This window comes from Candidatus Vagococcus giribetii, assembly GCF_017316185.1.
Lineage (GTDB): Bacteria > Bacillota > Bacilli > Lactobacillales > Vagococcaceae > Vagococcus > Vagococcus giribetii.
Window position 1 is genome coordinate 1 of the sequence record NZ_JAFLVX010000025.1, and the last position, 96,246, is coordinate 96,246.

88 protein-coding genes, 2 tRNA genes and 1 other annotated feature are annotated in these 96,246 nt (G+C 34.7%); of the genes, 67 read left to right on the top strand and 23 right to left on the bottom strand.

Annotated features, from left to right (window positions below; all coding sequences use genetic code 11):
* Positions 1 to 52 precede the first annotated feature (52 nt).
* The gene (gene zwf / locus DOK76_RS09730) at positions 53 to 1,567 is read right to left on the bottom strand and encodes a glucose-6-phosphate dehydrogenase (protein ID WP_206967239.1); all 1,515 of its coding nucleotides are present in this window, start codon (positions 1,565 to 1,567) and stop codon (positions 53 to 55) included.
* A gap of 197 nt (positions 1,568 to 1,764) precedes the next feature.
* Here zwf and DOK76_RS09735 point away from each other — a divergent pair, with 197 nt between their 5' ends.
* Both DOK76_RS09735 and DOK76_RS09740 read left to right on the top strand, forming a co-directional pair.
* Complete coding sequence (locus tag DOK76_RS09735; protein WP_370590127.1) at positions 1,765 to 2,499, top strand: acyl-[acyl-carrier-protein] thioesterase; 735 nt, start codon at positions 1,765 to 1,767, stop codon at positions 2,497 to 2,499.
* 106 nt (positions 2,500 to 2,605) lie between these two features.
* On the top strand, positions 2,606 to 3,823 hold the full coding sequence (locus DOK76_RS09740; RefSeq protein ID WP_206967243.1) for a pyridoxal phosphate-dependent aminotransferase: 1,218 nt from the start codon (positions 2,606 to 2,608) through the stop codon (positions 3,821 to 3,823).
* Positions 3,824 to 3,875: 52 nt separating this feature from the next.
* Here the strand turns inward: DOK76_RS09740 and DOK76_RS09745 are convergent, their stop codons facing one another.
* Positions 3,876 to 4,046: a DUF2187 domain-containing protein gene (locus DOK76_RS09745; RefSeq protein ID WP_206967245.1), complete on the bottom strand. Its 171-nt coding sequence runs from the start codon at positions 4,044 to 4,046 to the stop codon at positions 3,876 to 3,878.
* Between the two features lie 245 nt (positions 4,047 to 4,291).
* Between DOK76_RS09745 and nagA the strand changes: the two genes are divergently transcribed.
* Together nagA and DOK76_RS09755 are read left to right on the top strand one after the other, a co-directional pair.
* Positions 4,292 to 5,443 (top strand): N-acetylglucosamine-6-phosphate deacetylase, encoded by a 1,152-nt coding sequence (gene nagA, locus DOK76_RS09750; RefSeq protein WP_206967247.1) that lies wholly within the window; start codon positions 4,292 to 4,294, stop codon positions 5,441 to 5,443.
* Positions 5,444 to 5,581: 138 nt separating this feature from the next.
* Positions 5,582 to 6,673: a M24 family metallopeptidase gene (locus DOK76_RS09755; protein ID WP_206967249.1), complete on the top strand. Its 1,092-nt coding sequence runs from the start codon at positions 5,582 to 5,584 to the stop codon at positions 6,671 to 6,673.
* Positions 6,674 to 6,732: 59 nt separating this feature from the next.
* On the opposite strand, the gene DOK76_RS09760 is transcribed toward DOK76_RS09755, so the two are convergent.
* The 4 genes from DOK76_RS09760 to DOK76_RS09775 form a co-directional block, all read right to left on the bottom strand.
* Positions 6,733 to 8,301, bottom strand: a complete 1,569-nt coding sequence (locus tag DOK76_RS09760) for a WD40/YVTN/BNR-like repeat-containing protein (protein ID WP_206967251.1) — start codon at positions 8,299 to 8,301, stop codon at positions 6,733 to 6,735.
* Between the two features lie 76 nt (positions 8,302 to 8,377).
* Positions 8,378 to 8,962, bottom strand: a complete 585-nt coding sequence (locus tag DOK76_RS09765) for a Type 1 glutamine amidotransferase-like domain-containing protein (protein ID WP_206967253.1) — start codon at positions 8,960 to 8,962, stop codon at positions 8,378 to 8,380.
* Positions 8,963 to 8,979: 17 nt separating this feature from the next.
* Entirely contained in the window at positions 8,980 to 9,357 is a 378-nt protein-coding gene (locus tag DOK76_RS09770) for a hypothetical protein (RefSeq protein WP_206967256.1), read from the bottom strand.
* A 14-nt stretch (positions 9,358 to 9,371) separates the two neighbouring features.
* A complete protein-coding gene (locus tag DOK76_RS09775) occupies positions 9,372 to 10,040 on the bottom strand; it encodes a DNA/RNA non-specific endonuclease (protein ID WP_206967257.1) in 669 nt (222 codons plus the stop codon).
* Between the two features lie 166 nt (positions 10,041 to 10,206).
* Between DOK76_RS09775 and DOK76_RS09780 the strand changes: the two genes are divergently transcribed.
* From DOK76_RS09780 to floT, 4 genes are all read left to right on the top strand, one after another.
* Complete coding sequence (locus tag DOK76_RS09780) at positions 10,207 to 10,908, top strand: ABC transporter ATP-binding protein (protein WP_206967259.1); 702 nt, start codon at positions 10,207 to 10,209, stop codon at positions 10,906 to 10,908.
* A gap of 13 nt (positions 10,909 to 10,921) precedes the next feature.
* Positions 10,922 to 13,669 (top strand): ABC transporter permease, encoded by a 2,748-nt coding sequence (locus DOK76_RS09785; RefSeq protein WP_206967261.1) that lies wholly within the window; start codon positions 10,922 to 10,924, stop codon positions 13,667 to 13,669.
* A gap of 232 nt (positions 13,670 to 13,901) precedes the next feature.
* On the top strand, positions 13,902 to 14,423 hold the full coding sequence (locus tag DOK76_RS09790; RefSeq protein WP_206967263.1) for an NfeD family protein: 522 nt from the start codon (positions 13,902 to 13,904) through the stop codon (positions 14,421 to 14,423).
* Between the two features lie 16 nt (positions 14,424 to 14,439).
* On the top strand, positions 14,440 to 15,903 hold the full coding sequence (gene floT / locus DOK76_RS09795; RefSeq protein ID WP_206967265.1) for a flotillin lipid rafts scaffold protein FloT: 1,464 nt from the start codon (positions 14,440 to 14,442) through the stop codon (positions 15,901 to 15,903).
* A gap of 245 nt (positions 15,904 to 16,148) precedes the next feature.
* Here floT and DOK76_RS09800 read toward each other — a convergent pair whose 3' ends face one another.
* The 3 genes from DOK76_RS09800 to DOK76_RS09810 all read right to left on the bottom strand — a co-directional run bounded on the left by DOK76_RS09800 (position 16,149) and on the right by DOK76_RS09810 (position 18,201).
* Positions 16,149 to 16,508, bottom strand: coding sequence for a hypothetical protein (locus DOK76_RS09800; protein WP_206967267.1), 360 nt, complete (start codon positions 16,506 to 16,508; stop codon positions 16,149 to 16,151).
* 457 nt (positions 16,509 to 16,965) lie between these two features.
* Positions 16,966 to 17,559 carry an FUSC family protein gene (locus DOK76_RS09805; protein ID WP_206967269.1) on the bottom strand — a complete coding sequence of 198 codons (594 nt, stop codon included), beginning with the start codon at positions 17,557 to 17,559 and terminating at the stop codon, positions 16,966 to 16,968.
* A 12-nt stretch (positions 17,560 to 17,571) separates the two neighbouring features.
* Positions 17,572 to 18,201: a hypothetical protein gene (locus tag DOK76_RS09810; protein ID WP_206967271.1), complete on the bottom strand. Its 630-nt coding sequence runs from the start codon at positions 18,199 to 18,201 to the stop codon at positions 17,572 to 17,574.
* A 121-nt stretch (positions 18,202 to 18,322) separates the two neighbouring features.
* Between DOK76_RS09810 and DOK76_RS09815 the strand changes: the two genes are divergently transcribed.
* From DOK76_RS09815 to DOK76_RS09875, 13 genes are all read left to right on the top strand, one after another.
* Entirely contained in the window at positions 18,323 to 19,273 is a 951-nt protein-coding gene (locus DOK76_RS09815; RefSeq protein WP_206967274.1) for an aromatic acid exporter family protein, read from the top strand.
* A 110-nt stretch (positions 19,274 to 19,383) separates the two neighbouring features.
* Positions 19,384 to 19,944: a hypothetical protein gene (locus DOK76_RS09820; RefSeq protein ID WP_206967276.1), complete on the top strand. Its 561-nt coding sequence runs from the start codon at positions 19,384 to 19,386 to the stop codon at positions 19,942 to 19,944.
* A 27-nt stretch (positions 19,945 to 19,971) separates the two neighbouring features.
* On the top strand, positions 19,972 to 20,715 hold the full coding sequence (locus DOK76_RS09825; RefSeq protein WP_206967278.1) for a M15 family metallopeptidase: 744 nt from the start codon (positions 19,972 to 19,974) through the stop codon (positions 20,713 to 20,715).
* A 7-nt stretch (positions 20,716 to 20,722) separates the two neighbouring features.
* The gene (locus DOK76_RS09830; protein WP_206967280.1) at positions 20,723 to 21,355 is read left to right on the top strand and encodes a glycoside hydrolase family 73 protein; all 633 of its coding nucleotides are present in this window, start codon (positions 20,723 to 20,725) and stop codon (positions 21,353 to 21,355) included.
* 57 nt (positions 21,356 to 21,412) lie between these two features.
* On the top strand, positions 21,413 to 22,105 hold the full coding sequence (locus DOK76_RS09835; RefSeq protein WP_206967282.1) for a beta/alpha barrel domain-containing protein: 693 nt from the start codon (positions 21,413 to 21,415) through the stop codon (positions 22,103 to 22,105).
* A 23-nt stretch (positions 22,106 to 22,128) separates the two neighbouring features.
* Positions 22,129 to 22,920: a signal peptidase I gene (gene lepB / locus DOK76_RS13175; RefSeq protein WP_206967284.1), complete on the top strand. Its 792-nt coding sequence runs from the start codon at positions 22,129 to 22,131 to the stop codon at positions 22,918 to 22,920.
* A gap of 20 nt (positions 22,921 to 22,940) precedes the next feature.
* The gene (locus tag DOK76_RS09845) at positions 22,941 to 23,750 is read left to right on the top strand and encodes a bifunctional hydroxymethylpyrimidine kinase/phosphomethylpyrimidine kinase (RefSeq protein ID WP_206967286.1); all 810 of its coding nucleotides are present in this window, start codon (positions 22,941 to 22,943) and stop codon (positions 23,748 to 23,750) included.
* 88 nt (positions 23,751 to 23,838) lie between these two features.
* Complete coding sequence (locus tag DOK76_RS09850) at positions 23,839 to 24,222, top strand: DUF1149 family protein (RefSeq protein WP_206967288.1); 384 nt, start codon at positions 23,839 to 23,841, stop codon at positions 24,220 to 24,222.
* 65 nt (positions 24,223 to 24,287) lie between these two features.
* Complete coding sequence (locus tag DOK76_RS09855; protein ID WP_206967290.1) at positions 24,288 to 25,028, top strand: metallophosphoesterase; 741 nt, start codon at positions 24,288 to 24,290, stop codon at positions 25,026 to 25,028.
* 23 nt (positions 25,029 to 25,051) lie between these two features.
* Positions 25,052 to 27,061: a coiled-coil domain-containing protein gene (locus DOK76_RS09860; protein WP_206967292.1), complete on the top strand. Its 2,010-nt coding sequence runs from the start codon at positions 25,052 to 25,054 to the stop codon at positions 27,059 to 27,061.
* Positions 27,062 to 27,065: 4 nt separating this feature from the next.
* The gene (locus tag DOK76_RS09865; RefSeq protein WP_206967294.1) at positions 27,066 to 29,243 is read left to right on the top strand and encodes a Tex family protein; all 2,178 of its coding nucleotides are present in this window, start codon (positions 27,066 to 27,068) and stop codon (positions 29,241 to 29,243) included.
* Positions 29,236 to 29,679, top strand: coding sequence for a SprT family protein (locus tag DOK76_RS09870; protein WP_206967296.1), 444 nt, complete (start codon positions 29,236 to 29,238; stop codon positions 29,677 to 29,679). The genes DOK76_RS09865 and DOK76_RS09870 overlap by 8 nt, the downstream gene beginning before the upstream one ends.
* A gap of 97 nt (positions 29,680 to 29,776) precedes the next feature.
* Positions 29,777 to 29,862, top strand: a tRNA-Leu gene (locus tag DOK76_RS09875).
* Positions 29,863 to 29,909: 47 nt separating this feature from the next.
* Here DOK76_RS09875 and DOK76_RS09880 read toward each other — a convergent pair.
* Entirely contained in the window at positions 29,910 to 31,004 is a 1,095-nt protein-coding gene (locus tag DOK76_RS09880; RefSeq protein ID WP_206967298.1) for an NUDIX hydrolase, read from the bottom strand.
* 178 nt (positions 31,005 to 31,182) lie between these two features.
* Between DOK76_RS09880 and DOK76_RS09885 the strand changes: the two genes are divergently transcribed.
* From DOK76_RS09885 to DOK76_RS09905, 5 genes are all read left to right on the top strand, one after another.
* A complete protein-coding gene (locus DOK76_RS09885; protein ID WP_206967300.1) occupies positions 31,183 to 32,010 on the top strand; it encodes a DUF72 domain-containing protein in 828 nt (275 codons plus the stop codon).
* Between the two features lie 11 nt (positions 32,011 to 32,021).
* A complete protein-coding gene (locus DOK76_RS09890) occupies positions 32,022 to 32,864 on the top strand; it encodes a Cof-type HAD-IIB family hydrolase (protein ID WP_206967302.1) in 843 nt (280 codons plus the stop codon).
* Positions 32,865 to 32,879: 15 nt separating this feature from the next.
* Positions 32,880 to 33,386: a pyrophosphohydrolase domain-containing protein gene (locus tag DOK76_RS09895; RefSeq protein WP_206967304.1), complete on the top strand. Its 507-nt coding sequence runs from the start codon at positions 32,880 to 32,882 to the stop codon at positions 33,384 to 33,386.
* Between the two features lie 164 nt (positions 33,387 to 33,550).
* On the top strand, positions 33,551 to 34,111 hold the full coding sequence (locus DOK76_RS09900; RefSeq protein WP_206967306.1) for a recombinase family protein: 561 nt from the start codon (positions 33,551 to 33,553) through the stop codon (positions 34,109 to 34,111).
* Positions 34,112 to 34,231: 120 nt separating this feature from the next.
* Entirely contained in the window at positions 34,232 to 35,743 is a 1,512-nt protein-coding gene (locus tag DOK76_RS09905) for a helix-turn-helix domain-containing protein (protein ID WP_206967308.1), read from the top strand.
* A gap of 154 nt (positions 35,744 to 35,897) precedes the next feature.
* Here DOK76_RS09905 and DOK76_RS09910 read toward each other — a convergent pair whose 3' ends face one another.
* Positions 35,898 to 37,244: an aspartate kinase gene (locus tag DOK76_RS09910; RefSeq protein WP_206967310.1), complete on the bottom strand. Its 1,347-nt coding sequence runs from the start codon at positions 37,242 to 37,244 to the stop codon at positions 35,898 to 35,900.
* 329 nt (positions 37,245 to 37,573) lie between these two features.
* Between DOK76_RS09910 and DOK76_RS09915 the strand changes: the two genes are divergently transcribed.
* From DOK76_RS09915 to DOK76_RS09960, 10 genes are all read left to right on the top strand, one after another.
* Positions 37,574 to 39,298: a septation ring formation regulator EzrA gene (locus DOK76_RS09915; protein ID WP_206967312.1), complete on the top strand. Its 1,725-nt coding sequence runs from the start codon at positions 37,574 to 37,576 to the stop codon at positions 39,296 to 39,298.
* Positions 39,299 to 39,434: 136 nt separating this feature from the next.
* Positions 39,435 to 40,586 carry a cysteine desulfurase family protein gene (locus DOK76_RS09920; RefSeq protein ID WP_206967314.1) on the top strand — a complete coding sequence of 384 codons (1,152 nt, stop codon included), beginning with the start codon at positions 39,435 to 39,437 and terminating at the stop codon, positions 40,584 to 40,586.
* An 11-nt stretch (positions 40,587 to 40,597) separates the two neighbouring features.
* Positions 40,598 to 41,815, top strand: coding sequence for a tRNA uracil 4-sulfurtransferase ThiI (gene thiI, locus DOK76_RS09925; protein WP_206967317.1), 1,218 nt, complete (start codon positions 40,598 to 40,600; stop codon positions 41,813 to 41,815).
* Between the two features lie 188 nt (positions 41,816 to 42,003).
* On the top strand, positions 42,004 to 42,666 hold the full coding sequence (locus DOK76_RS09930; protein ID WP_206967318.1) for a redox-sensing transcriptional repressor Rex: 663 nt from the start codon (positions 42,004 to 42,006) through the stop codon (positions 42,664 to 42,666).
* A 77-nt stretch (positions 42,667 to 42,743) separates the two neighbouring features.
* Positions 42,744 to 43,235, top strand: a complete 492-nt coding sequence (tpx, locus tag DOK76_RS09935) for a thiol peroxidase (protein WP_206967320.1) — start codon at positions 42,744 to 42,746, stop codon at positions 43,233 to 43,235.
* A 42-nt stretch (positions 43,236 to 43,277) separates the two neighbouring features.
* Positions 43,278 to 43,482 (top strand) — a binding site (T-box leader).
* Positions 43,483 to 43,540: 58 nt separating this feature from the next.
* Entirely contained in the window at positions 43,541 to 46,183 is a 2,643-nt protein-coding gene (locus DOK76_RS09940) for a valine--tRNA ligase (RefSeq protein ID WP_206967322.1), read from the top strand.
* A 337-nt stretch (positions 46,184 to 46,520) separates the two neighbouring features.
* Entirely contained in the window at positions 46,521 to 47,810 is a 1,290-nt protein-coding gene (locus DOK76_RS09945; protein ID WP_206967325.1) for a bifunctional folylpolyglutamate synthase/dihydrofolate synthase, read from the top strand.
* On the top strand, positions 47,811 to 48,476 hold the full coding sequence (locus DOK76_RS09950) for an HAD family hydrolase (RefSeq protein ID WP_206967327.1): 666 nt from the start codon (positions 47,811 to 47,813) through the stop codon (positions 48,474 to 48,476).
* 55 nt (positions 48,477 to 48,531) lie between these two features.
* The gene (gene radC, locus DOK76_RS09955; protein ID WP_206967329.1) at positions 48,532 to 49,272 is read left to right on the top strand and encodes a RadC family protein; all 741 of its coding nucleotides are present in this window, start codon (positions 48,532 to 48,534) and stop codon (positions 49,270 to 49,272) included.
* Positions 49,273 to 49,390: 118 nt separating this feature from the next.
* Positions 49,391 to 49,591: a cold-shock protein gene (locus tag DOK76_RS09960; RefSeq protein WP_206967330.1), complete on the top strand. Its 201-nt coding sequence runs from the start codon at positions 49,391 to 49,393 to the stop codon at positions 49,589 to 49,591.
* A gap of 177 nt (positions 49,592 to 49,768) precedes the next feature.
* Here the strand turns inward: DOK76_RS09960 and rnjA are convergent, their stop codons facing one another.
* The 4 genes from rnjA to DOK76_RS09980 all read right to left on the bottom strand — a co-directional run bounded on the left by rnjA (position 49,769) and on the right by DOK76_RS09980 (position 52,499).
* Positions 49,769 to 51,442 (bottom strand): ribonuclease J1, encoded by a 1,674-nt coding sequence (rnjA, locus tag DOK76_RS09965; protein ID WP_206967332.1) that lies wholly within the window; start codon positions 51,440 to 51,442, stop codon positions 49,769 to 49,771.
* Between the two features lie 2 nt (positions 51,443 to 51,444).
* A complete protein-coding gene (locus DOK76_RS09970; protein WP_206967334.1) occupies positions 51,445 to 51,660 on the bottom strand; it encodes a DNA-dependent RNA polymerase subunit epsilon in 216 nt (71 codons plus the stop codon).
* Between the two features lie 296 nt (positions 51,661 to 51,956).
* The gene (locus DOK76_RS09975; protein WP_206967336.1) at positions 51,957 to 52,232 is read right to left on the bottom strand and encodes a GNAT family N-acetyltransferase; all 276 of its coding nucleotides are present in this window, start codon (positions 52,230 to 52,232) and stop codon (positions 51,957 to 51,959) included.
* A 3-nt stretch (positions 52,233 to 52,235) separates the two neighbouring features.
* Positions 52,236 to 52,499, bottom strand: a complete 264-nt coding sequence (locus DOK76_RS09980) for a (4Fe-4S)-binding protein (RefSeq protein ID WP_206967338.1) — start codon at positions 52,497 to 52,499, stop codon at positions 52,236 to 52,238.
* A 206-nt stretch (positions 52,500 to 52,705) separates the two neighbouring features.
* Here DOK76_RS09980 and DOK76_RS09985 point away from each other — a divergent pair, with 206 nt between their 5' ends.
* Both DOK76_RS09985 and DOK76_RS09990 read left to right on the top strand, forming a co-directional pair.
* A complete protein-coding gene (locus DOK76_RS09985) occupies positions 52,706 to 54,436 on the top strand; it encodes an ABC transporter ATP-binding protein (protein WP_206967341.1) in 1,731 nt (576 codons plus the stop codon).
* Positions 54,433 to 56,193: an ABC transporter ATP-binding protein gene (locus DOK76_RS09990; protein WP_206967343.1), complete on the top strand. Its 1,761-nt coding sequence runs from the start codon at positions 54,433 to 54,435 to the stop codon at positions 56,191 to 56,193. Before DOK76_RS09985 ends, DOK76_RS09990 begins: the two co-directional genes overlap by 4 nt.
* A gap of 60 nt (positions 56,194 to 56,253) precedes the next feature.
* On the opposite strand, the gene DOK76_RS09995 is transcribed toward DOK76_RS09990, so the two are convergent.
* The 3 genes from DOK76_RS09995 to DOK76_RS10005 all read right to left on the bottom strand — a co-directional run bounded on the left by DOK76_RS09995 (position 56,254) and on the right by DOK76_RS10005 (position 57,771).
* On the bottom strand, positions 56,254 to 56,484 hold the full coding sequence (locus DOK76_RS09995; protein ID WP_206967345.1) for a hypothetical protein: 231 nt from the start codon (positions 56,482 to 56,484) through the stop codon (positions 56,254 to 56,256).
* Positions 56,485 to 56,547: 63 nt separating this feature from the next.
* The gene (locus DOK76_RS10000; RefSeq protein ID WP_206967348.1) at positions 56,548 to 57,306 is read right to left on the bottom strand and encodes a class I SAM-dependent methyltransferase; all 759 of its coding nucleotides are present in this window, start codon (positions 57,304 to 57,306) and stop codon (positions 56,548 to 56,550) included.
* An 18-nt stretch (positions 57,307 to 57,324) separates the two neighbouring features.
* On the bottom strand, positions 57,325 to 57,771 hold the full coding sequence (locus tag DOK76_RS10005) for a hypothetical protein (protein WP_206967350.1): 447 nt from the start codon (positions 57,769 to 57,771) through the stop codon (positions 57,325 to 57,327).
* Between the two features lie 103 nt (positions 57,772 to 57,874).
* On the opposite strand from DOK76_RS10005, the gene sfsA reads away from it, so the two are divergent.
* The 7 genes from sfsA (at position 57,875) to DOK76_RS10040 (ending at position 64,008) form a co-directional block, all read left to right on the top strand.
* The gene (gene sfsA, locus DOK76_RS10010) at positions 57,875 to 58,594 is read left to right on the top strand and encodes a DNA/RNA nuclease SfsA (RefSeq protein WP_206967352.1); all 720 of its coding nucleotides are present in this window, start codon (positions 57,875 to 57,877) and stop codon (positions 58,592 to 58,594) included.
* A gap of 4 nt (positions 58,595 to 58,598) precedes the next feature.
* Positions 58,599 to 59,888 (top strand): DEAD/DEAH box helicase, encoded by a 1,290-nt coding sequence (locus DOK76_RS10015; RefSeq protein ID WP_206967354.1) that lies wholly within the window; start codon positions 58,599 to 58,601, stop codon positions 59,886 to 59,888.
* Between the two features lie 18 nt (positions 59,889 to 59,906).
* Positions 59,907 to 62,582 (top strand): sigma-54-dependent transcriptional regulator, encoded by a 2,676-nt coding sequence (locus DOK76_RS10020; RefSeq protein ID WP_206967356.1) that lies wholly within the window; start codon positions 59,907 to 59,909, stop codon positions 62,580 to 62,582.
* A 149-nt stretch (positions 62,583 to 62,731) separates the two neighbouring features.
* Positions 62,732 to 62,932 (top strand): hypothetical protein, encoded by a 201-nt coding sequence (locus DOK76_RS10025; protein ID WP_206967358.1) that lies wholly within the window; start codon positions 62,732 to 62,734, stop codon positions 62,930 to 62,932.
* A 237-nt stretch (positions 62,933 to 63,169) separates the two neighbouring features.
* Entirely contained in the window at positions 63,170 to 63,490 is a 321-nt protein-coding gene (locus DOK76_RS10030; protein WP_206967360.1) for a PTS sugar transporter subunit IIB, read from the top strand.
* 37 nt (positions 63,491 to 63,527) lie between these two features.
* Positions 63,528 to 63,845 carry a PTS lactose/cellobiose transporter subunit IIA gene (locus DOK76_RS10035; protein WP_206967362.1) on the top strand — a complete coding sequence of 106 codons (318 nt, stop codon included), beginning with the start codon at positions 63,528 to 63,530 and terminating at the stop codon, positions 63,843 to 63,845.
* Between the two features lie 89 nt (positions 63,846 to 63,934).
* Positions 63,935 to 64,008: transfer RNA gene (locus tag DOK76_RS10040), tRNA-Arg, on the top strand.
* A gap of 237 nt (positions 64,009 to 64,245) precedes the next feature.
* On the opposite strand, the gene DOK76_RS10045 is transcribed toward DOK76_RS10040, so the two are convergent.
* Entirely contained in the window at positions 64,246 to 64,665 is a 420-nt protein-coding gene (locus DOK76_RS10045; protein WP_206967364.1) for a transposase, read from the bottom strand.
* 418 nt (positions 64,666 to 65,083) lie between these two features.
* Between DOK76_RS10045 and DOK76_RS10050 the strand changes: the two genes are divergently transcribed.
* The 5 genes from DOK76_RS10050 (at position 65,084) to DOK76_RS10070 (ending at position 71,451) form a co-directional block, all read left to right on the top strand.
* On the top strand, positions 65,084 to 66,778 hold the full coding sequence (locus DOK76_RS10050; RefSeq protein WP_206967366.1) for an amidohydrolase: 1,695 nt from the start codon (positions 65,084 to 65,086) through the stop codon (positions 66,776 to 66,778).
* A 6-nt stretch (positions 66,779 to 66,784) separates the two neighbouring features.
* Positions 66,785 to 68,749, top strand: coding sequence for an oxidoreductase (locus DOK76_RS10055; RefSeq protein ID WP_206967367.1), 1,965 nt, complete (start codon positions 66,785 to 66,787; stop codon positions 68,747 to 68,749).
* Positions 68,750 to 68,802: 53 nt separating this feature from the next.
* Positions 68,803 to 69,996 (top strand): MFS transporter, encoded by a 1,194-nt coding sequence (locus DOK76_RS10060; RefSeq protein ID WP_206967370.1) that lies wholly within the window; start codon positions 68,803 to 68,805, stop codon positions 69,994 to 69,996.
* 22 nt (positions 69,997 to 70,018) lie between these two features.
* Positions 70,019 to 70,384, top strand: a complete 366-nt coding sequence (locus DOK76_RS10065; RefSeq protein WP_206967371.1) for a nuclear transport factor 2 family protein — start codon at positions 70,019 to 70,021, stop codon at positions 70,382 to 70,384.
* 152 nt (positions 70,385 to 70,536) lie between these two features.
* Positions 70,537 to 71,451 carry an amidohydrolase family protein gene (locus tag DOK76_RS10070; RefSeq protein WP_206967373.1) on the top strand — a complete coding sequence of 305 codons (915 nt, stop codon included), beginning with the start codon at positions 70,537 to 70,539 and terminating at the stop codon, positions 71,449 to 71,451.
* A 402-nt stretch (positions 71,452 to 71,853) separates the two neighbouring features.
* On the opposite strand, the gene DOK76_RS10075 is transcribed toward DOK76_RS10070, so the two are convergent.
* Positions 71,854 to 72,699, bottom strand: a complete 846-nt coding sequence (locus tag DOK76_RS10075) for a helix-turn-helix domain-containing protein (protein WP_206967376.1) — start codon at positions 72,697 to 72,699, stop codon at positions 71,854 to 71,856.
* 352 nt (positions 72,700 to 73,051) lie between these two features.
* Here DOK76_RS10075 and DOK76_RS10080 point away from each other — a divergent pair, with 352 nt between their 5' ends.
* From DOK76_RS10080 to DOK76_RS10095, 4 genes are all read left to right on the top strand, one after another.
* Positions 73,052 to 73,420 (top strand): nuclear transport factor 2 family protein, encoded by a 369-nt coding sequence (locus tag DOK76_RS10080; protein ID WP_242542282.1) that lies wholly within the window; start codon positions 73,052 to 73,054, stop codon positions 73,418 to 73,420.
* Between the two features lie 315 nt (positions 73,421 to 73,735).
* Positions 73,736 to 73,921: a hypothetical protein gene (locus DOK76_RS10085; RefSeq protein WP_206967378.1), complete on the top strand. Its 186-nt coding sequence runs from the start codon at positions 73,736 to 73,738 to the stop codon at positions 73,919 to 73,921.
* 356 nt (positions 73,922 to 74,277) lie between these two features.
* A complete protein-coding gene (gene tnpA / locus DOK76_RS10090; protein WP_206967380.1) occupies positions 74,278 to 74,751 on the top strand; it encodes an IS200/IS605 family transposase in 474 nt (157 codons plus the stop codon).
* Positions 74,752 to 75,414: 663 nt separating this feature from the next.
* On the top strand, positions 75,415 to 77,265 hold the full coding sequence (locus DOK76_RS10095) for an AAA family ATPase (protein ID WP_206967382.1): 1,851 nt from the start codon (positions 75,415 to 75,417) through the stop codon (positions 77,263 to 77,265).
* 570 nt (positions 77,266 to 77,835) lie between these two features.
* Here DOK76_RS10095 and DOK76_RS10100 read toward each other — a convergent pair.
* Positions 77,836 to 79,074, bottom strand: a complete 1,239-nt coding sequence (locus DOK76_RS10100; protein ID WP_206967384.1) for an aminopeptidase — start codon at positions 79,072 to 79,074, stop codon at positions 77,836 to 77,838.
* A gap of 239 nt (positions 79,075 to 79,313) precedes the next feature.
* On the opposite strand from DOK76_RS10100, the gene DOK76_RS10105 reads away from it, so the two are divergent.
* Entirely contained in the window at positions 79,314 to 79,883 is a 570-nt protein-coding gene (locus DOK76_RS10105; RefSeq protein ID WP_206967386.1) for a TetR/AcrR family transcriptional regulator, read from the top strand.
* A gap of 129 nt (positions 79,884 to 80,012) precedes the next feature.
* Here DOK76_RS10105 and DOK76_RS10110 read toward each other — a convergent pair whose 3' ends face one another.
* Positions 80,013 to 80,462, bottom strand: coding sequence for a flavodoxin (locus DOK76_RS10110; protein ID WP_206967387.1), 450 nt, complete (start codon positions 80,460 to 80,462; stop codon positions 80,013 to 80,015).
* A 150-nt stretch (positions 80,463 to 80,612) separates the two neighbouring features.
* Here DOK76_RS10110 and map point away from each other — a divergent pair, with 150 nt between their 5' ends.
* Both map and DOK76_RS10120 read left to right on the top strand, forming a co-directional pair.
* Positions 80,613 to 81,362 (top strand): type I methionyl aminopeptidase, encoded by a 750-nt coding sequence (map, locus tag DOK76_RS10115; RefSeq protein WP_206967390.1) that lies wholly within the window; start codon positions 80,613 to 80,615, stop codon positions 81,360 to 81,362.
* Positions 81,363 to 81,377: 15 nt separating this feature from the next.
* Complete coding sequence (locus tag DOK76_RS10120) at positions 81,378 to 82,340, top strand: YihY/virulence factor BrkB family protein (protein WP_206967392.1); 963 nt, start codon at positions 81,378 to 81,380, stop codon at positions 82,338 to 82,340.
* Positions 82,341 to 82,346: 6 nt separating this feature from the next.
* Here the strand turns inward: DOK76_RS10120 and DOK76_RS10125 are convergent, their stop codons facing one another.
* Positions 82,347 to 83,483, bottom strand: coding sequence for a glycosyltransferase family 4 protein (locus DOK76_RS10125; protein WP_206967394.1), 1,137 nt, complete (start codon positions 83,481 to 83,483; stop codon positions 82,347 to 82,349).
* A 175-nt stretch (positions 83,484 to 83,658) separates the two neighbouring features.
* On the opposite strand from DOK76_RS10125, the gene DOK76_RS10130 reads away from it, so the two are divergent.
* From DOK76_RS10130 to DOK76_RS10175, 10 genes are all read left to right on the top strand, one after another.
* Positions 83,659 to 84,807 (top strand): LCP family protein, encoded by a 1,149-nt coding sequence (locus tag DOK76_RS10130; protein WP_206967396.1) that lies wholly within the window; start codon positions 83,659 to 83,661, stop codon positions 84,805 to 84,807.
* A gap of 159 nt (positions 84,808 to 84,966) precedes the next feature.
* The gene (locus DOK76_RS10135; protein ID WP_370590128.1) at positions 84,967 to 86,046 is read left to right on the top strand and encodes an ABC transporter ATP-binding protein; all 1,080 of its coding nucleotides are present in this window, start codon (positions 84,967 to 84,969) and stop codon (positions 86,044 to 86,046) included.
* The gene (locus tag DOK76_RS10140; RefSeq protein ID WP_206967398.1) at positions 86,027 to 87,160 is read left to right on the top strand and encodes a CDP-glycerol glycerophosphotransferase family protein; all 1,134 of its coding nucleotides are present in this window, start codon (positions 86,027 to 86,029) and stop codon (positions 87,158 to 87,160) included. Before DOK76_RS10135 ends, DOK76_RS10140 begins: the two co-directional genes overlap by 20 nt.
* Positions 87,157 to 87,900 (top strand): WecB/TagA/CpsF family glycosyltransferase, encoded by a 744-nt coding sequence (locus tag DOK76_RS10145; RefSeq protein WP_206967401.1) that lies wholly within the window; start codon positions 87,157 to 87,159, stop codon positions 87,898 to 87,900. Before DOK76_RS10140 ends, DOK76_RS10145 begins: the two co-directional genes overlap by 4 nt.
* Before the next feature lie 14 nt (positions 87,901 to 87,914).
* Complete coding sequence (locus DOK76_RS10150; RefSeq protein ID WP_206967403.1) at positions 87,915 to 88,733, top strand: ABC transporter permease; 819 nt, start codon at positions 87,915 to 87,917, stop codon at positions 88,731 to 88,733.
* A 14-nt stretch (positions 88,734 to 88,747) separates the two neighbouring features.
* Positions 88,748 to 89,923, top strand: coding sequence for a CDP-glycerol glycerophosphotransferase family protein (locus DOK76_RS10155; protein ID WP_206967405.1), 1,176 nt, complete (start codon positions 88,748 to 88,750; stop codon positions 89,921 to 89,923).
* 3 nt (positions 89,924 to 89,926) lie between these two features.
* A complete protein-coding gene (locus DOK76_RS10160; RefSeq protein ID WP_206967407.1) occupies positions 89,927 to 93,481 on the top strand; it encodes a CDP-glycerol glycerophosphotransferase family protein in 3,555 nt (1,184 codons plus the stop codon).
* 211 nt (positions 93,482 to 93,692) lie between these two features.
* On the top strand, positions 93,693 to 94,640 hold the full coding sequence (locus tag DOK76_RS10165) for a YveK family protein (protein WP_206967409.1): 948 nt from the start codon (positions 93,693 to 93,695) through the stop codon (positions 94,638 to 94,640).
* A 13-nt stretch (positions 94,641 to 94,653) separates the two neighbouring features.
* Positions 94,654 to 95,355, top strand: coding sequence for a CpsD/CapB family tyrosine-protein kinase (locus DOK76_RS10170; protein ID WP_206967411.1), 702 nt, complete (start codon positions 94,654 to 94,656; stop codon positions 95,353 to 95,355).
* A 20-nt stretch (positions 95,356 to 95,375) separates the two neighbouring features.
* A complete protein-coding gene (locus tag DOK76_RS10175; protein ID WP_206967413.1) occupies positions 95,376 to 96,143 on the top strand; it encodes a tyrosine-protein phosphatase in 768 nt (255 codons plus the stop codon).
* Positions 96,144 to 96,246: the final 103 nt, after the last annotated feature.

The following is a 96,246-nucleotide window of genomic DNA, read 5'->3' on the forward strand; positions in this document are numbered from 1 at the left end:
TACTTTGTCTACAGTCTGAGGCTGACAATTTTGTCAGCCTCTTTGTTTTGGTTTAATCAAGTAAGCCTTGGTTTTTATACCAGGCATCTGGTTCCCAAATCCATTTGTGTCCTTCTTTTTCTAGTAATTCAAAGGCACATTCTGGTCCCATTGAACCAGCTGGATAATGAGGGATAGGAGTTGTTTCTTTCTCCCAAGTTTCTTTAATCCCATCAACAATCTTCCAAGAGTTAGCTACTTCATCCCAATGAGTGAAGTTTGTCGCATCGCCCTTTAGACAGTCTAGAATTAATTTTTCGTATGCCTCAGGGCTATTGTAAAGATTATCTTGAGAATGACGGTAGTCTAATCGAACAGGATCAATGTTAAAACCATCACCTACTTCTTTACCATTAAGAGTTAAAGAGAAACCTTCTGTTGGTTGAATGTAGATGGTTAAGACATTTTCTGGCAATTGACTATCTAAGTCGTTACTATCTCTAAAAATGTTGATAGGTGTTGATTTAAAGACAATATGGATACGTGTTCCTTTTTCAGTCATACGTTTTCCAGTTCTCACGTAAAATGGCACACCAGCCCATCTAAAGTTATCAATTAAAAACTTACCTGCTAAGAAGGTTTCTGTTTGAGAATTAGGATCAACTCCAGGTTCTTCGTTGTAGCTAGTAAATTCAGTATCAGCTAAACGTCCAGCACTGTATTGACCACGTACAAAATTCTCTTTTACTTCTTCTTCGTTATAAATACGAATTGATTTTAATGCATTGATTTTTTCTGCACGAATCGCTTCTTCTGAAAAGACAGTTGGAGCTTCCATAGCAAGTAGGGCAACTACTTGTAAGATATGGTTTTGAAGCATATCTTTAAGAGCACCACTTTGGTCGTAATACCCACCACGCTCTTCTACACCAACGGCTTCGGCTAAAGTAACTTGTACATTATCAATGTATTTATAGTTCCATAAAGATTCAAAAATATTGTTACCAAAACGAACAGCAGAAATATTTTGAATCATTTCTTTACCTAAGTAATGGTCAATACGGAAGATTTGCTCTTCCTTAAAACTAGCTGAAATTTCTTCATTGAGTTGTAGAGCTGTTTTGTAGTCTGTTCCAAAAGGTTTTTCAATAATCAGACGATTGAATCCATGTTCAGTCATAATGTTTTCAGATTTAATGTGTTGAGAGATGGTACCAAAGAAACGTGGTGCCATAGCTAAATAAAATAGGCGATTGCCATTTAAGTCGTAAGTTTGGTCAAGAGAGTCAGCCAATTGACCGAGTAGTTGATATTCTTCAGTGTTATCAACATTATGGGCTTGGTAATAAAAATGACTCACAAATTCATCTAAATCTTCTTTAGTTGGATTGAGGGAAGCAACAGATTCTGCTACCACTTCTCTAAAGTAGTCATTTGACCACTGACGACGTGCTGTTCCGATAACAGCAAAATGTTCACGAATGTTTCCTTTACGAAATAGTCTAAACAAAGAAGGGTAGAGTTTTCGTTTAGCTAAATCTCCAGTTCCTCCAAAAATAATAAACAAAGCTTTATTTTCTTGTGACATAGCAGATCCTACTTTCCTAACAATAATGAAATATTAATGGTTAATATTCATTATACATTCTACTTCTAATGGTGGCACAAAGCAATTATTTCGAGTAGATTTTCAAATTTTATCTAAAAGTTAAATAAAAAGACATAGAGCATCAGTTCTTTTTCTGATATGCTAGATGAAAGCAAAAAGAAATGAGGGACATGTTTGTGGCAAAACAATATTCAGAAAAACATCAAATTCCGTACTATGAGTGTGATACCACACAGTTTTTAAAGATCCCAACATTAGTCAAAATGCTGATCAAAACCTCTGGAGCACAAAGTGATGCTTTAGGTGTGAGTGATGAATTTATGGCTTCTTTAGGACTAGGTTGGATTATTTTACAACATGATATTTTTATTAAACGTCTACCAAAAGCAGGCGAAACTATTACAGTGACAACAGAAGCCGAAAGCTACAATAAGTTCTTTTGCTACCGTCATTTTTGGGTTCATGACGAAGCAGGCAATGAATGTGTCTTTATGAATACGACTTTTTCAATTATGGACTTAGAAACAAGAAAAATGGGTAGTGTTGATGACGAGGTACTAGCGCCTTTTGAGTCTGAAAAAATCAAACGAATTAGACGAGGTGAAAAAACGCTTCCTCTTGAAACAGTTCATGGAGAAAAAGAATACACTGTTCGTTATTATGACATTGATATGAATAAACACGTGAATAACTCTGTTTACCTAGATTGGGCAGTTGATTCTTTAGATGCCGCCTTTTTAATGACACATACACCAGAAAAAATTGTGGTTAAATTTAACAAAGAAGTTTTATATGGTAATAAGATAAAAAGTGAGTATCAGTTAGACGATGACGGGATAAGTCGTCATAACATTATCTCAAAAAATGATAACAGTGCAAAAGTTACCATTACTTGGAAAAGTCTTGATTAGATTACCTAGGTTATTCTTAAGTAATTGGCAAAACACTTGCAAAAAGAGAAAAGTAAGAGTATTTTTATAAAAAAAGTTATTTGATTTTTTTCGGGAGGAAGTTAAGATGAAACATTTTAATAAATCATCAAAATTAGATTATGTAAGTTACGACGTACGTGGACCGGTTCTTGAAGAAGCAGACCGTATGATGAAAAAAGGCATTGATATTATCAAGTTAAACACGGGAAACCCAGCAGCTTTTGATTTTAAAGCACCGAATGAAATCATTCATGACTTAATTACAAATGCGAGAGAGTCTGAAGGGTATTCAGATTCAAAAGGTATTTTTTCAGCGCGTAAAGCAATCCAACAATATTGTCAGTTAAAAGGATTTCCAAATGTCGGTATTGATGATATCTACACAGGTAATGGAGTGAGTGAGTTAATCACTATGTCTATGCAAGGCTTAATTGATAATGGGGATGAAATATTAGTTCCTATGCCTGATTATCCCTTATGGACAGCAGCAGTAACTCTTGCTGGAGGTCATGCAGTTCATTATGTGTGTGACGAAGAAGCAGAGTGGTATCCAGATATGGCAGATATTCGCAGTAAAATTACAAGTCGCACTAAAGCGATTGTCTTGATTAATCCAAATAACCCAACAGGAGCTCTTTATCCAAAAGAAGTGTTACAAGATATTGTGGATATCGCTCGTGAGCATCAATTAATTATTTATTCAGATGAAATTTATGACCGTTTAGTGATGGACGGATTAGAGCATGTGTCAATTGCCACACTTGCGCCTGATTTATGTGTCATTACGTTTAATGGTTTATCAAAATCTCATCGAGTAGCTGGTTTTAGATGTGGTTGGATGGTCATTAGTGGGGAAAAACGACATGTACAAGGTTATATTGAAGGCTTAAACATGCTAGCTTCTATGCGACTATGTTCAAATGTGTTGTCTCAACAAATAATTCAAACCGCATTAGGTGGCTATCAAAGTGTGGACGAGTTGTTACTTCCAGGAGGTAGAATTTATGAGCAACGTGAATTTATTTATAATGCTTTAAATGACATTCCTGGTATTTCAGCTAAAAAACCAAAAGCTGCCTTTTATATCTTCCCTAAAATTGATACAGCTAAGTTTAATATCCGTGATGATGAGCAGTTTGTACTAGATTTTCTACATGAAAAACATGTACTACTAGTTCATGGTAAAGGATTTAACATGAATACACCTGATCATTTTAGAATTGTTTACTTGCCAAAAGTAGATGAGTTGGAAGTAACAACGAATGCATTAGCAGATTTTCTATTAACTTACAAACAAAAATAAGACACTAAAAAAACCAAGAAATCCTTTTCTTGGTTTTTTTGTTTAGAATGAGTTAAGCAGTCACGCTTTTTTTACTAACGATTAAACGTCCTAAATATTTGTCTTTGATTTCTAATGATGGGTTTATAACACTGATTAGAACCGAGTTTTCGTACTCTTTTTCAATGGTGCCCTCAAATTGTGTTCCTTGCCAATCAAATGTAACTGTACTATTAATTTCCAAAATGTAGTGCTCCTATCTAATGTAATGTGCTATAAACTAAGTTTCTAGTTTTAATAATGGACTTATTATAGCATAAAATGTGTATAAAAAAAGAGTTTTATTTAAAATAAAGGGGAGAAATGATAAAAAAATGTGTTATAAGAGATAAATGAAGCCGCTTTACTTTTATGTATAGACCATTCCTTGACGAAAAATCGAAATAGTGATAATTTAAAGGTAAATTAAAAAAGAAAGAAGTTTTGTCCATGAAAACAGTCATTTATGCAGAAAAATTTTTCTTAACAAGTGGAATTGAAGGGCCTGGATACTTAGATATTACTCAAGGTATTTTTGGTAAAGTTACAAAAGAAAAACCAGAAGATGCTACAGAAGTGATTGACTACACAGGTAAATGGATTGCTCCAGGTTTAGTTGATACACATATCCATGGGTTCAAAAACAACGATGTAATGGATAACAATGCCGAAGGAATTAAACAAATGTCAGAAGATTTATTATCTTGTGGCGTGACGTCATTTTTACCAACTACATTAACATCTAGTCGTGAACAATTAACCGCTGTTGCTAAAACAATTGGTGAAGTGTATAAAGACGTTAAGGGAGCAAAAATTCAAGGGATTTATTTTGAAGGACCTTTCTTTACTGAAGAATACAAAGGCGCACAAAATCCAGGGTATTTTTCAGACCCAGATATTGATGTTTTTAATGAATGGCAAGAAGTTTCAGGTGGCTTGATTAAAAAGATTGCCTTAGCTCCAGAACGTGTTGGGGTATCTGAATTCGTCAAGGAAGTAACAGATAACGGAGTTGTTGTAGCTCTTGGTCATAGTAATGCGACTTTAGCAGAAGCTAGTGAAGCCGTGGAGTGTGGGGCTAGTGTCTTTGTTCATGCCTTTAATGGTATGCGTGGATTGAATCACCGTGAGCCCGGTATGGTTGGAGCAGCTATGAATTTAAGACATGTTTTCTCTGAGTTAATTTGTGATGGACATCATGTGCATCCAGATGCCGCTCAAATCCTAATGGAAAAAACAGGACATGATCACATTGCCTTAATTACAGACTGTATGATGGCAGGTGGTATGCCTGATGGCGATTATATGTTAGGAGAATTCCCAGTAGTTGTTAAAGATGGAACAGCTCGTATGAAGGAAGGTAGCTTGGCAGGAAGTGTGCTACGTCTAAAAGAAGCTGTAAAAAATGTAGTCGATTGGGGTATTGCTACACCTGAGGAAGCTATTATGATGGCAACTTATGTGCCAGCTCTAAGCTGTAAAATGGAAGACGTTTGTGGCAGTATCACAAGAGGACGTGCGGCAGACTTTATCGTGTTATCTGATTCTTTAGAATTAGAAGCAACTTATCTAGACGGCGTGTGTCGTTATCAAGTAAAATAACATTAGTTTGAGGTTGTGGCAGAAGTGTTAGCTACAAGAAATAAATAAGAAAATCGCTAAATACGTTTGCTGATTTTTGTTTATTTCTTGTAGCCACTTCTGTGACACCGTTTTTTAGTAAATAGGAGGTAATGGAGAATGTATCAAGAGAGAATGAATCAAGTCATTAATAAAATGAAAGAACAACATCAGGCTCAGTTAATTGTGTCAGATCCAATGACCATACTGTATTTAACAGGTAAAGAAATCGATCCAGGTGAAAGATTAGTAGCTCTAGTTTTAAAAGCAGATGGTAATCATGTAGCTATCATTAATCGATTATTCCCCGTGTCAGAAGCAGAAATTGGAATGCCGATTGTTTCAGTAGACGATACTGATGAAGCTAAAGGGATTGCTATTTTAGCCAAACAATTAGATCATAAAGAAACAATTGGTGTGGATAAATATTGGACAGCAGAATTTTTACTTGCTTTAATGAACCAAGTCGGAGAAGGTGTGAGTCATTACACATTGAGTTCAGATATTACAGACGCTATCCGCGGGGTGAAATCAGCTGAAGAAATTGAGTTAATGAAAGAAGTTTCTTTAGATAACGATACAGCGATTGGAAAATTAGCTGAATTAATTCCAGAACAGTTAACCGAACTTGCTATGACAGAAAAATTAGCAGCCATCTACGCTGATTTAGGCAATACTGGTTTTTCATTTGATCCTATTGTGGCATATGGTGCTAACGGAGCAGACCCACATCACATGAATGACGATTCTTTGGTTAAAGCAGGAGATAGCATTATCTTAGATATCGGTGGTATGAAAAATGGCTACTGTTCTGACATGACGCGTACATTCTTCTATAAAGAAGTCTCTGATAAAAGTCGTGAGGTTTACGAAACTGTTTTAGAAGCTAATAAGCGTGCGATTGCTAAAGTAAAACCGGGTGTGACCTTTGCAGAGATTGATGCAGCTGCAAGAGATTACATTACGGAAAAAGGTTATGGTGAGTACTTCACTCATCGTACGGGTCATTTCATCGGTATGGAATGTCACGAAGCAGGAGACGTATCTGCGATTAATCACAATGAAGTAGAACCAGGGATGATTTTCTCTATTGAACCAGGTATTTATTTACCAGGTGAAGTTGGAGTACGTATTGAAGATTTAGTAGTAGCAACTGAAACAGGCTGTGACCTCCTAAACCATTACCCTAAAGAATTAACAATTATTGACTAAAGTAAATGATAATAAGAAAGCCCTTAACCATTATTATGTTGGTTAAGGGCTTTTTTGAGTTATTGTGAGGTGATAATTGGCTGAAGTTCTTGTTCAAAGGACCAAGTAGCTCCCTGATCTTGGGATAAAAATTCGCATTCAATGAGAGCACCTTTATCTGAGCCTTGTGTTTTCACTAAATTTAAACGAATACTAAGAAGATTAGCGCTTTTTTGTGTCACTTCATTAGGTGACGTAAAAATATCTAGACCCTCAGTTGTGTATCCTTCAGGCAGTTGAATGAGTGATTTTTCAAAATGTTGAGCATAATCATTTGTATAGTATAAGCTATCACGTGTAGCTAAAAAACCAACTTGTTGAGAGATGAAGCTAGCGTGTTGTAAAGGTGTATCAAGAGATGTTTCTCCTGTTTTGTGCCATGTTTTTCCATAGTCATTTGAGTCATAGATGAAAATACTTTCACTGGACATGATATCGGCAATACTTGTTATGACAAAGAAAGAGCCATTTTTATTTGTTTGCATTTTTCTGTAGCGCAAACGTTCATAACTATCAGCAATGTCATGTGATTGCCATGTTTGACCGTTGTCTTCTGAAATAAGAACAGCTAATGGCAGTCTAGCATCTGTGGCTTCAGTTGGTGAATACAAGTACCAAGAAAAATCTGGCGAAATATCAAAGGTTTGATTCATGAAATACCCTTCAGGAATACCACCTGATGAAAGGGTGTATTCTCCTTGCCGAGTAGAGGAGATAGAGATAGGAACGTGTTGCCAAGACTGTCCGTGATTAGTGGTTTGGTATAAAGTATCATTTGCTTGATCCATGTGATAAGTCATTTGAAGCTCAGAAGACTCTTTAATCGCAGTGGAGGTTCCACCTTTTAAAGCAGAATCAAAGGTCTCATTAGGAGTCGTTTCAGTATTAGTTAATAAATCAGCAGCAGTTATATCTCGTTTATTTAAAGGTCCAACCAAGTAAAGATAACTTAGAAGGACACCACTCGCAAAAAGAGCTACGAAGCTATAAGTTAATTTTTTTTGCCAATGATGTTTTTTTGTAGTCGCCTGAGGTAATTCTTTTTGAGTATCAATAAGCATATAAATGCGATACAAACCAAATAGGCTTTGACTTCGTCCAATCAGTACATGATAGTCATCTTCTGAAGTATTTAAGGAGACGATCGATTTTTTTAAAAGACTTCTTTTGGTAGGCACTTCCTTTATTTCCTGTTGATCAATAAAATAGTAATAGTTAGTATCTTCTTCAATAAGTTCCCAGTCACTCAGTAAATCAATTTGGTTTTCTAACCAATCTTGAAAATGACGATTGAAGGAAACATAATGACCCAGATGAAAACAAGCAATTGTAGCGAAGAAACTTAAGAAAAGCCAACCCATTATTTTTGAAAAAAGATAAAGATCTGCTAGTCGTGTTAGGTAGAAAAAATTGTCAGTTTGGCTACTTAATAAGTTAAAAAACAAAAAGCCACAACCAAAGAAAAAGAGAGAAGTGGCTAAAGCTAAGAGAATAACATGGCTGATTCTCTTTTTAAAAAAGGTTTTAAAAACTGTTTGTATGTGTTGTTTATTGGCAAGTAAGTCGATTAATAGGAGCTCTTTATCCATAAGTCAGTATCCTTTGTTTTTATTGATTATTATATCATTAAAGTAACAGAAAATAAGAAATTAATAGAGGAGAGATTTATTCTTTAATTAGAAAGACCTCTTCGTCAGTAAAGGGATGTAAATCCAATGAATCTTGATACTTATCTAAAATAACATCAACTGCTTCTTGTAGGTATTTATTACCAACATGAGGTAAAGGTGACTGAGAAATGACATGAAATCCAGTATAGTCAACTAAATCAGGGCCTTCATTAATGTCGTCCATCTCTTTAATATAGTGAATATTAGGTGACATAATAATTGAACCAGCTGATTCACCAATATAGACTTTTCCTTGATCAATGTGAGATTTGATTAAATGATCCACACCACTTTTTTGTAATTCTTGTAACAGATAGAAGGTATTGCCACCTGCGACATAAATCATATCAGATGAGTCGACTATAGCCGTAACGTCATCGGCATAGATATCCACAAGTGTCACCACAAGACCTAATGACTCAAGGGCGATAAATGCTTTATCCACATAGCTAATTCTTTCTTCTGTTAGGCTAGCCGTGTTGATAAAAGCAACACGTTGCCCTGTTAAATCGCTCCCTACAAATGCAGGAAGTTGTTCGTATGTGTCAGCAAAAGATGAGACTAAAAATAGTTGTTTCATGGGAACACTCCTTTAGATTAATTGATGGCTAAAATATTAGTGGCTAATGTACCTGATTCAAATTGAATAAAGAAATCCCAAATATTTAACTCATGGATTTCACTGTCCTGTTTATTTAAACTGACAGGTATAACAATCATACGATTGTCTAGATAAAAAAGAGAGTCGCTGTCAATGGTTTGAGCCACTAATAGAGCTTCGCTAAGTTCTTTTTCTGTCCAAGTTGCTTCGTTATCTAGAAAGGATAGACTACTGAAAAAAGGAGCAGTCATCTCGTTGTCCAAGTTAAATAGTAGATAGTCATTGATGTCTTGAATGCCCGCTTGAGTAAGTAGGGCTAAAAATTCTTCTGGAGAGTTCGTTGTTGCTTGTTGCTTTAAGTCACTTAAAAACATGCTTTTCCACACCTTTACTTTTTATTTTCGATTGTTACATGAAAATCAATGGTATTAGAGTTTAAGCTTTTGCCTTCCATGTCAACGGCAATGGGCATACCGATATTACCTTCATACACAGGTGTGACACGGTAACGAATGGTTTCTCCGTTATCAGCTGCTTGGCGCACCATGTTTTCGTATTTTGTCATGTAGGGCGTATTAACAGGGTTTTGATACAAAGTGACTAAATTTTTTAAGTCTTCACCACTTCCACCAAGTTGTCTACCAATCAAATGACCTCTTGAATGGTTGTGTGGTGATTTCCCTGAGATAAAACCAGGTGGTCGAATATCTTGAGAAGCCCCAGTACCGGTTCCAATCATTTGAGGTGTGATAAGGGCCTCAGCTGTAGTAGGACGTCCTAATTGATCGAGTTCACCATAATGAATCCACCCTTTTTTATCATTTTTTAACTCATCTTTTGTAAAAATTGCTTTACCATGTTCGATAGGTCCAGGATTGTCACCAGAAGTACTTTCAGGTGCTTTCTCTGTTACTTGACTTTGTTTTGTTCCAAAAAAATAATCCAGAGCTTCAGTAGGTGACATACCACTTATATACAAAGCAACAACCAGAATAAGGGTAATTATTATAAGGCTCAAGTTAGATTTATTTTGTGTTCGTTTCTTCTTTTTCGCCATGACGGCCTCCTTTTTTACATCTCTTCCAAGACACATTATACGGGAAAATAAAAATAAGAACAAGAGTTCGAAAAGACTTGAGTTTCTTAATTTGCTAAAAATTCACAAAAAAACAAAACTCATTTGTTATAATAGTACCAACAAATAATAAAAGGCGGTCAATTAGATGAGTTATGTAGAAGTTAAAGACGTATATAAACGATACACTATGGGCGATAATGTGATTGTTGCCAATAACGGCGTTTCTTTTTCCATTGAAGAAGGCGAGTTTGCTGTGATTTTAGGGCCTAGTGGAGCAGGAAAATCAACGGTTTTAAATATACTTGGAGGTATGGATAGTTGTGATGAAGGTCAAGTGATTATTGATGGCTCGGACATCGCTAAGTACTCTAATAAAGAATTGACCACGTTTCGCAGATTAGATGTGGGATTTGTCTTTCAGTTTTACAATTTGGTTCCCAACTTAACGGCGAAAGAAAATGTAGAACTCGCTTCTCAAGTCTCAAATAAAGCACTTGATGTAGACGAGGTCCTTGAGTTAGTTAATCTAAGTCATAGAAAACAGAATTTTCCTGCTCAATTATCAGGTGGGGAACAACAACGGGTAGCTATTGCTCGAGCATTGGCAAAAAATCCAAAACTTCTCTTATGTGATGAGCCAACTGGAGCTCTTGATTTTGAGACAGGGAAACAAGTATTAAAGATTTTAGAAGATACCTGTCGTAACTACAAAACAACAGTTATTGTCATTACCCATAATTCAGAAATTGCTAAAATGGCAGATCGAGTGATTCGAGTGAATGACGCCAAAGTAAGAAGCATCGAAATTAACGACAATCCAATCTCAGTTGATGATATTGAGTGGTAAGGAGGGTTGTTAGATGAGTAAAAAAGCATTAAGAAAATCCAATATAAGAGAAGTGTTTCAATCAAAAGCTAGATTCTTTTCGATTCTGCTAATTATTTTTCTAGGAGTGTGTTTCTACGCAGGAATTAAAGCGACAGGTCCTGACATGATTAATACAGCAGATACGTATTATAAGGATCAGCAACTGATGGATAGTAAGATTGTTTCTACTTATGGTCTAGAACAAAAAGATTTAGATAAAGTCAGTGAAGATCCTAATGTAAAAGAAGCAGTAGGAAGTTATACAGTAGACGTTCTAGAGAAGAAAGAAAATATGGTGTTAAGGTTGATGTCTTATGATACAAACCATAGCAGTCCAATCAATAAACCCTTACTTGTTGAAGGGAGACTCCCTCAAAAGTCTGGGGAAATTGCTTTAGACAATCGAGTAACGGAGTTAAACAAGTATAAAATTGGTGACACGATTACTCTAGATACAGACAAAGACACGTTAAAAGAAACGAGTTATAAGATTGTTGGTTTAGTGAAGAGCCCAATGTACATTGATCAAGTCTCAAGAGGCAATACCACCATAGGAAAAGGCTCAATTGATTTATTTGGCTTAGTTCCTAAAGAGGACTTTTCACTAGAGGTATTTACAGAGATTTATATCACGTATCACAACACAGAAAAATTAGTGAGTTATAGCGAGGCTTATGATAAGCAACTGGAAAAAAATCAAAAGCAATTAGAAACTCTCTTAGAGCCTCGTACAAAAGAACGCTTTGATCAGCTTAAACAAGAAGGTACTACTAAACTAGCTGAAGGAAAAGACAAACTAGCTACTGGTGAAGAGGCTTTAAAACAAGGAGAAATTCAACTTAATTTAGCTAAAGAGCAGCTTCAAACACAACGAGCTAATCTTTCTATGGCAGAATCAGCCGGTCAAAGCGTGCCTAACGAAGCTAAAGAAGCTCTTGCTCAAGGAGAAAAAGAGTTAGCTACAAAAGAAAAAGAATTAAAAGAGAATCAGAAAAGTTTGGATAAAAGTAAAAAAGAATTAGCAGATCAAGAGAAAAAATTAGGGGATTTAAAAGAGCCAGAGTATCTCTATATGGATCGCAATGATAATCCAGCTTATAGTGAATACAAAGATAATGCCGATCGAATTTCTTCGATTGCCACAGTCTTTCCTGTCTTCTTCTTCATGATTGCTGCCCTTATTTGTTTAACCACAATGACGCGAATGGTTGATGAAAAAAGAGGCGAGATTGGGACACTAAAAGCTCTTGGTTATAGTAATTTTGATATTGCTAAGAAATTTATTATTTATGCCACTCTGGCAAGTGTGATTGGTAGTGTTCTTGGATTATTAGTCGGATTTTACGTCTTTCCAACGGTTATATTTGACGCTTACGGCTCACTGTATAACTTACCACCAGTTATTATTACTTATTATTTAAGCTATTCAGTTCAGTCGGTAATTGTTGCCTTACTATGTACGTTAGTCTCAGCAATGGTTGTATTACGAGTGGATCTACTTAGTACGCCAGCTGTATTAATGCGACCTAAAGCACCTAAACCAGGTAAACGTATTTTCCTAGAAAAAATACCTTGGTTGTGGTCTAAGTTTAATTTTAATCAAAAAGTGACGGCAAGAAATCTGTTCCGTTACAAGCAACGAATGTTAATGACTGTTCTTGGTATTGCCGGTTGTATGGCAATGATTATTACTGGATTCGGATTAAAAGATTCGATTGGAGATATTGTAGATTTACAGTTTTATAAGATTTGGCAATATGATGCCATGGTTACTTATAACCCTGATGCCACAAAAGAGGAAACTAAGACTTATGAAACAACCAGAGATGAACAAACAAATGTGAGTCATCATATTGGCTTATCTCAAAAAACAGTTGAGGTCCTTAAAGATGGCTACAAGAAACAAGAAGTTGTTATCGATACACCAAAAGACACAGAAAGTTTTAAAGATTTTATGGTTTTCAAAAACCGTAAGACAGGAGAAACTTACAAGTTAGATGATTCAGGAGTCATTATCAATGAAAAGCTTGCTAATTTATTTGATATAAAAGAAGGGGATACCTTAAGCTTTAAGGCGCCAAATGACAAAGAAAGACAAGTGAAAGTCTCTCATATTAGTGAAAATTATGCCATGCATTTTATCTACATGACACCTACCTACTACGAAAGTGTTTTTGGCGAAACACCAGAATACAATGTTGATTTGTTGAAATTCAAGGAGAAAATTACTGACAAAGAGGAAGAAGAGTTGGCTCAATCTCTAATGGATACGAAAAAGGCAATCAATGTGAGTTTTACTAGTAAGATTGGTAGTGCCATGGATGACACAATGGGCAGCTTAAATGTCGTTGTGTGGGTACTCATTATTTCAGCTGCAATGTTAGCCTTTATTGTGTTGTATAATCTAACTAATATCAATATTTCTGAGCGAATTAGAGAGTTATCAACCATTAAAGTCTTAGGTTTTTACGACAAGGAAGTCACCATGTATGTGTACCGAGAAAATAACATTTTGACGGCACTAGGTATTTTACTTGGTTCCGCATTAGGAAAACTTCTTCATGGGTTTGTTATTAAGACAGCAGAGGTTGATATGATGATGTTTCCACCAGATATTCATCCAGTGAGTTATCTGTACTCTGCTTTACTGACGATTTTATTCTCGACAGTCGTTATGCTAGTGATGCATCGTCGTTTGAAGAAAGTCGATATGATTGAAGCATTAAAATCAACAGAATAACAAAAGGAATTAAAAGACCTTATGACTGTAAGTGAGTCATAGGTCTTTTAATTTTTTTAACGAGAATAGTCATTATCTGATTATAAAAAGATAAATGAAACAAAATTGTCCTAAAATAAAGGAATAGAAAAGACAAATAGGACTTAAGACGTATTTTTTTGATTTTACTACCCTTTTAATCTTAATATTGGTAAAATATGGGTAAGCGCATTAGAAAGGAGTGTGACGCATTTTGATAGCAGGTTATCCTATTGATACCATCTATTTATATGTATTAATCGGCTGCACAGTCATTTCAGTTTTCTTATTTATTTTTGGAGATATTTTTGATTTTGATGGTCCGGTTGATCCGATGTTAATCATTCCGTGGCTAGCATTCACCTCACTGTTTGGCATTATGGGTGAAAAAATCTTTGACATGAGTCATCTACTTGTTTTTTTAGTAAGTGGTGGCTTATCACTGATTATTGTGTTCCTAATGAATTTTTACATTTTAATTCCCCTTAGGAATTCAGAATCTAGTTTATCTGTGTCAGAAAAAGATTTTGAGGGGCGAACAGCGACAGTCATTACACCAATCCCTGTTAAAGGAATGGGTGAAATCAAATTATCTAGTGTTACAGGTACCATCACGAGACCTGCTGCCTTCTACGAACCACAAGAAGAAGTAGTTAAAGCTGGTTCTGAGGTCTTAATTATCGAAATCAAAGACCGAGTGTGTTATGTCGTTCCTTACAAGGAAAATTTTATTTAAAAGGAGATTGTTAGTTATGGGATTCTTATTTATACCGATTGTTTTAGTTGGAGTTATATTGTTGATGTTACTTGTGGTATTTGTATCTAAGTACCAAACAGCAAAACCTGATGAAGCTTTAATCGTCAGTGGGAGTTATTTAGGAAATAAAAACGTTCATAAAGATGAATCTGGTAATAAATTAAAAATCGTTCGTGGAGGCGGGGCATTCGTGTTGCCAGTTTTCCAACGATCAAATAGATTAAGCTTACTTTCAAGTAAACTAGATGTATCTACTCCTGAAGTGTATACAGAACAAGGGGTTCCAGTCATGGCTGATGGGACATCTATTATCAAAATTGGTTCTTCTGTAGAAGAAATCGCGACAGCTGCAGAACAATTTTTAGGCAAAACAACAGAAGAATTAGAAATTGAAGCAAGAGAAGTGTTAGAAGGTCATTTACGTTCTATCTTAGGCTCGATGACAGTAGAAGAGATTTATCAAAACCGTGATAAATTTAGTCAAAGCGTTCAAGAGGTAGCTAGTGTGGACTTAGCTAAAATGGGTCTGATTATTGTGTCATTTACGATTAAAGACGTACGTGATAAAAATGGTTATCTAGATTCATTAGGGAAACCACGTATCGCTCAAGTAAAACGTGATGCTGAAATTGCTGAGGCAGAAGCACTGAAAGAAACACGTATCAAGAAAGCTCAAGCAGAAAAAGAATCTCAAGAAGCTGAACTTGGTCGTCAAACAGAAATAGCTGAAGCAACAAAAGAAAAAGAATTAAAATTAGCAGCTTATAAAGAAGAACAAGATATTGCTAAAGCCAAAGCTGATCAAGCCTATAATTTGGAAAGTGCTATGGCGCAACAAAAAGTAGTAGCTCAAGAGATGGAAGTTAAAGTCATTGAGCGTCAAAAACAAATTGAATTAGAAGAAAAAGAAATCACTCGTCGTGAAAAACAATACGACTCAGAAGTGAAGAAAAAAGCAGATGCAGATCGTTATGCTAAAGAACAAGAAGCGCTAGCGATGAAAGCCAAAGAAATCTCTGAAGCAGAAGCAGAAAAATTCCGTGTTGAAGCTATGGCAGAAGCCAATGCCGCTCAAGTTCGTATGGAAGGTCAAGCTAAAGCTGACGCTGTTCTTGCTCAAGGGCAAGCTCAAGCAGAAGCCAAAGAAAAAATCGCTGAAGCCTTTAAACAATACGGCGAAGCTGCAGTCTTAAGTATGGTTCTAGAAATCTTACCTGAGTTAGTCAAAGAAGCATCTCAACCACTTGGAAATATCGAAAAAATTTCTGTTGTGGATACAGGTCAAGGTGGCAAAGATGGTGGAGCTAACAGAATTACTAACTATGCGACTAATTTATTAGCTTCTTCTCAAGAAACCTTAAAAGAAACAACTGGTTTAGACGTGAAAGATTTATTAGAAAGTTTCGCTTCTAAAGGCTCTAAAAATGTAGTGAATTTAACAGAACATCAAGATCATTAATAGAAAGAAAGAATAGATTGTGACGTATGTATGTCACAATCTATTTTTATAAAAATAGATTAACCGATGCTTAAATCGAAGTTCTTCTATCATAGAACAAATGATTGAAGAAGGTGTAGAAGGCACTATTCTAGGTGTACCGAAATGGGTTTACTGATTAAGCAGTCAGACGTCTCAGTTCCAGTGTGTGATACAACATTGATTCACTCTCAAAAAGCTGTCGAAATGGCTCTTGAGTAATCTTTTTATCTGAAGTTGAGTCGATTAATAAATTCTTTTTGTCCATCACCTAACGTTAGGATTTTTTTCATGATTCGAAAATGCCATTCATTAGTTCTAGAAGTAAATGACCAAGTGACACTAAGGGAAAGTGGGTTAGTTGAGAAGCGCTCATTGGTAATATCTGTAAGAGATAATGTCGTCACCTGAGTCACTTTAGTTAAAAATGTATTTAATCCTAAAATATATAACTGTGAGTGATCCATGATTAGAATGACTTTATTAGTTGTGATTGCTAGACTTTGGGACTCAGCGTAACAGACAACCGAATGCTCAGTTAAGTAAGCTAAACTTAATGTATGAATGGTTTCTTTGGAAATAAACATGATGTCAACTCCTAACATAAATTACACTAAAGATAGCACAGATAACTAGCTTGGTGTAAAAAAATATCATCATTCATATTGAAATTTAGTGGCGTATACAAGAAGGGAGAAGGCAATTGACGGTTAAAATGGTATTTAAATTATTGTTACTGATAATGAATTGTCTAATCATGTTATATATTCCAGTACTAAAATTTTCAGAAAAAAATACACTGACACTTACATTAATCTCGGTTGTTATTTTTCTTTATTTTGTGTTTGAGTTAATAAGCAATAGAAAAAATAAACAGCAACTGTTAATGAATAGCTCTTTATTAGCAGGTTGTCTGTTATTACCAGTTATTATTTTCTTATTGGTCTTTCAGTTTGGCGGTTAAGGCTGATCAGACAGGATTTTACAACCAAATAAAAAGAGTAGGTTTTAGCCACTAGACTTAAAACCTACTCTTTTGGTGAATTATTCGTGTTGTTCTTTTCCTTTTAATTCATTTAGTTCTTGTTGAAGTTTTTCTATTTCTTTTTCTTTATTCTTAATTCGAATGCCCCTATTCTCTATAGTATTTGTATCTCGCTCAAAGGGCGACTTAATTACAAAGTTCCAAAAGACAGCGATGAAGGTACCAATAAAGGTATCAATCACACGGTTAAATGCATAGAGATACGACTCTTCTTTAGGAATCGAAAAAGCAATGAAAAGAAAGGTTGCAATGCCACCAATGATACCAGCAGGATTATTAATTCGAATGGAAAAACTAATAATAATGGCGACAATTAATGGAATAAAAATCAATTGTCCCATTGCCTCGTTTTGGAATAAACGAAGACAAGCATAGTAGAAAAAGGCACCAAAGCCACCAATGGTATTGCCTAAAATCCTTGATTTACCAAAATCAATACTTGAGGATAAATCTTCTCGTAACGCAAAGACAGCCGCTAAAGTTGCTACAATGGGTGTGCCTCTATCTGTCAGTTGAAAGACAAGAATACAGCACATGACGGCAAGTGACGTTTTAACAGTTCTTAAGCCAATATGGTATTTTCCCCAATACATAAGCAATCACTCCTATTTTTTAGGAACTGAGGCATCTTTTTGATAATTTTTGACAAGACTTAAGGTATAAGACATGTTAGTTTTGGCTTCTTCAGCTACCATAGTTACCGAGCCATACGTTCGGTTGATAACAGATCCTTGGTCTTCTAAATTATCGACAGGTAAACTAGTGTATAAAGCTTCTTCTTGTTCAAAACCAGTTTTCATATACATAATCAAAGAATCATAGTTGTTGATAATGATTTGTAAACTACTGCTAATTAAATCAAGCTGTTCATGATTAACATCGACAGCATTTTTACCACTGATTCGCTCAACTTCACGTTTATACTTGTTGAGGTTTTTCTGACCAGCTTGAATCTCTTTTAAAAGATCTTGTCTGGTTTGGTAATTTTTATAAAGCGCTCCTTCTTCTTCGACAAATAGGCCGGTTTTTGGACCGTTTTCCATATCTTTGTCAAATGAAGGAATGATAGCATCCACACTTGTTAATAAATCTTTCATCACTTGTTTTTCTTCTGTTAGCGCTGTGTCTAAGTTTTTAGTAACAGTGAGAGATTCATCTAATTCTTGTGTCATACCACAAGCAGTGACAAATACTAGAGTTGTCACTAAAAGGATTATCGTTTTTAATCGTTTCATAGCAATGCCTCCTTATTCATACTATGATATACGAAAGAGTAGCCTAACGCCAGTTTTTGTTATCTATTAATGATTGACGAAAGAAAAATTTTACCTTTTAATAAGGGAAGAGGTGAGGAAAATGAAAATAGGGTTGCGAACGATTAAAACAGTGATTGCGGCCACACTGGCTATGTTATTAGCCAATTATTTGGGCTTAAAATTTCCTTCAACAGCAGGAATTATTGCCATATTAAGTGTAACGAATACAAAAACATCTTCTTTTAAAGTAGGAATTGGCCGAATAATTGCTCTTTTTATTGCTATTATTATTGCTTTTATTTGTTATCAATTGATTGGCTACAATCCTTGGGCTTTTGGTTTGTATTTACTAATTTATATTCCTATTGCCGCAAAATACCAGATGGCAGAAGCCATTCCTGTTAACTCTGTTTTGATCACTCATTTCTTAAATGAAGGCCGAATGGATGTACCACTTATTGTCAATGCTGTCTCATTATTACTAATTGGGGTGTCACTGGCTTTATTAGCCAATCTATTTATGCCAAATGTTGAAACAGAGATAAGAGAACATAAAGAAAAAGTAGACAAGAAAATCAAAGAATTACTTAAACAAATGTCTGAAAGATTAGATACAAAAAGTTTAGAAGGGCATTGTGATATTTATCTAGCACGCATTGAATCAGAAATCAATGAAGGTGAAGAGTATGCTAAAAATCATTTAGATAACCGACTTCTAGTGAAAGATTATTATGAGATTAGTTATTTTCAAATGAGACGTATGCAGTTAAAGGTCTTAAAAGATATGGTGATATTATTAGAAGACATTGAAGTAGACGCTGCTATTTCAGAAGAAATTAGAGGGTTAATTGAAACTATCCATGAAACCTATTCTGAACAAAATGACGGCATTTTATTGAAAGAAAAAGTCCAAGAAGTTTACCAATATTATGAAACAAAAGACTTACCAAAAACCCGTGAAGAATTTGAAAATAGAGCGAGGTTATACCAGTTTTTAACGGAAATTCAAACCTTTATTGATATCAAAGTAAACTTTAACATGGGTGTTTAGGATTCTGTTAAGTTTTTCCAATCAAGGTTGTGAAAAAGATGCTTTTTTCTTCGTAAAAGGGTAAAATAGCCATAACTAGAATAAATTAAAAAGGTTAGGATGTGGGATAAATGCATCAAGCAATAGTGAACATTATTTTAGATCAGATCAAAGACCAATTTATGAGTGAAACCATTTGTGTGACTTATTTTTTAGACGTCCCAATGAATGATTGGGATGACTGGAAAAAAGGGTTACGTCCATTATCAACTGAAAAAATGCAAAAGTTAAAAGGCCTTTTCTCAGATTACGAATGGATGCTAGTTCAAAAAATAGCGAGACAAGCGACTCTTTTTCCTGAAAAGAGAAATTATGTCGTGTCTGAGTATAAACGACTTAAATCAATTATTGCCAAAGAATGGATAAAAACTGGGATGACTAAAGTGGAGTTAATTACTCAACAAAGTGCCCCTCAAGGAGGAGCTAGTGCTTATCCACACAAGCAAGTCGTTAATTTAAGAATCTATATCAGCTATGGCGAATGGGGTTATGATGATATTTTAGAATTTTGTATGCCAGCAGTCATTCAACAACAAATTAATGATTCTCAAGTAGATTTATTAGAGTGGGTAGATGAAAACTTAGTTGAAGCCTACACTGAAAATGATACAGATACGGAGAATGAAGGATAAATAAATAAGGAGGTTGGAAAATCTCTGATGGCAAAAAAAATATTTTTATTAGTAACATCTTTATTTATTGTGGTAACAGTGGTTTTTTATAACCATCAGTTTAAACCGTTCCAAGGGAAAGATAAAACAAAAGAAACAGTAACAACAACTAGCTCTACTGAAAAAAAAGAGACAGTTAAGTTACCTGGAAAAGTAGATGATTGGAACCTTGTCTTAGTAAATGATGCAACAGAAATTAAAGAAGAACCAAAAGAGTTAAAAGCATTACCTGATGGACATGAAGTGGATAGTCGAATTTACACTGATTATCTAAATTTAACAGAAGCAGCTAAAAACGAGGAAATTGACCTAGTAATTATCTCATCTTATCGTTCAGTGGAAGAACAAAGAGGAGTTGTCGCAACAGAAATTGCTCAATACGAAAGTCAAGGTCATACTCATGAAGAAGCAACAGATTTGGCCATGAAATACGTGACTGTTCCAGGTCATAGTGAGCATCATACAGGACTAGCTTTAGATGTTCTAGATACAACTTGGTACAATGATGGTCATTTATTGGAAGAAGAATTTGGGGCGACAAAAGTTGGAAAATGGTTAGCTGAAAATGTGTGCCATTATGGTTTTGTGATTCGTTATGAAAAAGGAAAAGAAAAAATAACGGGTATAAATTATGAGCCGTGGCACATTCGTTATGTAGGTAAAGAAAACGCTGAGTATATGTATAACAACCATCTTGCATTAGAAGAGTACATTGATCAGTTAAAAAAGTAGGTAAATAATGGCAAAGCGTAAAAGAAAAAAGAAATATGATGCCTTTGGACCAAATCGAATCCCGATTTTTTTAAGTATTATTATTATCTTAATCGGTTCGGTGGTGTTTGTTTTTAGCTTAGGTAGTTTAACGAAACCTGCTAATACTTTATCCTTGCAACAGCAAGAAGTGAATACAAATCAGGAATTCATTAATCAGTTAGTACCAGTGGCTAAAGAGTTACATGAATCATATGGCATTTTGCCAAGTATTATCTTGGGGCAGGCTATTTTAGAGTCTGATTGGGGGAAAAGTGAGTTAAGTGCGAAATATAACAATTTATTTGGGATTAAATCTTTTAATCCAAATGATGAATCCGTTAAATTAAGCACAAAAGAATATAAAAATGGCAAGTGGATAGACATTAAAGCTAATTTTAAAGTCTATCGAAGTTGGGACGATTGCATGAGAGATCATACCATGTTGTTTGTTAATGGAGTAGATTGGGATCCGTATTTGTATCAAGGTGTCTTATTAGCATCTGATTACAAGACAGCAGCGATTGCTCTTCAAACATCTGGTTACGCGACAGATCCTGATTATGCGAGTAAAGTCATTGAAGTCATCGAAGTAAATGAGTTGTACAAGTATGACCAATAAAAGCCATCTACCAATTAAGGTGATTGGCTTTTTATCTGTGTAAGGGGGATATTTAAAATGAAAAAAGAAAAAGGGCAAGTCCCAGAAATAATGACTAATTTAAGAAAAGATACGATTCATGTACCTACAGTTATTAGAGACTGTACAGGTATCAGAATTTTTGGTAAACGAATTAAATCCATCTGTTACTCTACAGATATTGCCATTATTCGTAATATTGACGCAGATGCAGTGATTGCTGTTTACCCATTCACTCCGCATCCAACTATTACAAAAGCGATTATTGAAGCAGCAGATATTCCTGTGTTTTCTGGTGTAGGTGGCGGATTGACTCAGGGGAATCGATCTGTCAGTATGAGTATGTTTGCTGAAGCTAATGGTTCTCTTGGCGTAGTTGTGAATGCGCCAACATCCAAAGAAACTATCTATGATATTTCTCAAATGGTGGATATTCCCATTATTGGCACCATTACATCAGAGTATACAGATGTGAAGGAAAAGATTGAAGCAGGCGTAAAAATTTTAAACGTCAGTGGAGGTAAAAATACAGCAAATATTGTTAGAGAAATTAGAAAAGAATTTCCAACGTTTCCAATTATGGCAACAGGTGGTCCTACAGATGATTCTATTAGAGAAACCATTGAAGCAGGAGCCAATGCGATCACATATACACCACCAACTAATGGTCAATTATTTAGCAAGAAAATGAATATATATCGTGAAAAAGAAAAACTTGAAAATGAAGAGTAAGTGAGCAAAAAGGAGTTAGTATGGTGAACAAGCCAGATGGGAAAAAAAGTCTTCCAGATATGGATATGAACCATAATCCTGTCTGGGACGTGTTAGATGGAAAAGTGATGCCTGAAAAAAAAGCTAAGAACAAAACGAAAGTAAAGAAAAAAAAGCCATCAGAGATGGACGAAGAAATTGATTATTATTTTTCAGAGCTTGAAAAAGAAGAACCAAAAGAAAACTACGAAGAGGAAGCTCCAAAGAGAAAAATATCATTTTCAACGTTGTTTTACATCATTAGTGGTATATTAGTTGTTTTAATTATGAGTTTGTTGTTAGTTATTGTGCTAAACTATGATAAAATGACAGTTAGTACGAATGCGATGGCAAGCCAAGTTGTTAAAAGCGATCAAGTGATGTATAAGCCAGATGTTGACATTAATCGTTTTAATGTGGTGTTAGTAGATAACAATGGTAAAGAAGACTTACTTCGTGTGATTGGCATGCCGGGAGATCGATTAGAGATGAAGAATGATGTCTTAATGATAAACAATGCGATTTATGATGAGGTTTATTTAAAAGAAAACTATGTAGATTTTAAACTTCAAGACAACAATCTAAAAGAACCCTATACAACTAATTTTAGTGTCGCAGATATCAGTAAGGCAAAAGATCATAATAATTTTGTACCAGAAAATCAATACATACTCCTTGGTGATAACCGAGGAAAAGCCAGTGATAGCAGAATAAATGGATTTTATGACAAATCGGCTATCAAAGGTATTGTAGTAATGAAGATTTGGCCTCTGTCAGATTTGGGGCCAATTGAATAAAGTGAGAATTGGGGAACATCATGAAGAAAGTATTAACAATTGCAGGCTCTGATTCTCTTAGTGGTGGCGGCTTACAGGCTGATTTAAGAACATTTGAAGAATATCAAGTAACAGGTTTAAATGTCCTTACTTGTATCGTAACAGTCGAGGCAAATACAGATAAAGTAACGGTGACAGAGTTACCTTTATCTTTACTAGAGACTCAATTAGAGGAATGTTTTAATGAAGTACCAGCAATTGATGTCATTAAAATAGGTATGTTAGCTAATATTGAAACAGCTAAAGTAGTAGTCAAAGCTTTGAAGAAACATCGAGAAATACCAGTTGTCTTAGATCCGGTCCTAGCACTAAAAGAATCCGGCTTAACATCAAGTCAAGACATCATTGATTTTTTTAAAACCGAATTAATGCCCCTGGCAGACATTACAACGCCTAATTTAAAAGAAGCAGAGTTACTTTCAGGTCTAGGTAAACTAGATTCCTTAGAAAAGATGAAAGAAGCGGCTCAGTTGATTCATAAAACAGGGGTTAAACATGTGGTGATTAAAGGTGGTCAACGTCTTGAAGGTAGACTTGCCTATGATGTGTTTTATGATGGGCAGAACTATATGATTCTAGAAGAAGATAAACTATTAAACGGTTATAACAATGGAGCAGGTTGTACGTTTGCCTCTGCCATTGCTTCAGGTATGGCACTTGGGTATCATTTAGAGACGGCTGTTAGAAAAGCTAAAGCCTTTGTTTATGAGGGCATTGAGTACGGGATTCCTTTTTTACCTGGATTAGGAAATGTCTTTCAAGGTGGAAAGAGTAAAAGAGACCAAGATTAGATTTATTTTAAAAGGATTCTATTGTAAAATAAAGTTGGATAAGTTATAGAAAAAATACAAAGATAAGATGAAAAGAGGAGTCAATCACATGGAATTAAAAAGACAACAAGAGTTTGTACAAAGCTATCATTATGATGCGTTACCAGAAAACCACACAGAAGAAACAGCGATTAATGTAGGGATTAACCCATTTGAAATTAAAAAAGAAATGAACATTGATCCAGAAACAAACTCTGTATTAGGGTTACGAGTTGAATTTAAAATTGTGTTAGAAAAAGTTGTTTTAACTGGAGATGTGGCTCAATTTGTTCAAGTAGCAGGTCGTAAAATCGAAGTAGTTGAAGATTTAACAAAAGAAGAAGTTAACGAATTAGTGAAACCTTTATTTGTCTTAATTGAAAGATTGACTTATGAAGTAACAGAAATTGCTTTAGATGCACCAGGAGTGCAATTAAACTTTTCTCAAGAGTAATCAAACAGTACGAGTTAATGAGGCAGACACTTGCGTAGTCAGCCTTTTTTATTAGGAGGTAGAGTATGTCAGATTATTTATTTGTTATTGGTGATATTCACGGGGAACTGGATTTATTTAACGAGTTACTTAAAGACTACGAGCCTTCTATGCACCAACTCGTACTGATTGGAGATTTGTTAGATAGAGGGTTAGAATCAAAGAAATGCTTACTGTTAGGAAAAGAATTAGTAGAAACAACAGGAGCTATTTACCTTAAAGGCAATCATGAGGATTTACTCTTACGATTTTTAGATGATCCTGAAGAGCGGTATAAAAATTACTTACTAAATGGTGGTGGGGAAACAATTGAGAGTTTGCTTCACCCAGGAGCTGTGGCAGAATATTCCGCTACAGAAATAGCCATGATGATTCGCTCTAGATATAAAGAACTGGTGTCCTTTTTAAAGGAATTGCCACTTTATTATGAATGGCAAAACTATGTGTGTGTTCATGCAGGTGTTAACTTAGAGTTATCTGATTGGAAACAGACATCAGAACGGGATTTCTTATGGATTCGTAAGGAGTTTCATCAAGGTAATAATCAAACAGGTAAACAAATCATTTTTGGTCACACGCCAACGATGTATTTGTATGAAGACAATAACGCAACTAAATTGTGGCACTCAGATAACAAAATCGGCATTGATGGTGGTGGTGTTTACGGTGGTTCAGTTCATGGTGTAGTCATCAATGAATTTGGTTTAGTTCAGGATATTGAAGTCAGAAATCAATACGAGTGGGAGCCAACATTTTTAGTCCCATAATAACAAAAGAGAGGGGTTGTCAGATGATAATAAAAGAAATAGCAATCAAAAGTCGCATCTTTAAAAAAGAACGCGTACATGAAAAAAGTAATGATCTAGTGATTGTATCTAAAAACAATCAAATAAATAAAAATCAATTAGAATTAAGTTGGCAAAATACAATTCTTGAAGCCCCCCACTTATTAATTGTGGGAAGAGTGATGATGAAAGAATGGGCAAGATTATTGAGTGAGTACCCAGTGACTCGTGGGTTTATTCAAGAGCGTTCTGAAAATCAGGTTCGTTTTTATATTAGTTTTACAGTGCCAAGAGACCTAGAAAAAAAAGAAATTAGAACTATTGTGGCTCAATCGACTCAGGCTTTAGAAGCTTGTTTAGAAAAGGTAATCAAAAAAGTACAGCCTGATGTGTTATCAGAAGCAGAAAGTACACTTATTACTGATTTAAGTTTGTCTCAAGATGAAGAACAAACCAATCAAATGATTGAAAAAATTAATCGTGAGATGGCGATTCAAGAAGAGCTTCTAAAAAAATTAGCAACGCAGCAAGAAACTAATCAACAGCTTATTAACCAAGAGTTACCTAATGAAGAAGTTGTTGTGGTAGAAAACACGCCAAAAGCACCTTCTATGGAAGGGATTCAGTTGTTAAAAGAGCAGTTAAGAGCTCTTGAAGAAGAACTCCAACTACTTAGTGAAGAAAATGATGCCAATAAAAGAATCAATATTGAGTTAGATAAAGCGAACTTAAAACTAAGTGAGGTTGTTGAAAAAAATAAGGTAGATGCTAAAAAACTAGAACAATTGGCAAGTTTAGAAAAAGAAGTGAAACAACTTAAACAAGAAAATAGTGACTACCGTATTCAATTATCTGAGCAAAGCAGTCAATTAGAAAAACAAAAAAACACCTTAACTCACTTAGATAGTGCTTTAGAAATGGCTGAGCAAGAAAAAGTTGAGCTAGTGGCGAAATACCAAGATGATTTTGATAGTGTAAATGATGAACTAAAAGAATCTGAGAAAAAAGCACTTCTAGAAGTTAATAAAAGACAAAAGCTTGAAATTGAACTAGAAGAAACCCAGAAAAAATTAGTTAAAGCAACATTGAAACAAGAAGAAAAAGATAAAAAAATCAAGCAACTGTCATTAGAAATAGCTCAACAATTAAAGAAACGTGAAAAATCTTTAGAAGATATAGCTACTTTGGAAACAGAGATGAGTCAGCTTGAAACTGAGCTATCTTTAGCGAGAGTGACTAACGAGGTGCTTAAAGAAGAATTAGCTAAATATGAAGTAGAAAAAGAAAAATGGCAACAACTTCCTCAGTGGGAAATAACCTATAGTGAGTTAGAAGAAAGTTTTAATGAGCTTTCAGTGGAGGCCTCTAACTACCGTAGAGAAATTCAATTACTAACTCAACAATTAGCTAGTCTAAAAGAAAAAGTAACAATGGCAGAAAGTTACACACCAAAAGAAACACAAGTATCCTACTTAGTTGAGGAACAAAAACAAGAGCCTGTGGAACAAGTAATGGTTGATGACATAGATGATGAAAAGGGCTATTTTTCTTATGAACCAGACCCTTATGTAGAAGAGGTTATTACAGAAGAGTTAATGCATATCCGTAAAAAGGACCAAGTACGAGAAGAAGTCGTGATTAAAGACCTACTTGAGTACTATCATGAGGATAGCTTTAAAGATATTAAAGTGGACCGAGATGAGTATCGTAAGCATTTACTCAGCTTTAAGTTTTTGAGTTTTAGATGGAGCCAAGTCTTTATTATTAAGGAATCTGATAAAAATGCTGCCTTTTTAGAATGGTGCGCGCCGTTCATTGAACAAATCGAATCCTTTGAGCAAGAGTTAGCTTTAGATGTGAAAAAATCATTTTTTAACAAAAATTATGTTACCATGGATGAGTCAACCTATAATATATTAAAAGGTTATAGTAGATTATCAACGTACCTAGATACGTACTACTTAAAAGTATCTTATTACATTGACAAGTACTTTTTAAATGAGGGGAATAGATAGTAGCATGCAAGAACAACAAGCGTTTCAATTACTAAAAAAAGAGTTACACCAATACCGTGCCTCACAAATCGAAAAAGTCTTAGAACTTTTAGAAGAAGGTAACACAGTACCTTTTATCGCCCGTTACCGTAAAGAGATGACCGGTAGTTTAGATGAAGTGGCTATTCGAGAAATCGAAGACCGTTTTAGTTACCTACAAGGCTTAGTGAAGCGTAAGGAAGAAGTTTTACGCATTATTGAAGAGCAAGGAAAACTAACAGACGCTTTAGCTAAAAAAATCAAGTTTGCTGAAAAAATGCAACAAGTAGAAGATTTGTATCGTCCGTTCAAACAAAAACGTCGTACAAAAGCAACTATTGCTAAGGAAAAAGGATTAGAGCCTTTAGCGACATGGTTACTAAGCTTACCAACAACCGGTAGTTTAGAAGAAATGGCAACTAAATTCATTCAACCAAGAGAAGAGCTTGTAACAGTTGAGGATTGTTTAGCAGGTGCTCATGAGATTATGGCAGAGGTGATTAGTGATGAGCCAAAATACCGTGAGTGGTTAAGAGAATTTGTTTGGCAAAATGGTATTTTTAGTACAACTGAAAAGGACAAATCATTAGATGAAACGTCTGTCTACGAAATGTATTATGACTTTAGTGAACCTGTTAAAAAAATAGCGTCACACCGTGTGTTAGCTGCTAATCGTGGTGAAAAAGAAGGGGTCATCAAAGCGGAGATTGCTGTAGATGAAACCAGAGTTTTCAGTTATTTACAAAATCAATTAATTGCTCAATCAACAAGTTTTGCAGAGGAGCAAGTTCGATTAGCTTATGAAGATAGTTACAAACGTTTCATAGGACCATCTATTGAACGTGAAATCCGTGGAGAATTAACAGAAAAAGCTGATCAACAAGCGATTGCAATTTTTGGTGAGAACTTAAGAAACTTACTACTTCAATCACCTTTAAAAGGGAAAGTTGTTTTAGGTTTTGACCCTGCTTATCGTACAGGTTGTAAATTAGCAGTAGTGGATGAAACAGGGAAATTATTAGCTGTTAAAGTGATTTACCCACATAAACCATCTAATCAAGAAAAACGTGACAGAGCAGCTGTGGAATTCATCGAGTTTATCGAAGAATACAAAGTTGAAATGATTGCTATTGGAAATGGAACAGCTAGTCGTGAGTCAGAAATTTTTGTCTCAGAAAATTTAAAACAATTAAAACGTGAAGTTTTTTATGTGATTGTTAACGAAGCTGGAGCCTCTGTGTATTCAGCAAGTGCTATTGCTCGTGAAGAATTTCCAGATTTACAAGTAGAAGAAAGAAGTGCTGCAAGTATTGCCAGACGTTTGCAAGATCCATTAGCAGAGTTAGTTAAAATTGAGCCAAAAGCAGTTGGAGTAGGTCAATACCAACATGACGTGTCTCAAAAGAAACTAACAGAGCAACTTGATTTTGTTGTAGAAACAGCTGTTAACCAAGTGGGTGTTAATGTAAATACTGCTAGTGCTCAATTATTACAACATGTCTCAGGACTTAACAAAACAACGGCTAAAAATGTAGTAATTTACCGTGAAGAAAACGGCACATTTAATAGTCGAACTGAGCTTAAGAAGGTACCAAGATTAGGACCAAAAGCTTATGAACAAGCTATTGGATTCTTAAGAATTCCAGATGGAAAAAACATTTTAGATAATACAGGGATTCACCCAGAGAGTTACAAATTAGTGAAAGAGTTACTGAAAGCTCTAGATCTATCAGAAAAAGAATTAGGCACTCCTGAGTCTAATGACAAATTAAGTCATGTCGTTGTTAGCCAATTAGCGTCACAATTAAATGTAGGCGAAGAAACCTTAGAAGACGTGTTAAAAGCCTTACTTCAACCAGGACGTGACATGAGGGACGAAATGCCAGCACCTTTATTAAGACAAGATGTTCTTAGCATGGAAGATTTAAAAGCTGGTATGGAGCTTCAAGGAACCGTTAGAAACGTTGTCGATTTCGGTGCCTTTGTTGATATTGGTGTGAAACAAGACGGCATGGTTCATGTGTCTAAGTTAAGCGCGAAATTCATTAAGCACCCAACAGATGTGGTGGCTGTTGGAGATGTGGTAACGGTTTGGATTGATTCAGTGGATATCAAGAAAAAACGTATTTCATTAACTATGATTCCAGTTGCTAAAAATGACTAATCAAGAATTACAACAATTAGTAGAAGAGGTTTCTTTGATTTATTTCAAGAAACCTTTTTTACATCAAGCAACCTTCAACAACCGACTCAAGACGACAGGTGGCAGGTATCATTTAAAGACAGCTAACTTAGATTTTAATCCATTGGTTCTTGAATTACATGGTAAAGAAGAATTAGTTGGAGTGATTAAACATGAGTTATGTCATTATCATCTGCATTTAGACAATAAGGGCTACCAACACAAAGATCCAGAGTTTAAGTTGTTATTGAAACAAACAGGCGGATCTCGTTTTGTTAAGCCTTTAAAGATAAGAAAGAACTATCAACACTACAAGTGCCAAGTGTGTGATGCAGATATTTTTAGACAAAGACGAATTGATACAAAACGTTATGTTTGCCAGTGTGGTGGCGGATTAAAGCATTTGACAAATGACTAGATAATCGTTATAGTTTTATTATTGTTTGTTAGCACTTACTTTGGTAGTTGCTAAACAAGAGTGTGTCTCATTAGCTTAGCTAACTGAGTGACTCAATGCATCGATGATGGAACTGGCAGACATGCAAGACTAAGGATCTTGTGCCTAATTACGGGCGTGAGGGTTCGAATCCCTTTCGGTGCATAGTATTATTTCTAATTTAGATGAACTAAATAAAAAATCCTCCTTAGTTACTTTGGAGGATTTTTTAATTTATATTTTAAATACGATGATAAAGTAAAGTTGTCAATAATTTCTTCTGAGATTATTTTTTCTTCTAGCTCTTCTTTACTACAAAAAATATAACTGATTATTTTTTCTTCGTTCTGAAGAATGATATTGTTTGGTTTTTCAATTGAAATATGAAATGCTTCTATATTATCAGTAATCAATCCAGTGTCTGTCGATAAATGACCTAAAGACTCAATGCTTCCAGATAAATTGAGTTCTTCTTTTAATTCTCGTTTAGCTGCTACATAAAGGTCTTCGTTGTTTTCAGAAAAACCTCGTGGGAATTCGAGATTTTCTTTTTCATTCCGAATAATTTTTATTAATAGAAATTTATTGTTACAAGTAGGTACAATAACAACTCCTCCTGTATTTTGTTCAATATGGATATAGTTACTTTCGTTATCTTTCAAAACTGTTAAGTATTTGTTTTTTAATACCAGTGGTTGTTGTTTTATTAAACCCTGAATTATCCAGGGTTTGTATCCTTTAGCTGTTTTTATTCGTTTGTTGTAAAAAAAGAATGTCAAAAAACAGGTTAAAAATGTAGTCATGATAATAAGAGAATATAGTAAATTGTTATTTAAAATGGTTATTTGTTTGTACATAAAGTAGGAAGAACAACCTACAATTATAGATATAGACATCATAATTTTATTATCTAGTCCTACAAAGAAGTTCTTATATTGAGATTTGTTCTTCTCCTTTTTTTTATTATCATAATAGTTTTCAATAAAAACACCTAGAGAATCCTTGTCTGTTATTTGGTCACTATTACTTAAAATTAAAGTTGCTAGTTTTGCAACGGATACATACTGTAGATGCCAAGATCTTAATTCAATTAACAGAGACAAAATAATAATACCAATAAGAAAAATTAAAATGCTTAGAATAGAGTGTATAGGTAAAGAATTTATTTTGTCTGATTGAGTAACATAAAAAGAAATAAAGACGAAGTAAAAAAGAAGAATTTGATCTCTTTTATTGGTTTGTTCTAGTAGATGGGTATTAGCTTGATTATACAAAGATTCAATATGCTGAATTAGTTGTTCATTCATTTTATATAACGCCTTCTTTCTTTCCTAATAAATATTATTGTAGCACTTATAAAGAGAAAAAAGTATGAGGAGATTATAGATTTGCCATTCTGTATGACCATTAATCAGACTGTTTGAAAAATGTAAGGGAATTCTGTAAAGTAAAGATAGATAGTGTGAACAAAGTGGAGGATAAAACATGATAAAAATTGGCATGACAACATTTGATGAACATGGCAGTTTATTGAATAAAAATAAATTAACCTTAGAAGAATATGCATCATTCTTTCCCATTGTGGAGCTCGATACATGCTTTTACGGCATTAGAAAAGCGAGTGTTAGTCAAAACTGGGTGGATAGAACACCTGATACATTTACGTTTATTTTGAAAGCCTATAAGGGCATGACACGCCATAGTTCTTATGAGGAATACTATACGAGTGAAAAAGAAATGTTTGAGGCCTACCAGGAATTTTTAGCCCCTGTGAAGACAAGTAACAAACTAGCTAGTATCTTGTTTCAATTTCCAGCATCATTTCCTTGTAATAAAGAGAATGTGATGTATCTTAGAAAAATTAGAGAGTATTACCCAAATGACCCAATAAGTATTGAGTTTAGAAATAGCAGTTGGTATCATGAAAAGATGAAAGACTCAATGATTCGCTTTATGAAAGAGTATCGTTATACCTTAGTCATGGTAGATCAACCTCAAGTAGCCCTTCATTCCGTGCCTTATGATGAGACAGTGACTAATCCTGATTTTGCGTTTGTTAGATTACATGGTCGCAATAAAGGAAATTGGTTGGATAATAGCGATGATTGGCGACGTAAACGTAATTTATATTGCTATTCTAAAGGTGAATTAGATGAGTTAGCACAAAGCTTTGAACAGATAAAAGCCAAACAAGTAGCCGTTATTTTTAATAATAACTCAGCTAAAGATGCAGCACCTAATGGTATGTTGTTGAAAAAAATACTCGGCGTGGAGTATGAGGGACTTAATCCGAATCAAACGTCGTTATTCTAAAGGAGAAGACTATGATAAAAGCAGCTTTTTTTGATATTGATGGAACGTTGTTAAGTAGTAATGGTGAAGTACTTGCTTCTACCAAAAGAGCCATAGAGAAACTTCATCAAGAAGATGTGTTATGTTGTATTGCTTCAGGTAGAGGGCCAAAAAGTATTCAATCACTGATTGGTCAATTACCAATGGATGCTTATGTGCTTTATAACGGACAAATCTGTTTTTCTCATGAAGTAGGTATTTTTGAGAATCCGTTTAGTCATGAAACGTTAAGAAGATTAGCGGAGTTTGGGGATAATGAAAACAAGCAAATGATTTTTGGAAGTCGAAAAGAGTTTTATGGTAGTCAATCCATGCAACTTGGTCAACGAAAATTAATCAAGCATTTATATCATTTATTACCTGATCAAGTTTCTGCTAAAGAGTTGGAGAAATGGCTAAAAAAATGGCAAATTTTACCTCAAAAGGAAAATAAATTTATGTCCTTACCCATCTTTGATCGTCCCGTATATCAGTGTGTTATGCTAAGTCCCGAAAGTGAGCAGGAGCGCTTAGAGGCTCTGTTTCCAGATTGTAAGTTCACTCGTTCAAATCCTTACTCCGTTGACATTATTCCACAGGGAGGCTCTAAGATTGTTGGGATTCATAAAGTCTTAGAACATTATGAGCTAGACGTGCATGAAGCGATTGCTTTTGGAGATAGTTGGAATGACTTAGAGATGTTAAAAGGAATTGGGATTGGTGTGGCTATGGGGAATGCCCCAGATGATGTGAAAGAAGAAGCTGATTATGTAACAGAAACAAATGATCGTGATGGTATTTATCAAGCATTAGTTCATCATCAAGTGATTAGATAAGGTGAGGTAAATCAAATGACAAGTCCCTACAAACAAGTAAAAGAATTTCATGATCATTTTGATCCAAACACCCATGACTCAGTGAGCGCCTTAAGTAAAGAGGTAGCTGAGTATCGAAGTGGTTTCAAGTTAGAAGAAATTTTGGAATTTTTATATGCAGCGAATAATGGCGATAAGGACAATTTTCGCTCTAGTGTCGCCTATTTAAAAGAAACTTTAGACACAGAAGCAGAAAAGTTAATCGAAAAAGACAAGCAAGTAGAACCTTTAGTAGATGAAGTGGATGCTTTAATTGATTTACTTTATTTTACGTATGGCTCATTTGTCATGATGAATGTGGATCCGACTAAGGTATTTAACATTGTTCACGAAGCCAATATGGGAAAATTATTTCCGGATGGCAAGCCAAGATATCATGAAGTAACAGGAAAAGTATTGAAGCCTGATAATTGGGAAGCAGACTTTGCTCCTGAAAAACGTATTAAAAATGAGATAGAAAAGCAAAAAAACAAAAATAAATAGCTATCAAAAGTCTAGACAGAATTTTTTCTGTTTAGACTTTTTTGATGTAAAAGACTAAAAAATATTATTTTATATGAAAAAAGGAGCCCGTTTTTTCATTAAATGTCATTTAAACTAATTGATATTAGTTTGTTTAAAGGTAGTTTAAAAGAAAGGGCAATGTAATGAAACGATATGGCTATATACGAGAATCTTCAGAACTTACAATTTCTGAACAAATGACACAATTAGCATGTTATGATTGTGATTTTTTGTGGATTGACAAAGGAAAAAAAAATTCAGATAAAGAGCTAAAAAAATTATTATCTTCCTGTGTAGAAGCAGCAAAAAAAGAAAAATTAATGATTGTGATTGCAAATTTAACCGTGTTTGAAAAAACATTAAAACAGTTTCTTCCGATAATAACATATTTAAAACTAAATCATATTGAATTGGTAAGTCTAGATGAAGGAATTAATACGGAAGAAACTATGGATGTTTTAACGGTTGTATCGGCTGTACAAGATATGGATGAAAAAGTTAAAAGTAAACTAACAAAAGATGCTTTGCGTTTAAAAAAAGAAGAAGGTATCTCTTTAGGAAGACCAAAAATAGCAGAAGAAACAATCGAAAGAATTTATCATTTATACAAACAACACTATAGTCTAAGAGAAATTTCAGACCTGACAGAAGTATCATTAGGATCAGTGCACAAGTACATTAAAAATTATAGAGGCAGTAAATGATCTAAATTGTCGGTTCACAGGACAAAATAATTATTTTTAAGAAGAGTTATAAGAGTATCTTAAAGGTATAAACTAGTTGGGTCATTAGTTATTGAGTTATAAGGGAATGTGGTGTAGAGAATGATAAATCGAATAAATAAATTGAAAAAAGAGAGTCATTTGTATAAAATCTATGAACAAAATATAAAAAAACAGGTCAAAATATTAGACACGTTAGAGTTACAAATCGAACCAATTGGTATTCAGCAGTTAAGTGAATTAACGGATTTATCAAGAAGTAGTACAGTGAAATACTTAAAAAAAATCGCCAATAAATTAATTGAATATAATATCAGTAAGGAAGATGTACTTTGCCACTTTGATGATGAGAAAGTGACAACAGTTTATATCGAAATTAATGATATGGAGATATATCATGATTTTAGGAATTTATTAGTCCAAGAAGACTCCATGGTACAAATTGGTTTACGTTTGATATTAGGTGAGAAGCTAAATCGAGTGAGTTTAATTAATGAGTACTACTTAAGTGAAACACCGTTAAAAGAAAGATTAAAACTGTTGAGAGAGGTATTCCAAATTTATGGGATTGATTTAAAAGGACGTGATGGTAAATTATTTTTAAGTGGTGATGAAGCTATTATTAGAAAAGTAGGTCTGATGCTAATTAATGATATTTTTTCAGAAAATCAATGGCCTATTGATCATGTATCAGAAAAAGAAGTGATGGCAGAGATTAAAGAAGTTGTTGATATCAGCAAGTTAACTAAAAGGCAGTTACATGATTTAATGTTTGAGACAGGTATTATGTTATCGAGAACACAAAGAGGATGCTCTTTTGAAAGAGCAAACATCTTTGAAGATTTTCAAGAAAGCCTTGATCGTTTTTTAGAGGAGTATGCTATTTTAGATACTCATTTTAAAATTAGTGAAGTTGAAAAATCTTTTTTTATATTGAATTTATTAAGTAAAGAATGGTTTTGTCTTCAAAGTATAGGGAAAAAATTTATTAAATTGAATCATCAAACAAAAAATGAATTTACTAAATTATTAGAGTTTTCGGAAGAAAGATTGATTCACTATTTTCCAGAGATGGCTAATTGCGCGTTCGATCTAGAGCTTGCCTTATTTTGTCAACATCTATCTAAAATACTTTACCCAACGTGGAAAGGTGATATTTATAAAAATGACATGATTATTCATGATGTGAAATTGTTTGAAAGAGCTGAATTGCTTGTTAAAGAATTAATATCTTATTCACCTAAGTATATTGTTGGGGATTATGATTTTTTAATTAAACAATATATTAGTTTGATTTATTTACTTGCTGATCGTCGATTATATGAGAAACATATAGCTGTATACGTTTCTGGGTTAGATAGTGAAGTTGAACAAATTATTTTAGAAAAATTTATTCGTGAAACCTATAATCAATTTTTTAAAATTAACTTTGTGAGAAGCATCAAAGAATCTAATGTTTTTGTTGAAGTTGGCAGGTACTCTCCAAGAATTACGACTCATCCTACTGACCAAAATGTCATGTATGGAAAAATTTCTCCTAGGTTGCAAGTGAGAGATATGATGTTGCTTTCTAAAATACTTCAAGCACATGAGTTGAGACAATTATTATCATAAAAAAACTGTATCACTATTCTTTCAAGAATAGTGATACAGTTTTATGCCTTATAAATAAATATTAGGTAGAATAACATGAAAAAATTGCTTTTGGTGCCCTTACATTAAATGAGAGGATATTTTAGTACCTAGTATGTATCTGATAGTCATAAAACTAATCGAAAAAAACTTGGTACAAAGCACGTGTGGCTTGTTCTTCGTAAGGCTCTCTAATAGCAAATAAAATACTTAATTCACTTGCTCCTTGGTTGATTACTTCTAGATTGATCCCTTCATTAGCTAGAGCAGTAGTAGCTTTAGCTGCAACGCCAATGCTGTTTTTCATTCCCTCACCAACGATAGCTACCATGGAAATATCATGCTCAATCTTAATTTCATCCAGTTTTAAATCAGTTAATAGTTTATCTCTTAGTTGTTGCTCACTAGTAGGAGTGAGTTGGTTTTGTCTTAAAATAATCGTAATGTCATCAATACCAGAAGGCATGTGCTCATACTGTAAGCCGAATTCTTTGAGTATTTCTAAAATGCGAAATCCAAAACCAAACTCTCTATTCATTAAGTATTTTCTTAGAAAAATACTAGTAAAACCTGAGTCTGCGGCAATGCCAATAACTGATTGAGTATCTAATGGTCTACTAGCTGAAATACGTGTTCCTGGCGCATCTGGGTTATTAGTGTTTTTGATGACGACTGGAATATTTTGATGAAAAGCAGGAATCAAAGCTTCGTCATGTAATACGCTAAAGCCTGCATAACTTAATTCACGCATTTCTCTAAAGGTCAGCTCAGTAATAGGCGCACAGTTATCAATGATGTTTGGATTGGCTGAATAGATAGCATCTACGTCAGTAAAATTTTCGTACAAATTAGCGTTAATTCCAGCAGCGATAATCGAGCCGGTGACATCAGATCCACCTCTTGAAAAAGTGCAAATAGAATCATTACTAGTGACACCAAAAAAACCTGGTATCACCACAACATCTTTGTGGTGTTTTAAGTGTTTAATGGTATGATAAGCTTCCCTTTTAATCACCGTATCACCTGGGATATCTTCTACAAGAATGCCAGCGTCTTTTGGATGAACATAAGTAGCAGGTACGCCATTTTTAGTTAAAAATTCAGCTATTAATCGAGCGTGACAGTTTTCACCACTGGATTTAAAAAGATCCATCACTCTATCTGAGGAAACTAGAGGTGTCTTTTTTAAAGAATAAATTTCTGTTTTAATCGTTGTCATAGAAAGTGTTAAATCAAGTTCATCACACATAGCTTGAAAACGACTAATAATGGTTGCTTCAATAGCTGTTGTTTCTTGTTTTGCTAAAAAGGCATTAGCATAGTCAATGAGTAAATCAGTGACTTTTATATCTAATGGATGTGATTTACCTGGAGCTGAAACCACAATGAACCGTCGTTCAGGATCAGATTTGATAATAGCTAACACCTTTTTTAGTTGAGTCCCGTTTGCTAGGGAACTTCCCCCGAATTTTGTTACCTTCATTTTTTTAACCTCCCATTAAATAGATTATGTTATACATTACAGAAAAAAAAAGTGAAAAGCAATACGAAAAATGAAGAAGACTAAACAAATGATGAAAACCTTCCTAAATAAAGGACAATGGACAAAAGTTACTTTTTTTTAATAGAATAATAGTGATACGATGAGGTCTTTGTGTTATAATCTTTCTTAGATGTAAATTTTCTAATATACGATTGATTGCAAAGTAAGACAAGCTCTAAGACGTCCAAATAAGGAAAGCTCTGACAGCTGTTTTTTTCTGGTGATTTGAAGGGATAGTGGCGACTAACACTTAATATGGAGGAAATTTCATGAATACTAAAATATGGTTATGGGTATTACTTTTTGTAATAATCTTAGCTGCTGGGTTATATTTAGTAGCCTTTTTTATGAGACGAAAAAATCAAGACCGACTGGAGGAGCTTGAGAAAAACAAGATTGCCTTGTTTGATCTGCCTGTTTTAGAAGAAGTTGATGACGTCAAAAAAATGCATTTAGTAGGTCAAAGTCAAAACACCTTTAGAGAATGGAATCAAAAATGGATCGATATTTCTACCATTTCTTTTGCAGAGTTAGAAAGCCTCATTTTTGAAATTGAAAATTTAAATGAAACATTTCGTTTTATCAAAGTAAAAGAAGCACTTGAAGAAGCAGAAGGCACTCTTAAAAGTATGGAATCTGAGGTAGAAGAAATTCGCCAAGGATTGACAGACTTAAAAGAAAGTGAAGTAAGAAACTCTGAAGCTGTACAACAAGCTTTAGATGCTTACGAAACAATTAGTGAATCTGTTACTTCTGACCCAGATAAGTACGGGGTTTCTTATAAAGAACTAGAAAAACAAATTCAAAATGTTGAACGTGATTTTACACAATTTGTTGCTCTTAATACAGCTGGTGATCCAATGGAAGCTCGTACTGTATTAGAAAAAGCTGAAAAAAGAACTTATGAGATTCAAGAAGTCATTGAACAAATTCCACCATTGTTTGAAGTTTTAAACAAAGTATTTCCTAAACAATTAAAAGAAATTAAAGAAGGATATGCGTCATTAATCAAAGACCATTACGTATTTGAAAATGACATCATTCAAACAAATGTTGATAAACTAGAAGGCAAAGTCCGCTCAACTCTAATGAATTTAGAAAAATTAGAAGTTGAAAATGTTGGCAAGCTAAATAGTGAAATCGCTAAAGAAATTGATCAATTATATGACATCATGGAAAAAGAAATCAATGCTCGTCATTATGTTAATGACAACAAGAGTACATTGGTTAATTACTTAGAACATGCCGATAAAAACAATCATTTATTATTGATTGAACTGGATCATGTGTCTCAAAGTTACGTGCTTAACAACAATGAATTAGGTAAAGTTAGAGGCTTCCAGGCTCAAATGCAAGAAATGCAAAAAGAATTCGATGCGACTGAAGAAAAATTAAAAAACAAAGAAGCAATCTTTTCACAAGTTGCTGCCTTTTATCGCGAGAGTCTAGATCAATTAAAAGACATCGAAGAAGACCAAATTGAAACAGGTCAATCTATCAAGGACTTTGCTCCAAGAGAAAGAGATGCTATTAAGAAGATCGATGATTATGAATTAGAGTTGCGTACATTGAAACGTCATGTAGAGAAGCAACGTTTACCTGGAATCCCAAGTAGTTACTTAGAATTCTTCTATGTAGCTGGTGAAAGAGTTGAAGAACTAAGCCGTGAGCTTAACAAGATAAGAATAGATATGAATCATATCGATCGTTTAGTAGGTCTTTGCGAGGAAGATATCCAAACATTAAAAGACAAAACAAACAACTTAATCGATAGTGCTGCTTTAACAGAGCAAATGATTCAACATGCTAACCGTTATCGTTTCTCTCATCCAGAAATTAAAAACGCGATTGATCGAAGCTTAAGTTTGTTCTCAAGAGAGCATTTATATGAAGATGCATTAGATACCATCAGCGCTGGTATTGAACGCATTGAACCAGGAACAACTGAGCGCATTAGAAAGTATTATTTTGAAAATAAAAATAATCAGATTTAATGAGTCATTAAATCAAAGAAAGAGGCTGACCAAAATGTCAGTCTCTTTTCTTTTTCACTTAGTAATTCTGTAAAGTTGAAGGATAGGGAGTAAGACGTTATAATAAACATGAATTTTTAGAAAAGAGTGACGACAAATGATCTATTTTGATAATAGTGCAACAACAGCTATGGAAAAAAGTGTCATCGAAACATACAAACGAACTAGTGAACGCTTTATTGGTAACCCCTCAAGTTTGCATCGATTAGGAGAACAAGGAGCGACTTTATTAGACAAATCAAGGGAACAAATTAGTCAGCAGTTAGGTGTGTCAAAAGAAGAACTTTATTTTACAAGTGGCGGAACTGAGAGCAACAACTGGGTACTAAAAGGAACAGCTATTGAAAAACGTCCTTTTAGAAATCATTTGATTATTTCCTCAGTGGAGCATCCATCTATTAGTGAATCTGCTAAACAGTTGGAGAGCTTAGGTTTTGAGGTATCTATTATTCCTGTCACAAAAGCAGGTGAAATCGATACAGAAGCTTTAGAAGGCTTAATCAGAGATGACACAATTTTAGTTTCAACAGTGGTCATTAATAGTGAGGTTGGTGTGATTCAGCCGATAAAAGCGATTAGTGATATCTTAGAAAAATACCCATCGATTCATTACCATGTGGACGCTGTTCAAGCAGTGGGTAAAATTCCAACAGAGGAGTGGTTAACTTCTCGTGTTGATTTTGCTAGCTTTTCAGCGCACAAATTCCACGGACCTCGTGGAGTTGGTATGTTGTACTGGAAAAAGGGATGTAAATTAGCTCCTCTTTTAACAGGAGGCGGCCAAGAAAACAACAAACGCAGCACGACTGAAAATACACCAGGTATTGTCAGTATGGCAAGAGCTTGTCGTTTATTATTTGAGGATAGAGAGTTAAAAGAAAACTATATTCGCCGCATGCGTGATTATTTAGAAGAACATTTGAGCCATTTTGACAAAGTAACGATTTTTTCTCCTCAGGAAAAAAGATTACAGGCGCCTCATATTTTATGTTTAGGTATTAAAGATATTAGAGGAGAAGTCTTAGTCCATGCTTTAGAGGATAAAGAAATTTTCGTGTCAACGACAAGTGCGTGTTCAAGTAAAAAGAAAATGGCAAGTAGTACGTTAGGTTCTATGGGAGTGCCTGCCAAACTATCAGAAACTGCGATTCGTATTAGTTTAGATGAGAAAAATACCTTAGCTGAGGCAGAACAATTTTTAATCATCTTCAAACAACTTTATGATAAATTTGAGAAAATTAACGGATAAAAGGAGATTGTATGAACTATACAGAAATTATGATTCGCTACGGTGAATTATCAACTAAAGGAAAAAACAGAAAAGTTTTTATTAGCCAATTAGCTCACAATGTGAAGAAAAGTCTACATGAATTTGAAGAAGTTAAAATTCAATCAGACCGTGACCGTATGCATTTGATTTTAAATGGAGCAGATAGCCAAAGTGTGATGGCTCGTTTAACACCAATTTTTGGGATTCAAAGTTTTTCACCAGTAATTAAGATTGAAAAAGACACAGATATCATCTGCCAAACAGCGATTGAAATGGTAAAAGAAGTTTGGGAAGAAGGCCAAACCTTTAAAGTTCAAAGTCGTCGTTCAGATAAACAATTTATTTGGGATAGTAACGATATGAATCGTGAAGTGGGTGGTGCGATTTATCATGGTATCCCTGGGATTGAAGCCAAAATGATTCAACCTGATATTCGTGTAGATGTAGAAGTTAGAAGAGAAGCAGCCTATTTATCTTGTCAAACGATTCAAGGGCCTGGTGGACTCCCAGTGGGCTCAAGTGGTAAAGGTATGTTGATGCTTTCAGGTGGAATTGATTCGCCTGTTGCAGGCTATTTAGCGATGAAACGTGGTCTTAATATTGAAGCCGTTCATTTCTATAGCCCACCTTATACAAGTGAGCAAGCTCTTAATAAAGCGAAAGATCTAACGGTTAAACTAACTCCTTATGTAGGAGGTATTCAGTTTATCACTGTGCCATTTACAGAGATTCAAGAAGAAATCAAACGCTCAACACCATCTGGTTACTGGATGACGATTACAAGACGTTTTATGCTTCGTTTAACAGATTTAATCAGAGAACAACGTCGCGCTTTAGCGATTATTAATGGTGAATCATTAGGTCAAGTGGCCTCACAAACAATGCACAGCATGGTAGCAATTAATGAAGTGACAACGACACCTATTATTCGCCCTGTGATTACAATGGATAAAAGTGAAATTATTGAAATCGCTGAAAAAATTGATACCTTTGAATTAGCGATTCAACCATTTGAAGATTGTTGTACGATTTTTGCGCCACCAGAGCCAAAAACTCGTCCAAAACTTGAAAAAGTAGAGTACTATGAAAAACGTCTTGATGTAGAAGGCATGATTGCAAGAGCTATGGCAGGGTTAGTCATTGAAGAAGTTAAATCAAGTGATTCATTCTTAAACAAAACAACAGAAGACATGGACGATTTGTTCTAAAAAGAGAAGTTGAAGCCACTCTAAAGGAGTGATGTTTCAGCTTCTTTTTGTGACTAAATAAGAATTTTGCTTTTTTGATGATTAATGGGTGAGGATATTTATAATATTTTCACAAATTCATTGAAATGTTAAAATTTCCGTGATACACTAAATGTGAAAGTTGTCACAATTCTAAAGAGGTGTTGTACATGGAAAATTTGAAAAAAAATCAAGAAATACCAAAAGCCACAGCAAAACGTATTCCATTGTATTTTCGTTATTTAAAGACCCTTGATCAAAGCGGAGTGAAGCGAATTAAATCAAATGAATTTAGCCAAATGATTCAAATTCCTTCAGCAACGATTCGTCGAGATTTTTCACACTTTGGTGAATTAGGTCGAAGCGGCTATGGGTATGATGTGCCTTATTTAATCGAAGTTTTTAGTAATATTTTAAACACAGAAATTGAAAAAAGAATTGCCTTAATCGGTGTCGGAAACCTAGGGAAAGCCTTAGTCAATAATAACTTTAGACGTAACGCCAACCTAAACATTGTTGCGGCATTTGATGCAAATCCTGAAGTGATTGGGACAAAAGTTAATGGCATTAAAGTGGAAGATATTTCTTGCATTAAAGAAGTCATTAAAAAAGAAGGTATTACCACTGTGATTACCACAGTACCAAGTAACAAAGTACAAGAAGTGATTGATGATGCAGTTGAAGCTGGCGTTACAGCTGTGTTAAACTTTGCACCAAAACGTTTGAAAGTCCCTCACAATGTCCAAGTTCAGTACATTGATTTAACGACAGAACTTCAAACATTAATCTATTACGATGAAAATTATAACAACCCAGAATTTAAAACATTGTAATTGCGAGCAACTCTTTTGTCTTTTATTCTTTCTTTATTTATACTAAGGGAAGAATAGAGATAAGGGAGTGTTTTTTTATGCAAGTAACGTTAAAAGGAAATCCTGTTGAATTAGAAGGTGTTCAACCAATTATCGGTGAGAACGCACCAAGTTTTTCATTACAAGATTTGAAAGATCAACAAGTAACTTTAGCTGATCAACTAAGTAAACCATTAATTATTAGTGTGATTCCAGATATTGATACAAGTATCTGTGCACTACAAACAAAACGCTTCAATAAAGAAGCAGCAACAGAAACAGGCATTAATTTTGTGACTGTATCAAACAACACAAAAGAAGAACAGAGTAACTGGTGTGCTGCAGAAGGTGTTGATATGACTATGCTTCGTGACTCTGATTTAGAGTTTGCTAAGAACTATGGTTTATTGATTCCAGAAATGAACCGTTTAGCAAGAGCTATTTTTGTTGTTGATACAACAGGAAAACTTGCTTATGTAGAAATCACTTCAGAAGTCTCTCATGAGCCTGATTACACAAAAGCTCTAGAAGCAGCAAAAGCCTTGATTTAAGTTTGACTACTTAGGCGTTTCATTGTAGAATGAAAGCAATAAAAAGATGCTTAGATTAAGAGGAGTAGTACTTGTAGAAGCAAATCAGAAAGAAAATCCTTGGCTGAAAGATTTTCCTTTGAAGAGTATGAAGGTAGCTTAGGAGCAGAAATGAGTTTTTTTCCGAGTAGTGCTCGTTAACGCGCTTTTAAGTGACAGTACCTATGTACTGTAATCTAGGTGGTACCGCGAATAATTCGTCCTAAAGTAGAAATACTTTAGGACTTTTTTTGTTCGCTTATGTGAAAAAAGAAAGGACAGATGATATGACAGAAGAAAATAATTTAGCATCAAAGTTTGATCCGAAACAAGTTGAGGAGGGGTGTTATCAAAAATGGTTAGACACAGATGTCTTTAAACCAAGTGGTGACAAAAGTGCTCCTGCTTATTCAATCGTTATTCCACCACCAAACGTAACAGGAAAATTACATTTAGGTCATGCGTGGGATACAACGCTTCAAGATATGATTATTCGTCAAAAGAGAATGCAAGGCTTTGATACGCTTTGGTTACCAGGAATGGATCACGCGGGGATTGCCACTCAAGCTAAAGTAGAAGAAAAACTACGTGGTGAAGGGGTAACTCGTTATGATTTAGGTCGTGAAAAATTCTTAGAAACAACTAACGAATGGAAAGAAGAATACGCTGGTCATATTCGTGAACAATGGGGCAAAATGGGACTGTCTGTTGACTACTCTCGTGAAAGATTCACGTTAGATAAAGGACTTTCAGATGCTGTTAAACGCGTATTTGTGAAACTTTATGAAAAAGGATTAATTTATCGCGGAGAATATATTATTAACTGGGACCCTCAAGCAAAAACAGCTCTTTCTGATATTGAAGTAATTCATAAAGACATTGAAGGTGCCTTTTATCATATGTACTACCCATTAGCAGATGGTAGTGGCAAATTAGAAATCGCTACGACTCGTCCAGAGACAATGCTTGGAGATACAGCTGTTGCTGTTCACCCAGAAGATGATCGCTACAAACATTTAATTGGTCAAAAAGTTATTTTACCTTTAGTGAATAAGGAAATCCCAATTATTGCTGATGAGTACGTTGAGATGGACTTTGGAACAGGTGTGGTGAAAATTACACCAGCCCATGACCCCAATGACTTTGAGGTAGGTAATCGTCATAACTTACCACGAGTAAATGTTATGGATTCAAGTGCAACAATGAATGAATTAGCGGGTAATTATGCTGGCATGGATCGTTTTGAAGCACGTAAGCAAGTGATTAAAGACTTAGAAGAATTAGGTTTACTAAAAGAAATTGAAAAACACGTTCACAGTGTAGGTCACTCTGAAAGAACTGGCGTTGTTGTTGAACCAAGACTATCAACACAATGGTTTGTTAAAATGAAACCTTTAGCTGAGATGGCTATTAAAAATCAAGAAACAGAAGACAAAGTAAACTTTTACCCACCAAGATTTGACCAAACGTTCTTAACTTGGATGGAAAACGTTCATGACTGGGTTATCTCTCGTCAATTATGGTGGGGACATCAAATTCCAGCTTGGTACCATAAAGAAACAGGTGAGATGTATGTTGGTGAAGACGCACCAAAAGACATTGAAAACTGGACACAAGATGAAGATGTATTAGATACATGGTTCTCAAGTGCTTTATGGCCATTTTCAACAATGGGTTGGCCTGATGAAAATGCAGAAGACTTCAAACGCTATTTCCCAACAAGTACTTTAGTAACAGGTTATGACATTATTTTCTTCTGGGTAAGTCGTATGATTTTCCAAAGTATAGAATTTACTGGTCAACGACCATTTGAAAACGTGTTGATGCATGGATTAATTCGTGCCGAAGATGGACGTAAAATGAGTAAATCTTTAGGTAACGGAATTGACCCAATGGATGTCATTGAAAAATACGGTGCTGATGCTTTACGTTGGTTCTTATCAAACGGCTCAACGCCAGGTCAAGACATGCGTTTTAGTTATGAAAAAATGGATGCTTCTTGGAACTTCATTAATAAAATTTGGAATGCTTCACGTTTTGTGATTATGAACTTAGAAGGATTTAGTTACGAAGATATCAATTTAGAAGGTCACAAAACAGTGGCAGATAAATGGATTTTAACACGCTTAAATGAAACGATTGAAAAAGTAACCATGTTCTTTGACCGCTTTGAATTTGGTGAAGCAGGTCGTCAGTTATACAATTTTATCTGGGATGACTTCTGTGACTGGTACATCGAAATGAGTAAAGAAATTCTTTACGGAGAAGATGAGTCGCAAAAACAAATGACTCGTAGTATTTTAAGTTATACATTAGATAAAATCTTAAAATTATTACACCCAATTATGCCATTTGTGACAGAAGAAATTTGGGAAAAAATTCCTCACACAGGAGATTCTTTAGTAACAGCTCCTTATCCAGTTGTTGTACCTGAGTTGTCAGATGAAGCCTCAGCACGAGGAATGGAAGTATTACAAGAATTGATTCGCTCTGTTCGTAACATTCGCTCAGAAGTGAATACACCAATGTCTAAACCAATTACGTTACTTATCAAAACAAATGATAAAAAAGTAAACTTATTCTTAAACGAGAACACGAAATACATTGAGCGTTTCTGTAATCCAGAAGAATTAGTGATTGCTGATTCAGTAAATGCACCAGAAACATCAATGAGTACAGTGATTACAGGAGCAGAAATTTTCTTACCATTAGCTGATTTAATCAACATTGATGAAGAAATCGCTCGTCTTGAAAAAGAATTAGACAAGTGGAGTAAAGAAGTAGAGCGTGTACAGAAAAAATTAGCGAATGAAAAATTCGTAGCAAGCGCACCAGAAGTAGTAGTAGAAGGTGAACGCAGCAAAGAAAAAGACTACTTAGAAAAACAAGCAGCCGTAACAGAACGAATCAACCAATTAAAAAAGGTGTAAATAAAAGGTGTAAATTTTAGCGTTTTGTTCTGAGAAATTGGAGAAAATAATAAACAATCTGTGGTTTTTATATTGATGGTGATCACTGAAGTTACCGCAGAAGTAGCTTAGAATTACCCGTCAATAAAAGGTGTAATAACAACTGTTCTGCTCTGAGTAATTGGAAGAAAGTATAAACAATCTTGGTCTTTTAGATTGCTTATACTTTCTGAAATTACCGAAAGAGCAAGTTGAAATTGCCCGTCAATAAAAGGTGTAATAACAAAGATTCAGCTTAAACAAATGATAGCAACTTGTAGTAACGAAGGGTAAAAAATAATAAATAGGTGGTTAAGTAATGACTTATGAAGAAACTGTTGCCTGGATTCATGACCGCATCAAATTTGGGATTCGTCCAGGGTTGATTAGAATTAATGAAATACTTGAAAGATTAGATAATCCACAAGATAAGTTAAAAACAGTCCATATTGGCGGAACAAACGGGAAAGGATCGACGACAACGTTTCTTCGCAATTTACTTGAAGAACAAGGCTTACGAGTAGGAACATTCACGTCACCCTATATTGAAAGTTTTAACGAGCGTATTGCCATTAATGGTGAGCCAATCCCAGATGAGGAGCTTGTTAGATTAGTCAAAGAGATTAAACCAATTATTGATGACATGGACACGGTTGAAGAGTTAAAAAATGCAGTAGAATTTGAAATTCTAACAGCGATTATGTTCCAATACTTTTTAGAAACAGAAGTCGACATCGTGTTAGTCGAAGTTGGTTTAGGTGGAACTTATGACTGTACAAATGTGATTGTGCCTTTAGTTTCTGGTATTACAACTATTGGTTTTGACCACACAGATATCTTAGGAGATACCATTGAAGAGATAGCTGCTCAAAAAGCGGGTATCATTAAAGAAAATGTACCTGTGGTTGTGGGGAAAGTAGATGAAGCTGCTTTTGAAGTTATCAATAAGCGTGCAAAAGATTTAAATTGTCCAATCTACCGATACCAAGAGAATTTTCGTAGCAAGTACATTCAACCAGATGAGAATTGGGGAGAAATCTTTAATTACCGTTCAGAAGAGCTTGATTTATCTCATGTTAGTATTTCTTTACTAGGACAACATCAAGTGGATAATGCTAGCTTAGCGATTCAAATGTATGAGCTTATTTCAGAGCAATTAGGCTTACGAGTATCAAGTAAAGACATTCAAAAGGGATTGAAAAATGCTTTTTGGCCAGGAAGAATGGAAAAAATGTCTGATGAGCCGTTAATCGTTTTAGATGGCGCTCATAATGACCATGCGATGCAAGTAATGGTGAATAACTTAAAAACAGAATTTAAAGGGCAACATATTCATGCTATTTTTGGCGCTTTATCAACTAAGGATATTGCTGCTATGGTGAAAGACTTAACGTCTGTTCCACAATTAGATTTAAAAGTGACAGCTTTTGATTACCCGAAAGCATTCACAAAAGAGCAATACGAGGAAATGGGCTTATCTGCATACTCTAACTGGAAAGAAGCCTTAGCTGATACCTTAACTGAGTTAACAGGGGACGACTTGATTCTAATTACAGGATCACTCTATTTTATTTCTCAAGTCAGAGAAACACTATTAGGAGGAAATTAATTGAAAAAAGTAAGTGGCATTATTTTTGACATGGACGGTCTAATTTTAGATACAGAAGCTATTTATTGTGAATCTAACATCACAATTGCTAAAGAATTTGGTTTAAAAGGCTTTGATAAAGAGCATTACAAAGAAGAGATTGGTTTAAGTGATGAGCACGCCTATCAAAAATATCTAAAAGATTTTTCTTATTTACCAGAAGAAACGATTCAAGCTTTTTTTGATGCTAGTCGAAACCGAGTAAAAGAAAGATTTGCCACTGAAGGAGCTCCTTTAAAGCCAGGTATCATTGAGATACTTACTTACTTAAAAGAGCAAAATATTCCTTGTGTTGTTGCTTCTAGTAACACAACAGCAGCTATTAAGCAGTTGTTAGAAAAGGCTGATGTGATGGACTTTTTCAAAGATACAGTTTCAGGAGAAGACGTAACTCATGCCAAGCCTCATCCTGAAATTGTTGAAGTGGCATTAAAAAAATTAGGGACAAAAGCAGAAGAGACTTTAATGCTTGAAGATTCTCTAAATGGCATCAGAGCCTCTTACGCAGCTCATGTACCTGTTATCATGGTGCCAGATTTATTAGAGCCAAGCGAAGAAGCTCTTGAAAAAGCGCTATGTGTTAAAAAAGACTTATTTGAAGTCTTAGATTTTGTTAAAGAAAGATAATGTAAAATACCTCTTTCATCGTACATTTAACAGTGTAGATGGAAGGGGGATTTTTTTGTCACAGGGATTAAAACAACATTTTGATGAGATTAAGCCTAGAGAACGAGGTGAAAAATACGGGATTGAATCTTTAAGTTATCAAGAACTAATTGCCATCTTACTTAGAACAGGGAGTCGGGATAAAAATGTCTTAGAGCTTTCTCAAGAGGTCATCTTTAGTTTTGATAGTTTGTATGAGTTAAAAAAAGCGAGCTTAGAAGAGCTCAAAGAAATAGAAGGGATTGGTCCAGCAAAAGCTATTGAACTACAAGCAGCTATTGAATTGGGACGTAGACTAATGATTGAGGAACGACAGAAAACAGGCCCCATCTTATCTAGTCAAGATATTGGGGAACAACTGCTACTAGAGATGAAAGATTTGGAGCAGGAACATTTTGTTGTGTTATATTTAAACACTAAAAATGAGGTGCTTAAGAAAAAGACTATCTTTATTGGCTCTGTTAATCAATCAGTCGCTCATCCAAGAGAAATTTTTAAAACAGCCGTTAAATGCTCCTCTTCACGGTTAATTATCGCTCACAACCATCCTTCTGGAAATCCCACACCTTCTAAACAAGATATCCTTTTCACCAAGCGTTTAATGGAGTGTGGGAATCTAATGGGGATTGAGCTCTTAGATCATATTATAATTGGCGAAAATAGCTTTATTAGTCTTAGAGAAGGGAAGATATCTAGAAAAAAACGTTTTCTAGAAGGCTTGCATTTCTATTTTAGTTGCGTTATGATTAATATGTAATTTAGTTTTGGGATTCAATAGAAGTTTAAAGTTATATCGTAGTAACCACCTCTATCGACCTTAAAGCAAGTATTACAAAATATCATTTAGTGCATTTATGGCACGAGGAGGAAATAAAATGGCTCAAGGAACAGTAAAATGGTTTAACGCTGAAAAAGGATTTGGATTCATCCAACAAGAAGAAGGAAATGATGTGTTTGTACATTTCTCAGCTATCGAAGGTGAAGGATTCAAAACTTTAGAAGAAGGTCAAGCAGTTACCTTTGAAGTCGAAGATACAGATCGTGGACCTCAAGCAGCTAACGTACACAAAGCTTAATTTCAAACCTAACTAACAAAAGTATCAGTCGTAATTGCGACTGATACTTTTTTCTATTTATTGGGGAAAAATCAGGGTGGTAAAAAGTGGTTGAAAGAGCAGACTTTTTATCCCTTAACTAGCAAAGAAAACTCCATAAAAAATAAGAGGCCGACATTTAAGTCAGCCTCTTACTAATTATTCAGCTTCTAAAACAACCGGGATAATCATCGGGTGTCTTTCTGTTTTTTCAACTAAGAATGGTTGAATCGCATTAACGATAACTTCATTTAACATTGCTTCATTACAATCTTTTTGTTTCAATGCTTTACGAATAGTATTGAATAACAAACGTTGAGATTCTTGGATTAACTCACCAGATTCTCTCATATAGATAAAGCCACGAGATAAGATATCTGGACCGGCTACAATGGTTTGTGTTTTGTAATCAACTGTGGCAACAGCTAAGACTAAACCATCTTCTGAAAGAATACGACGGTCTTTTAAGACAATGTTACCAATATCTCCGATACCATTACCATCAACGTAAACGTCATCGGCATTAAAGTGACCTGCTCGTCTAGCTGAGTCAGCTGTTAAAGCAAGGACATCTCCATTTTCTAAAATAAAGCAATTTTCTTTTGCAACACCAGTTGCTTGAGCAGACTTAGCATGAACATTTAACATGCGGTACTCACCATGAACTGGAATGAAGTATTTAGGTTTAAGTAAACGTAGTAATAATTTTTGTTCTTGTTGACCACCGTGACCTGAAGTGTGAATGTTATTCACTTTACCATGAATCACGTTAGCACCAGCTTCAGATAATAAGTTAATCAAGCGATTCACACTAGTTGTGTTTCCTGGAATAGGAGAACTTGAAAAGATAACCGTGTCATCTGGTTGGATTGAAATTTGACGGTGAGTTCCATTAGCGATACGACTTAAGGCAGCCATTGGTTCACCTTGGGACCCAGTACATAAAATCATAATTTCATTAGCTGGGTATTTATTGATTTCGCGACTATCAATAAACGTGTCATCAGGCACATTTATATATCCAAGAGCACGACCATTTACCATAGCGTTTTCCATACTACGGCCAAAGACAGCGATTTTACGACCTGTCTTCACAGCAGCTTGTGCCGTTTGTTGTAGTCTAAAAATATTAGAAGCGAAAGTAGCAAAAATGACACGACCTTCGACTTTTTCGATAATGCGTAAAATAGAGTCCCCAATTAGTTTCTCTGATTTAGTAAATTCAGGAATTTCAGCATTAGTACTATCAGATAGTAAACACAGAACGCCTTCCTCACCAAGTCTCGCCATTTTGTGTAAATCAGCAGGCTCTCCAACTGGTGTGAAGTCAAACTTGAAATCTCCAGAGTAAACAATATTACCTGATGGTGTTTTAACAATAACCCCATTGGCTTCAGGAATACTGTGAGTAGTTCGGTAAAAGCTGACAGAAGTTTTTCTAAACTTGATAACTGAGTCTTCGTTGACTTCGTGAAGCTCAGCGTCTCTTAGTAACCCATGTTCGTCTAGCTTGTTACGAATTAATGCCATGGCTAAAGGACCAGCATAGATAGGAATATTTGCTTGTTTTAACAAGAAAGGAATCCCACCAATATGATCTTCGTGACCATGTGTGATGACAAGTGCTTTGACTTTGCTAATGTTTTTGAGGATGTATTGATAATCAGGAATGACATAATCAATTCCTAATAAATCGTCTTCTGGAAATTTAATACCAGCGTCAATCATGATGATTTCATCTTGAAATTGAACACCGTATGTATTTTTTCCGATTTCCCCAAGTCCACCGATGCCAAAAACACCTGTTTCATTGTTTTTTATTTGAACTTTCATAATTAGTCAAACTCCACAAGTTTGAAGTCAGCATTTTCTTTTTCGTAATCTAAGTGATTGCCTTCTAATTCTTGAATTAATTCAATGTTATAAACTGTGTTGTCTTCAATAATTTTTCTTGCTTCAACAGGTGAAGAAGCTTCCATATATAGAGACATTGTTTTTTCTCTTTGTGGGCTGCGTGCTTTGTCTTCTTGGTAATATACTTTATAGATCATATAAAAATCCCCTTTAAATTGTTTTTTAGTGAGTTATTTATTTTTAAACACAACAAACTGAGGCGTGTCATACACCCAGATTGAGATATAGCTATCTGTCAAAAAACAGACAACATGAAACATTTTTTCTGTGTTTCATAATAAGATAAAAATTCACCGTCTTGAGTTTGGATAAGAATCCAACATTTAGATTTATTCTATCATAATCATAACAAGATGTATAGAAACATTCACTCAAAGAAAAGAGACTAGAAGACAAGGGGATTCCTTTTTCTTCTAGTCTCAGTGACACAAACTTATTTTTTTAGTACATCTTGATAGTCTTTTTTTTGATCAAATTCTTTTTTAGCAAATGGGCATAATGGAATGACCTTTTTTTGGTTCTTTCGAGCATAGTCAACCCCAAGGGCCACTAGCTGCTCTGCAATCCCTTGACCACGCTGATCATCTTCAACAAAGGTGTGATCAATAATAATCATCGATTCACCAGCATTTGACCACGTCATTTCGCCGATTTCTGTCATTTGATCATCGTATACAACAAAACGATTTGCTTCTTCTACATATTTCATTGATTACTTCTCCTTTTTGATGTATTTAAGGGCACCTGTCGGACATTGATTAATCACATCAGCCGTGTGATTGACTTCTCCGTTGTCAGTGATAATCCAGGGGCGTCTACCAACTTCAAATACCTCAGGATTTCCTTTAACACATTTTCCAGCATGTTCACAGATGTCACGGCTATAGAAAATAGACATATCTTCTCCGTCATACTTTCGGTAACCAGCTTCCAGTAGTTCTTTTTCTGATACAGTTGCTTCATTAGGGTGTTCCATGTGTTATCATTCCTTTCATTTAGCCAAACCTATCAACTACATTTCAATTATACCATGTTTTTAAAATAACGAGTAGAATTGATTATAGAAAAATAACGAAAGTGATTTTAATGTGACTTTTTTAGCAAAACGTAGGCAATCATAAAAAAATTGTGGTATGTTTAATAGTATTGGTATTAAATTTTTTAATGTTAGGAGATGATTTCATGAAAACGATGTGGCATTATGCCATGCGCCAAAAGGGTCTGTTAGCACTCAATTTTATCTGTGTATTTGGATTTGTCATTATTGAGTTAGGCCTGCCCACTTTACTAGCTAAAATGCTAGATGTTGGGATTGTTAACAATGATTTTGAATACATCAAAAAGATTGGTGGTTATATGATTGTAACCATAGCTGTTGGGATATTTCTTTATTTGAGTTTGGCAATTGTAGGTGCAAGATTAAACACCAGACTTGTCCAACAAATGCGAGACGACATGATGGAAAATATCCAACGCTTTTCACACCAAGAATATGAAAAAATTGGGATGTCATCACTCATAACACGAACAACGAATGATGCTTTTCAAGTGATGACGTTTATGGGAATGATTCTAAGAACAGGGTTTGTCACACCTATCATGTTTGTTATGAGTATTGTGATGATTGTTAGAACTAGCCCATCATTAACTACTTTTGTGATAGGTGCACTACCGTTTCTACTATTAGGGATTCTCTTTATAGCGAAACGTTCAGAGCCATTATCAACGAAACAACAAAAAAATCTTGATAATATTAACATGATTTTAAGAGAAAATTTAACTGGTTTACGAGTAATTCGTGCCTTCGTCAATGAAAAATTTGAAGAAAAACGTTTTGATGAAGTGAATACCAATTACGCGGATAGCTCAAAAAGATTGTTTAAATTAATGGCGACAGCTCAACCAGCATTCTTCCTTTTATTCAACTTAGTTATGGTACTTGTTATTTGGTTCGGTAGTATCCAAATTGATGCGGGGAGTTTAGAAGTAGGTAACTTAATCGCCTTTATTGAATATATTTTTCATGCTTTATTCTCATTCTTAATGTTCTCTTCAGTCTTTATGATGTACCCTCGTGCAGCAGTTTCAGCAAGACGTGTGCAAGAAGTGTTAGACATGGAACCAGCAATTAAAAACCCAGAAAATGGCGTTAAAGAAACTCAAACAAATGGTGTTCTTGCTTTTAACAATGTGTCATTTGCTTACCCAGGGAACTCTGAAAGTCCAGTGATTCGTCAGGTTAGTTTTGAAGCTAATCCAGGTGAGACAGTTGCTTTTATTGGGAGTACTGGTAGTGGAAAGTCAACCTTAATTCAGTTGATTCCACGATTTTATGACGTGACTAGAGGAAGTATTACAATTGACGGAGTTGACGTTAGGGATTATGACTTGTCTGCTTTAAGACAAAAGATTGGTTACATTCCTCAAAAAGCCTTGTTATTCTCAGGTACTATTGAAGATAACTTGAAATATGGTAAGCCAGATGCGACTGAAGAAGAGATGAGAGAGGCTCTTGATATTGCTCAAGCCACAGAATTTGTCTCACAGAAAGAAAAAGGCTTAGATGAGCCAATTTCAGAAGGTGGTTCTAACTTCTCAGGTGGGCAAAAACAACGGTTAGCCATTGCGAGAGCTTTAATCAGAAAGCCAGCTATTTATGTATTTGATGACAGTTTTTCAGCTTTAGATTACAAAACAGATGCGACTTTACGAGCACGTTTGAAACATGAAACGACTGAGTCAACAGTCTTAATTGTCGCTCAACGTGTTAGTACCATTATGCACGCAGATAAAATTGTTGTCCTAAATGAAGGGGAAGTAATCGGTATAGGAACTCATAAAGAGCTCTTACAAACTTGCCCAATTTATTATGATATTGCCTCATCTCAATTATCAGAGGAGGAATTAGCATGAAAAAATCAGTAGGCTCAATTGGAAGATTATACACTTATATTTCTCCTTATAAAGGCAGTTTCTTTTTAGCCATTGGAATGACTATTTTGGCGATTGTGATGAATGCGTTAATGCCTTTTGTAACAGGATTACCCACAACAAGAATTGCCGAAAATGTCAAAAAAGGAGAATCATTAGACTTTAACTACATTAGTAAAGTCCTAATCGTATTGTTGATTATTGGGATTATTTACAGTTTAGCCAATTATCTAGCTCAATTATTTATGACCAATGTGGTGCAACATTCGATGCGTGATTTACGTGAAGATTTAGACAAAAAGATCAATCGTCTACCTGTGTCATACTTTGACCAAAATCAATTTGGAGATGTCCTATCTCGTGTCACAAATGACGTAGATGCTGTTAGTAATGCGATGCAACAAGGATTCATTGCTATCATTAATGCCATTTTAGGTATTGTAATGGCGATTACTGCCATGCTCATGATTGATGTAAAATTAGCATTAATTGTGATGATTATTATTCCCTTATCGATACTCATTACAAAAATCGTGGTGAATATCTCTCAAAAATACTTTAAGCGCCAGCAAGATTCTCTAGGCGATTTAAATGGCTTTGTTCAAGAGAATTTAACTGGGTTTAGTGTCTTGAAATTATACGGACGAGAAGAGCAAACCTTAGAAGAGTTCAAACAAGTAAATGGCAAGCTAGCCTATAATGGTTTTAGAGCAGCGGCTATTTCTGGTTTGATGATGCCTTTAGTCAACTTAACCGCCTATAGTGCTTACGTTGGTGTGGCAGTAGTAGGCTCTTATTACATTATTCAAGGAACATTACTTTTAGGGAACTTGCAAGCCTTTATCCAATATGTTTGGCAAGTCTCTCAACCAATGGGACAAATTACCCAATTATCATCAGTCCTTCAAAGTGCTACAGCAGCAACGAAGCGTGTTTTTGAGATTTTAGACGAACCAGAAGAACTATTGAATGACCAAGACGTACCTTTACCAGAAGTTATTGAAGGGAATGTATCCTTTGAAAATGTGTCATTTAGCTATGACCCACATAAACCATTAATTCAAAACTTTAATGTAGAAGTGAAAGCAGGACAAACAGTTGCTGTCGTTGGTCCAACAGGTGCAGGGAAAACCACTTTAATCAACCTTCTTATGCGTTTTTATGATGTGACAGAAGGCTCGATTAAGATTGATGGCATCGATACAAAAGCCATGAATCGTAGTGATGTCCGCTCCTTATTTGGTATGGTGCTTCAAGACGCGTGGTTATACAATGACACCATTAGCGAAAACATTCGTTTTGGTAAGCTTGATGCCACAGATTACGAAGTAGTTGATGCGGCTAAAACAGCCAATGTGGATCACTTTATTAGAACGATGCCTGATGGTTACAATATGTTGATTAATGAAGAGGGAGATAATGTTTCTCTTGGTCAAAAACAGTTATTAACAATTGCTAGAGCCGTTATCTCTGATCCAAAAATCTTAATTTTAGATGAAGCAACCAGTTCAGTAGATACACGTTTAGAAGGCTTAATTCAAAAAGCCATGGACCGTGTCATGGAAGGGCGAACTAGTTTTGTGATTGCTCACCGTTTGTCGACTATCAGGGACGCTGACTTGATTCTTGTGATGGATCAAGGTCAAATTATTGAGCAAGGAACTCATGAGTCACTCTTAGCTCAAAACGGCTTCTATGAACAACTGTATAACAGTCAGTTCCAGGAAGAAGCAGAGTAAAAAAGTATTAAATAAAAAAGACATCAACCACAGAGTTACTGGTGGTTGATGTCTTTTTATTTAGCCAAGTTGACTAGCAAAATGAGCCATTGCTTTTTTCACGTTATCAAGACTTTCTTCTTTTAGTAAAGGAAGTAAGTTGTTTTGTAAGCTTGTAAAATCATCTAAGGTAAAAGCTTTTGTTTCTTGTGCTTTAAAGCTTTCAAGTAAGAGTGCTTTTGCTTGTTCTTGTTTGTCTTCTTTGGTGTTCATTAAGAAAAAGCCTAAAAATTGTTCTTGTCCTGGGTTCATTGAAAAACGCCTCCTAATAAATTGATGCTTTATCATAACATAAAAAAGAAAAGGTAATGATACTTATTTATGTGCTTCAAAAGTTATAGTTTGATTGCTATCAGTAGGTGAAACACCAAACTCATAATCAGCTGATACAGAGATGTTGTTAAATCCAGCAGCTTTAAGCATCATAGAAAATTCATTCAAGCCGTACCATCTTAATAAAAAGGGTTGTAATTCTTGTTTCACTAGTTCTCCTTTGTCCCACTGAGCATAAGTTAGATGAGAAACTGTGTGTTGCTTAAGCCAATCAATTTCAATAATTCGTCTTTCTAAGGTAATCAATTCTTCTGAGGTAACTTCATAAGAAGAAGTAGATACTTCGTTTAATTCTGGGTAAAAAGGCAGATCAAGATCAATGATAACTTTACCACCAGGCGACAAATGACGGTAGAAGTTTTTTAAAACAGTCATGGCCAGTTCATGAGATTCAATCAAACAAAATGTAGAGGTTGGCATAATAATCGCCTCAAATTGATTGCTACCTAAGTCAAAATCAACTAGATTTCCTTGATGGAGTGGAGTTTCTAATTGATGTATACTTAAATTCTGACGACACTTAGTTAGCATCTCTTCAGATTGATCCAACCCGACTACTTTGAAGCCCTCTTTCAGTAGAGGTAGTAACAGACGACCAGTCCCAACACCTGCTTCAAGAATCATACCACCTATTCCATCAAGGCGATCCATGTAATAATCAATGTCTCCATTGATAGATGCTCCAACAGGCTTTGTCATGTCATAGACTTTTGAAGCTAGAGAACCATAATAATTGTACAAATTTTTTCCACTCCTTTTTTAGACACCTTGATCAAGAACGCGCCATTTACCATTTTTATGGGTTCTTGTTAAAACAAACTGCCATCCTTCTATTAATGAGTTGGGACCAACGCTTCCTTCAACATGTTTCCCTGTTGTATAGCTTGTTTTTAAGATTAAGACATTCTCTTTTGGTAAGTCGCTATAACGAGAGGTACCTGTGACACGAGTGGACATATCATTTTGATAAAAATGCTCATCGTAATCAATCTGGTGTAAGACAGAATCACTGTAATGATAGTTGAAATAGCTAATAACGGTCTTAGCTCCGTCTTCAAGTTCTTGTTGTGTAAATTCCTTAGTGTTATCAAAGTGAATCTCAACAGTTTTCATTGTGTTTTTGGACTGAATGGCAAAATGAATACCTAAACCCACAACAAGTAGACACATACTAATGATAATTAGTTTCTTTTTCTTTTGAGTCATAAAATGCCTCCAGTGTTTTTAGTAAGTGTACCCTAAAATCCACCTAAAACAAAGTCATAAAAGCATGTTATACTACAACTGATAAGAAATTGAGGAGACGTGTATGGCAAAGTATGAAGCAATAGAAGTTGTGACGTTTAAAGAGCGTCATAATCGGTTTGTAGCTACCTGTATCAATCAAGCAGGTGAAGAAATAGTGACTCATGTCAAAAATACGGGACGATGTAAAGAACTACTCATTCCAGGGGTTAAAGTAGCAGTTAATTTTCAAGATAAGCCAACTAGAAAAACCAACTATGATTTAGTATCAGTCCAAAAAGAGGGAGCATGGTTTAATATTGACAGCCAACTACCTAATCAATTAGTTGAAGAAGGAATCAAGCAAAACAAGATAAAATTTGATATACTAAAGGGCAACATCATCAGTGTTAAAAGAGAGTTTACTTATGGTGATTCTCGTTTTGATTTTTTGATTGAAACGGATAAACAGGAAAAATTATTAATAGAAGTCAAAGGAATGACCTTAGAGAATAACCAGGTAGGTTCTTTTCCAGATGCTCCTAGTACACGCGCTTTAAAACACGTGACAGGATTAGAAAAAGCAAGAAGAGAAGGGTATCTGACTAGTGTTCTTTTTGTCGTTCAATTTCAAGAAATTACCTTTGCAACTATTAACCAAGAGATGCAGCCTGATCTAGAAGAAGCCATTCGAGTTGGCATGGCAGATGGATTAGAGGTATTGGCATACAACTGTATCGTTACCGAAGAGACTGTAACCATTCATGAAAAAGTACCATTTAAATTAAAGGAAACAAAGGAGTAAATATATGACAATCGTAAATTCATTTCCAAAAGAGTGGCAAGAAAAGTGGGAAGCTGAGGCTTTTAAAGCACCTACAATGATTCAAGAAAACCTATTTGAGCCCTTAGCAAACAAAGAAAGTGTATTGGGGATTTCACCAACAGGTTCAGGGAAAACGTTAGCTTATTTATTACCACTGCTATTAAATGTTAAAAAAGGTGAAGGCAATCAACTATTAATCTTACTACCTTCTCAAGAATTAGCCTCTCAAGTAGCTGATGTAGTAAGAGAGTGGATTAAACCTTTAGAGCTAAATATCCAAACTATTATTGGTGGGGCTAATGTGTCTCGTCAAATCGAACGACTAAAGAAACGCCCAGAAGTATTAGTGGGGACACCGGGACGTGTGTTAGAACTAATCAAATCTAAAAAAATTAAAGCCCATCTCATCAATGCTTTAGTCCTTGATGAAGTTGATGATTTAGTAGCTCAAGAAGATTACAATGCCGCAAAAAGCGTCATGAAGAGTGTCATGGCTGATACCCAAGTTGTGGCAGTCTCAGCAACTGGTCAAGTGATTTTACCAGAGATTGATACTTTATTTAGACACACACCAAAAGTCATTGATGTGACAAGTGAAGACACAACAAAAGGGGTTATTAAGCATCATTACTTACTAACACCGACTAGAAAACGCTCAGATAACTTACGTCGTCTAGCTCATGTGAAAGACTTTAAGGCATTAGTATTCTTTAACCAACTAAGTGAATTAGGTGTAGCTTCTGAAAGACTTGATTTTTTAGGATTAGATCATAGAACTCTTGCGTCAGATCAACACCAAACAGAACGTAAAAAAGCGATTGATGACTTTGAAAACAACCGAGTATCCCTATTATTAACAACAGATATTGGGGCAAGAGGACTTGATTTTTCAGACCTTTACTACGTCGTTCAATACGATATGTCACTTAACGCCGAAAATTATGTTCACCGCTCAGGCCGAGTGGGACGTATGGGGAAATCAGGTGAAGTGATTACCTTAGTCAATGACCGTGACGTGCGTGAATTAAGAAAAATGATGCGTCAATTAGACAACGAGTTATCTGAAATTTTTGTGAGCCACAATCAAATTGTTGAAGAAAAAATTGTTGGTGAGACAGAAGAAGCATCTACATCAGATAAAAAGAAAAAAGAAGAAGTGACTAAGAAACACACAACTTCAAGAAGTAACCAAGAAAAGCCAAGTGAAACAAGTAAAAAGAAAAAGAAAAACCGTAAAAATCGCAACAAAAACAAAGGAGTTCACTGGAAGTAGTTTTTAAGGGGGAAAGGCATGTCTAATCGAAAGAAGCAGATATTTCAAGTACTAGAAAAGCATCAAGGTTCACTCAGTGCTACAGCTATTAGTCAGGAATTAGATATTGATCGAAGCAATGTCAGTCGCTTGCTATCTGATTTATATAAAGAAGGTAAATTAGAGCGTATTGAAGGGAGACCTGTCTTGTACCAAGTAAAGGAAGTGTCAGTTGTCAAAACAGACAATCAACTCGTTTCTTTTGATCACTTAGTAGGGAGAGAGGATTCTTTAAAACTGTCTATTCAACAAGCAAAAGCAGCTATGCTCTATCCACCAAGAGGATTACACACTATTTTATTTGGTGAAAGTGGGACAGGTAAATCCTTGTTTGCTGAATGTATGTATGAATTTGGCTTGAGTTCGGAAAGTTTACCGAAAGAAGCGCCTTTCATTTCCTTTAACTGTGCGGATTATGCTCAGACACCTCAATTATTGTTTAGTCATATTTTTGGTGTGAAAAAAGGAGCTTACACAGGAGCAGATGAAGACAAGCCAGGCTTGATTGAAGAAGCTGATGGCGGGATTTTATTTTTAGATGAAATTCACCGCTTACCCCCAGAAGGTCAAGAGATGCTATTCACCTTTATCGATAAGGGGATATATCGACCTTTAGGGGAAAGTGCGAAGACTTATGAAGCCTCTGTACAGATAATTGGTGCCACAACGGAAAGTTCAGATGTCTTTTTGGCTACCTTCAACCGCCGAATTCCTATGAGTATTACCCTACCTTCTTTAAGAGATAGAACCTTAGACGAACGCTTTGAAGTAGTTACCTTGTTTTTAGCTCAAGAAGCCAGTCGTTTAAACAATCGAATTGATGTGGATAAAGATGCCATTATGGCTTTTATGCTATATGAGACAGAAGGAAATATCGGTCAAGTCAAACGAGACTTGAAGTTAGTCTGTGCTAAAAGCTTCCTGCACTACCGGACTAATAAGCTAGATTACTTGAGTATTTCTGTCAGTGACTTGCCTCTACAAGTCCAAAAGGGTTTACTAAAAGTGAAAGAGATAGGTGAGAGAGCAGATCGCTTTTTTGATACGAGCTTATCTCACTTAAGCTTTGAACCAGGTGTGAAACATGTGGTCTGGACCCAAGATAAAATGCAAAACATGGACGTCTACTCTACTATAGAAGACAAAGTCTCTTCTTTATCAAAAGTCGATTTAGAGACCATTGATTTAGAAGGTTTGATTGAAAGTAATTTAAATGAGTACTTTGAAGTCTACGTTAATGAGTTATCAAGAAATGATATTCATAAAGAATTGATTGACCCTAAGATTTGGCGTCTCACAGATTGTTTATACGATTTAGCAGAAGATAAGCTTGGTAGAAGCTTTAATGAGAGAACGCGTTTTACCTTTTCGCTACATCTTCAAAGCACAATTGAGCGAATCAAAAACAATAAAACAATTATACATCCAGATTTAAATGGTGTTAGAAAAAAATACCTAGCTGAGTTTCAAGTAGCGATTGAGCTATCAAGCTTGATTGAAAAAGAATTCAATCTTGAAATACCTTTTGATGAGATTGGCTTTTTAACCATGTTTTTAACCTTTGATCTAAGTGATGACATTGAAAAACAAGATAATAAAGTCAAAGTCTTACTACTGATGCACGGAAAATCAACAGCATCAAGTATGCTAGAAGCCGTCCAAGATTTATTAGGAATTGAGTCGGGTATGGCGTTTAATATGCCTTTAACCATGGAAGTCACTCAGATGTATGATTTAGTCAAAAACTATGTCAATCAACATAAAGATGAGTTATCAAGTGGTGTCCTGATTCTAACGGACATGGGATCTCTCAACTCGTTTAGTCATATGTTAACAGAAGAAACAGGTATTTTTACTAAGACTATTTCGATGGTGACTACTTTGGTTGTTTTAGAGTCTGTTCGTATGGCAAGTATGGGTAGAAGCTTGAAGGAGATTTATCAAAATATTCAGCTGTCCTTTGAATCAGCAGTGCATAGCCAATTTAGAACAGGAGCACCACTTAAAAAAGCCGTAGTGGTGACCTGTTTTACAGGTGAAGGAGTCTCTAATAAATTGGCAGAACGAGTTAAACCCGTAATGGATGCCGAAAAAATAGAGATTATTCAATTGCAATTTTTGGAAAAATCAGCCTTTCAAATGAAGATTGATGAGCTATTGGATACCTATGACATTAAAGCTGTTGTAGGAACTGTTGATGTGAACTATCAAAATATTCCCTTCTTCTCAGCATATGATATTTTTAAAGATGAGGAGTTAACCAGATTAAGACAACTCGTTAGTAAAGAAATTTCAGTGGATGACTTGGCCTTATCACTTGATGGAGCGATTAAAAGTGTGCCATCATTAGTTGATTTGTTGACAGAGACCAAAAATATCGCAGAAAAAATAGAAAATGACTTATCTTTAATATTAGAACCAGGTGTCGATATGGGAATTATTCTTCATTTAAGCTTTTTAGTAGATAATTTACTAACAGATCAACACCAACGTTTATTTAAAGGTTTAGATACTTTTAAAAAAACTCATCGTTATGAGATGGATATTGTTAAAATGACCCTCATTAACTTAGAAAAAACATATCATATTCATCTACCAGAAGATGAAATTGCCTACATAACTGAAATGTTTTTGAAAAATAAAATTAGTAACTAACATTAGATAACAAACATTACACAAGTTGTAACGTTTGTTATCTATTTTTATTATCCACGGAAAAATTTAAGAAATAAAACATAAGGTGTTAATAAAGAAGAAACAATTAGTTGTTATAGTAGAGATAAGCTAAAAAAGGACGTGAAAAAATGATTAATCGAAAAGAAAAAAGTAAATACTTTCATTTGAATATAGATAGTTTGTTGATTATTGGATTAATTATCGCAACCGCCATGCTTGTTTTTTCCCATAATGACTTAGGAGTTATCTTAATTTTATTATTAGTTGTGGCTTTACCAGTGAGTTGTTTACTATACTGGCTAGATTTTAGAAAGCAAAATAAAGACTAACTAAGGTATTGAGTAACACAGTAGATAAAAATTATCGAATATTGAAATATTATTTCTTAAAATAAAATAGATTAAAAGGTACTAAATTCCCGAAAGTTACACACTAATATCAGTGTGTAACTTTTTTTACCCACTAATGACCAAATTGAAAGCTTGGTATGATAAGGTTTTCATAAAATAAAAAGTGGCACAGGAATTGCTTATATATAAATGTAAATAAAATTAGGAGTGATTGATATGTCAAAAAAAACGATCATGTTAGTATGTTCAGCGGGAATGAGCACTAGTTTATTAGTAACAAAAATGCAAAAAGCAGCAGAAAGCAAAGGAATGGAAGCAGAGATTTTTGCAGTATCAGCTTCTGAAGCAGACGCTCACATCGCAAAAGGCGATATCGACGTTATGTTATTAGGACCACAAATCAGATTCATGAAATCTCAATTTGATAAAAAATTAGAAGGAAAAAATATTCCTTTTGAAGTTATCAACATGGCAGATTACGGTATGATGAATGGTGAAAACGTATTAAACGCAGCAATCAAATTAATGGGTGAATAATCAGTAAATAAATAGTTAAGGGCAGGGGTAATAAGTAATGGATGAACAAAATTTAGAAGCAATCATGGGCTTAATCATGAACTCAGGTAACGCTAAAAGTGATGCTATGGAAGCTATCCAAGCAGCTAAAGAAGGAGATTTTGAATTAGCAGACGCAAAAATTGCATCCGCTGAAGAATCTTTAACGTTAGCACATCAATCACAAACAGGTCTACTAACAAAAGAAGCACAAGGAGATCACATGACTGTGACTTTATTAACTGTGCATTCTCAAGACCACTTAATGACTTCAATTGCGTTTAAAGATACAGCAATCGAAATCATTGAATTACACCGCCGCTTAAGTGGTAAATAAGAGTGAAATTATCGAAAGAGTAGAGAAATCTACTCTTTTTTTGATGGACAAAAAAAGAATTAAGTGAGAAACTATAAGAGTTATAACAAGTCCTCGTAGCTCAGTAGGATAGAGCAATCGCCTCCTAAGCGATAGGTCGCTGGTTCGATTCCAGTCGAGGACGTCATTTAAAGTTTACTGAGAGCCTTTAAACAACGGGTTCTCAGTTTTTTTTATGTGTTTTAAAAATCACCTACTATACAGGTGGTTCTATAGAGCTTTCAGCTTGGTATTAAAAAAGCCTCCCAAAATGAGAAGCTGCTGAAAAATTAGAGAGTTTCTAATAAGTTACATCAAATAACAAAATAAATAGAGTACTTACTCCTTTTTATAAGGATTCAGTACTCTATTTTCTTATTTTCTAACCTATTAGTGTCAGTATTCTTTTCAGATTTACTACAAACAGGGTGGTGGCTTCTTGTAAATTCATACCAAATAACCCATCACTTTTATTAATGCCAAAACCGTGACGGTTTTTTAATTCACTATTTTTAGCTTCAATTTTATATCTAGAATTAGCTAATTCTTTAAATTCGTTAGTCTGCTCAAATTCAATTTGTTCTTGATGTAAATCAGATTTTATTGAAATTGAATAAGTTTTAGTTTGATTTCCATCGACATAACAACCATCTTTTAAATAATAATGCTCTTTCACTTCGTCTACAATAAAAATAAAGTCGGCTAGGTTATTTAATTTACGAAGTAAATGGTCTTCTTTCACCAACGCATCATATAAACCTGAATAAGGACTTAAATCTAACTCATCTTGAAAATTTAACATCTGTATCCACCTACCGATCGAATTATTACATTAATTATCTCTAAAAACTGACAAGTAATCATAAAAACTAAAAAATATTAGTTTTTATGGTTAATGTTATTTAACTTTTTCAGTAGCTTCTTCATGTAGTTCGTCTATTTTTTTGAAATCAAGATAGCATCTATCAAAGGGTTTAAGCTGTTTTTTTATGTTTCAAGTTTTAGTAAGGTGAGTGATAAGAGCCCAATCAATTGTGAGGTTCACGTAGGGTTCTGTGTGGACATTCCGGTGAAATCCCTAAGTGCTACTCGATGTCATTAAAATTGTCTTACTTAAATTTACTGTTTGTTAAATAAACTAGTCTAATACTTCCTTTTTTTACAATAGCCTATCCACTAATTAATCTAGAATGAAAGTATAAAGGGGAGGTATAAATTAGATGGTCGAAGCAGATTTAGTAATTTTGAATGGAAAGATTGCAACGGTTAATGCGAGTTTTGATTTCGAACAAGCGGTGGCTGTAAAAAATGGCTGGATTATAGATGTTGGATATAATCAATTGATACGTCAGTATATAGGACCTAAGACCGAAGTCATAGATTTGATGGAAAAAGTTATGCTTCCAGGTACTCATGATGCCCATATGCATGGAGTACATACGGGTTTATCTCTCAGTCCGGGGTTTATTGATGTAAGTTTTCCTAAGGTGCGTAATTTATCTGACTTACATAATATTTTAGCTGAAGCTGTTAAAGTAGCTGAACCAGGTGAGTGGATAATGGGGATGGGTTGGAATGAAGCCTTGATTGATGAATGTGTAACAGAAGGAAGAGCATTAAAAAAATGGGATTTAGATTCAGCAACTCCAGATCACCCTGTTTTTTTAAATGATTACGGTGCTCATAGGATGGTTGTCAACAGTAAAGCGTTAGAGGTATGTGGTATTAATGAACAGACAAGGGATTTAAAGACAGAAGAAGGTTTTATTGAAAGAGTTCCAGGTACGATGGAACCTACAGGATTTTTAAATGATTGGGGGGCACAAGTTTTAGTCTCTAAACATGCACCTAAAGTTTCGAGAGAAGGTTTAAAAGACTGTATTCGTCGAATGAATTTTGAGCTTAACAAAAATGGTATCACTAGTCATGTAGATATTTTAGGAGTTGGTGGTAATGATTTAATATGTGGCACTTGGGGTGAAAAGAGTATTAAGGTTTATGAAGAAATGGCACGAGATGAAGAATTAACTGCTAGAGTAAGTATTAATGTTTTGGCGGGTATTAATGGCATTCAAAGTTATGATTCGATTATATCAGGTTTAGCACAAACAAAGTTACCAAAATTTTTTGATAGCAACTGGGTGAAAGCAGATACAGTTAAGATATTTGGGGATAGTGGTGGTTGGTTGAGAAATGATAATACGATCGTTGGTTCTAAAAGTCGCTCTACTTTTCCAGGTGAAACTGAAGAAGAACAAAAAGAGGAAATAATAAAAACTATTGTTGAAGTTCATCGTCAGGGATGGCAACTGGGCATTCATGCTATAGGTGGGGAAACAATTGATACTTGTATCAAAGGGTATATTGAGGCACAACAACTCTATCCTAGGGAACAACCTCGGCATTTCATTATACATGGCGATGATTTCAATAAAAATAATGCTGAAATTGCTGCAAAATATGGAATAGGATTATCTGTCCAATCAATAGCCGGATATAATATTCTGGATTTTATGAAAACGAAATTTGTTTCAGAACGTGTAGCAGAGTTATTTTCTCTTAGAGAATATCAAGAAAAAGGGTTAATAATAGCCAATGGTTCAGATTCAAATATATTCTCATTGAATTGGCGGATGGGTGTTCAATTTCTAGTAACGAGGAAAACTATTAGCGGTTTAGTTTATCGACCAGACCTAGTAAGTACTGTGGAAGATGCTATTAGGATGTATACCATTAACGGTGCCATTCAAGAGCATTTAGAAAATATTAGAGGATCTATTGAAATAGGAAAAGTTGCTGATTTTCAAGTATTGAATGAAGATATTTTTACTTGTGAACCCGATAAAATAGGAGAAATAGAAGTTGATATGACCATTGTTAATGGAAAAGTCGTTTATAAAAAAGAAAGCAGGTGAACGGATATGGTAAAATATCCGAATTTATTTAGTCCAAAAAAAATAAAAAATATTACTTTTAGAAATCGTATTTTTGCAGCACCTTCTTCACTAGTTTGGCCAGACTATTATACAGGTATGCCTGATGAAAGTACTGTTTTCTATTACGAAGACAAGGCTAGAGGTGGCGCGGCCAGTGTGACTTTAAGCGAAACAGTCGTAAATAGAACCGATGCTGCTAGACGAGCAAATAATGATATTTTAGTCCCCGATTTTGAAAAAAATATATTTCCTACACAAGGTTGGTTGAAAGTGACGGATGCTATAAAACGTCATGGAGCGGTCCCTTCTATTCAAATTTTCCATTCAGGAGATACAAGTGATTTAGCATGGACAGGAGGCAGACCGCCGATAGGCCCCGATGCATTTGTGAAGGAAGACGGCACGATTGTAAAAGAAATGGATAAAGATGACATGAAGAGAGTTGCAAGTGAGTTTGCAGAATCGGCTTGGTATGCTAAGTATGCTGGTTTTCAAAAAGTCATGTTACATGGGGCACATGGTTGGTTATTGGCACAGTTTCTTTCACCAGCTACTAATCATCGTAAAGACGAGTATGGTGGCAGTCTTGAAAATAGAGCTCGTTTTCCAATTATGGTAGTAGATGCAGTTCGTGAACGCTGTGGTGAAGATTTTCTAATAGAGTATCGTATCAGTGCAAGGGAGTATTTGGAAGGAGGACTGGAGATTGATGAAGCCGTCGAATTTGCTAAAATGCTAGATGGAAAAATTGATTTACTTCATGTTTCAGCAGGCTCTTATTATGCGACTAAACAATATACATTCCCCTCGATTTATCTTCCCCATGGCTGTAATGTCTCTCTTGCTGAAGCAATGAAAAAAGGAGGAGTTCAAACGCCAATAGTAACTGTCGGTGCTCATTATAACCCTAAAGATATGGAGAAAATAATTGCAGAAGGGAAAGCTGATTTTATTGCTATCAGTCGAGCTATAATAGCTGATCCACAATTGCCAAATAAAATATTTGCTGGAAGAGAACAAGATGTTACTCCTTGTTTACGCTGCACGAATTGCTTAGGTGGGAAATATGATGGACGTAATGAATGTGATGTTAATCCTTTAGCAGGAAATGAACTTTATACTTTAAGAATGCCTGACGTAAAAAATAAGCGAAAAGTATTAGTAATTGGTGGTGGTCCAGGAGGAATGAAGTCAGCAATTACGGCAGCTGAAAGAGGTCACCATGTGACACTTGTCGAAAAAGAGGCAGATTTAGGTGGTAATTTAAAATTTACAGAAAAAGATAGTCATAAAGATGATTTAAGACGATTTAAAGACTATCTGATTCATCAAACTTATAAACATGCTATTGATGTAAAGTTAAACACAGAAGCTAATTTAGCGTTAGTAAATGATATTAATCCGCAAGATATTATTTTAGCTAGTGGAGCAAGTCCTACTGTTTTGACACTTAAAGGCAGTGATCAATATCCAATCTATCATGCAACAAAAGTCTATGAGCCTTCATTTAATATTCGAAAAAAAATCGTGATGATTGGCGGTGGACTAATGGGATGTGAAATAGCTATTCATCTAGCAGAATCAGGAGCACAGGTCACTATTTTGGAAATAATGGATAGTTTAGCTAGAGATTCAAATAGAATTCATCAAGCTGCTTTATTTGAAATGCTTGAAAAAATGAAGGACCTAATCCATATCAAGTTAAAGGTTAAGGTAACAGAGATAACAGAGTCAGGATTAAAATATCTTGATGAGAATGAGGAAGAAAAGATTTTGGAATCGGATACAATTCTTTATGCAGTAGGAATGAGACCAAACGAGGAGATCGTAGAAGAAATTCGTAGTTGGGATGGTTGGGAGAGTTTCAGAGCAATCGGCGATTGCACAGGAGCAAGTGTGGTAAGAAAAGCCATTCATACGGGGTATTTTGCTGCGATGGATATAATTTAAAATATATTGTCCACCTGTATTGGTGGACAATTATAGGAGGTTAAGAGGTTAAGATGAAAAACTTAAAAGTAAAAATTGCAATATTATCTCAATCTTTTATTGTTATGGGGATTTTGATTGTATCAACTGTACTAGCTAATATTGGACGAGCTTTTCCTGAAGCTGGGTTAACAGCAATTCAAATGGTTATGACTTTTGGTATGATTGCTTCATTTCCAGCTACATTAATTGCAGGTGCGTTGGGAGCAAAAATCCAAAAGAAAAAGATAGTACTTTTTGCTTTGATTATCATGCTTTTAGGTGGGTTATTACCCATATTTCTACATACTAAAATATGGTATATCTATCTGTCTAGCTTACTAATTGGATGTGGACAAGGCTTATTAATGACAACTGTTAGTAATCTTTCTACGGATTTATTTATTGGAGAAGAACGCAGTGAAATGTATGGTTTGCAAGCTGCTTTTCAAAATGGGGGTTCAGTGGTTCTGATGTTATTGGCTGGTTGGATTGCAAGAAATAATTGGTCTAATGCCTATTTAGCTTTTCTTCTAATTGTGCCGGTTATCTTAATAGTTTTATTTTGGTTACCTAAAGACACAAAAAATCAAAAAACGGAAAATGTAGAAGTGACCGATAACGAAGCAAAAGTGCCTTTAAAAGTACTTCTGATAGGTTTATTAGTTTGTTTATTTTGTATAGGGTATGCTACTTTTTCTTTAAATGCTTCACTTTACATTGCAGATATGAAATTAGGTGATTCTACCACTGCTGCATTGGCAATGTCTTTAAGTACCGGAGCTGGTGTTTTAGGAGGATTTATATTCAAGTATATATTTAAATCTTTACAAAGACATGTTTTGTTTATTGCTTGTATTGTTACAATATTAGGCTATTTATCTTTAGTCTTATACCCTAGTCTTTTAACTGTTTTCATTGCAGCAATTTTCTCTGGTATTGGTTTTTCATTAGCGATACCTATTGGTACTCAAGCAATTTCTGAAACTGCTACACCAGCGCAAATGTCTAATGCAATGGGAAGTTATATGGCATTTACTTCGGTAGGTGCGGCGATATCTCCCTTGATAATAAATGCGTTGGCACAATTGTCACCCAATCAAAGTGAAAGAACGGTATTTTTAACTAGTGTTATTTTTCTGAGTGTTTTAGCTGTAGTTGTTTTATTATGGAGTTTCAAAACCAATTTAAAAGGAGATGATAAGGCTAGTGAACAGTTGGAGGTCTAGAAAATAAGTTAGGAGAAAGAAGATGGAGGAACAAACTGTACGAAAAATAATTTTAAATTATATTACTGATACCTTTGAAGGGAATGCAGATAATTTAGATAAGAGATTTCATCGTAATGCTGTAATGAGTGGCTATATGGGGGATGAATTAATTATGGCAACCCCTAGTGTTTTTGTAGAAGATATTCGTTCTCGACCATCTATGAAAGCAAACAATGACAATTATAAGGCAACCATTACACATTTGTCAGTCAAAGGTAATATTGCAGAAGCTTGTATTTATGAAACTGGATTTTTTGGAAAAACTAACTTAGAAAACTATTTTCATTTAATTAAAAACAGTCATGGTGAATGGCAGATTATTTCTAAATGCTTTACAACCGTTTGAAAATTATTCTTAGATTTGAATCTCAAGCTAGCAACTTAATTACTCGTTAATATGATTTAACATTAGCCAGGTAAAAGAGTGTGCAATGAAGGAACAGTAAAAATTCATGATGTTTGATGGTATCGGGAAATAAAAAAGAGAGGAAAATAAAGATGACAAAAATTATAGATATTCATACACATGTTGGCGATATTTTTCATGAAAACCGTAATATTACATTTAAAACAAATATTAAAAAAGGAGATTATGAAGATCCTTTTGTTGAAGTTGAACGTTCAGGTTATACTAAACCATTAATTGTAAGTGATCAGAAAGAACATCAACGATTAATAGATGCAGGACAATACCGAGTTTGGGAGTGCACCCTAGAGAATTTCTTAATTGATATGACTGAAAGTAAAGTAGATTATGCTTGTTTACTGCCAGTATTACCTAACACTAGTTTTGAAGAATATTTGGCAGCTTCGAAGTTAGATAATCGACTGCTTCCATTTACTTGTCCAGATTTTTCTTTGAAAATTCCTGAACTTGAAAAAAAATTAGAATTGGATTTATCTCGTGGCGCTAGAGCGTTAAAGATCCATCCTATTTTACAAAATATAAGTTTGGAAGATCCTAAAGTTGAAGCTGCTGTAGAAGTTTTTGGTAAAGCAGATTTACCAACTATTTTTCATGTGGGTGAAAACTCTTATTATGGTCCAGATAAAAATTACCCAAGTAATCCAGAATTTGGTAATCCACGATATTTTTATGAATTTGCTCCAAGATTCAAAAATTATCCACTGATTGCGGCTCATTGTTGTTTAATAGCGGAAGATTTTGCTAATAATACGAAAGGATTAGACAATGTTTACACTGATACAACAATGTGTTCAGCAGAACTGATGAAAAAAGGTGTAGAACTCATTGGTGAAGATAAAATTTTATTTGGAACAGATTATCCATTCGGTACGTTTAAGTATTCTGTAGAAGAAGTTAGAAGAGCGTTCAATGATGATGAACGAATGCTAAATAAAGTGTTTTTTGAAAATGCTGCCAAATTGTTGAAATTTTCGGAGAATAAATAGATTGTTAGACTTTAAATCAATTGCCTTTTTCTTACTAAAAAATCATATTCTTTTTAAGAATAATCGGTTCGATTGAGATGATTTAGCAGTTTTTTATGCACATTGTTTGAAGGCTTTGGAGAAAAAATAAACTTTCGTGAATAAGTTGGGAATATTATGTAAGTAACTTTTATTTGCAAAAATTATACAACCTAAAATAAAAAGCCTATGAACGCAATGATTTAATTTATTGGTTCAATAGGCTTTTAATTTTCAAGATATTTAAACTAACCTTGTTATTTATTCCACGTGCTTTTTGGTCCTCGCTTGCAAATGTAAAATTTTAAGATAATGTATAGAAGATATTATTTAAGATTAGACCATGCTTTTTAGATCAACACCTAGGTTTAATCATCGATTCATTTAATTAATGAGGAATAAACTTTCAGTTACATCAACAAATTGTTGGGGGCTGAAATCAGTAAAAGATTTAAACTCACGAATTAGATGTGACTGATCAAAATACCCGTTGTTAGTTGCAATTTCAACATAGTGTAAGTCTTTATGAAAAAAAATATCTTTTAAAGTGTTTTGGAATCTAATAATACGACCGTAATAGCTTGGTGGAAAGCCAAAAATTTCAGCAAATTTTTGCCTAAAATGTCTTTTGGAGTACCCTACTTGTTTTTCAATATAATCCATCTGGGGAAAGTGCTGTAAGTCTTCTCCATTTTCAATACATAGTAAAACACTTACTTCATCGACTAAAAATAAAGAATCGTCTTGAGAAAGCATCACTTCTTCCTTAAATCTATTGATAGTCTGAATCCGTTGTTCAAAAGAAATATCTTCTGCCATTTCTTTGATTAGTTGGGTGGCATGGGGGTATAAATCAAGGAAATTAACGTTCATATTTAAAAGATTAGATATACTGACGCCACCAGGTTTTAACCCTAATATAGAATAAGGTTTACATCCAAAATAGGTAATGTCTTTTTGTAATTCAATTTCATAAGATTTTAAAAAAACACCTTGAAAATCAGCACGAGCATAATCAGATTGACAAGTAAATAAAATATTACAACAAGCATCAGGGACTAGTGTTATTAAACAATTTTCTTTAACCTCAAATTGATAAAAAAGAGCGCTTCCTTTAACGTATAGAGGATTCCATTCTGTGACAAATTCTGTGTATTTTTTTGCAACGGCTCTTAATTCTGGTTGGAAAGGCGGGGAAACAGCATTGGCAATCGACAAATAGGAAATCATATTTTACTCCTTTCATTACTACCAAACATTGTTTGAAAATCTTTGTAAAATAAGAATCGTAACGGTCAAAAAAATTATAAGAGATAGTGTGCTGAAAAAAGACTGATTTTGCCGAATTATCCAATATAATTTTAAGTGAACCTTTTATAATTGAGTTACAAAACGTTATTTAAAATATCAATTGATAAAANNCTTAATTTCTTTATAGCTATTATAGTCTTTTCTCCAAAATAATATAGTAAAAAACGGCAAGGATTAGAGAAAAGTTCGTTTTTATTTATAGGCTACAACTTAATTAACGCTAATTTTTTTTAAATATATTATAAAAACAGATTAAGGAATGGTGAAGGAAATGGAAATGAGAAAAAGTATCGATGAAGTAAAACAAGTTATTGATCAATATCGCACATCTGTTTTTTCTGGTGACGAAAAATTGTTACGGAAGGTTTTCCATCCAAATGCCCAAATGAATGGTTATATGAATAGCCAGCTTGTTTTGGGAACCCCAGAACTATTTTTTGAAGAAATAGGTAGTAAACCAGCAATGAAAGAGCCCTTTAAAGCAACTATAACATATTTAAAGGTTACAGGACGTATAGCAAATGTAGTACTTTACGCAACCGGTTTTTATGGAGATGGTGTAGTTGAAGATCATTTTCAACTATTGAAGGGTCCTAATGGCCATTGGAAAATTATTTCTAAGTGTTTTATTACATTATAAATCACTAGTGTTACATGAAACAAAAAAATTTACATGTGCCTATCCATATTGTAAAAACAAAAAAGCCCTTTATACTAATATTGGATGATTTATCCAAGATAAATAAAAAGGACTACAACATGGATAAGTATAAAACAAAATCAGTATTCAATAAATGGTTTTCTCTTACTTTGTTAGAAAAGTTACCTTTAGCATTTGCCAAAAAATCAAAGCCTTAATCATTATCAAAATAAATTCCGTTTCTCCACTGTTTTCAAACTCTTTCTTTTAGTAATCAACGAAGTGAAAGAAAGCTTGCGAGATATGAGTGCTTCAATGATTTCAACTGACCTTCAACAAGAAGTTCAACTTGACAGTATTAGTTATTCTCAACTTTCAAAAGTCTTGTCGCAGATGGATTCAGACATTTTTATGGCTATTTTCTATCAACTATTGAATCGTATCAATCAACAATCTCCTATTACCAAGCAGGCTCTACGTCAAACAACCATGAATTCGTAAACTCATTCACCCTGAAGTATGAAAGGATTTATGATGTATAATAGTAGTGGAAAGGAAAAAAGCCGCCACTATTTTGGAAAAGAAAATTATGTCGAACGTCAAACTGGCTTACTTTATTTTTCGAGAACCCTGAAATATTGCCAATGAGCATGTGTATAAAAATTTGATTATTCATGAAATAAAGTACTCCTTTCCTAATTTGTTTTTGGAAAGGAGTACTTTTTATATCTTTTGAAAACCACATGTTATGCGGGTGGTTCTCAAGAACTTTCAGCGTGGTATTAAAAAGCCTCCTAAAATGATAAGATAAATTTGGTTTCTCGGCCACAAAATATCAATCATATAGGAGGTTCCTTATGAAAAAAGACAATCAAAGTTTATCACACACAACATGGAAATGTAAGTATCATATAGTTTTCGCACCCAAATACAGACGACAAATAATTTATGGAAAATACAAACAAAGTATTGGAGAAATTCTAAGGTTATTATGTGAGCGAAAAGGTGTTGAAATAATTGAAACTAACGCATGTAAAGATCATGTTCATATGTTAGTAAGTATCCCACCCAAATTAAGCGTTTCAGGATTCATAGGCTATTTAAAAGGAAAAAGCAGTCTTATGATCTTTGACAGACACGCTAATCTAAAATATAGATATGGTAACAGAAAATTTTGGTGTCGAGGTTACTATGTTGATACAGTAGGACGAAATAAAAAACAAATTGAAGAATACATAAGAAATCAAGTCCAGGAAGATTATGTAGCAGATCAACTAACTTTATTTGAAGAATACGAACTGTTTACAGGAGAGAAAAATAAAAAGAAATAAGTGATGCTTCTAGGATCAGCGAGTGAATGTGGAGCATGAGGGAAACCGCTTCAGTGAGCCTTTTAGGTTCAGTCCGGTAATAGAGGCTTTCAGCCGAAGAACAAACCTCCAGTTCTCACTGGAGGTTTTGATTATTAAAATCCATATTGTCTAACATTCTCAAAAACCGGTAATATTATTTGAAGTAATTTATTTTTAGGTATACGTGGGTTTTGTTTTTCATTCACTACAGCTTCCTCCGTATGAAGACGAAGGATGAAAGTGATATAAAGTCGTCTACCTTAATTGTTGTAAATCACTGTTGTAGCGAAATTAACAAATCTTCCTGACTAAACGTGATTCGTAAGGCGATTCGACAACCTAATATACTGATTAAACACTAGGTTTCAAAATGATAAATCCCTCATAACTTTTTACTAACTCAAAGCCCTTCAAGTTACGGATACTTATTCTCTTTAATATCAATTGAATTATTATACCTGTTAATGTCTTCTTCGATAAAAATACGAATTATGGTTAAAAATTTATAATTGACGTACAAATAGAGGTAAAATAATTTTTAAACGATAAAAAAATCTATTTAATATACAAATTCTGATTTTACTTCAATAAGACTGTTCTGTTTGGTACAATGAGTTCATAATACAGGAATGGAGTGGTGTAATGAAATTACATAAGATTCAAATTGAAGGATATCGGAGACACTATGATACTGAAATTATGTTTTCAAATGCAAGCTTTCTCATTGGAGAAAATAACACAGGAAAAAGCAGTATACTAAAATCAATCGAGCTATTGCTTACTGATACTAAAACATTACCAGATAGTTTCTTTTTTAAATTTTTTCAAGACGAAGATATAAGCTCTTGTGACAAAATAATCTTAACGGCTGAATTCAGGGGAGTTCCAGATGCAGCATCTGAATGGGTGGGCTTTAAAGGAAGGATTTTTCCATACACTACTACAACTCCAGACGGCAATGAAGTAACTGGAAATTCAATATTTTACAGAAAAACCTTTGTATCTAATTCACAACGCACAATCGAAATGAGAGCTAGAAAAAAAACCATAAAAGCCGAGTTTAAAAATCTTAAAAAAATCTCTGAGTTTACTAAAAAAGGACTTAAGGAAGAATTATTAATAGGTTCTAAATTTGAAAATGAAAATAGAGAATCAAATTTATCAAAAGCTAAATTAGAAGAATTTTTAGATACATTTGAAAATAAAATTGATTTCTTTGACTACTCTAATGAAGAAGAGTGGGCACAAAATCCGGGAGGTATAGCAGGGAATGTACTCTCAAAACTGCCAAAAGTATTATACATACCTGCGCATGATGGTTCAGAAAATCTTGGAGAAACTAAAGGAACCTTTCAAAATATACTAAGTGAGTTATTCACTGATGTTAGGAAAGAGTCAGATAATTATAAGAAAGCTCAAGAATATTTAGACAAGTTAGCTGCCGAAATGAATCCGGAAGATTCAACTACTGAGTTTGGTAAAATGATGGAAGGATTAAATGGTGTTCTTGACGGAGTTTTTGCTGGTATAGGATTAAATGCTCAAGCTGAACTTTCTAATGCTGATGATGCTATAAAACCAAAATTTTCCGTATCTATGACAAGTAACATTCCTACTTCTGTGGAGATGCAGGGAACGGGAGTTATAAGGTCGACAGTATTTGCTTTATTGAGATACAAAGCATTGAGAGATATGGAGAAAAAATCTGATGATCGATCTTTGATAATTTGTTTTGAAGAACCAGAATTATATTTACACCCAAATGCTGCCAATCAAATGAGAGATACTATTTATGCTTTAGCCATGACGTCTAATAATCAAATTGTATGTTCGACCCACTCTCCATATATGATTGATTTGAGCAAGCAGACTGGACAGGTGTTAAACTATCTTTCGGCGAGTAATTCATCCGTTACCACTAATTCATTTTCTGATATAAAATGTGAATTAGTGAACAATAGTCCCTTCAATATTCAAGAGGCATTTACGGCGCTTCAGTCAAACGAAAGAGACCTCGTGAAGTTAATTTTAAAAATTGATGACTATCTTGCTCGAATATTTTTTGCAAAGAACATCCTGATTGTTGAAGGAGATACAGAAGAAATAGTATTAAAAGAGACAATATCCTTAATGCCTGACGAAATGAAAAAAAATGTTCTATGCAATTGGCAAATTGTCAGAGCGAGAGGCAAAGGAACAATAATCTCTCTTGTAAAATATTTAAAGGCTATGGGGATAACTCCGTATGTTATGCACGATCTTGATAATAATGTTGCTGGTGCGAAGATAATGAATGAACCAATAAGAGAAGTATTAAACGATGACTCTAGGTTGACGGTTTTAGAAAATTGTATTGAAGATATTTTAGGATACGAGCCTCCATCAAATGATAAGCCTTATAAAGCTTATCAACATACGCAAGCTAATTGGCAAAATGATTACAATAAAATTAACAAAGAATGGAGAGCAGTAGTAGAATCAATTTTTTCTTAGGTTAGGTTCATATTAGACCGGACAGTAACTTTTTTAAGAGGATTTCTCTAGAGAAGAAAACCTAGATGTAGAGAATACCAACAAGATTTTGAAAAGAATTGTTATGTTGACGGAATATCAATGCTTTGAATGAAAAACGCGTATACTTAAATATGAGCTTTAGTACTATAGTGTGCTAGTTTTTTCTTGCTAGTCTTGAACTTTGTAATATTGTCGTATAAAAATTAGCTTTCTTTGGACATTATTACTTCTAACAATCTATTTTCTAGCTATCAATGCTTAATATGTACAATCGAGCAGTCTCCTTATGTACGTCTTTATTTTAATCAGTAAACTTGATGAGGGGCTAGATTTTTTAATCGTTATACAAAGAAGAGACCTATAAAAGTTTATTTTAACTTTTATAGGTCTCTTTAGTTTATACAGAAATCTATGACTTTAGAGGTTCTATTACTCCTAGATTAATTTTTGCAAAAAATGTTTAACCCGTAACTCCCTAAATGTCAGCCTCTATTTTTTTATGGAACTTTCTTTACTAGTCAGGGGACAAAAAATCCACTCTGTTTTATGTTAAGCCCATTCGCCATTTCTAAAGATAGGTACGATAGTGCCATCTTTTTTAATGCCGTCTACGTTCATTTTATTTGATCCAATCATGAAGTCAACGTGTGTTTGACTGCGGTTTAATCCTGCAGCGATTAATTCCTCTTCGCTCATTTCAGTTCCACCTTCTAAGTTGAAGGCATATGCTGAACCTAAAGCTAAGTGGTTTGAGGCATTTTCATCGAATAAGGTATTGAAGAAAGTAATACCAGATTGAGAGATAGGAGAGCTATCAGGAACAAGTGCGACTTCACCTAAGCTTTTCGCTCCTTCATCTGTATCAATTAGTTTTTTCAAAACATCTTCACCTTTTTCAGCTGTCACATCAACTACTTTACCGTCTTTAAAAGTAAATGTCATGTTTTCGATTGTATTACCTGAGTAGCTTAATGGTTTTGTACTAACAACGACACCATCAATACGACGATTGTCAGGAGCTGTAAAGACTTCCTCAGTTGGCATGTTTGCGATAAAGCGTTCGCCACGAGCATTGATACTTCCAGCGCCTTCCCAACGATGATTTTCAGGTAAACCAATAACTAAGTCAGTTCCTGGAGCTGTGTAGTGTAATGAATCAAATTGCTCTTTGTTTAATTCATTTGCTTTATTAGTTAATAAAGCATCGTGGTTGTGCCATGTAGCAACAGGATCTGCTTCGTACATACGAGTCGCTTTAAAAATAGCATCCCATAAAGCGTCAACTTGCTCTTCTTTTGAAGAAAGAGTTGGGAAAACTTTCTCAGCCCAAGCACTTCCAGCAGCTGCAACAACTAACCAACTAACTTTGTTGGCTTGTGTTGCTTGACGTAAAGGCATCATTGCTTTACCCATAGCCAATTGGAAAGTTGACAAACGGTCATTGTCTACGCCAGCATAAGCATCAGGATTTTGTGAAACGACGCTAATACGACTAGCACCTGCTTCGACCCATTCATTCATTTCAGTAATTTTTGATTCAGGAACTGTTTCTAGAACACTGTCATCAGCATGCATTAGAGTTTCACGACTCACAATATCATCAGTCCATTGAACGATAACTTGTTTAGCACCTAGTTTATAAGCTTCTTTCACAATGTGACGAGCTAGAGGAGCTTGCTCTACTTGGATTTGAACAACGACTGTATGAGATTTTTGGACATTTACACCTACTTCAGTAATTAACTGAGCGTATTTTTTTAATAACGTATCAAAATTTTCTAAAACCATTTTATTCCTCCTATATAGTAACGTATTTTCTATAAATACTAGCATAAGAACACTATTATAGCAATGAAGACAAAAAAATGAATTAAGCATTTAAAGTTAAAAAAAAAACTTAAAAAATTACAAAATTATCTTAAAGTAATTGGTATTATTTTAAAATCATGATACAATAACATGTAAATAGAAGAACAAAAAAGTTTTTTTATTATAAATATTGTGGATAAAATAGGAAGGTGGTTCACATGGCTAGACGTAAAACAATTACAAGAGAACATATTTTAAATGCGGCACACGAAGTAGTTTCCACTGAAGGTTTTTCTGGTTTTACAGCAAGAAACATTGCTAGTAAAATGAAAAGCTCTACACAACCAATCTATTTAGAATTTAAAAACATGGATGAATTAAGAGAAGCTTTTTTTGAGGAAGTAGAAACATACCTTAGAGATGATATTTTTAGCAAAAGCATTTCTGGAGATCCAATCATTGATTTAACTTTAAACTACGTAGATTTTGCGAAAAAAGAAAAAATGCTTTTTCGTGCTCTTTTTGTGGAAGATCATGCAGATGGAAAATTACTTAATGAGTTTGGATTCCAAATGTTCTTAGCAAAAGCTAAAGGTATCGAAGAATACGAAGGTATGAGTGATGAAGCGATTCACACAGCATTTTTAGCTAACTGGATCACAGCAACAGGACTTGCTTCTTTAGCAACTAGTGAACGTATGAATGCAACAAATGAAGAAATGATTCAAATTGTTAAATTGGTTAACAAATCTCTAAAAAGAAATCCGGACTTTACTATTACAATGTAAGAAGCTATATAATTAAACAAAATGTTCGATTAATGCATCTTATATAATAAGAAGTCTAGATCAAAATTAGTAGACGTGCCAAGTTAATGAAAATAAAAAAAGCCTTACATAGTAGGCTTTTTTATTTGTTTAAGCTTCATTAAAAGTAGTAATTAAACTTTTGGTAAAAGCTTCTAAGGCGACAATGTCATCTTCTTCAGCAGCTAGTTCGATTTTTACCGATTCGGCTCCTTTGGTTGCGCCAACAGAAGCAAAAGCTTTATCAAATTGATCAACTACTTGGCAGAAATAAGTATAAAATGAATCGCCACTACCAACAACACCGTATATTTTTCCAGATAAATCAAGTTCTAATAATTCTTCATGAAAATCAATGATTTCATCTGGTAGTTCAAAATCATCATAAGTATAAGAAGCAATAATACAAATATCGGCTTCTAAAAAGTCAGCAGCATCTACTTGTGTACACTCATTGACTTCAACTTCAATGCCCTGGTCTTCTAAACTTTCAGCAACAATATCAGCAATTTCTTCTGTGTTACCAGTTAGACTAGCGTAGACAATTTTAGCAACAGTCATAAACAAGACTCCCTTCATCAGTCAATAGACTAACAAAATTATATCAAACTCATTGGATTTTTCAATGAAATTAGTTTGTGATAATTTGTTGTAACCTAAGCATTGTGCTAAAATAGGATTGCTATTTAAGAGAAAGTGGGGAATAACTAAATGATTACATTAAAATCACCAAGAGAAATAGAAATGATGGCTGATTCAGGAGCGATTTTAGCAAGTGTTCATGTGGCTTTACGCGACTTTATCAAACCAGGTATTACCAGCTGGGATATTGAAGAATTCGTTCATGACTTTATCAAGAAACATGATGCAATTGCCGCTCAAATTGGTTTTGAAGGATATAAATACGCAACGTGTTGTAGTATTAATGACGAAATCTGTCATGGCTTCCCAAGAAAAGAAGTCTTAAAAGATGGGGATTTAATCAAAGTTGATATGTGTGTGGAATACAAAGGGGCTATGTCTGACTCATGTTGGTCATATGTAGTAGGTCAATCAACACCAGAAATCGACCGCTTAATGGAAGTGACTAAAAAAGCATTGTATTTAGGCATCGAGCAAGCTCAAGTAGGTAACCGTATTGGTGACATTGGTCATGCTATTCAAACTTATGTGGAAGGTGAAAACTTAGCAGTCGTTAGAGATTTCATCGGTCATGGTATTGGACCAACAATTCATGAAGCACCACAAGTGCCTCACTACGGAGAAAAAGGTAAAGGTCTTCGCTTAAAAGAAGGTATGGTTATTACGATTGAACCAATGGTAAACACTGGTACATGGCAAATGAAGATGGACAACAATGGTTGGACAGCTCGCACAAAAGATGGGGGACTATCTTGTCAATACGAGCATACTTTAGCTATTACTAAAGAAGGTCCAAAAATTCTAACGTTACAAGATTAATCAAGGAGTAAGCACATGCAAGAAGAGCAAGCAGAAAAAAGACCTGGTTGGAAAGAGTCTTTTAAAATATTTATAGAAACATTTCAACAGGCAGAAGTTAGTATTTATGCAATCGTGATTACGTATTATTTACTTCTTTCTTTTTTCCCCTTGCTCATTGCATTGGGAAACGTACTACCTTTTTTAAATATCAATATTGAGACCGTATTGCCATATATTCAAGAGCTTCTCCCAGCAAAAATTTATGAGACGCTTAAGGATACGATTGGTAGTTTACTCGTAACAGGAAGTGGTGGGTTACTTTCTGTATCTGCCATTGGTACTTTTTGGGCAGTAAGTAAAGGTATTAACGGTATTCGAATGAGCTTAGACAAAGCATATGGCGTAGAGAAAGACAGACTTCAATTTTTACGTCGTCTCTTTTCATTCTTAATGGTCTTTCTACTTATCATTAGTATTTTCTTTCTACTATTAATTATGGGGTTTGGTCAAACCATTCTGGAGTATGTGTTACCAGTACTAGGTTTACCTGATGAAATTTTAACAACGTTTAACACGTTGCGATGGCCCTTAACCTCTTCTGTTCTTTTCGTTATTATGATTATGTTGTATTATTTTGTCCCAAGTGCCAAGGTTCATTTTAGAACTATCATTCCTGGGTCGATTTTTACAACCATTGGCTGGATGGCAGTTACACAATTTTATAGTATTTATATTAATTATTTTTCAAAACGAATTAATAGCTATGGTGTGATTGGAAGTTTTATCTTCTTTATTCTTTGGCTTAATATAGCCTCTACTTTAATTATCATTGGTGGACTAATCAATGTGACCATAGAGAAGATTGTTTATGGAGACATTTGTGCGAAGAAGAGTGTGTTAGGTAATTATATTGAAGACAAAGTCACGAGTAGAAAAGAAAAAATTGAAGAAATAGAAATGACAACTGAAAATAAAGAAAAGAAAAAGCAAGACTAGTTTAGACTAATCTTGCTTTTTCTTTTCTCTTCTTTTTTCTAATATGCTATCACGGTAAGCTTTATTACCGATAAATTTTAAGGAATTTAATAAAGGTTGTTTATCTACTCCTGTTAGGCCAATCAATTCAATGAACATTTGCAAGCCAAGTAAGCAAGCGATAGTCAAAAGAATTGTAGCTAACGTATTAGCAAACATATAAAGTAGTGCAATCATTGAAAAAATAAGGGCTAGTGAGTAAATGGTTAGAACGGCACCTCTATGAGTAAAACCAAGAGAGAGTAACCTATGATGCAGATGCATTTTATCTGCTGATGAGATAGGTCGTTTGTTTAATTTTCTACGAATCATCGCAAATAAGGTATCTGTAATAGGGACACCTAAGATGATTAGTGGTGTAATCAATGTAATTAATGTTGCATTTTTTAGTCCCTGTACTGATAAAACAGAGATTAGAAAGCCGAGTAACAATGCCCCAGTATCACCCAGAAATATTTTAGCTGGATAAAAGTTGAAGGGAAAGAATCCTAGAACGCTCATTAATAAAACAAAAATAGTTAATGGGACTTGTAGTTTAACAGCTCCAGTTGCAGAAGCTACATAGCCAATAATGCCAATCGTTGCTAAGGCAATGATTGAAATACCAGAAGCTAAACCATCAAGACCATCTACTAAATTTATCGCATTTGTCAAACCAACAATCCAAAGAATAGTAAAAGGATAAGCTAACCATTCTAAGGAGATTGCTCCGATATAAGGTAAAGTAATTGTGCTAACTGTTACATCAAACACAAAACAAACATAAAGGGCAGCTATTAGAACGCCGATTAACTTTTGTTTAGGTGTTAGCTCAAAGATATCATCTATTAACCCAGTGATAACCACAATACCTGATGAAACGACTAAGTGTAAGGCATAGTCAAAAGGAATCAAATCTGGGAAAAAGAAAAGAGCTGAGATGGAAAAGGCAATATAAATAGCTAGACCTCCTGCTGTTGGCATAGCTGTTTTATTGACTCTTCTTGAGTTAGGAATATCTACTGCTCCGACTTTACAGGCGAATTTTTTAATTAATGGTGTTAATAAAAATGCTAGGATCATTGTTAAAAATAAGCGTAGAGAAATTTTTAAAATGAAATCCATATATTTTACCTACTTTCAATAGTCATTGAACATTATACACGAGTTTTTTATCGCAAACAATCTCAAACTTATTAAGGATTTCTTTAATCCATACAAATTTTCAGAAATTAACTATTTTTGAAAGATTGCCTATGTTATAATTACAAAGATAATTGAAAACGTAGGAGTTTTGACATTGACGAAAAGCAAAAAAAATCATCGAGATAAAAACACAGAGACGCTAAATACAGATTACCAAACAGAATATGAACCACGTAGTAGAAGAAGAGAACCTCAAAAGAAGAAATCAATCTTAGGTGTTATTGGAAAAAGTTTGATTATCATTCTATTAGTAGCAGTCCTTTCAGGGATTGTTTATTTTGTTAAAGGACTAATGGATACAAACAACTTTCTTAATAACTCATATGAGCCTAGAAAATCAAGTAGTGTTGAAAATGACAAAATTGATGTCCAAAAAGATCCTATATCTGTTTTGATATTAGGACTTGATGACAATAGTGAGAGAGACTTAGGGAGTGCAAGGACTGACTCTATGCTACTCTTAACCATTAATCCCACTACAGAAAAAGTGGATATGGTAAGTATTCCACGAGATACTTACACAGACATTGTGTCACCTTCATTTACTGGAAAAGATAAAATCAACTCAGCCTATTCGTATGGTGGGATTGATGCCACGATTGACTCAGTTGAAAAACTATTAAACGTTCCGATTAATTACTATGCTACAGCAGATTTTAAAGCTTTTGAAGATATAGTAGATGCTTTAGGTGGCGTTGAGATTGATGTACCATTTACTTTAACAGAGCAAAATGCCAAAGGTGAAAAAGTAGTCGACTTAAAAGAAGGAAAACAAGTTCTTAGCGGGGAAGAAGCATTAGCTTTTTCAAGAACACGATACATTGATAATGATATTGAACGTGGAAAACGTCAACAACAAGTATTAGAAGCTATTGCTGTAAAAGCAATGGACATTGGAACAATTGCTAAGTACAAAAATATTTTAGAAGCATTAGACGGACATATCAAAACAGATATGCCATCTAATAAAATTTTATCAGTGGCACAATCAGGCCTTACTAAAAACTATAAGTTTGAATCATATGCCTTCTCTTGGATGAGTTATGATTACGCTCCATATGGTGAAGCAGTTAGTATGGTTGGCTTACACCAAGATAGTATCGATTTTATATCTCATAGATTACGAGTATCTCTTGGACTAGATGAAAAAGATGAGAGAGATGCAGCAGACTATCAGTTTGAAACAAATGGTGTCGTTGCCCCTCAAACCTTCCCTGATGATGGAATGGCAATGGTAAATTAAAATAAAGAAGAAGGGAGAAGGCAAGGAACGTTGTTTTTCTCCCTTTTTTAATTTTTAAGAAGTAAAAAATGATTAAAAAATTAAGAGAATTTTGAAAAATATTGGTTTTTAGTGTAAAATCGCTATGAGGTTTCAATGAACGAAAGATAAGGTGAGACAATTTTGAAACAAGAAGAGAATGTAAAAGTTCAGTTAACAATGATTACAAAAGAATACGACTTATATAAGAAAAAATCTGACAAAATCAAAGCACTATTCAAGTTTTCAGAAAAAAGCATACCACATTTTTGGGGACTAAAAGGAATTGATTTATCTGTTTATGCAGGTGAAGCAGTTGGTTTGATTGGGATTAATGGTTCTGGTAAATCAACATTATCTAATATTTTAGCAGGTATTATACCTCAAACAACAGGGCAAATGATGATTGACGGTGAAACATCAATTATTGCTATTGGAGCAGGATTAAAACCTCAATTAACAGGGACGGAAAATATTCGTTTAAAATGTTTAATGAGTGGTTTTACGAATGAGCAAATCGACGACATGATGGAAGACATTAAAGCATTTGCCGATTTAGGTGATTTTATTTCTCAACCTGTCAAAAACTATTCGAGTGGTATGAGATCTCGACTAGGTTTTGCAATTGCTGTCCATCAAAATCCAGATGTTTTGATTATTGATGAGGCTCTTTCTGTTGGAGATGATACCTTTTACCAAAAGTGTGTGGAACGAATTTTAAGCTTTAAAGAACAAGGGAAAACAATTTTCTTTGTGTCTCACTCACTTCCACAAATTGAAAAGCTGTGTGATAAAGTGGCTTGGATTCATTACGGAGAGCTTAGAGAGTATGGACCAACAGAAGAAGTTGTAAAAAATTACCGTGCTTTTATTAATTGGTTCAAAAAACAAAGTGCTGCTGACAAAAAAGCCTATCAAGATAAATACAAAGAATCTCAAAAAAACTTTTCAGAAGAAAGTTTGAAAGAGGTCGCCCTTGAAAGAGGTCATGATGTGTCAACTCTTAAAGGTCCTGCTATTGGGAAGATGTCCCTACTGACTAAAGCAATGCTAGTAGTTATGCTAGCAGGTTTAATGGTTTTAGGTTATCTTCATTTAAGTGGACGAGCATTTACTTCAATAGTATCCACTGGCTCAGTTGATACTATCGTCAGAACAGACATCAACAATCAGACAAAACAAGTACCGTGGTCTTTAACCGATGAAGCATCTATTAATTAATATAGCCAAAAATTTATACGCAACATATACTCGCTTTATCTCTAAGAAATCTAATGGCAAGTTAGAAAAAAAACAAGTGGTATATCTACTAAGTTTTCCTAATAATGACCATGGTCTGATTAAAGAGTTAGCTAAAGACTATTCTTTAGTAGTGTGTTACACCAAAGGAGCTCAAAGAGAAGGTGAGGCTTTGGCACAAGAAGGCATGCAGGTTGTTTCTATTAATTCTTTTTTAGGATTAACCAAAACTATCCAAGCTATTGGCAAAAGTCCATTAGTGATTGCGGATAATTACTTTCCTTTCTTAGGTGATATTAAGAAACAAGACAAGCAAACCATTATCCAACTATGGCACGCCACGGGAGCGATTAAACAATTTGGCTTAGAAGACAAGTCTATTGTCACTCGCAGTCAGTCTGATAAAGAAAGATTTAAACGTGTCTATAGGTCTTTTGATTACTATGTCGTAGGATCAAAAGCCATGGGTGAGGTCTTTCAAAAGAGTTATGGGGCTAAAAATAAGCAACTACTTTATCTAGGCTTTCCTAGAACAGATTACTTAAAACAACAAACAACGTCTACAAGTCAAACAATGAGTCGTGTTCTTTATTTACCGACTTATCGTCAAGACAATATGCCAATGCTTGTAGATGATTTACTTGCGTTACGTGAGAAGTTACCTAAAGAGACAAGCTTACACATAAAAGCTCATCCAACGATGGCTATAGAAAATGCTGAGAAGCTGACGAATGTCGAAGGTATTCAGTTAGTGGATGAAAAAGCGTCATCTGATGAGCTACTATTACAAGCAGATTGCTTAATCACAGATTATTCTTCTGTAGCCTTTGATTATGCGTTGATTAATCCAGTAGGAAAATTGATTTTTTATTGGTTTGATGAAGCAGAGTACAATCAAACAACAGGGATTCAACCTATATTTAAACAAACACTACCAACTGAGGTTTGTCACACATTAGATGAGGTTATGACTCAGTTAGATGATAGGAAACAAGATTTGCATGCCTTTAATGAGGTGTGGAACACCTACAATGACGGATTTGCCACTCAGCGTTTATTAGAGTGGATCAAAGAGAAAATGGATGGAGAAAAATGAGTAAGTATAAAGTTGAACGAATTTTAAACATTCCAGTTGACGTCATGACCATGGAAGATGTCAAACAAGATTTAGTATCAAATGAAGCAGTAGGAGACAAACTAACTCTTACAAGTGTGAATCCTCAAATCGTTTTGATGGCAGAGGAAAATGACACAGTCAAAACCTTTATCGAAAACTCGACACATCGCATTGCTGATGGAATCGGCTTAGTAAAAGTATCTGGTTGGACAAAAGGGGACATCAAAGAACGAGTAACTGGTTTTGATTTGATGCAGGAAGTGTTGAGCTATGCCGATGAACATCACAAAAATGTCTTCTTATATGGTTCTAAACCTGAAGTAGTTGCTCAAGCAGCTAAAAACATTGAAACAGATTACCCAGAGCTTAATCTAGTTGGTTGGATTGATGGCTACACGAAATTAAGTGACAAAGAAATCGTTCAGCGAATGAATGAAAAAGAAGCAGACATTGTTTTTGTGGCACTAGGTAGCCCAAGACAAGAAGAGTGGTTAAGTCGCAACATGGATCAGCTAACAGCAACAATCTTCCAAACGATTGGAGGTTGCTTAGACGTGTTGAGTGGTGCAACCAAAAGAGCACCAGATATATTTATTAAATTAAATTTAGAGTGGCTATATCGCTCGGTAAGTAACCCAAAACGATTGTATCGAATTTTCCAATTACCAGTCTTTGTGGCAAAATCACTTAGCTGGCACAGGAAAAATGGGAAACATTAAGGAGAGTTTTAAACGTGAATGATGTAAAAATGATCATATCAGAGCAATTTAACAACTTTGGTATCATTCGAAGAATTTCTAAATACGAAGAAAAAGCAACGTACCAAAGTCACTACTTAGGACTTATATGGCAATTTTTAAATCCAGCCATTCAAATAGGGATTTATTACTTAGTATTCGGTATTGGTGTCAATCAAGGGAAAAAAGTAGACGGTGTCCCATTTATCATTTGGATGTTGATTGGTATTATTACTTGGTTCTTTGTCAATAGCTCGATATTAGGTGGTTCTAATAGTATCTACAAACAAATCGGCATGGTGTCGAAGATGAAATTCCCAGTGAGTATCTTACCAATGGTTAATATCACCAGTAACTTTGTTAGTTACAGAGCCATGATGCTCCTTTTATTAGCTTCTATGTTTGGATTTGGGATTTTCCCAACTATCTACTGGTTGCAATATTTCTATTATTTCTTCTGTATGATTGTCTTCTTATTTGCTTTTGGTGTGTTAAACTCAACCATCACTATCTTAGTCAGAGATTATCATATTATGTTGCAATCAATTTTAAGATTGCTCTTTTACCTATCAGGTCCGATTTGGAACTTTGAAAAAATGTTCCCTGGCAACAAACATCAATGGGTTGTGAGATTATTAGAGCTTAACCCTATTTACTATATTATTGATGGTTTTAGAGATTCATTCCTTTCAAAAGAATGGTTCTGGGAAAAAGGAACACAAACTCTCTTTTTCTGGTTAGTAACAGGAACTATTTTGATTGTAGGGTCTCATATCCACATGAAATTTAGAACAAGATTCGTTGACTTTATTTAATAAGGAGCAGTTAAATGAAAGCCTTAGTAGAAAAGACCATCTCCTTGTTGTTTAAGGCGATTGGCCAGTTTAATAAACAAAACTTAATTTATCTTGAAAGCTTTCATGGGACTCAGTATAGCGATAATCCAAAAGCCATCTACGAATGGCTAAAAAAAGAATACCCTGAATACACTCTCGTCTGGGGAGTGACTAAGGGAAGTGAGAAACCTTTTCGTGAAGAAAAGGTTTCTTATGTATTACGCTTTTCTTTCAAATGGTTTTTAACCATGCCAAGAGCACGTTTTTGGATTACCAATACGAGACAACCCTTGTGGCTACACAAAAGCAAGAAAACAACTTACTTACAAACATGGCACGGAACGCCCTTAAAAAAATTAGGACGAGATATTGAAGAAGTCAATATTCCAGGATACACCAAAGAGAGTTACGGTGAGTCTTTTTCAAAAGAATCCGCTCGTTGGGATTATTTAGTCTCACCAAGCCAGTATGCTACGGAAATTTTTAGAAGTGCCTTTGGCTATCAGGGACCTGTTTTAGAAACAGGCTACCCAAGAAATGACTGCTTAACACAAATCAGTGGCAATGCTGAAAAAGTAACAACATTAAAGAAAAAATTAGGCTTACCAACAGATAAACAGTTGGTCTTATATGCGCCGACTTGGCGTGAGAAAGAACAACGTGTTAATGGCAAGTATCAATTTAGTACGCCATTTCCTTTTGATGAGGTTGTTGAAAATTTAGGTGAAGAAGCCATTCTTTTAGTTAGAATGCACTACTTAGTGGCTCAAGCCTTTGATTTTGATCGTTATGCTGATAAAGTTATCAATGTCTCAACAGGCTATGATATGGCAGATTTACTGGCAGTTAGTGATTTACTTATTACGGATTATTCTTCATCTATGTTTGATTATGCGATTACAGGGAATCCGATGATTTTTTATATCCCTGATCAAAAAGAGTACGATGAAGAGATGCGTGGCTTTTATTTCCCTATGGAAAATCATTTGCCTGGAGAAATGGCGAGTGACAAAGATAGCTTGATTCAGACACTTATCACTTGGCAAAAAAACAAGGAACTCATTAAGACACCTCAGTATGCCACATTTAAAGAAACCTTTACGACCCTTGAAACAGGACAAGCAGCTAAACAAGTAATACAAGCATTATTACAGAATAGAGAGGATTAACTTATGGGAATTTTGAAAAAAGGAATGCGCTTTGTAGGGCCAGTTGTCCTACCTAAAGTGTCTCAACACCGTAAATTATTAGATACCTATACCCATTATTTTCAAGATGAATCAGTGGTAGAAAATACAGTCCTTTACGAAAGTCGTGATGGCAAGTCCTTAACAGACTCGCCCTTTGCGATTTTTCAGTATTTACTGAAAACTGACAAAGAAGGAACTTATACACACATCTGGACAGTCACCAATGGAGAAGAGCTTGAAAAAGTAAAAGCCATGTATCAAGATGACAGTCGTGTTTTATTTGTCAAACGTAATTCAGATGAGTACTTAAAGTGGCTCACAAAAGCCCAATACTTAATTAATAACTCAACTTTTCAACCCTTTGTGACGATTAAAGATGAGCAAACCTACATCAATACGTGGCACGGGACACCTTTAAAAACTATGGGATTTGATATTCCAGGCAATCCTGCTAATGCTAGGAATGTGGTACGTAACTTCTTTATGGCAGATTATTTAATTAGTCCTAATCAGCACACGACAGAGATGTTTTTAAAGAATTACCGACTAAATGATAACTACACAGGAAAAATTATAGAAACAGGCTATCCTCGGATTGACCAAACCTGGTCAAAAGACCGAGATGGTGTATTGAAGCTGCTCTTTTCATTCGGGGTGACACTTGACTTGAGCAAACCAATTATCCTTTATTCACCTACTTGTAAGATGGGGGATTTAGCGGGTATCTCTGATGAGGTAAAACAAATTCAAGAAGAGATGTCAGTTATAAGAGACCGATTTGGCAAAGAATACAATGTCTTAATTAAAGTTCATCCCTTCTTATATGACAAGGCCAAAACAAATATGGATTTAAAACCCTATTTAATTCCTGATATTGTGGATACTAATCAATTATTAGGAGTCGTAGATTGCTTGATTACAGATTACTCAAGTATCTTCTTTGACTTTTTAGTCACTGATAAGCCGATTCTCTTTTATTGCTGGGATGATGATTTATACTCTCATAAACGAGGTAAGTATTTTGAGTATGATGAGTTACCTGGTCCAGTTGCCTTTAATATAGAGGAATTAAGTCAACACATTGAGCAATTGCCAGAGTTGAGCAAGTCTTACGCAGCTAACTACAAAACCTTTAAAGAACGTTTCACTGCATATGATGATGGGCATGTGACGTCACGAGTAGTTGATATTATTTTTAATCAGAAGTCTTTACCTGATGTGAGAGTGATTGAGCCAAATGAAAGCAAGAAAAGATTGCTTATCTACCCAGGTGGTATGAGAAGTAATGGAATTACGAGTAGTTTCCTTAATCTCGTTCAAAATATCGACTACGACAAATATAGTGTGGTTTGCTTTTTAGATAATATCAGAACATCAGACCAAATAAAAAATGTCCTAGACATACCAGCTAATGTGTCCCTACTATTTCGTTTTGACTACTCAAACTATACAGTAAAAGAGTATTACCAAGATTTAAACGCCCATCTTCATGGGGTTAAAAAGGGCAAAGAGGATAAGTACCCTGAAAAAGCGTATCAACGTGAAATCAGACGTCTACTAGGTAAACAAGCATTTGATGTAGCAGTTGACTTTAGTGGGTATAGCCTTCACTGGAGTAAACTGGTCTTAGCAACTCCAGCAAGTGTTTATAATTGTTACTTGCATAGTGATATGAAGTTGGACCAAGAAAGAAAAGTCAACGGGAAGAAGATTCACAAAATGAATCTTCAAGGTATTTTTAGTGTGTACTCTCGTTATGATTCACTCATTTCAGTATCAGAAGCCATATCAAAAGTTAATCAAGAAAAATTAAGTGACTATGCAGAGGCAGACAAATTTGTTTATGCACCAAACGTTATCAATATTAAGAAAATACTAGAAGAGCCAAGTGAAGCACCTAAAAAAGAAGTGGTTGATACAGAAGTCTTTATTAGAGATGGACGTGTCTTGATGCCTGAAGTGCCTCACATGATTCGCTCATCTAGACCAGATAGTGTCTTAGGTAGCTCTCGTGAGCATTACTTCACCAGTGATCAAGTAGAAGTTCTTGGAAGATTTATTTATGAAGGTCAGAGCTATATCAAGATAAGCCAAGATCATATCTATCTAGGATGGTTATTAGAAGAACACGTAGAAGTTGCACCAACGCGTGTCCTTTCAACGAAAGGGATTAATGCTTTTGGGAAGTTAAATACTAGAGCTGGAGACGCTTTTTACTCTCAGCCGGTAGGGTTAGAATCAAGCGTTGTCCTTTCTGATGCAGGCAATTTGAGAAATATGTACGTGTCTTTTGTTAAAGAAGTAACAACGCAAGGCGGGACTTCATACTTAGTTGAAATCAAAGGCAAAGAGTATGGTTGGTTACCTCAAAGTAAAGTAACGTTCTCTAAAAAGTTAAATGGAGTAAATCACGAATCTCCTAATGCCCTTAAAAAAGGAGCTCGAGTTTTATTAGGTGGTTTGACTGGTTTAAGCTTTTCAAAACAAAAGAAAGAGCTTGGGACACGTCCTTTCAAAAAAGAATCTCTTGAAGCTTATTTTTACAATAAAAAGAACGAATCTCTTAAAGGTTTCAAAGTACCTAATAAGGAAACAGAAAGTATAGATATGGGAATTGTGCCGATGATTTACGTGAAGTCACTTTGTGTGAACTCTCTTGGTCGATGGTATGAAGTCCTAGATACAACTGACAATGTTTTATGGGTAGAGGAATCAAGTTTATCCTTAGGAGCTATGCTTGATGAGGTAGTCGTAACAGATATGCCTATCTATGAAGAAGCCAAAGTGAAGGATCGCTTAGTAACTGTCTATGCCACAATGGAAGATGCTCTATCTAAGAAAGGATCCAGTGTACAAGGACCAAAAGAAGTCACTGTGATTCGACGAGTAAAAACAAGCAAATTAAGAGAGCTTGTTTTAGTTGAGTGGTCTGACAAAGAATTATGGATTTTACAAGAAGAGTTAGAAATGACGCCAAAAGCAGGCATTGTTAATGGTAATGGTGAGTTCTTTTCGTATCCTTCTAAAGAGAACTACAATATTGTTACAACAGGTCGCTTGTCAGAAGAAAAAAATCAAGTCCTTTTAGTAGAAGCCTTTGACTTATTCCGAAAAGAAGAGCCAGCTAGTCATTTGTACATTATTGGAGCAGGTCCTGAAGAAGAAAACATCAAAAAGAAAATAAGCGACTTAGATTTATCTAAACAAGTTACTTTGCTTGGTCAAGTCTATTACCCGTTTCATTTTATGAGACAATGTGACTTGTTTGCTTTGACCTCGATTTATGAAGGACAGTCTATGGTTCTTTTAGAAGCGTTAACGTTAGAAATACCTTGTGTATCAACAGATATACCTGCTTGTCGTGACGTATTAAGCAATGGAGATTACGGTATTTTGACAGAAATTAATGACCAAAACGGATTTTTTAAAGGTATGTTAAATGCGAAAAACGAAGAAAAAGTCTATAAACAATTTAATCCATATGAATATAACACTTATGCTTTAAATAAGTTTTATGAGCATTTGGATAAGAATTAAATTTTATCTTAATTAAATATCTGTAAAATAGATAAAAAAACAAAGATAAGTGTCATTTTATGCAAAAAAGTATTGAATTACACCTAGTTTAGTTCTATTATAAAGAGGAGCGTTTACGTGGCTCCTTTTTTTATGTTTAAACCTTTAAACATATAGTAACTAGGAGATACGAAAAGATAATAATAGAGAAGTCTACAATTTGGAGGAAAAGATGGAAGAAACAGTTAGTTTACAAGAAATTTTTAGTTTATTAAAAAAGAAAGCGACATTAATTTTATCAATGTTTTTCATTGGTATTGGGATTTCTGCAATTATCACTTTATTTTTTATTACTCCGAAGTATAGTGCCACGTCACAATTAATTGCGACATCACAAAATAAAGATAACAACGTGAGTACAGATAACATCAACAGTAACTTAATGATGATTAACACCTACAAAGACTTTATCAAAGGTAAAGTCGTTATGGATACAGCCAGAGAACAACTTGAAAAAGAAATTGGCTTTAAAGGCTCATCAGATGACATTAAAAACATGATTAGTGTAGAACAAACTCAAAGCTCACAAATGTTCTCAATCGTTGTGACATCTGAAGATCCAAAAGAAGCAGCAACAGTCGCAAACGTTGTGGCATCAATCTTCAAACAAGAAGCAGGAGAGTATACAGAAGCAGATAAGGTGTCAATCATCTCAGAAGCAGAGCCTTCTTCAAAACCAGTATCACCAAATAAAAAAGTCAACATGGCTATTGGTGGGGTGCTAGGACTGATTGTTGGTGTGGGATTAGCTTTACTAAGCCAACTCTTCAACCGTACCGTGAAATCACCAGAGTACGTGACTGAAACAGTAGGTATTCCTATTTTAGGACATATTCCATTAATGAGTGATAAAGACTTAAAAGAAATCAGACGTCATCAAGCATCAGCTCTAAAATCAGTTAACTTATCAACAGAATCAATCGATGATACCTTTAACTTAGATGATGGAGTAGATGGATTAGATCAAGACTTATCTCGTATTTCAGAGGGTCGTAACTTAGAAGACACCATTGATTTATCAGAGCTAAAAATCAATCACATTGACTTAGATGACATGGGGTCAGAAAATAATGACTCAGTAAGTGGTATTTCACGACGCTCTAGAACAGAGCTACGCTAAGAGGAGAGTAAGAATGGCAAAATCAACGAACAAAAAAACGAAATTAATGGCTCCAGAAGCCGCAACACTTTTTACAGTAGTGGATCCAATGTCCAATATATCAGAGCAATTTAGAACGATCAGAACGAATATTTTATACTCAAGTTTAGATAGTCAGACACAAAGTATTATCGTGACATCAGCTGGTCCTTCTGAAGGAAAGTCAACCACATCAGCTAACTTAGCTATTGCTTTTGCCCAATCAGGGATGAAGACAATTTTAGTTGATGCCGATCTAAGAAGACCGACTGTTCACCGCAGTTTTGATACAGAAAACAATAAAGGTTTAAGTAGCCTATTAAGCATTAGAAGAATGTCACTAGGTGAAGTGATTCAACCAAGTGACGTGAGAAATCTAGACTTAATTACAAGTAGCCCGATTTCACCGAATCCATCAGAACTACTTGCTTCAAGTCGTATGAGAAAAGTATTACATATCTTAAAACAAGAGTATGATTTTATTATTTTTGATGTACCACCAGTTGGGACAGTAACAGATGCTCAATTAATCGCTTCTCAAGTAGACGGTGCGGTTTTTGTGGTACGTGAAGAACAAACAGAAAAAGCAGGACTTGAGCGTGCAGCCAAGTTGATTGAACAAGTAGACTCGAAGATTTTAGGGACGGTCTACATGGGCGAGTTAACAGAGCAAAATTACGGATATTACCAATCATAAAAAAGAAAGGAAGCTTGCTAATGCTAGTAGATATACATTGTCATATATTACCAGGAGTAGATGATGGGGCACAGACGTTGGAAGCTTCCTTAGAAATGGCTCGAGTAGCCGTTTCGGAAGGAATTACACATATTCTTTGTACACCTCATCATAATAATGGGGTGTATTTAAATCCTAAAAAAGAAGTCATTGTTAAAGTAGCCGACTTACAAGATGAACTTGATAAGGCGGAGATTCCTTTGACCCTTTTTGAAGGGCAGGAAGTCCGTTTATCCCCGGATTTATTACGTCGTATTTCACAAAACGAAATTTTATTTACTGACCTAGAAGATACTTATATCTTGATTGAGTTCCCTTCGATGGAAGTCCCAATGTATGCTCATAGAGCCTTATTTGAACTATGTACCAATGGATACACGCCAATCATCGTACACCCAGAGCGAAACGCTCAGCTAATGAAAAATCCAAATCTCATGATTCCTTTCATTGAAATGGGATGCTTAGCTCAAGTGACTTGTGGGAGCTATATAGGACAGTTTGGTAAAGAGATTCAAAAGGTTGCTAAGATAATGATCGAGCACAACCTAGTCCATATGTTGGCATCAGATGCTCATAATACGAAGGGGCGTAATTTTCACACACAAGCAGCCTATGACAAGCTAGAAAAAGAGTTTGGGATAGAAAAGTGTGAAAGCTATCAACAAACGGTGAAAGATGTTGTCAATGGAGACAAGACCATCAAGCCGCCGCCAAGTGAGTATAAAAAGAAATTTAGCTTTTTTGGCTAAAAAAGGTTTGTTAAAAGTGGAAGGAAAAGTATTTAAATTGTTTGTTAGGTGGGAAAATTATGAGTAGGAAAGCAAAAGTCGCGAGAGAGTGTAATATAAACCG

Coding starts and splice junctions, on each gene's coding strand:
- zwf (WP_206967239.1), bottom strand. CDS start 1,567: ATGTCACAAGAAAATAAAGCTTTGTTTATTATTTTTGGAGGAACTGGA.
- DOK76_RS09740 (WP_206967243.1), top strand. CDS start 2,606: ATGAAACATTTTAATAAATCATCAAAATTAGATTATGTAAGTTACGAC.
- nagA (WP_206967247.1), top strand. CDS start 4,292: ATGAAAACAGTCATTTATGCAGAAAAATTTTTCTTAACAAGTGGAATT.
- DOK76_RS09755 (WP_206967249.1), top strand. CDS start 5,582: ATGTATCAAGAGAGAATGAATCAAGTCATTAATAAAATGAAAGAACAA.
- DOK76_RS09760 (WP_206967251.1), bottom strand. CDS start 8,301: ATGGATAAAGAGCTCCTATTAATCGACTTACTTGCCAATAAACAACAC.
- DOK76_RS09765 (WP_206967253.1), bottom strand. CDS start 8,962: ATGAAACAACTATTTTTAGTCTCATCTTTTGCTGACACATACGAACAA.
- DOK76_RS09770 (WP_206967256.1), bottom strand. CDS start 9,357: ATGTTTTTAAGTGACTTAAAGCAACAAGCAACAACGAACTCTCCAGAA.
- DOK76_RS09775 (WP_206967257.1), bottom strand. CDS start 10,040: ATGGCGAAAAAGAAGAAACGAACACAAAATAAATCTAACTTGAGCCTT.
- DOK76_RS09780 (WP_206967259.1), top strand. CDS start 10,207: ATGAGTTATGTAGAAGTTAAAGACGTATATAAACGATACACTATGGGC.
- DOK76_RS09785 (WP_206967261.1), top strand. CDS start 10,922: ATGAGTAAAAAAGCATTAAGAAAATCCAATATAAGAGAAGTGTTTCAA.
- floT (WP_206967265.1), top strand. CDS start 14,440: ATGGGATTCTTATTTATACCGATTGTTTTAGTTGGAGTTATATTGTTG.
- DOK76_RS09800 (WP_206967267.1), bottom strand. CDS start 16,508: ATGTTTATTTCCAAAGAAACCATTCATACATTAAGTTTAGCTTACTTA.
- DOK76_RS09805 (WP_206967269.1), bottom strand. CDS start 17,559: ATGTATTGGGGAAAATACCATATTGGCTTAAGAACTGTTAAAACGTCA.
- DOK76_RS09810 (WP_206967271.1), bottom strand. CDS start 18,201: ATGAAACGATTAAAAACGATAATCCTTTTAGTGACAACTCTAGTATTT.
- DOK76_RS09815 (WP_206967274.1), top strand. CDS start 18,323: ATGAAAATAGGGTTGCGAACGATTAAAACAGTGATTGCGGCCACACTG.
- DOK76_RS09820 (WP_206967276.1), top strand. CDS start 19,384: ATGCATCAAGCAATAGTGAACATTATTTTAGATCAGATCAAAGACCAA.
- DOK76_RS09825 (WP_206967278.1), top strand. CDS start 19,972: ATGGCAAAAAAAATATTTTTATTAGTAACATCTTTATTTATTGTGGTA.
- DOK76_RS09830 (WP_206967280.1), top strand. CDS start 20,723: ATGGCAAAGCGTAAAAGAAAAAAGAAATATGATGCCTTTGGACCAAAT.
- DOK76_RS09835 (WP_206967282.1), top strand. CDS start 21,413: ATGAAAAAAGAAAAAGGGCAAGTCCCAGAAATAATGACTAATTTAAGA.
- DOK76_RS09845 (WP_206967286.1), top strand. CDS start 22,941: ATGAAGAAAGTATTAACAATTGCAGGCTCTGATTCTCTTAGTGGTGGC.
- DOK76_RS09850 (WP_206967288.1), top strand. CDS start 23,839: ATGGAATTAAAAAGACAACAAGAGTTTGTACAAAGCTATCATTATGAT.
- DOK76_RS09855 (WP_206967290.1), top strand. CDS start 24,288: ATGTCAGATTATTTATTTGTTATTGGTGATATTCACGGGGAACTGGAT.
- DOK76_RS09860 (WP_206967292.1), top strand. CDS start 25,052: ATGATAATAAAAGAAATAGCAATCAAAAGTCGCATCTTTAAAAAAGAA.
- DOK76_RS09865 (WP_206967294.1), top strand. CDS start 27,066: ATGCAAGAACAACAAGCGTTTCAATTACTAAAAAAAGAGTTACACCAA.
- DOK76_RS09870 (WP_206967296.1), top strand. CDS start 29,236: ATGACTAATCAAGAATTACAACAATTAGTAGAAGAGGTTTCTTTGATT.
- DOK76_RS09880 (WP_206967298.1), bottom strand. CDS start 31,004: ATGAATGAACAACTAATTCAGCATATTGAATCTTTGTATAATCAAGCT.
- DOK76_RS09885 (WP_206967300.1), top strand. CDS start 31,183: ATGATAAAAATTGGCATGACAACATTTGATGAACATGGCAGTTTATTG.
- DOK76_RS09890 (WP_206967302.1), top strand. CDS start 32,022: ATGATAAAAGCAGCTTTTTTTGATATTGATGGAACGTTGTTAAGTAGT.
- DOK76_RS09895 (WP_206967304.1), top strand. CDS start 32,880: ATGACAAGTCCCTACAAACAAGTAAAAGAATTTCATGATCATTTTGAT.
- DOK76_RS09900 (WP_206967306.1), top strand. CDS start 33,551: ATGAAACGATATGGCTATATACGAGAATCTTCAGAACTTACAATTTCT.
- DOK76_RS09905 (WP_206967308.1), top strand. CDS start 34,232: ATGATAAATCGAATAAATAAATTGAAAAAAGAGAGTCATTTGTATAAA.
- DOK76_RS09910 (WP_206967310.1), bottom strand. CDS start 37,244: ATGAAGGTAACAAAATTCGGGGGAAGTTCCCTAGCAAACGGGACTCAA.
- DOK76_RS09915 (WP_206967312.1), top strand. CDS start 37,574: ATGAATACTAAAATATGGTTATGGGTATTACTTTTTGTAATAATCTTA.
- DOK76_RS09920 (WP_206967314.1), top strand. CDS start 39,435: ATGATCTATTTTGATAATAGTGCAACAACAGCTATGGAAAAAAGTGTC.
- thiI (WP_206967317.1), top strand. CDS start 40,598: ATGAACTATACAGAAATTATGATTCGCTACGGTGAATTATCAACTAAA.
- DOK76_RS09930 (WP_206967318.1), top strand. CDS start 42,004: ATGGAAAATTTGAAAAAAAATCAAGAAATACCAAAAGCCACAGCAAAA.
- tpx (WP_206967320.1), top strand. CDS start 42,744: ATGCAAGTAACGTTAAAAGGAAATCCTGTTGAATTAGAAGGTGTTCAA.
- DOK76_RS09940 (WP_206967322.1), top strand. CDS start 43,541: ATGACAGAAGAAAATAATTTAGCATCAAAGTTTGATCCGAAACAAGTT.
- DOK76_RS09945 (WP_206967325.1), top strand. CDS start 46,521: ATGACTTATGAAGAAACTGTTGCCTGGATTCATGACCGCATCAAATTT.
- DOK76_RS09960 (WP_206967330.1), top strand. CDS start 49,391: ATGGCTCAAGGAACAGTAAAATGGTTTAACGCTGAAAAAGGATTTGGA.
- rnjA (WP_206967332.1), bottom strand. CDS start 51,442: ATGAAAGTTCAAATAAAAAACAATGAAACAGGTGTTTTTGGCATCGGT.
- DOK76_RS09970 (WP_206967334.1), bottom strand. CDS start 51,660: ATGATCTATAAAGTATATTACCAAGAAGACAAAGCACGCAGCCCACAA.
- DOK76_RS09975 (WP_206967336.1), bottom strand. CDS start 52,232: ATGAAATATGTAGAAGAAGCAAATCGTTTTGTTGTATACGATGATCAA.
- DOK76_RS09980 (WP_206967338.1), bottom strand. CDS start 52,499: ATGGAACACCCTAATGAAGCAACTGTATCAGAAAAAGAACTACTGGAA.
- DOK76_RS09985 (WP_206967341.1), top strand. CDS start 52,706: ATGAAAACGATGTGGCATTATGCCATGCGCCAAAAGGGTCTGTTAGCA.
- DOK76_RS09990 (WP_206967343.1), top strand. CDS start 54,433: ATGAAAAAATCAGTAGGCTCAATTGGAAGATTATACACTTATATTTCT.
- DOK76_RS09995 (WP_206967345.1), bottom strand. CDS start 56,484: ATGAACCCAGGACAAGAACAATTTTTAGGCTTTTTCTTAATGAACACC.
- DOK76_RS10005 (WP_206967350.1), bottom strand. CDS start 57,771: ATGACTCAAAAGAAAAAGAAACTAATTATCATTAGTATGTGTCTACTT.
- sfsA (WP_206967352.1), top strand. CDS start 57,875: ATGGCAAAGTATGAAGCAATAGAAGTTGTGACGTTTAAAGAGCGTCAT.
- DOK76_RS10015 (WP_206967354.1), top strand. CDS start 58,599: ATGACAATCGTAAATTCATTTCCAAAAGAGTGGCAAGAAAAGTGGGAA.
- DOK76_RS10020 (WP_206967356.1), top strand. CDS start 59,907: ATGTCTAATCGAAAGAAGCAGATATTTCAAGTACTAGAAAAGCATCAA.
- DOK76_RS10025 (WP_206967358.1), top strand. CDS start 62,732: ATGATTAATCGAAAAGAAAAAAGTAAATACTTTCATTTGAATATAGAT.
- DOK76_RS10030 (WP_206967360.1), top strand. CDS start 63,170: ATGTCAAAAAAAACGATCATGTTAGTATGTTCAGCGGGAATGAGCACT.
- DOK76_RS10035 (WP_206967362.1), top strand. CDS start 63,528: ATGGATGAACAAAATTTAGAAGCAATCATGGGCTTAATCATGAACTCA.
- DOK76_RS10045 (WP_206967364.1), bottom strand. CDS start 64,665: ATGTTAAATTTTCAAGATGAGTTAGATTTAAGTCCTTATTCAGGTTTA.
- DOK76_RS10050 (WP_206967366.1), top strand. CDS start 65,084: ATGGTCGAAGCAGATTTAGTAATTTTGAATGGAAAGATTGCAACGGTT.
- DOK76_RS10055 (WP_206967367.1), top strand. CDS start 66,785: ATGGTAAAATATCCGAATTTATTTAGTCCAAAAAAAATAAAAAATATT.
- DOK76_RS10060 (WP_206967370.1), top strand. CDS start 68,803: ATGAAAAACTTAAAAGTAAAAATTGCAATATTATCTCAATCTTTTATT.
- DOK76_RS10065 (WP_206967371.1), top strand. CDS start 70,019: ATGGAGGAACAAACTGTACGAAAAATAATTTTAAATTATATTACTGAT.
- DOK76_RS10070 (WP_206967373.1), top strand. CDS start 70,537: ATGACAAAAATTATAGATATTCATACACATGTTGGCGATATTTTTCAT.
- DOK76_RS10075 (WP_206967376.1), bottom strand. CDS start 72,699: ATGATTTCCTATTTGTCGATTGCCAATGCTGTTTCCCCGCCTTTCCAA.
- DOK76_RS10080 (WP_242542282.1), top strand. CDS start 73,052: ATGGAAATGAGAAAAAGTATCGATGAAGTAAAACAAGTTATTGATCAA.
- DOK76_RS10085 (WP_206967378.1), top strand. CDS start 73,736: ATGATTTCAACTGACCTTCAACAAGAAGTTCAACTTGACAGTATTAGT.
- tnpA (WP_206967380.1), top strand. CDS start 74,278: ATGAAAAAAGACAATCAAAGTTTATCACACACAACATGGAAATGTAAG.
- DOK76_RS10095 (WP_206967382.1), top strand. CDS start 75,415: ATGAAATTACATAAGATTCAAATTGAAGGATATCGGAGACACTATGAT.
- DOK76_RS10100 (WP_206967384.1), bottom strand. CDS start 79,074: ATGGTTTTAGAAAATTTTGATACGTTATTAAAAAAATACGCTCAGTTA.
- DOK76_RS10105 (WP_206967386.1), top strand. CDS start 79,314: ATGGCTAGACGTAAAACAATTACAAGAGAACATATTTTAAATGCGGCA.
- DOK76_RS10110 (WP_206967387.1), bottom strand. CDS start 80,462: ATGACTGTTGCTAAAATTGTCTACGCTAGTCTAACTGGTAACACAGAA.
- map (WP_206967390.1), top strand. CDS start 80,613: ATGATTACATTAAAATCACCAAGAGAAATAGAAATGATGGCTGATTCA.
- DOK76_RS10120 (WP_206967392.1), top strand. CDS start 81,378: ATGCAAGAAGAGCAAGCAGAAAAAAGACCTGGTTGGAAAGAGTCTTTT.
- DOK76_RS10125 (WP_206967394.1), bottom strand. CDS start 83,483: ATGGATTTCATTTTAAAAATTTCTCTACGCTTATTTTTAACAATGATC.
- DOK76_RS10140 (WP_206967398.1), top strand. CDS start 86,027: ATGAAGCATCTATTAATTAATATAGCCAAAAATTTATACGCAACATAT.
- DOK76_RS10145 (WP_206967401.1), top strand. CDS start 87,157: ATGAGTAAGTATAAAGTTGAACGAATTTTAAACATTCCAGTTGACGTC.
- DOK76_RS10155 (WP_206967405.1), top strand. CDS start 88,748: ATGAAAGCCTTAGTAGAAAAGACCATCTCCTTGTTGTTTAAGGCGATT.
- DOK76_RS10160 (WP_206967407.1), top strand. CDS start 89,927: ATGGGAATTTTGAAAAAAGGAATGCGCTTTGTAGGGCCAGTTGTCCTA.
- DOK76_RS10165 (WP_206967409.1), top strand. CDS start 93,693: ATGGAAGAAACAGTTAGTTTACAAGAAATTTTTAGTTTATTAAAAAAG.
- DOK76_RS10170 (WP_206967411.1), top strand. CDS start 94,654: ATGGCAAAATCAACGAACAAAAAAACGAAATTAATGGCTCCAGAAGCC.
- DOK76_RS10175 (WP_206967413.1), top strand. CDS start 95,376: ATGCTAGTAGATATACATTGTCATATATTACCAGGAGTAGATGATGGG.